The organism is Streptomyces sp. SAS_270, assembly GCF_052543295.1.
This window is the reverse complement of sequence record NZ_JBMNDS010000006.1, coordinates 114063-204522: the sequence shown is the minus strand read 5'-3', so window position 1 is coordinate 204522 and position 90460 is coordinate 114063. Positions and strand designations below refer to the sequence as shown.

Here is a 90460-nt window from a genome sequence, read left to right as displayed (position 1 = left end):
CTGGACCGGCGGCGCACCGCGGATCGGCACACGCCTCTCTCGCTTCGAGACACTGAGGCCCGCCGCCTAACGGCGACGGGTCTCACAAAGGGACCGGTCCTTTACCAACAGAGTCTTTCAGCCCGGCCCCATCGGCGGCGAGTTCGTGTGTCGCATCAGGGCGCGTGGCTGTCCAGCGGCGCCACGACCGTGTTCTGCGGGCTCACGGGCGCGTGGCTGTCGGCCAGCGCCGGGCTCGCGGCGGCCGCGGTGGCGCCGAGCACGAGGGCGACGGTAGCGACGATCTTCTTGGCGCGGGTCATCCTTGGCTCCTTTTTGGGGAGGGGACTTCCGAACACCAAGTGACGCTAGCGTCAGGGGGGGGCGATTGTTCGAGAGTATCGAACGGTTCCCGCCACGGATTGACCTGAACCTCCCCGGGACACGCCTCGGCCGCGGTGGCTCCCCCTCCGCGCCACCGCGGCCGATCCCCGTTGGAGTGGCTGTACTTAGAGGCCCAGGCTCGGCGGCGCGGGCGAGTGCTGGTCCAGCGTCGTGATCTCTTCGTCCAGGGCCGGCGGCACGGGCGAGTGCTGGTCCAGTGTGGTGACCTCCTCGTCCAGGGCCGGCGGCACGGGCGAGTGCTGGTCTTGAGTGGTGACCTTCTGGTCCTTCTTGGCATCGCTCATGACTGGAAACTCCCAAGTATTCAATGGCGCTGTAGCGGAAGCGCCCGTTCGGCAACTCCCCCGTGGGTCGCCGAACGGGCGTTCCGGGAGGCCTCAGAATATTCGTGAGACCCGGGAGATCCGTCTGCCCCCCGACGCGACGGATCCATGTACTGAGAGTGTCAGGCGCCCATAAACGTTCGATGAACGTCCTCGAAGATGTGCTCAGGCTGCCGCGAGCGGAAAAAGGAGGCCGCGCACCTCGTTGGTCTCCGGCGACCCCAACTCCTCGAAAATGGTCAAGGCGTCACTCCAGCAGGCGCGGGCACGGTCGGACTGGCCAAGGGTGGCCAATGACTTGCCCAGGAGCGTCAGCGCGTTGGCACGCATCCACTCGCCGCCAATGCACCCGGTCGCCAAGGCCTGTTCGGCGTGCTGAGCGGCCTGAGCAGGCCGTCGCGCCGCCAAGTGCGCCTGGGCGATCCGGAAATGGGTCGTGCCCTCCCAGAGTCGTTGACGACTCTCTGCGAAGATCCGCACAGCCTCGTGCAGTTGCTCCAGCGCCTCGGTCAAGCGACCCGCTTGAGTGAGGACGATACCGGAGGCGTACCTCGCGTTGGCCAGTCGCACGGACAACCCAAGCTCGTCATAGATCTCCACGCCGCGTTGAGCGAGCTCGACAGCGTGGCTACTACGACCCATGGACGCGAGCACCCTCGAGAGGTTGCAGACTGCGCTTGCCTCACCCGGTTTGTTTCTGTCGGCCTGGAAGGCGTCGATGGCCCTCAGCAGGTAGACCTCGGCGTCCGCGAAGCGAACAGTGCAATTGGCGATGATCCCCAACTGGTTCGGAGCCGTGCTGCTCGTCCAGGGATCACCGGCACTCTCGTTGATCTGATCCGCCCTCTTCGCCTCCCGCTCCGCCTCCTCGAAGCGACCCGCCTGGCTGAGTACCTGGGCCAACGTGATGCGGGCCCGGGTCTCCGCGTGGGCGTCTCCGAGACGTGCGCCGGCGTCCCGCGCAGCCATGGCCGTCGTCTCGTACCGCCGCGAACCGGCTCCGGACTCCGCGAGGTCGATGGCGGTCAGGAGAAGGTCGACAGCTCGTCGCAACGTCGGGGCCCCGAGTGACTGCTGCACGCAGGCCAACAAAGGTTCGGCTTCCGTGTGAAGCCAGTCCAGAGCCTCGGAAGCGTCAGTGAAGTCACGGCCCTCGTATCGGCTCTTCTCAAGGTGTGCGACCGTCCGGTCCCCAGGCCGCTCAATCGCATACACCCGTGCCGCCGTAGCCAGGTAGAAGTCCAGCAACCTCGACATCGCCGCATCCCGCTCACCCGGCGGCTGCTCGTCCCGCTCCGCACAAGCACGCGCGTAGAGCCGTACGAGGTCGTGGTACCGATACCGGCCAGGAGCCGCGGATTCCACCAGGGACGTGTCGACCAGGGACTCCAGCAGCTCCTCCGTGTCCTCGACCGGGAGGTCCAGGACCGAGGCCGCCGCAGCAAGCGAGATATCCGGTCCGTCGGCCAGCCCCAGCAGTCGAAAAGCGCGAGCCTGCGCCGGCTCCAGCTGTCCGTACCCCAGCTCGAAGGTGGCCTTGACCGCCAGGTCCCCGGCCTGGAGTTCGTCCAGCCGGCGTCGCTCGTCCGCGAGTTTCGCGGCGAGTACCGAGACCGTCCATGTCCTGCGCGCGGCCAGTCGCGAGGCCGCGATCCGGATGGCCAGGGGGAGGAACCCGCACGCCGCCACGACGTCCAGCGCGGCTTCCCGCTCCGAAGCGACCCGTTCCGCGCCCACGATCTTCGTGAAGAGCTGCAGGGCCTCCTCGGGGGACATGACGTCCAGGTCGACGAGGTGGGCGCCGGCCAGGTCCACCATCCGTACCCGCGAGGTGACCAGGGCGGCGCACCCCTCCGTCCCCGGCAGCAACGGCCTCACCTGGGCCGCGTCCCGGGCGTTGTCGAGGAGGACCAGCACGCGCCGTCCGTCGAGGACCGACCGGTACAGGCCCGCCCGCTCCTCCAGCGTGTCCGGGATCGCCGAGTCCGCGGTCCCCAGGGCCCGCAGGAACGCGCCCAGCACGGTTTCCGGCTCCGCCGCCCGCGCGCCGGCGCCCTGGAGGTCCACGTACAACTGCCCGTCCGGGAAGGCGGCCCGCGTCTGGTGGGCCACGTGCACGGCGAGGGTCGTCTTCCCCACGCCTCCGATGCCGGCCAGGGCCGAGACCGCCATCACGCTGCCCTCGGCGGTGGACGCGGAGGCGAGGACGTCGCTCAGTTCGGAGACGAAGGACGCCCGGCCGGTGAAGTCGGTGACGGTGGCGGGGAGTTGGGCGGGGCGGACGGGGGCCGCGGCGGGCTCGGCGGCGGGCGCCGAGGGTTCCGCGAGTGCCGGGTCCGCCTGGAGGATGCGCTGCTGAAGGTCGCGCAGGCCCGCGCGGGGGTCGACGCCCAGCTCCTCCGCGAGCAGGCGCCGCGTGTCGGCGTACACCGCCAGTGCCTCCGCCTGCCGCCCGCTGCGGTACAGCGCGAGCATCAGCAGCTCGCGCAGGCGCTCCTGCAGCGGGTGTGCCGCGGTGAGGGCCGTCAGTTCGGAGACGGCCTCCGCGTGGCAGCCCTGCTCAAGGTCCATGTCAAGGCGGGATTCGAGGAGTTGGAGTCGCCACTCCTCAAGGCGTGTGCGCTGGGTTTCGGCGTACGGGCCGGGGACGGAGGCCAGGGGCTCGCCGTCCCACAGGCTCAGCGCCTTGTTCAGCAGGGCTCGCGCGTGGCAGAGGTCCCCGGCGTTGCGGGCCTTCTCCGCGTCCGCCGCGAGTTCCTGGGCGAGGGCCAGGTCCAGGGCGCCGTCGCCCAGTGAGCGGATGGCGTAGCCGCCGGACTCGCTGGCCAGGACGCCGGGGTCCAGTACCTTCCGCAGGCGGGAGGCGTACGTACGGACCGCGGCCAGTGCCTGGGAGGGAGGGTCCTCGCCCCACAGGGCGTCGATCAGCTCGGACGCGGTGGCCGTGCGGCCCTCGCGGAGCAGGAGGGCGGCCAGCAGGGCACGTTGCTGCGGGGACCCGGTGGGCAGGGACTCCGCCCCGCGCCAGGCGCGCACGGGGCCGAGCACGCCGAAGCGCAGTGCCGGCGCCGGTCCCTCGGCATGCTGCGGCTCCGGTACCCACTGCTCCGGTACACGCGGCACACCGTCCATCGCTGCCCCCTGCCGAACCCGCCGAACCTGCCGACCCTGCCGAACGTCATGACAAGGAAGCCAGTTTGCCTTGTTCATGGCGGATACGTCAGCCGTGGGAGACAGCGATCACAGGTGGGCGCATGGGACATCACAAGGTCCTCACACGGTCTTCTCACATGTTCGCGCAGAGTCGCACATATCCAGGGGTCCTCCCTGGACGGTGGACAGAGAGCTGACGGACCGTCAGTTCAGCGCTACCGTGGCCCGTATGGAGACCACGGAGAGCACGGCGACCCCTCAGGCGCCCCTGGCGACCTTCCCGAAGATCATCTCGGTCGACGACCACACGGTGGAGCCCCCTGACGTCTGGCAGGCCCGGCTCCCGAAGAAATACCTGGATGTCGGCCCCCGCATCGTCCGTGCCCCGCTGAAGGAGATGACGTTCCTCGGCGGCAAGTTCGCGCCGATCATGGGCAGTCCGGGTGAGGACGGGCCCATCGGCGACTGGTGGGTGTACGAGGACCTGCACCGGCCGCTCACCCGGCTCGACACCGCCGTCGGCTACTCCCGTGATGAGATCAAGCTCGAAGTCATCACGTACGAGCAGATGCGTCCGGGTTCGTACGACGTTGCGCAGCGTCTCGACGACATGGACGTCAACCATGTCCAGTCCGCCCTCTGCTTCCCGACCTTCCCGCGCTTCTGCGGCCAGACCTTCACCGAGGCAAAGGACCGTGAGCTGGGGCTTCTCGGTGTCCGCGCCTACAACGACTGGATGGTGGAGGAGTGGTGCGGGCCGGCCGCGCGGGGGCGGCTGATACCTCTCACCCTCATTCCGCTCTGGGACGCCGAACTTGCGGCGGAAGAAGTACGGCGCAATGCCGCCCGTGGCGTACGCGCTGTCGCCTTCTCCGAGATCCCGCCCCACCTCGGGCTGCCCTCCGTCCACACCGACGACTGGGACCCCTTCCTCGCCGCCTGCGACGAGACCGGCACCGTCATCGCCATGCACATCGGCTCCAGCAGTCGCATGCCGTCGACGTCCGCCGACGCGCCGCCCGCCGTCGGCTCCACCATCACCTTCGCCAACTGCTGCTTCTCGATGGTGGACTGGCTGATGAGCGGGAAGTTCGAGCGCTTCCCGAACCTCAAGGTGATGTACGCGGAGGGGCAGATCGGCTGGATCCCCTACATCCTTGAGCGTGCCGACGTGGTGTGGGAGGAGAACCGCGGCTGGGGCGGGGTCGCCGACAAGGTCCACCGGCCGCCGTCCGAGCTCTTCGCCGACCATGTGTACGGCTGCTTCTTCGATGACGCCTTCGGGTTGAAGAACCTGGACGCCATCGGGGTCGGCAACGTCCTGTACGAGACGGACTATCCGCACTCCGACTCCACCTGGCCGGAGTCCCGGCAGGTCGGCGAGGCCCAGATGGGGCACCTGTCGGCGGACGTGGTCGACCGGATCGTGCGGCGCAACGCCATCGAGCTGCTTCAGCTGTCGGCGGACGGCCTCTGGACCCCCTGAGGGATCCTCGTTCATGCCATACCCTCCCACCCCTTGTCTGACGGCCCGTCAGCTACGACCATGGCGGCGACAGCCACCGTTTGACGGACCGTCAGCTGAAAGGTGTGTGGTCCCATGCAGGTGCTGCCCGAAGGGCGACTGGCCTACGGCATGCAGCTCCCGGTGCAGTCGCAGAGCACCATCTACGCGGAGGCGTGGGAGGCCGGCGCCGGACCGGACGACCTCGTCGAGATCGCCCGGGCCGCCGACCGCAGCGGCTTCGCGTACCTCGCGGGCTGCGACCACGTCGCCATTCCGCGCCGTCTCGCGGGCGCCATGAGCACCATCTGGTACGACCCGATCGCCACCCTCGCCTTCCTGGCAGGGGTCACGCGGCATGTCCGTCTCCTCAGCCACGTCGCCGTCGTCGGTCTGCGGCACCCGCTGCTCACCGCGAAGCAGTACGCGACCCTCGACCACCTCTCCGGCGGGCGGCTGATCCTCGGGGTCGGGGCCGGGCACGTACAGGAGGAGTTCGAGGTGCTGGGGGTGGACTTCGAGCGTCGGGGGGCCGTCCTCGACGAGTCCCTCGACGCGCTCAGGGCCGCACTCGGTCCGGATGAATACCCGGTCCACCACGGGAAGTTGTACGACTTCGAGGGGCTCGGGCAGCGGCCCCGTCCGGCGCAGGAGCGCGTGCCCCTGTGGGTGGGCGGGTCCTCGCCCGCCGCCGTGCGCCGGGCCGCCGTCCGGGGTGACGGCTGGCTGCCGCAGGGGGATCCGAGGGACCGGCTGCCGGCCCAGATCGGCCGGATCCGGGAACTCCGCGCACAGTCCGCCGTCCAGAGCCCCTTCGTCATCGGCGCGATCACCGAACCGCTGTACGTGGGCGAGCCGGCGTGGGACGTGGGCCGCCGCACCCTCACCGGGCGCCCCGACGCTCTCGCCGAGTCGCTGCGGGCGTACCGCGCGATGGGCGTGGACCAGATCCAGGTGCGGTTCCGCAGCCGCGGCCGTAGCGAACTCATCGACCAGATCACCGCGTTCGGGGCCGAGGTCGCCCCCTGTCTCGACTGAGGAGTGGACATGGGCAAGCTGGACGGTCGCGTCGTCATCGTCACCGGCGCCGCGCGGGGACAGGGTGAGCAGGAGGCCAGGCTCTTCGCCGCGGAAGGGGCCAAGGTCGTCGTCGCCGACGTGCTCGACGACCAGGCGCAGGCGCTCGCCAAGGAGCTGGGGGCGCTGCACGTCCGTCTCGACGTGGGCAAGGAGGCGGACTGGACCGCCGCCGTGGCCGCGACGAAGGAGGCGTACGGCCGGATCGACGGGCTGGTGAACAACGCCGGCATCCTGCGCTTCAACTCCCTCGTGGACACCCCCCTCGACGAGTTCATGCAGGTCGTGCAGGTGAACCAGGTCGGCTGCTTCCTCGGCATCAAGGCGGTCGCGGGGGAGATCGCGGCGGCCGGCGGGGGCACGATCGTGAACACCGCCTCGTACACCGCGATGACCGGGATGGCGGCCGTCGGCTCGTACGCGGCGACCAAGCACGCCATCCTGGGGCTCACCCGGGTCGCCGCCATGGAGCTGGCCGCTCAGGGGATACGCGTCAACGCGATGTGTCCGGGCGCCATCGACACGGCGATGTCCAACCCGTCCCTGCTGGACCCGGACGCGGACGCGGAGGAGATGGCGAGGGCCATCGACGGTCTGTACCGCAAGCTCGTGCCGATGGGGCGGATCGGCAGGCCGGACGAGGTGGCGAAACTCGCGCTGTTCCTGACGTCGGACGACTCCTCGTACATCACCGGGCAGCCGTTCGTGATCGACGGGGGCTGGCTCGCCGGCGTCGCGGTCATCTGACTGGCCGTCAACTATTGACGGTCCAGGCGGCCGGTGCCACAGTCGGCGGCAGATGAATCTGACGGTACGTCAGAAAACTCGGCCACATGATCACTGGGGACGGTGAACCTCCTTGGAATTCGGGCTCTTTGTACAGGGATACGTGGGCAAACGCGCCGAGACCGACCCGCTCGCGGAGCACAAGGCGCTGATGGAGGAGACCGAGTACGTCATCCAGGCGGACAAGTCCGGCTTCAAGTACGCCTGGGCGTCCGAGCACCACTTCCTGGAGGAGTACTCGCACCTCTCGGCGAACGACGTCTTCCTCGGCTACCTCGCCCACGCGACCGACCGCATCCACCTCGGCTCCGGGATCTTCAACCCGCTCGCCCAGGTCAACCACCCGGTGAAGGTCGCCGAGAAGGTCGCCATGCTCGACCATCTCACCGAGAACCGCTTCGAGTTCGGCAGCGGGCGCGGGGCCGGCAGCCACGAGATCCTCGGCTTCCTGCCCGGTATCACCGACATGAACTACACGAAGGAAATCTGGGAAGAGACCATCGCCGAGTTCCCGAAGATGTGGCTCCAGGAGGAGTACCCCGGGTTCCAGGGCAAACACTGGCAGCTCCCGCCGAGGAAGATCCTCCCCAAGCCGTACGGGAAGTCGCATCCGGCGATGTGGTACGCCGCCGGGTCGCCGCCCTCGTACGCGATGGCCGCCCGCAAGGGTCTCGGCGTGCTCGGCTTCAGCGTGCAGAAGGTCGCCGACATGGAGTGGGTGCTCCAGCAGTACAAGACGGCGGTCGTGAACGCCGAACCCATCGGGGACTTCGTCAACGACAACGTGATGGTGACGACCACCGCCATCTGCGCGCCCACGCACGACGAGGCGATACGGATCGCGGTCAGCGGCGGCCTGCACTACCTGCCCTCGCTCGTCTTCCGCTACCACGACACCTTCCCGCGCCCCGAGGGCTTCCCCGTCTGGCCCGAGACGCTGCCCGAGTACACCCCCGAGTTCGTCGAACTCCTCATCGAGGAGGAGCTGTTGATCTGCGGCGACCCCGACGAGGTGCTCACCCAGTGCAAGCGCTGGGAGCAGGCGGGCGCGGACCAGCTCAGCTTCGGGCTGCCGGTCGGCGTGCCGAAGGAGGAGACCCTCCAGACGATCCGGCTGCTCGGCGAGCACGTCATCCCGAAGATCGACACGGACCCGGTGCACCGCACGACCCGGTTCCGCCAAGCGGCCCAGGGCTAGGGGGACGCGCCATGCTCGACCACGTCATCAAGGGTGCCACCGTCGTGGACGGGACCGGCGCGCCCGCGTACACCGCGGATGTGGGGATACGGGGCGGCCGTATCGCCGCGATCGGCGACGTGGGTGAGGAGGAGGCGAGGACGAGTGAGGACGCGCGCGGCCTCGTCCTCACCCCCGGCTTCGTCGACCCGCACACCCACTACGACGCCCAGCTGTTCTGGGACCCGTACGCCACCCCGTCCCTCAACCACGGCGTCACCACGGTCGCGGGCGGCAACTGCGGCTTCACCCTTGCCCCGTTGAACCCGGACCGCCCCGCCGACGCCGACTACACGCGCCGCATGATGTCCAAGGTCGAGGGCATGTCCCTGGTCGCCCTGGAGGAGGGCGCGCCCTGGAGCTGGCATTCCTTCGGCGACTATCTGGACGCCCTGGAGGGGCGGATCGCGGTCAACGCGGGCTTCATGGTGGGGCATTGCGCGCTGCGGCGGTACGTCATGGGGGCGGACGCGGTGGGCGGACAGCCGACGCCGGAGCAGTTGCGGCGGATGCTGGCGCTGCTGCACGACGCGATGGACGCGGGCGCCTGGGGGCTGTCCACCACGCAGTCGTCCACGCACTCCGACGGCGACGGGAAGCCGGTCGCGTCGCGGCACGCCGGTCCGGCCGAACTCCTCGCCCTGTCCCAGGCGGTGGGGGAGCACGAGGGCACCCAGATCGAGGCCATCGTCGCCGGTTGCCTCGATCAGTTCAGCGACGAGGAGATCGACCTTCTCGTGGACATGAGCGCGACCGCCGGGCGCCCCCTGAACTGGAACGTGCTGACCATCGACGCCTCCGTTCCCGAACGCGTGCCGCGCCAGCTTCTCGCAAGTGAGCGCGCCCGCAAGGCCGGTGGCCGTGTCATCGCCCTCACCATGCCGATCCTCACGCCGATGAACATGTCGCTCGGCACGTTCTGCGCGCTGAACCTGATCCCCGGCTGGGGTCCCGTTCTCGGCCTGCCCGTCCCCGAGCGGATCGCGAAACTCCGCGACGCCGACGTACGCGCCGAGATGCTGCGGCGCGCCGGCAGCAAGGAAGCGGGCGTCTTCCGGCGGCTCGCGAACTTCGGGCGCTACGTCATCGGGGACACCTACAGCGAGGCCAACGCGGGCCTGACCGGGCGCGTGGTGAAGGACATCGCCGCCGAGCGCGGCCAGGACCCCTTCCACTGTCTGGTGGAGATCTGCGCGGCCGACGACCTGCGTACGGTGCTGTGGCCGATGCCCACCGACAACGACCCCGACTCCTGGGCCCTGCGCGCCGAGACCTGGCGCCATGAGGACGTGATGCTCGGCGGCTCGGACGCGGGCGCCCATCTGGACCGCATGTGCGGGGCCCCGTACACCACCCGTTTCCTGGGCGACTGCCTGCGCGGCCGGAAGCTGATGGGTCTGGAGCAGGCGGTGCGGATGCTGACGGACGACCCGGCGCAGCTCTTCGGACTGCGGGAGCGGGGGCGTGTGCAGGAGGGCTTCCATGCGGACCTCGTCCTCTTCGACCCGGAACGGATCGACGCCGGCAAGGCCACCCTGGTGCACGACCTGCCGGGAGACAGCCCGCGGCTGGACTCGAAGGCGATCGGCATAACCGCGGTGTGGGTCAACGGGGTCGAGGCGATACGCGGTGACGTCGTCACGGGCGCCGTACCGGGCAAGGTGCTCCGCTCCGGGCGGGACACGCGGTCGGTGACCACCAGATGAGTCACGGACCGCTGGCGGAGGCCAAGTGATGGACAGGCAGCGGCTGTTCATAGGCGGGGCGTGGGTCGAGCCGGACGGCGGGCACTACGAGGTGATCGACCCGGCCACCGAGGCGATCGTCGGGCGGGCGCCGGAGGCCTCGCGGGATCAGGTGCACGCGGCCGCGGCCGCGGCCCGCGAGGCCTTCGAGACCTGGTCGCGCACCCCGGCCGAGGAACGCGCCGCCGTCCTGGACCGGACGGCGGAGATCATCCAGCGCAATTTCCTCTCCTACGCCGACCTCGCCCAGGCCGAGAGCGGGGCGACGACGGGGACGGCGCGCGGGATGCAGGTCGGCGTGGGCGCGGCCCGCTTCCGGCGGTACGCGCGCGTGGAGCCCGTGGAGCAGGCCCTGCCCCCGCAGATCAACGAAGCGGGGCCCTTCGGCAGGGCGGCCGTCATGGGCGCGCTCGCCGTACGCCGGCCCGTCGGCGTCGTCACCTGCATCACCTCGTACAACAACCCCTGGGCGAACCCGGCAGGCAAGATCGCGCCCGCGCTGGCCATGGGCAACACGGTGGTCGTGAAACCGGCCCCGCAGGACCCGCTCTCCGTCTACCGGATGGCGGAGGCACTGGAGGCGGCGGGCGTACCACCGGGCGTCGTGAACGTCGTCAGCGGCTCGCGCGGCGAGGTCGGCGAGGCGGCGGTCGACTCGCCCGACGTCGACATGGTCAGCTTCACCGGATCGACCGCCGTCGGGCAGCGCATCGCAGAGGTGTGCGGACGCCACATGAAACGGCAGTTGATGGAGCTGGGCGGCAAGGGCGCCGCGGTCGTGTTCGACGACGCGGATGTCGGGTCCGCGGTGTCGGGCATCGGTACGACGTTCTCCTTCTACAGCGGGCAGATCTGCACGGCACCGACGCGGGTGCTGGCGCAGAGGGGTGTGTACGACCGCCTTGTCGAGCAACTCGCCGCCTACGCCGGTCACTTGAAGGTGGGCGATCCGCGCGAGCAGGGCACGGTCGTCGGGCCGGTCATCTCGGCGGCGCACCGGGACCGGGTGGAGTCGTACGTCGAACTGGGCCGGAAGGAGGGAGCGCGGGTCGCCGCGGGCGGCGAACGACCGCCGTCCGACCACGGTTTCTACGTCTCCCCGACCCTCCTCGCCGACTGCACCCCCGACATGCGGGTGGTCCGCGAGGAGATCTTCGGCCCGGTCGTCGTCGTCCTCCCCTTCGACGAGGAGGAGGAGGCCATCGCCCTCGCCAACGACTCCGACTACGGTCTCATCGACTACGTCTGGTCCGGCGACGTCGCCCGCGCCTTCCGCGTCGCCGGCCGGCTGCGCGCCGGAGGCGTCGGCATCAACACCGTCGGCCGCAACATGGAGGCCCCGTTCGGCGGCTTCAAGAAGAGCGGGGTCGGGCGCGACGTGGGGTCGTACGCGCTGCACGCGTACAGCGAGGTGCAGGCGCTCGTGTGGCCGGGGTGAGGGAGCTGCTCCTCGTTCGCTGCCTCACCCGTCCAGATCCACCCGCACCGTCAGCAGCCCCGACCCCATCACCCGTACCCCCGCACTGTTGAGCCGGGGCAGCTGGCGCAGGCGGGCCACGGCGTCGTCCTCGGGGAGGAGGCGGGCCGTGCCGGTGTGCCAGCGGGTGCGGATGCGGACGCGTACGCGCGGGTCGGCCTTGATGTTGCGGACGTACTGCGAGCGCTCGCCGAACTCGGAGACCAGCCAGAAGGAGTCGCCGATGCGGCGGCCGCCCACCGGGGTGCGGCGGGGGAGGCCCGAGGTGCGGCCTGTTGTCTCCAGGAGGGTCTGGGTGGGGAGGCGGCGCAGGACGGGGTTGCCGATGCGGCGCTGGAACGCGGAGACGAGCCGGTACTTGGTCTCGTTGCTGCGGGGTGACGTGGACATCGTGGCAGGGCTCCTGTCCTTGGTGAGGCGGGCTCCGTGGCCGGTGGCCGCGCACTCGCCCACTCCTGCTAGCCTCCCGGCCGACGTGATCATGTGCAACATCGGGGGATGACGATGGCCTTCAGGCGAACAGTGGTACATGTGGCCGCGCTTCTTGCGTTGGCCACGGGGTGCGGCGGTACGGGCGGCGACGAGCCCACCAGCCATCCGACCAAGGACACCAGCATCACCGCCGAGGCCGGGGAGCGGTTCACGCTCACGGTCGATGGCGAGAACTCCTCGACCCGCTCGCACTGGTACCTGGCCACGCCGAAGCCCGACAGTGCGGTGGTCCGCAGTCGCGGGCGGGAGTACAAGGCGGCCCCCGACACCGAGAAGATGGTCGGTGCCGGCGGCAGCCTCACCTTCACCTTCGAGGCCATCGGCAAGGGCAGTACCGAGATCGTGCTGATGCACTGCACGTTCAACACCTGCAACGACAGCACCGCCTCCCCGGGCCCGCAGACGACCGCGCCGAGCACGGCAGAGCCCGAGACCATCACGTACACCGTCACCGTCGGCTGAGCCGTCGGACCGGTCACTCGGGGCGCTTGAGCCGCCCCAGGAAGATCGGGTTGGTGAACGCCGCCAGCGCCCCCGGCAGCGGTCCGAGGGCTGTCTCGTGCCGTACTTCCGCGCGTACGTACGCCGCGTACTGCGCCGTCGTATGCCACTCCACCGTCGCGGAGCCGGAGACCGGGACGACCTCGCTCGTGAACAGGACGCCCTGGTCGGTGACGATGCGGACCGTGCAGCGCGGGGCGCCCGTGACGTCCAGGCGGACCGTCACCGGGGCGTCGGCGCCGACCTCCAACCGCCCGCCGATACCCGCGTGTTCGCCCTTGGGGCCCACTGCGGAGAAGGCGAGCGAGAGGGACTTGGACTCCGCGACGTAGGACCGCCCCGCGCGGATGCCCGCCTGGATCGCCTCGCGGGTCAGGTCGTCGGCGAGGACGACCGTCTGCGGGGTGCCGACCGGGTCGGGGTCGCGGTGGGCGTCGCTGTTGCCCATCGCCGGGAGCCAGTCGCGGCCCGGCCGTCCCTCGCGCACGGAGGCGACGAGCATGCCGTCCCAGTCGGCGAGCGCCACCTCGTCGTCCGGCGTGTACGGGCCGTTCCACACCTCGACCGCGTCCGCCTCGCCGAAGCCGAACTTCCAGTTGCAGCCGATGCAGGTGGCGTGCGGGTGTGCGGGGACGACCAGGCCTCCGGCGCGGCGGATCCGGCGGGCGTAGCGGCCGAAGCGGTTGTCGCGCGCCCGGTAGCGCCAGTCGACGAAGGTGCCGGGGTCGGTGCCGAGGGCCACCACGTGGCCGTTGCGCGTCGTGACCTCCTCGCCGAGCATGATCAGCAGGTCGTCGCCCGCCTGGTCCGCCCAATGGGGGTGCGAGGAATGGGTGTTGTGGTCCGAGGTGTTGATGAAGTCCAGGCCGGCTGCGCGGGCGAGGGCGGCGATCTCGGCCGGGGTGCGGCGGCCGTCCGAGTACCAGGAGTGCAGGTGGCAGTCGCCCCGGTACCAGGCGCGGCCCCGGCCCTTGGCGCGCGACGGCGGGTACACCGGCTTCGGCGCGACGCCCGGTTCGCCGTACGTCAGGGTGATCGTGATCTCGTACGGCAGTCCCTGCGGGGCCACCGTGTAGGGGCCCAGCGCGATGTGCCAGGTGCCGGGCCGGAGGGGGCCGGGAATGTAGCCCGGTGTCGCGTCGTCCGCGCGGACGAAGAACTCCGTGCGGGCCCCGCCCGACCAGCCGCGGAAGCCGGTGCCGCCGAGTTCGGTGCCGCGCTCGTCGAAGAGGCCGATGTCGAGGGCGTTTCCCGCGGTCCCGGCCGGGACGGACGGCTTCTCGTAGGTGTAGGCGACGTGCAGCTCCCGTACGCCGTGCGGAACCTCGACAGGGACGTACACGAAGTCCGGCGAGCCGATCGGCAGCGTGCCGCGGACCGTCTTCGTCTGCGGGTCCTGTCCGGCTGCCGCTGAAGCGAAGGTCACGCTTCCCAACGTAAGCGCCGCGGCGGCTCCCGTCACCAACAGCGCCCGTCTGCCCATCGCGTGGTCGTTGTCCTCACACATGCTGCTCCCAGGTGTCGTGGGGGACATGGGTGGTGCAGGGGTGGTACTCGGACCCTGGTATTCAGTCGTGAACTGCGGGGCAAGGGAAGGGGGTTGAGAGCTTTCGACTTGAAGGCGCGGGTGCTAGGAAGTGCGCATGCGGCCTCTGCGGATCGCCACGACGATCTTCCTCACCGATGAGACGATCACCCCGACCCGGCTGGCCCGGGAGCTGGAGCAGCGCGGTTTCGCCGGGCTGTACCTGCCCGAGCACACCCACATCCCCGTCGAGCGGGCGACGCCGTATCCCGTGGGCGGGGAGCTGCCACCGGAGTACGGGCGCACCCTCGACCCCTTCGTCGCGCTCGGTCAGGCGGCCGCGGTGACGCGGCGGCTGCGGCTGGGCACCGGCATCACGCTGATCGCCCAGCACGACCCGATCGTGCTGGCCAAGCAGGTCGCGACCCTCGACCACCTCTCCGGCGGCCGTTTCACACTCGGCGTCGGCTTCGGCTGGAACGTGGAGGAGGCCGCCGACCACGGCGTCGACTGGCGCAGGCGGCGGGAGCTGGGCCGGGATCGGATGGCGCTGATGCGGGCGCTGTGGTCGGCCGAACCGGCGGCGTACGAGGGCGAGTTCGGGTCCGTACGGGCCAGCCATGCGCACCCCAAACCCGTACAGAAGCCGCGCGGTCCGGTGGTCGGGCCGCGCACGCTGGTCGGGGGCGCGGCGGGGCCGAAGCTGTTCGCGCACATCAGTGAGTACGCGGACGGCTGGATGCCGATCGGCGGGCGCGGCCTGGGCGAGACGCTCCCCGTGCTGCGCGCCGTCTGGGCGGACGCGGGCCGCGATCCCGGAGCCCTCCAGGTCGTCCCGTCCGCCGTGCGGCCCACGCCGGGCAAGCTCGCGCACTACGCGGAGCTGGGCATCGAGGAGGTGGTGCTGCAGCTGCCGCCGGGCGACGAGAGGGAGGTGCTGCGGACACTGGACGCGTACGAGCGGTATCTGCCCGGTGGGGACGCCGGTGCCGGTACGGATACGGGTGGCGGCGCCAGTGCCGCCGTGTAACGGTCCGCGACCGGGGACGAAACCGGCGGCTCCTGTCTGTGCTGATCAGCTCGATCGTATGCTCGAAGGATGACGACTTCCGCGACCTCCGGATCCGGCCCGACCGAGAACTCCATGCGTCGCGCCCTCAAACGCGCCCGTGACGGCGTCGCCCTCGACGTCACGGAGGCAGCGGTGCTGCTCCAGGCCCGCGGGGAGGCCCTGGAGGACCTGGCCGCGTCGGCTGCCCGGGTGCGGGACGCGGGCCTGGAGGCGGCGGGCCGCCTCGGCGTCATCACGTACTCGAAGAGTGTGTTCATCCCGCTCACCCGCCTGTGCCGGGACAAGTGCCACTACTGCACGTTCGTCACCGTTCCGGGCAAACTGCGCCGGGCCGGGCACGGGATGTTCATGTCGCCGGACGAGGTCCTGGACATCGCCCGCAAGGGCGCGGCCCTCGGCTGCAAGGAAGCCCTCATCACCCTCGGCGACAAGCCCGAGGACCGGTGGCCGGAGGCGCGCGAGTGGCTTGACGCGCACGGCTACGACGACACGATCGCGTACGTACGGGCCATCTCGATCCGCATCCTGGAGGAGACGGGTCTGCTGCCCCACCTCAACCCGGGGGTCATGTCCTGGACTGACTTCCAGCGGCTGAAGCCGGTGGCGCCGAGCATGGGCATGATGCTGGAGACGACGGCGACCCGGCTGTGGAGCGAGCCCGGCGGGCCGCACCACGGCTCGCCGGACAAGGAGCCGGCCGTACGGCTGCGGGTGCTGGAGGACGCGGGCCGCTCGTCCGTCCCGTTCACCAGCGGGCTCCTCATCGGGATCGGTGAGACGTACGAGGAGCGGGCGGATTCCCTGTTCGCCCTGCGCAAGATCTCCCGTGCCTACCACGGCATCCAGGAGCTGATCATCCAGAACTTCCGCGCCAAGCCGGACACGGCGATGCGCGGCATGCCGGACGCCGAGCTGGACGAGCTGGTGGCCACGGTGGCGGTGGCACGGCACATCATGGGCCCGGCGGCCTGCCTCCAGGCGCCGCCGAACCTGGTGGCCGGCGAGTACGGGCGGCTGATCGGCGCGGGGATCGACGACTGGGGCGGGGTGTCGCCGCTGACCATCGACCACGTCAACCCCGAGCGCCCGTGGCCGCGGATCGAGCAGCTCGCCCAGCAGTCCGCGGCCGCCGGCTTCGAGCTGCGGGAACGTCTCTGCGTCTACCCCGAGTTCGTGCAGCGCGGCGAGCCCTGGCTGGACCCGCGGCTGCTGCCGCACCTGCGGGCGCTGGCGGACCCGGAGACCGGGCTGGCCCTCCCGGACGCGGTGGTGGAGGGCCACCCGTGGCAGGAGCCGGAGGAGGCGTTCACGTCGTCCGGCCGTACGGATCTGCACGCGTCGATCGACACGGAGGGCCGCACCGGCGACCGCCGGGACGACTTCGACCTCGTCTACGGCGACTGGGACGCGCTGCGTGAGGCGGCGGCGCCCGGGATGGTGCCGGAGCGCATCGACACGGACGTGCGCGCCGCGCTCGCGACGGCCGCCGACGACCCGACGCGGCTGACCGACGCCGAGGCGCTCGCCCTGCTGCACGCGGACGGTCCGGCGCTCGACGCTCTGTGCCGCATCGCGGACGACGTCCGCAAGGCGGCGGTCGGTGACGACGTCACGTACATCGTCACGAGGAACATCAACTTCACCAACGTCTGCTACACCGGCTGCCGCTTCTGCGCCTTCGCGCAGCGCCGCACGGACGCGGACGCGTACACGCTGTCGCTGGAACAGGTGGCCGACCGCGCCCAACAGGCCTGGGACGTGGGGGCCGTCGAGGTCTGCATGCAGGGGGGCATCCACCCGGACCTGCCCGGGACGGCGTACTTCGACATCGCGCGCGCGGTGAAGGAACGCGTCCCCGGCATGCATGTGCACGCGTTCTCGCCCATGGAGGTGGTGAACGGCGCGACCCGCACCGGCCTGTCGATCCGCGAGTGGCTGACGGCGGCGAAGGAGGCCGGTCTCGACACCATCCCCGGCACGGCGGCGGAGATCCTCGACGACGAGGTGCGGTGGGTCCTGACGAAGGGCAAGCTGCCCACGGCGACCTGGATCGAGGTCGTCACGACGGCGCACGAGCTGGGCATCCGGTCCAGCAGCACCATGATGTACGGGCATGTCGACCAGCCCCGGCACTGGCTCGGCCACTTCCGCACGCTCTCCCGCATCCAGCAGCAGACGGGCGGCTTCACGGAGTTCGTCACCCTGCCCTTCATCCACACCAACGCCCCTGTCTATCTGGCCGGCATCTCCCGCCCGGGCCCGACGACCCGCGACAACCGCGCGGTGATGGCGATGGCCCGCCTCCTGCTGCACCCGCACATCCCCAACATCCAGACCAGTTGGGTGAAACTGGGCACGGAGGGTGCGGCGGAGATGCTCCGCTCGGGTGCGAACGACCTCGGCGGCACGCTGATGGAGGAGACGATCTCGCGGATGGCGGGCTCGTCGTACGGCTCGTACAAGTCCGTGAAGGAGCTGACAGCGGTGGCGGAGGCGGCGGGCCGCCGGGCGAGGCCGCGGACGACGCTGTACGGGGAGGTGTCGCAGGAGCGGCAGCGGGCGGCGGAGGCCTCGGACGGCCATCTGCCGGAGCTGCTCCCGGTGTTGGACTGACGTCGGACCGACAGCCGATCGAAGCCGATCGAGCGCGAGGGGAGAGAGGCCGGTGCCTGTACGACGACTGATTCCCCCTTGGACGTGGGTCACCGTGCTCACCGCGGCGGCGGTCGCGGTGGTCGCCGTCCTGGCCGTCCAGGCGAACCGGGGCCCCCACCCGGCCGCCGCGGACCGGGTGAAGGCGTCCCCGTCGGCGAGTGGGCACGCGTCCCCCGCCCCCGAGTCGACCGCCGTGCCGGACGGCTCGGGCAGCGGACGGCGCATCGTGTACTCGCTCAGCGGGCACCGGGTGTGGCTGATCGACGTGAGCGACCAGCCGCGCCGTACGTTCAAGGTCTGGCCCGGCACGGTGAGCCCGGGGCCGGGCGCGTACACGGTCGAGTCCCGCAAGGACGCGACGACCGGCTACGACGGCGTGAACATCGAGCACATCGTGTACTTCGCCGCCGACGCCGGAGTCTCCATCGCCTTCTCCAACGCCGTGAACGGCGCCTCACCCCCACCCCCGTCGGCGGCCCGCACGGGCGGCATCCGGATGCACAAGGCCGACGGGGCCGCGCTGTGGACGTTCGGAACGGTGGGGACGCCGGTTCGGGTGATCAAGTAGTCGACTGGCGGCCGGAGTTGTCCGACTTCCCGAACGGCAGGTGTACGACGAGCAGCGCGAACCCGCTCAGTACGAGCACCCGGGTTGCCGCGTCCAGGCCGTTCCAGGTCTTCGACTGCCACATGGAGAACCACTCCCCGCCGATGGCGATGAACCCGGCGCCGAAGAGCAGCATGAGCATGAGCAGGCCGTAGGTGGACAGTTGGCGGGCGCGGGCGTAGCTGTGGCGCGCCCAGAACCACGTACCCGCGATGAGGACAAGGGCGGCGACGGTCTCCCAGGCGATGATCGCGATGTACGCGGCGTCCTGAAGTCCCGTGTTCGTGATGGCTCTCCACATCAGGTCGTCGTCCTTGAACGTGGTGTCCATGGCCAGGACGTGGCGGACGAACTGCTGGTTGGTGCCGAAGTCGGTGATGTTGCCGAAGGCGACGAGGGCGATGTAGAGGGCGACGGTGGCGGTGAGGAGAGTGGCGGCGAGGGGGAGGGCGCGTGAGGCGTCAGAGGTTTTTGGGACGGAAGGGGTTTTAGAAGCCATGGGGGGTTCCTTCCCTGCGCCGCCCCGTGCGAGGTAGGCGGATTCGGCCAGAATGGCGGCGCGTGAGGCTTGAAACGGGCGGATGATCGTGATCGGGGGCGCTGTCATGAGTAGCGGAACTCATGACCCGGGCCCGCGGTACGGGGGAGGATCCTGCCATGATGATGATCAGGACGGCCCGGGTGCGGGCCGGGATGGTGCTCCCGGTGGCGGCGCTGGCCGTTTTCGCGGTGGGTTGCGGCACGGAGCAGTCGGCCGCCGATGCGTACCGGAGTTCGCATCCGACGCCGACCGGGGTGTCGAAGGAGCCCGTCCCGTCGGACACGCCCTGCCCCGGTGAGACGGCCCCGCCGACCCCAGCGCCCAGCGCGTCCCTCCCGACGCCGACGCGCTCACCCGGCGCGAGCGGCCCGGCCGTTCCGATCCCCGACCACTACGCCGAGAACCACGGTTTCATGGTCCCCTTCCCGCTGCACGGACAGGCCCGCTGTAACGGGCTCAAGGCCGCCGAGCGCATCAAGGCCGCACTCGAACCTCTCCGGGCGCGCGGTGACTTCACGGCGGAACACACCAGGCGTGCGCTCACCGGTCTCGGCTACGGTGCAGGTCAGGTGGAGGTGATCGAGTCCGGCGGCGTCGCGGTGAGCTTCCTCGTCGACGCGTCCACGAAGACCTCCACCCTGTGCCTGGAGGGGAACATGAACCGGGCGGTCGCCGAGACGGACGCCTTCGGCGGCTATCCCGACCACACCGGCTGCGACCAGCCGAGCGGCGGCCACTGACACCTCTGCCAGACTTTCGGACGGACCGATCTACGGGGTGAGGCGGATGAGGCCGACGCGGCCGTCGATGCAGGAGCTGATCCGGCAGCGCAGGCGGGCCGGTTTCGTGGGCCGTGGCGCCGAACGAGCCGCGTTCCGGACGAACTTCGATGTTCCGCCGCAGGACGAGCGGCACCGATTCCTCTTCCATGTGCACGGGAACGCGGGGGTCGGCAAGACGTTCCTGGTGCGGGAGTTGGAGCAAGTAGCGCGCGAACGAGGGGCGTTGACGGCGTACGTCGACGACAGCGTCGGCAGCGTGCCCGAGACCATGGCGGCGCTTAGCCGGCAATTCGCGGCGCAGGGACACCGGTTCAAGGAACTCGACCGGCTGCTGGCCGCGCACCGGGAGCGCCGCCACGAGGCCGAGGCGGCGGCGATCACCACGCTGGAGCCGTCGGAGCCGGAAGGGCCGTCCGCGGGCAGCAGGGCGGCGGCGCGGGCCGGGCTGGTGGGGCTGGGCATGGTTCCGGGGGCCGCCCCGTTCGTGGGCGTCCTCGACGCCGATCGACTCGCCCAGGGAGCCGACCGGTTGCGGGCCGGGATCAGCGCCCGGTTCCGCAATCCGGAGGACGTGCAGCTGGTGCTGTCGCCGGAGCGTGTGCTGAGCCCCGTGCTGCTCGCCGAGCTCGCCGATGCCGCGGCTGTCACGCCTTGGGCGGTCCTGTTCTTCGACACGTACGAGAGGACCGGGCCGTTCCTCGACGGCTGGCTGCACGAGCTCATGACCACCGACCGGCACGGCGCGCTGCCCGCCAACGTGATCGTGGTGACGGCCGGACAGCTCCCCTTCGACACCGCCCGATGGGGAGGCTTCGCGGACTTCGTGGCGGACATCCCGCTCGCCCCGTTCACGGAGACGGAGACGCGGGGGCTGCTCGCCGACAAGGGGGTCGTGGCCGAGCCCGTGGTGGCGGAAGTGCTCCGGCTCACGGGCGGGCTCCCGGTGCTCGTCTCCACCCTCGCCGAGACCCGTCCCGCCGACCCGGACGACGTGGGGGATCCGAGCGCGACGGCCGTGGAACGCTTCCTGAAGTGGGAGCAGGACCCCGTGCGCAGGGCCGCCGCGCTGGCGTGCGCGTTGCCCCGGCGGCTCGACGCGGATGTGTTCCGGGCGGCGGTGGAGTGCCCGCAGGACGAGGCCGAGGGGCTGTTCGCGTGGCTGCGGGGGCTGCCGTTCGTCAGCGATCGCGGGGATCGGGTGCAGTACCACGACGTCGTACGGGCGCCGATGCTGCGGTTGCAGCGGATGCGGTCGCCCCGGGGGTGGGCGGAGCGGCAGCGGCGGCTCGCGGAGGTGTTCGCGCGCTGGCGGACGGAGGCCGAGGACGGCCGGCCGGCCATCGAGTTGTGGGCGGACGAGGGATGGCGGGAGCTGCGCCTGGCGGAGACGTATCACCTGTTGTGTGCGGGAGTGCGGGGCATGTTGCCGGAGGTGCTGGCGCAGTTCGTCCTGGCGTGTGATGCCGGTGAGATAGCTGCCCGGCGGTGGGCGCGGGCGCTGGCCGACGCGGGCCAGGACGCCGACGCGCAGGACGCGGGCCGATGGGGGAGGGAACTGACCCAGGCGCTCGCCTCCGACGGCATAGCCGCCGCGCTTGAACTGGTGCTGCACCGGGCGGGGTTCAACGACGCGGCTCAGGCGTTCGCCCGGACGATGCGGGGCCGGGAGCTGCAGCGCGCCGGAGCCTACGAGGAAGCGCTGGCCGAATTCGACCGGGCCGTCGAGCTGAACGCCGAACTGGTGGTCGCCCACATCGGCCGGGCCGTGACCCGCGCGGGCCTGGACGCGTACGAAGAGGCGATCGCTGACCTGGACCGGGCCGTCGAGCTGGACCCGGACCGTGCCCTGGCCTACTCCACGAGGGGCGAGTACCACCGCATTCAGCAGCGCTACGACAAGGCGATCAGGGATCTGGACGAGGCGATCCGGCTGGACCCCACGGACAACTTCGCGTGGGCCTCCCGGGGTGCCTCCCGCTCCGCCCGCGGAGAGTTCGACGCGGCCCTCGCGGACCTGGACCGGGCGCTGGAGCTGAAGCCGGACTACGCCTGGGCACTGGTGCGCCGCGCCCAGGTATGGCGTGGGCTCGGGGACCCCGTACGGCAGCTCGCCGACCTCGACCGGGCCATCGTTCTGCAACCCGACTGGGCCTGGAGCGCCTGCCATCGAGGAGACCTTCTCCGCATCGCGGGCCGCTACGAGGAAGCCCTGACCGACTACGACCGGGCCATCGAACTCGACGACGAGTACGCGTCGGCGTATGCGAGCCGTGGCGCCTGCCGACGCGTGCTGGGGCGCTGTTCCGAGGCACTCGCCGACCTGGACCGTGCCGTGGAACTCAACCCGGACTACGCCTGGGCGCTCAGTCAGCGGGCGCTGGTGCACTGTGAACTCACGTCCTACGAGAAGGCATTGGCCGACGTCGACCGGGCACGGGAGCTACGGCCCGACGACGCGGGGCTGCTCACGTTGCGAGGCGGAGTGCTGAACGCTCTGGACCGGTTCGACGAGGCACGCGCCGATCTGGACCGCGCTCTTGGACTGGCTCCCGACCACGCGGAGGCCTACAGCCTGCGGAGCACGGTTCTGCTGCGGCTCGGGCTCGCGCCGCAGGCGCTGGCGGATCTCGACCGCCGCCTCGGACTCGTGGCGTCCGCGCCCTTGGACGAGGATGAGGTCGTCCGGCTGACCGAGCTGACCGAAGCGCTCCTGCGCGCCCCGGACACGGACCGGTCGCTCCTTGCCCCCCTCCTTGCCCGGCTCACCTCGGCACGGGACGGCACGCGGACCTCGCGGATCACGGACTGACGCTCGAACCGGCGGCCGAGGCGGAGGCTGGGCGATCGCGGCCATAAGCGACCACTCGGGACCACTCCGGCCACATCCCGCATACCGTTCCGCCCCCTAAACCGACCGTTCCCGTTCGATTACAGTGCTGAGCTGTCGACGTACGGGCGGTTTCTCGGGAGGTCTCGGTGGGTGTGGCAGCCGGTGCCGTCTGGGGCCGTGGTGAGCAGCAGGACTTTCGTAGCCGGGTGCGCGGGACCTTGCTCGGGGCGGCCGTCGGGGATGCGCTCGGGGCGCCCATCGACGGGCTCGACCTGGAGGGGATCCGGGAGGAGCACGGAGTCGCGGGGCTCGTCGACCTGACCTTCGGGCACGGCCGGCGCGGCGCGGTCACGCACCGCACGCAGCTCACCCTGTTCACCCTGGACGGGCTGATACGCGCCCAGGTGCGCCGTGACACCGGCGCCTGGCATCCGCCGACCGATCTGCACCGGGCCTATCTGCGGTGGGCGGCCACCCAGCGCGACTGGGGGCCCGACGAGCGGCGCAAGGACGACGGGTGGCTGGCGCGCGAGGAGTGGCTGTACGCCCGCCGTGAGCCGGACCTGGCCTGTCTGCTCGGGTTCGGTGACGAGACCATGGGGACGCTGGACGCGCCCAAGAACCCGGGGGAGCCGGGGCCCGAGGCCGCCGCGCGGTCCGCGCCGTTCGGGCTGCTCGTCGGCTGGGAGCCGCAGCTCGTGATGCAGCTCGCCGTGGAGTGCGCCGCGCAGTCGCACGGGCACCCCGTCGCCTACCTGTCCGCGGGGGCGTACGCCGTCATCGTGCACGGGCTCGCCCGCGGCGACAGCCTCGACGCCGCCGTGCAGCGCGCGCTCTCGCTGCTGACCGCGCGGCCCGGGCAACAGCCGGTCACGGACGCCCTCCAGCACGCGCTGGGCGCCGTACGGCAGGGGATGCCGACCCCCGGGCGGGTGGAGGAGCTGGCCGGGGACGGTACGGCGGAGGGGCTCCTGGCGGTCGCCGTGTACTGCGCGCTCGTGGGGGAGGACGTACGGCACGGGCTGTGCCTCGCGGTGAACCACGGGGGGCCCTCCGGCGCGGCGGGTGCCCTCACGGGCGGGCTTCTCGGGGCGCTGCACGGCGAGACGGCCCTGCCGCCGGCCTGGCTGGCCGAGCTGGAGGGCCGTCCCACGATGCTCGTCCTGGCGGACGACTTCGCGATGGAGATGACGCAGGGGCCTGCGTTGCACGGACCCGCGGGGTCCTCGCCGGGGTGGCTGGCGCGGTACCCGCGGGGGTGATCGGTGCGGGGTGGCGCGGCGGGGGTTTTCTTCGCCCCCTCCGCCCCTGCCCTGCCCGTCGTCCTGGGGCTGCGCCCCCCCTTCCCCCTTGTCGCGTTGTCGCGCTTCGCGCTCGTCCTCAAACGCCGGACGGGCTGGTGGTATCCGCTCCGTCCGCCTGGATCGGTACCGTCGCCGCCGCCGAACCGTCGTCGTCCGTGTTGATCTTCTCGATGATCGCGTCCCGCTCCGGGGTGGCCTCGGGCTTGAGGAAGCCGATGAGGATGTAGAGGACCAGGGAGATGGCCATCGGCACCGAGACCTGGTACTCCAGCTTCACATCCGTGCGCTGGGAGAAGTCCAGGTTGTAGTTGACGAGGAAGAAGGCGAGGAGGCCGCAGGCCCAGCTCGTCAGCGCCGCCGTCGGGCCGGACTTACGGAACGGCCGCAGCAGGCCCAGAATGAACGGGATCGCGATCGGGCCCATCAGACCGGCGACCCACTTGATGACGACCGTGATGATGTCCTTGAACGTCGGCGAGTTGACCTGGGTGGCCACCGCCATGGAGAAGCCGAGGAAGGCGACGGTCGTCACGCGTCCGGCGATCAGACCCGCCCGGCTGTCCCACGCCCGTGCCGTCTTCGAGAGGACCGGCGCCACGTCCCGTGTGAACACCGCCGCGATCGCGTTCGCGTCGGAGGAGCACATGGCCATCGTGTGCGAGAAGAAGCCGACGACCACCAGGCCCAGCAGACCGTGCGGGAGCAGTTGGTCGGCCATCAGCCCGTACGCGTCCGACCCGTCGGGCTTCTTCGCCGTCACCAGCAGCGGGGCCAGCCACATCGGGATGAAGAGGATCACCGGCCACACGAACCACAGCCCGGCGGACAGGAACGCGGACCGTGTGGCCTGCTTCGCGTTGCCCGTCGCCATGTAGCGCTGCGCCTGGTTCCACATGCCGCCGTTGTACTCGAAGAGCTTGATGAAGAGGTACGCGATGAAGAAGACCGTGAGGTACGGGCCCGCGAAGCCGTCCGCGTGACCGTGCAGCTTCGGCGAGTCCAGCGCCTTCGACAGACCGCCCTGGTCGGAGATCTTGTTCAGCGCGATGATCAGCATGGAGAGCCCGGCGAGCAACTGGATGACGAACTGGCCCAGTTCGGTCAGCGCGTCCGCCCACAGGCCGCCGATCGTGCAGTAGACCGCCGTGATGCTACCGGTGATGATGATGCCCTGGGTGAGCGTGACGCCGGTGAAGACGCTCAGCAGGGTCGCGATCGCGGCCCACTTGGCGCCCACGTCCACGATCTTCAGCAGGATGCCGGACCAGGCGAGCGCCTGCTGGGTGGGGACGTTGTAGCGGTCCTTCAGGTACTCCAGCGGGGAGGCCACATGGAGTCGGGAGCGCAGTCGGTTGAGCCTCGGCGCGAACAGCTTCGCGCCGATCGTGACGCCGATGGCGATGGGGAGCGCCCAGGTGACGTACGACGTGATGCCGTACGTGTAGGCGATACCGGCGTACCCGGTGAACATCACCGCGCTGTAGCCCGACATGTGGTGCGAGATGCCGGACAGCCACCACGGCATCTTGCCGCCCGCGGTGAAGAAGTCGCTGACGCTGTCCACACGCTTGTGGGACCAGACACCGATCGCCGTCATCACGCCGAAGTACGCGACCAGGACGGCCCAGTCGAGACCGTTCATGTGCCCCCTTCCAGGGTCCGCCTTATGAACTCCGCCCAGCAGGCTGGCACTTCGCCTGAGCGGGGTAAGGGCGAGGAAGGCCGCGAAGTGCCCGCTCATCGTGGGTGGCGTGGTGCGGGCACGACAAGCGAGCGTAAGGTCAAGAGCAGGCAAAAATGTTCGCCTTGCTGACCTTGGTTCATACACATGAACATGTGAAGTGGCGCAAAAGGGTGGGTCAGCGCATCAACTCCCCCGCGTTCACGAGCAGGGACTGTCCGGTGATCGCCCGCGCCCGGTCGGACGCCAGGAAGACCGCGGCATCCGCCACGTCCCCGTCCGTGGCCAGGTCGGGCAGCGCCATCCGCTCGGTGAGCCGCTGGAGCACGTCCGCCTCCGGTATGCCCTCGGTGTGTGCGGTGAACTGGACGTACGCCTGGACCGGCGGACCCCACATCCAGCCCGGGAGCACGGTGTTGACGCGGATGCGGTGCGGGCCGAGCTCCCGGGCGAGCGAGTACATGGCGCTGGTCAGGGCGCCCTTCGAGGCCGCGTACGCCGCCTGCCGCACCTGCGTCGGGGCGGCCACCGACGACTGCGTGCCGACGATCACGACCGAGCCGCCCGACACCTTCAGTCCGGTCAGACAGGCGCGCGTCATGCGCAGCGTGCCGAGCAGGTTGACGTCGAGAACCGACTGCCAGGTGGCGAAGTCCGCGTCCTCCAGGCCGCCGAAGTGGCTGTCCCAGGCGGCGACATGGACGACGGCGTCGATCCGCCCGAAGCGCTCCGTGGCGAGCGCGGCCAGTGCCTCGCACTGTGCCTCGTCGGTGATGTCCGTGGCGCGGTACGCCGTGTGCGCGCCGTCCGGGTCGAGTTCGGCGGCGGCCTTGGCGAGGTTCGCCTCCGTGCGCGCCCCGAGCACCGCGTTGCCGCCGTCGCGCACGACGGCCGCCGCGACCTGATGGCCGAGCCCGGCGCCGACTCCCGACACGACGACGGTCTTGCCCGTGAGCAGTGACATCGAGGTCCTCCCCTTTATTTGGCTCGGTTCACCTCCGGGGCGCGCCCCTTCGGCTCGCTCGCCGTGGCTCTGGCGCATTGTCTGACGGGGCGTCAGAGTATGGGCGCACGGCAGAGGAAGGAAGAGCGAGGAAGAGCCGGAAAGAGCAGGAAAGAGCAGGAAGGGGAGCGTCATGGGTGAAGAGACACGAAGCGAGACGTACGCGGAGCTGGCCGCCCTCGGCCCGTACGGGGTCCGTCCCGGCCACGCCCTGATCACCATGGTCGAACCGCACCCGGGCCATGAGTTCGCGTACAACCGCTGGTACGAGGACGACCACTACTACGCCGGCGCGATGGCCATGCCCTGGATGTACGCCGGGCGCCGCTGGGTGGCCACCCGTGATCTCCAACTCCTGCGCTACCCGGAGAAGTCGGCGGTCGCCCAGCCCGTCACCGCCGGCTGCTACCTCTCCACGTACTGGGTCACCCAGGGCCGCTACGACGACCACATGAAGTGGACCGTCGGGATCAACAAGCGGCTCAATCGCGATGGTCGGGTCTACCAGGACCGTACGCACGTCTTCACGGCCTTCCAGGACCACGAGGCGACGGTGTACCGCGACGGGGCGGCGGGGCCCCGCGACTTCCACGCGCTCGACCACCCGTACGCGGGGCTGGTGGTCGAGGTGATCGACGCCGAATCGACCGCGCAGCGGGCCGAGTTGCTGGAGTGGCTCAGGTCCCGCCATCTGCCGGGGCGCCTCGCCGGCTCCCCGTCCGCCCTGGTCACGGTCTTCCGCCCGACACCGCTGCCCGGCGACCGCATGACCTATGTCAAGCAGGTCGAGGGAGTCGACACGAGGCTGACCCTGCTGTGGTTCCTGGAGGCGGACCCCCGGGAGTGCTGGGAGGGCTACTTCGCGGACCTCGGCACCGCGGTGGCCGAAGGGGGTCTGGGGAAGGTCGAGTTGGTGGCGCCGTTCATTCCCACGCTGCCCGGGACGGACAAGTACGTGGATCGCCTGCGCTGAGCCCGGTTCGTCCACGAGGGCGAACCGAGGCACAGAGAAAAGGGGAGGGCCCCCTCGGCCGGGACGGCGGGCCAGTCGAGAGGGCTCTGTCGGTTGTTCCTCGGTGGATCTTCAGTGATTCCTATGAAGTTGTGGTTGGTGGTCATGGGTCACGCGAGGTCAAAGGCTCCCCGGCCGACCTCGGCCACGAAGGCGTTCCACGAGTTGGCGGGAAACGCCAGCGTGGGACCGTGGGGGACCTTGGAATCCCGTACCGCCATTGCCGCGAGAGCCGGGGACTTGACCTCGACGCACGCGCCGTTGCCCGCGGAGTAGGAGGACTTCGTCCACTGCTCCGTGGCACCCTGAAGAATTGCCATTTTTGCTCCGGTAGCCAGTTGTCGAGTTTCGCTGTCACCGGACCGGGGGTTCCAACCGGAACCCACAGTTCGGTTTGCGCCAACCTTGTTGCGTGGTGGCGTGATCGACGCTACTCGCCAACATCGGTGTGCGATGTGGCTATTCACTCGACTGGATGGCATATTCCAGTGGGGACTTACGCCGTGACGTGACGAAGGTGTATCGTGCGCCACTTTCGTCCCGAGGCGCTCCCGAAGGGCCTCCGATGCGTCCCGAGTGGCCCCGGAGCGGAGTCTCAGCGGGCGTACTCCTTCGCGATGTCCGTGATGAACTGGCGCGATTGATCCACATTCAGGGCCTGTGCCCTGAGGTGTTCGTACATCACGCTGTATTTCTGGACGTCGGCTGCTTTCTCCAGATAGAGATCGCTGGTGACGCCCTCGATGTAGACGACGCTGGAATCCGCCGCGTCGGGGAACTCCAGGATCGCGTACTGGCCGTTGAGGCCGGGGTGCGCCCCCACCTCGTACGGCAGGACCTGCACGGTGATGTGCGGGAGCTGGGACATCTCGGCGAGGTGCTCCAGCTGTTCGCGCATCACCAGACGGCTGCCGACCACCCGGTGCAGCGCCGCCTCGTCGAGCACGGCCCACAGGCGCAGTGGGGATTCCTCGGCGGAGACACGTTCCTGCCGGCGCAGGCGGACCTGGACGCGCTTCTCGATGTCGGCCGTCGACGTCTCGGGCAGCGCCCCCTGGATGAGCGCCTCGGCGTAGGGGCGGGTCTGGAGCAGGCCGGGGATGATCTGGGGTTCGTACGCCCGCAGGGATGCCGCGTCGGTCTCCAGGCCGATGTAGACGCTGTACGGGATGTCGCCGAAGGAGTGCCACCAGCCCTGCTGGCGGGAGTCCTTGGCCATCTGCATGAGCGAGTCGACGATCCGTACGTCCTCGACCTCGTAGACCCCGCACAGGTCGCGGACGTCGCGCTGACTGATGCTGCGCCGCCCGTTCTCCAGGCGGCTGATCTTCGACTGCGAGACGAGGAGCCGTTCGGCGACCTCTTCGGCCGTCATGCCCTTGAGCTCGCGGAGCCGACGCAGCTCCTGGCCCAGCCGACGGCGCCGGACGGTGGGATTTACATTGGACGCCACGGGACGTGCACCTCCGGCTGCGTGCCTGTACTTGTGTACGTGCAACTTTGCGTATCTGCTGTTGAGCAGACTGCCACCAAGGTGCTTTCTACCGCTGGAAAACAGCGGATATGCGCTGGGCAGGCGCCCGTTCGGGATCTGGCCGGTATCCGCGCCCGCGCGGGCGAGCGGTTGCCACCGCATACGGCTGCCCGCTGTCCGCTTGCCGGGACCCGAACATGCGGCTGCGCGGGGCAGCGGGCCGTGTCGTCGTCCGGACGTACGGCGTTGCTGCCCCGCGCGAGCCAGCGGCTCCCGAACCGGTCGTGGGGACTGCGGTGCGGCGCTGATGACGTAACTGGCGGTGCGAGCGGTGCTGGTGCTGCCGGTGCTGCGGTCGTGTCGGCTGCCGTGGTACTGCGGCTCAGTGAGCCACGGCGCGTGCCATGGATCCGTGGTGCGGTTGCATCGGAACACCCCGGGCCGGTTCCGGTGCGGACCTGACGCCGGCGGTGGCCGGACGGCCTGCCGGTGCCGGGCTGCGGCGCGGCTGTGCGGCCACACCGTTCTGAACGTCCATGACCGCGTGGGCCACGAGGCCGCCCATGGGGTCATGCCTGATCAGATCCCGTAGCCGGGAGCGGGACGAGCGTCCCTCGTTCCCCGGATACAGGTGCTTGCCGAGTCCGACCGCGTGGGCCAGGGCGGCGAGCGCCGCGGTCCGCGGGTCCGGTGGAACACCGGTGCGGATCGCGTTGTCCAGCCGGGCCTTGATCTCCCGGCTGATCTCCGTGTCCGTCGCTTGGTAGCGAGTCGTCGGCAGCACCCCGCACATCTGGCCGGCCACGGCATGCACCATGCCGCACCTCTCCAGATGCGAGAGGTAGGTCTGACGGAGTCCCAGCCGGGGCCCGCCAATCCAGTTCACTGCGCGTACGGGTGCTCCGCGTCGGCGAAGCAGTTCCAACGCACAGTCCAGTGTTGGATCTCCAGTCGGCCGTGGGGCTACCACGGCGATACGATCCCCGTCTGGGGCTATCCGTCCGGCCAGCGCCAGCTCCACTAGCTGTGCTCCGGCCAGACCGAGGTCGAGCGACTGCGGCTGTGCGGTGGTACCCGTGGTCGGGTCCAGCGCCAGCAACAGAAGCTCCTCCGGAATTGTTCTGCGGCTCCTGCCCATCCATGCCTCCCCGCGTGGATGAATGACAGGGTGACCCCTCTCACATCGGTCTGTCGAGAGTGCGTGACCGGAATGTAGTGGAACCGGTAGGTATGTCGTTCTCGTCTACCGGAGGGGTTAAGCCCGCGCACAGGACACTGGTGCATGGTTCGGACAGTGCGTCCGGGCCGGGTTATACGGGGTTTTACGGGTTCATGGTTCGGTTGGGCGCCGGTGGCCGGCGCATGGAGGAGGCATCGGTGGCGGGCGAGTCCCCCGACAGGTCGAAGCAGCACGAGTCGTCGACGTCGTCGGCAGAACCGACGCCGGGGACCCCGGCCGCGGTTCCGGGCCCGACCCGGCCCACCGCGTCGGCCTCGACCTCGGCTCCGGCCGACCCCCGCTTGGCGGTGGCCCGCGAGACCGCTCCGGCGTCGCGGGTGGAGCGGTCGGAACCGCTGCAGGCCGACCGGGCGACGGCGGTGTTCTCGACTCGGGCCGTCGCTGCCCGAGCGTCGGGCGCGGAGGGTTCCGACTCCGCTTCGGGCGCGGAGGGCTCCACCGGGGCCGACGCGGCCGGTGAGAGCGCGGAGGCCAAGGGTTCCGGCGACGCCCGGCTGCGGGCCGCTGTGGCCGCGTGGGTGGCGGTGGCGGACACGGAGGAGCGTGAGGGCGGCTCCGAGGACGAGGGCGCCGACGCGGAGTCCGTGGCTGCGGCTGCGGGCGGCGAGCAGGCCTCGGCTGCCGGTGACGCCGACGAGGCCGCTGATGCGCCGCAGGCCTCCGACGCGGCCGATTCCGGCGATGCGGACTCGGGCGAGGGCCCGAAGGGCGAGGCTCCCCAGGACGCCGAGAGTCCTGAGGTCGCGGCTTCAGAGCCCGCCGCGGACGTCGAGCCCGAAGCCGAGGCCGAGACGGCCGATGAGCCGAAGGCCGACGTGACCGACGCCGAGGCTGCCACGACCGACGTCGAGGACGCGACGGACGCCGAGGCCGTCGGCGACGGCAAGACCCCGGAGGACGCCGCTTCCAAGACTGCCGACGCCGGGTCCGCCGCGAGCGACGTCGAGGACGCCAAGGCTCCGGAGAGCGCCGCCGCGGACGCCAAGACCCCGGAGGACGCTGCTCCCAAGCCCGTCGTCGACCGGGCGACGGGTGTTTTCCGGGCTGTGAAGCCCCCGGTCGCGGAGGAGCCTGCCGACGCCGGGTCCGCCGCGAGCGACGTCGAGGACGCGAAGGTCGCCACGGATGCCACGGCTCCGGAGGGCGCCGCTTCCAAGGCTGACGTCGAGCCTGACGCCCCGACGGGCGCCAAGGCTCCGGAGGATGCTGCTCCCAAGCCCGTCGTCGACCGGGCGACGGGTGTTTTCCGGGCTGTGAAGCCCCCGGTCGCGGACGAGCCCGTCGACGCCGAGCCCGGCGCCCCGGCGGACGCGGAGCCCGAGGACGCGGCTCCCGAGCCCTCCTCCGAGGACACCGCCGACGAGCCGAAGGCCGACGCGCCTGGTGCCAAGGCTCCCGTCGACCAGCCCACCGCCGTCTTCAAGGCCCCGCGGCGCCCGGCCGTGGACCAGCCCACCACCATGCTCAAGCTGGGCGACGTCAAGCCCCCGGCCGACAAGGCCACGGACAAGGCCGCGGACAAGGTCAAGCCCACCCCGGCCCCCGAACCCGAACCCGAACCCGAAGCCGAGCGCACCAGCAAATTCGTTGCGCTGAAGCCCCTCGACGAGCCCGCGCCGCCGAAGCCGAAGGGTGCGCCCGCGGCCACGTCGGCCTCGTCGACGGCCACCACCGCGTTCCCGCAGGTCGGCCCGGAGCGGACCACGCAGCAGCCGCTGCCGCCGAAGCCGCCGCTGGATCTGCTGGCCGAGCTGACGAACACGCCCCCGCGGCCGGAGACCCCGGTGCGGACGATCGTGCGGCGGGTCAAGATCTGGACCCCGCTGGTCATTCTGCTCGCCGTGATCTTTGCAGTCGTACAGGCCGTACGTCCGCTGCCGGCGCCGAGCCTCACGCTCACCGCCGACGACACGTACACCTTCAAGGGCGGCGAGCTCGACCTGCCCTGGCCGGGGCAGGGCCAGTCGGCCATCGAGGTCGAGGGCGTGGGCAGCCTCGGCACCGACGGCAAGCAGACGCCTCAGGCCATCGCGAGCGTCGCCAAGATCATGACGGCGTACGTGATCCTCCAGGAGCACCCGCTGAAGGGGAACGAGGGCGGCGAGCAGATCACGGTCGACCAGCAGGCCGAGGACGAGTCGAAGAACGACGACGAGTCGACGGCGGCCGTCACCAAGGGCCAGAAGTTCACCGAGCGGCAGGTCCTGCAGATGCTGATGATCCCGTCCGGGAACAACGCGGCGCGGCTGCTGGCCCGCTGGGACTCCGACAGCGAGACCTTCGTCGGCAAGATGAACGCCGCGGCCAAGAAGCTCGGCATGACCAGCACGACGTACACGGACCCGAGCGGTCTGAAGAAGACGACCGTGAGCACGGCCGCCGACCAGCTCAAGCTGGCGAAGAACGCCATGCAGGACAAGGTGTTCCGCAGCATCGTCGGAATGGCCAGCGCTCAGATCCCCGGCCTCGCGAAGCCCATCTACACCACCAACGACCTGCTGACGAACCAGGTCGGCGTGATCGGTCTCAAGACCGGTTCGTCGACCCCGGCGGGCGGCAACCTCGTGTGGGCGGCCACCAAGACCGTCGACGGCGAGACGCAGACGGTCTACGGCGCCGTGCTGAACCAGAACGCCGGCACGGGCAGGGTCTGGGACAGCCTTCAGTTGGCCCTCACCAACAGCCAGAAGCTGATCGACAAGGTCCAGAAGGGCCTGACCTCCGCCACGGTGGTGAAGAAGGGCGACGTCGTCGGGTACGTGGACGACGGGCTCGGCGGCAGCACCCCGGTGGTCGCCACCAAGAACATGAAGGCGGTCGGCTGGCCCGGCCTGAAGACCAGCATCTCGATCGGCGCGGATGGCGAAACGGTCCCGCACTCCGCCAAGGCCGGCACGGTCGTGGGCAAGCTGACGGTCGGCGACGGATCGGACCACGCGGTCACCATTCCCGTCGCCCTCAAGTCGGCCCTCGCCGAGCCGGGCTTCGCAGCGAAGCTCAAGCGCGTGAGCTGACCGCGTATGCGGCGTGTGCCGCGCATACCGGTACGCCGGCGGGGGCGGCCCCGCCGGCGTACCGGGCGCGTACCGCAAGCACCACAAGCACCGCACCTGCGCAGGAATCGCCTCGAATGCGCTGCGAGCGTGGCGTAAACGCTGCTCACTCCGTCAGGGGCCACCCACCCGGGCGCTCCCCGGCGGGGTGCGTGCTAGCGTCGCGAGATCGGGGCAGGTCGCGGGCCACGGGTCCCGGCCGGACGAGACCGGACGAGATACGGGACACGGGGAGTGCCTTGCAGTGGCCACAGCGGAGCCGAGACATGCCGACGACGCCGATCCTGGCCCAGGATCCGGCCCTCGAATACCGCTGCGCGCCCGCACCCCGGAGTCGCCCGCCGCACCGGTAGGCCCCACCGAGCCCGAGCCGGCCACCAAGGCAGCCAAGGCTGCCGGGACCGCTGATGACGCCGATGACGCCGATGACGTCAAGGCTGCCAAGACCGTCGACGACGCCGAGTCCGCCCTGCGCAACCGTGTCGTGAGCTTCGCCCGCCGGTACCCCGTCCTCCTCGCGACTGCCCTGTCCGGCGTACTGCACCTCGTCTGGTTCTTCACGTTCGCCAACAGTGGCGGGGACCTCGCGGCGCAGGACGCGTGGGCGGAGTTCGTGGGGCGGCATCCGGACTCGGCGTACAACCTGGCCTGGTACGGCGGCATGCACCCCGTGTCGTACAGCGTGGTGTCGCCGTATCTGATGTCGGTCCTCGGTGTCCGTACGACGATGATGATCGCCGGGACCATCTCGGCGGGCCTGCTGACGATGATCCTGATCCGCAGCCGGGTCGTGCGGAACCCGCTGTGGCCCACGCTGGCCGGGGTCTTCGCGCTGCTGTGCAACGCGATCTCGGGCCGGGTGACGTACGGCCTGGGTCTGGTCTTCGGGCTCGGCGCGACCGCCATCGTCTTCTGCTGGCCGCACCGCTGGCGCTACAAACGCTGGGCGAAGGCCCTGTGCGCGGCGCCGCTCGCCGCCCTCGCGACCGCCGCGTCGCCCGTCGCTGGGCTGTTCGTCGGCCTTGTCGCGGTGGCCCTCTTCCTGCAGAAGCGCCGGCCGGGCGCGTACGCCCTCGGGATCGCGCCCACCGTCGTGGTGGCCGTCTGCGCCTGGATGTTCCCCTTCTCCGGCACCCAGCCGATGGCCATCGGCTCGGCCTCGCTGCCGTTCCTGTACGCCGTCCTCGTCTTCGCGCTCGTGCCCAAGGAGTGGAAGACGGTACGGATCACGGCGGCGGTCTACGGCGTCGCCGTGTTCGGCGTCTGGCTGATCAGCTCGCAGATCGGTTCCAACATCTCGCGGCTCGCGATGCTCTTCGCGGGGGCGGTGCTGCTGGCGGCGCTGCCGTTCGCGGTGCCGCGCTCGCGCAAGTGGTACACGATCGTCCTCGCCTTCGCCGGGTTCGTCGGCTGGGTCGGCTTCAAGGCCGTCGACGACATCGTGCACACGACGCCGGAGGCGTCCTGGGCGCGCGAGCTGGCACCGCTGGTCAACCAGCTCCAGGTGGTCGGCGCCGAGAAGGGGCGGGTCGAGGTCGTCCCCGCGCGCTCGCACCGCGAGGCCTCCGCGCTCGCCCCGTACGTGAACCTCGCCCGCGGCTGGCTCCGTCAGGCCGACATGGAGCGCAACCCCCTCTTCTACGACGACACCCTCAACTCCGCGAACTACCACGAGTGGCTCCAGCGCTGGGCCGTCCACTTCGTGGTGCTGCCCAAGGGGGAGCCCGACGGGGACGGCGGTCAGCGTGAGCGGCAGCTCGTGCAGCGCGGCATGCCGTATCTGAAGCAGATCTGGGGCGACGCGAACTGGCAGCTGTTCGAGGTGACCGACCCCACGCCGATGGCGTCGCCGCACGCCACCGTCGACAGTGCCGAGCAGGGGGAGCTGACCATCGAGGTCGGTGAGCCCGGGCGCGTCCTCATCCGCGTCCCGTACTCGCCGTGGCTCAGCCTCGTCGACGCCAAGGGCAAGAGCCTCAAGCCGCCGCAGGAGACCGAGGGCTCCAAGCATCGGGAGGAGGGCACGCCGAAGACGTTCGACAACGTCAACGGGTGCCTGATGGAGGCGGAGGAGAACGCGTCGGGGGACAAGTGGACGGTGCTGTTGGCCCCTGGCAAGGGGACGTATCGCCTGGCGGCGCCGTACCAGTTGCCTCGGGGGACCCCCTGTCCGGAGGAGCTGCACTGAGGGGTGTCGGGTGACTGAGGTCGGGTGATCGGTGGGGGGTGGGCCGTGAGGTTTTTTCGCCCCTCCGCCCCTACCCGTCCCGTTGTCCTGGGGGCTGCGCCCCCTCGCCCCCCAATCGCGCTGACGCGCTCGTCCTCAAACGCCGGACGGGCTGGAAATCCCGCCGGACGCGCTGGAAATCCCGCCGGACGGGCTGGGAATCCCTGCGGACGGGCTGAAACCCTTCACCGGGAACGCCACGTCGCACACCGGGTCCTCCGGTCCCGCCGCGTCCCAGTCGGTGAAGTAGACCTCTCGGCAGGGGCCCGCGTAGTCGAGGTCGTGTTCGGACATCCAGGCCTCGACGGCTTCGAAGGCGGCGAGGATCTGGGGGTGGGCGACCTGGGCCTTGGTGATGCGGGTGCAGGCGAGGCGGTGGGCGGGTTCGATGCGGACGGCGGTGGTGCGGGAGCGGCCGTGGGATGCCGCCCAGGCCCGGGCGAGGGCCTCGTCGGCGACCGGTACGCACGACTCGACGGGGCCGTCGCTCTCGGTCGACACCTCGGAGTGGTAGACGACGAAGGGCGCACCCGTGATGCCGCCGCACTCAAGTGCGGCCTCCTCCAGGCGCCCCAGCGAGGCGGGGATCCACACGGGCAGCTCGTCCGACAGTGTGTGCCGCGACTCGGTGAGCACCACCTGCTCCGGGACGTCCACCGTCTCGACCACGAACTTCTCGTACATATCGGAACTCCCTGACAGTCGGCCACGGAGGTACTCGGCCAGCGTCCGCTGCGAGGCGAACCGCGCCTCGGCCTGCGCCCAGTAGGCGGTGAGCCGGTCGGACGCCCGCGCTCCGTCCAGCCGCACCAGCTCGGCGATGTGCGCGAGAGGCATGTCGAGCTGGCGCAGGAGTGCGACGAGGCGGGCGCGTTCGGCCTGCTCGGCGCGGTAGTAGCGGTAGCCGCTGACCTCGTCGACGTGCGCCGGGGGCAGCAGACCGAGGCGGTCGTACAGCCGCAGCGCCTTCGGCGAGAGCCGCGCGCGGGCGGCGAACGCGCCGATCGTCAGCAGCTGCCGTCCCTCTTGCCGCTCCACGCGCTGCTCGTCCACGAGGCCATCCTCCGTCACCGGGCGCCTTCCGCCCGGCGAGGAGGACGATGTTCCTTGCCCCAGGGGCAAGGTCAAACGGTGAGCTGCTTCTCGACTGCCGCCACGATCTCCGCCGACTCCGGCTCGGTCTGCGGCGAGAAGCGGGCGACGACCTCGCCGTCCGTGCCGATGAGGAACTTCTCGAAGTTCCAGCGGATGTCGCCGGTGTGGCCCTCGGCGTCGGCGACGTCGACCAGGCGCTCGTAGAGGGCGTGCCGGCCCTCGCCGTTCACCTCGACCTTCTCGGTCAGGGGAAACGTCACGCCGTATGTGGCCGAGCAGAACTCCGCGATCTCCTCGGAGGTGCCGGGCTCCTGGCCGAGGAACTGGTTGCAGGGCACGCCGAGCACGGTGAAGCCCTGGGCGGCGTACCGCTCCTGGAGGCGCTCCAGGCCCGCGTACTGCGGTGTCAGGCCGCACTTGGAGGCCACGTTCACGAGGAGCACGGCCTTGCCGCGGTACTGGCCGAGGTCGGCGGAACCGCCCTGGAGGGAATCGATCTCTACAGCGAGCACAGAGTTGTCGTTAGTCATACCCGGAGCCTAACCAGCGTGGACGGAGCGCTCGAAGAAGGTCTCCAGTACGACGGTGGCGTGGGTTCCGCTGACGCCCTCGATCGCGTACAGCCGCCGCAGCACGTCCTGGAGCCGCTCGGTCGTCGCGGTGCGCACCTTGACCAGGACGGAGGCGTTGCCGGCGATGACGTGGGCCTCCTCGATCTCGGGCAGCGCGGCGAACGCCTCGGCGGACTCGCCCATCCAGGCCGACGAGTCGACCATGACGTAGGCGAGGACACCGAGGCCGAGCGCCGCCGGGTCGATGTCGACGGTCGTGGCCCGGATGACCCCGTGCTCGCGCAGCTTGCGTACGCGCTCGTGCGCGGCCCCGGCGGACAGGCCGACCTCCTTGCCCAGCACGGCGTACGACCGGGTGGCGTCCTGTTGCAGCAGGGCCAGCAGCCGACGGTCGATGTCATCCACTTGCTTCATTCATCGACCATATCTGGTTCGGTGGATTGCATGCTACGTTGAATGAAATTCTGTACCGAGCCGAGGGGGAACCGTGTCAGGTCAGATCGTCAACGGGGTGTACGAGGTCCTGGACGACCGCTTCCGTACCGGCCGCTGCGCCATCGGCGACAGCAGGCTGGAGGTGCTGCACGACGGGAGCCGCTGGGCCGAGGGCCCGCTGTACGTTCCCGCCTGGCGCCAGCTGATCTGGAGCGACATCCCCAACGACCGCATCCTGCGCTGGGACGAGCAGACCGGCGAGGTCGGCGTCTTCCGCGCCCCGGCGGGCCACAGCAACGGCAACACCCTGGACCGGCAGGGCCGCCTGATCACCTGCGAGCAGGGCAACCGCCGGGTCACCCGCACCGAGCACGACGGCACGGTCACCGTCCTCGCCGACCGCTACGACGGCAAGCGGCTCAACAGCCCGAACGACTCGGTCGTACGCTCCGACGGCTCGGTCTGGTTCTCCGACCCGGACTTCGGGATCAGGAGCGACTACGAGGGCCACCGGGCCGAGAGCGAGATCGGCGCCTGCAACGTCTACCGGATCGACCCGGTGACGGGCGAGGTGCGGCTGGTCGCGGACGGCTTCATGGGGCCCAACGGCGTGATCCTCTCCGCCGACGAACAGCAGTTGTACGTCTCCGACTCCAGCGCCGGCCGCATCCACGTCCACGACGTGCACGACGACGGCACCCTCTCGGACGGCAAGGTGTTCGCCGAGGGCAAGGACGGCGTCCGCTTCGACAACATCCGCTTCGACGACGAGGGTCGGCTGTGGGCGGCCGCCCTCGACGACGGCGTGCACTGCTACGACCCCGACGGCACCCTCATCGGCCGGATCGTCGTCCCCGAGACCGTCTCCAACATCACCTTCGGCGGCCCGAAGAACAACCGCATGTTCATCACCGCCTCGACGTCCCTGTACTCGCTGGTGGTGTCGGTGACCGGCGCGCCCCGCATCTAGGAGGCCTGGGCTGCCTTGACCACGACCTCGCCCGCGGGTGTCCGGTAGTACAGCACCGAGCGCCCCGCCCGACGCCGCTGCACGAGCCGGGAGTCGAGCAGCACCTTGAGATGCCGTCCGACCGAGCCGAGCCCCTGGCCGGTCAGGGCGACCAACTGGGTGGTGCTCAGCGGGGAGTCGAGGAGGACGAGGACGCCCGCGCGGGCCGGGCCGAGCAGCGCGCCCAGGGAGGCGGGCGCGCAGGCCGGGCCCGTCTCCGCGAGCGCCCCCGAGCACGGGTAGACCACCGCGTACCGGTGGGGCTCCTCCCAGGCCACCCAGCCGATCCCCTGCGGGGTGACCGGCACGAAGAACAGCTGCGCGCCGGAGATCTCCCGCGGCGGGTACTCATGGGTGTTGACCTGGAACCTGCTCTCGCCGAGCCAGCGTGTCCCCGGCCGCAGGCCGTCGAGGACGGCGGCCCAGCCGCCCTGGCTCAACCGGGCGGTACGGGCGACGACATCGGCTTCGAGGACGCGTCGGCGCCGGTCCCAGTAGGGGCGTATCGCGGACGTCCAGACGTACGTGATGAGGTCCGCGGCGCGCTCGGGCAGGTCGTCGCGGCCTCGGAGCAGGTCGGGGAGCGGGCCGCGCAGGGACACGAGGAGCTGGGCCCGCGCGTCCGCCCCCGGCACCTCGCGTATCCGTGCGACCTCCGTCTCGAAACCGGTGTCCTCGCCCGTGGCCGGCGGTGTGAGGAAGTCGGCGGTCCAGGACCGGCCGAGCCCGGCGCGGATCGTCGCCGCGGTGACGGGGTCGCGCTCCAAGTGCCGCCGGTAGGCGGGCAGATGGGCGTCCAGCCAGGCCCGCTCGCCGGGGTGGGAGGCCGTCCCGGAGTGCAGCAGCCGCAGTCCGGCGAAGGTCTCGGCCAGCGGGGACACCACGAAACGGCTCCCGGCGAGGGTGTCGGCGTTGATCTGCCACCAGCCCATGCCCGGCCCCCTGCCTGCCCGCTCGTTGGTTTCGTGTCTGCGCGAAACTCTAACGACCCGTTCCGGGGCCGCCGGAGACTCCCCGCATGCGCAGCTACTCCGACCTCTTCCGCACCCGCGAGTTCACCCCGTTCTTCCTGGCCTCCGCACTCCAGGGCGCCGCCCAGACGGTGGGCGGCCTGGCGCTGGGCACGCTCGTCTACGAGGACACCGGCTCACCACTGCTCTCGGCGCTGAGCATGTTCGGCCCGTCCCTCGCCCAGGTCCTCGGCGCGACCACCCTCCTCTCGGCGGCGGACCGGCTCCCGCCGCGCGCGACGATGACCGGCATCTCGCTCGCGTTCGCCGTCTGTACGGCGGTGATGGCGCTGCCCGGCCTGCCCATCGGCGCGGTCTTCGGACTCCTGCTGGCGCTGGGCCTGGTCACCTCACTGGGCGGCGGGGTCCGCTGGGGCCTGCTGAACGAGATCCTGCCGAAGGGCAGCTACCTGCTCGGCCGCTCGGTCTTCAACATGCTCAACGGCATCATGCAGATCACCGGCTTCGCGACAGGCGGTGTCCTCGTCGCCGTCCTCTCCCCGCGCGCCACGCTCCTCACGGCCGCCGCGCTCTATTTCGTGGGCGCCCTGGCCACCCGCCTCGGCCTCGCCCGCCGCCCGCCCCGCGCGGCCGGGCGCCCCTCCGTCGTGCAGACCTGGCGCACGAACGCCGTCCTGTGGTCCTGCGTCCCCCGCCGCCACGTCTACCTGCTGCTGTGGATCCCCAACGGCCTGGTCGTCGGCTGCGAGTCCCTCTTCGTCTCCTACGCGCCCGACCGCGCGGGCCTGCTCTTCGCCTTCGCCGCGTTCGGGATGTTCGTCGGCGACGTGACGGTGGGGCGGCTCCTCGCCCCACGCGTGCGCCGCCGCATGGGCATCCCGCTGCTGCTGCTCCTGGCGACGCCGTACCTGCTCTTCGTCCTCCGTCCCGCGGTGGGCGTCGCGGCGGTCTGCGTCGCTCTCGCCTCGGTCGGCTTCGGCGCCAGTCTCGTCCAGCAGGAACGCCTGATGGACCTGACTCCGGACGAACTCAGCGGTCACGCCCTCGGGTTGCACTCCTCGGGCATGCTCACCATGCAGGGCGTCGGCGCGACACTGGCCGGCGCCGCGGCCCAACTGACGTCGCCCGGCACGGCGATGACGGTCATGGCCGCCGGGTCGCTCACGGCGACAGCGGCCCTGGCAGCGGCGGGCAGGCGGGAGAAACGCCGTCCGGGCGGCGGGGGTGACGGCGAGGGCGGGCCGGTCGGTGTGCTCGGAGCCGCGGACGTGGCTACCTAGCCTGCGCGAGGGACCACGGTGCGCAGGACCTCCTCGATGCGGTCGGTGATGTCCGCGCGGTCGTTGAGGACCCAGGAGATGTGCTGGGCGCCGAAGAAGGCGGAGACCAGGACGCGTGCGGTGACGCCCGGGTCGGAGTCGGCGGGCACCTCGCCCTCGTCCCGGGCCTGCTGGAACCAGCTGGTCAGCGACTCGGTGTAGCCCAGGTACGGCATCGGCAGATCGGCGCCGATGAGGGAACGCTCGATCTGCAGGCGGGCGCCCGCCCGGACCACGGTGTCGTCGCGGAAGGCGAGGGCCGTGCGGACGAGGAGTTCGCGCACGGCGTCGAGCGGGGACAGGGCCGAGTCCTGCACGTCCTGCTTGATCACTTCGAGGAGGTGGTAGAACTCCTCGGCCACGGCCTGGGCGAGCGCCTCCTTGTTGGCGAAGTGGAAGTAGACGGCTCCCTTGGTGACACCGGCGAGTTCGGCGACGTCCAGGACGGTGACGGCGGGGAACCCCTTCGTCGCGAACGCCTCGGCCGCCGCGTCGAGCACCTGCCCGCGGGTGCGCACGGCGCGCTCCTGCTTGAGGCCGGTGTCCTTGTGCCGGGGGGCGGTGGCCCGGGCCCCTCGGGAGCTGCTGTCCGTGGCCATGGTGGGGTCCGTCCTCGATGCGCCGACACGATCGGTTCCGTGAAATATACCTTCGGGAACGTATGGTAATCCGCCGGTCGGCCGCTTCCGCCGGCCGGCACGCGGGGGCTGCCGCCCGCGCGATCAGGGGGCCGGTGCTGTCCCGCGGGGTGCACGCGGCAGCAGCAGCGCTGTGGCGGCGGCCGTCACGAGCAGCATCAAGGCGCCGGTCACGAAGCTGGTGTCCATGCCGTGCCGGAAGCGGGAGGTGTCGGCGATCAGCGCACCGAACGCCGCCACCGCGAGGCAACTGCCCACCTGGCGCGCGGTGTTGAGGAGCGCGGCCGCGGTGCCCGCCCGCTCGGCGTCGACGTTCTCCAGGATCGCGGCGGTCAGAGACGGTACGGCGAGGCCGCCGCCCAGGCCGATCGGGACGAGGAGGAGGACCGGGACGACGAGCGAGGTGTGCGGGGTGACCGTGAGCATCAGCAGCGCGCCGCCCGCCATGATCAGCTGGCCGGTCACCATCGGGACCCGGGCTCCCTTGCGGGCGGCCAGCCTGACGCCCGCCATGTTGACGACGGAGATCAGCGCGCACATCGGGATGAACATCGCGCCCGCGCCGACCGGCGACGCGCCCCGCACCTGCTGGAAGTACATGCCGAGCAGGAAGATGGCACCGTAGAACACGGCGTTGAGGGTGAAGCCGGCCGCCAGGCAGACCAGCACCGTACGGGACCTGAAGAGAGTGAGCGGGACCATCGGCTGCTTGCTGCGCGACTGCGTGGTGACGAAGGCGACCGCTGCCGCGGCGGCCACCACCAGCGTGACCGGCACCCCCGTGCCGCCCCAGCCCGCGTGGCCGCCCTCGATCACGGCGTACGTCAGACCGGCCAGGCTCACCACCACGGAGAACTGTCCGAGCAGGTCGACCGGGGCCCGGCGGCGCGGGGACGGGGCGATGCGGGTCAGCAGGGCGAGGCCGACCGCGCCCACCGGGAGGTTCAGGTAGAACACCGCTCGCCAGCTCAGCCCGCTGGTGAGCATGCCGCCGACCACCGGGCCGACGGCGACGGCGACGGAACCGGCCGCCGTCCAGATCGCGATGGCCCGCGCCCGCCTTCCCGCGTCGGTGTAGGACTGGCGGATCAGCGCGAGCGACGCCGGCACCATCAGCGCGGCGGCACCGCCCTGCACCATCCGGGCGCCGATCAGCGTGCCCAGGTCGGGTGCGACACCGCAGCCCAGCGAGGCCACGGTGAAGGCCCCGAGGCCCCAGGCGTACGCCCGACTCGCCCCGACCCGGTCGGAGAACGTGCCGGCGGACAGCATGAACGCGGCGAACATCAGCGTGTAGCCGTCGACGATCCACTGCAGGTCGGCCATCGAGCCGCGCAGACTGCCGGCGATGGCGGGAAGGGCCACGTTGACGACCGAGCCGTCGAGGGAGATCACGAAGAAGGCGAGCAGCGCGGCGGCGAGGACGGTGTGCGGGGAGCCGGGGGAGCGGCTCGTCCCCGCAGCCTGCACGGTCGGTGCGGCCCGGGTGGGCATGGCCATGTGAACTCTCCTCGGACGTGGGCGCGTTGAACGGTCGAAAAAAATTCCTTCGCGAAGGTATCACTTGAGAAGGGGTGAGGACAGGGGACTTGGCACCACTGCGCTCCGCGCCCGGGCCACGGCACAATGGGGGCGCCGCCGACGTGCGGTCAGCGCAGCGTCAGTTGGGCGTCAGCGCCGACCGCGACTGTTGTTGCCATGACGTCGATCGTGGCAGTCTCCAGCTGTCTTCCCGACACCATCCCGATCGCTCGGTTCCAGAAGGAACTGCAGCTGACGGATGTCCAGCTAAGGCGGTACGAGCGCTTCTACGGGCTGTCCGAGGTCTGCCGTGACCCCGAGGCGACCGAGACGGAGCTGCTGCTGCGCGCCGCGGCCAAGCTCGTCGAGCTGCGCGGGCAGGAACAGCGCGTCAAGTACGTCCTGCAGGCGCGGACCATGCCGTCCCCGCTGCCGTATCCGCTGACCTCGCTCGGTCCGGTGCAGGCCGAACTCGGCCTGGAGCACGCCACCGCGTTCGTGGTGTCCCACCACGCCTGCGCCTCGGGGCTGCTCGCCCTGGACATGGCCGGGACGCTGCTTGCCGCCGACCCCGATCCGGACGCGCTCGCCCTCGTCCTCGCCGGTGAGAAGGCGTGCACGGCCCTGACGCAGTCCATCCCGGACGTCACCGTCATGGGCGAGGGCACCGTCGCCTTCCTGGTGAGCGCCGACCGCACCGGCCGCGACCGGATGCTCGGCTACGCGGCCCGTACGTACCCGCAGTTCGGCGACGAGTTCATCATGGGCGAGAGCGCGGCCAAGGAGTTCCAGGACCTGTACGGGCCCGGGCTGTGCGAGGTGATCGGCGCGGCCCTGGAGGAAGCGGGCTGCGGCCTCGACGACCTGGCCCTCGTCCTGCCGCACAACGTCAACCGGCTGTCGTGGATCGGCGTCTGCAAGGCGCTCGGGCTGCCCCTGGACCGGGTCTTCCTCGACCTGGTGGCCGAAACCGGGCACTGCTTCTGCGCCGATCCCTTCATCAACCTCCAGCAGGCCGCCGAACTGGGGCGGCTGCGCCCCGGCGACCGCTACCTGATGACCAGCGTGGGGCTCGGGGCGACCTTCGCGGCCATGGTCTTCGAACACTGAGCCCGCTTCCGCACCGCCCCGGGCCAGTCCCGGGGCGGGCGCACACGAGAAAAGACGAGGTCGACATGCATCTTCCGTCCTCCGGATTCAGCGGGCGCCTCAAGCGTGCCGTCACCGGGGCCGCAGACACCCCCCTGGTGTTCCTGGGCAACTTCGAGGTGGAGAACCAGTGGGCCGTGGGCGAGCCCGCGCTGCCCAGGGTCGCCTCGCACGCGGGCAGCGCCGTCGTGAACCGCATGGACGAGTTCGCGCTGCTGCTCGGCGGCAAGGACGACCACGTCGTCCTCAAGACGGCCCTGGACGAGGGCTACCGCGTCTACCTGGAGGGCCTCGGCCTCGCGCTGCCCACCGTGCACGTCGTGGCCGGACAGGACCCGCAGCGCACCGTCAGCGAGGACGCCCTCGCCGACCCGGAGCTGCTGCGCACCCTCGCGGCGCTCGGCGCGGACGGTGCCCGGCTGACCGCGCACGGCATCTCCACCGTGGAGGAGGAGCTGTCCGAGCGCACCGGACTGCGCCTGGGCGCCCCCTCCGCCGCCATCTGCAAGCGCGTCAACAGCAAGGTCTACAGCCGCCGGCTCTCCGACGAGCTGGGCATCCGGCAGGCGCGCGGCTGGGCCTGCGAGACCCTCCCGGAACTGGCGGCGGCGGTCGAGGCGGCCGGTGAACTGCTCGCCGCGGGACGCAAGGTCGTCGTCAAGGACGCGTTCGGGGTGTCCGGCAAGGGCATCGTCGTCCTCGACAGCGAGAAGCGGCTCGCCCGGCTGCACCGGATGGCGGTCACCCAGGCCGAGCGCGCGGCGGCGGCCGACGGCACGGCGCCGCGCACCGCCCTCGTGATCGAGGAGTGGGTCGCCAAGCGCGCCGACCTGAACTACCAGTTCACGGTGGGTCAGGACGGCTCCGTGCACTTCGACTTCGTCAAGGAGCTCCTCACCGAGGGCGGCGTCCACAAGGGCCACCGCATGCCGGCCCGGCTGACCGCCGACCAGGTCACCGAGATCGCCGGGACCGCGGACCTGCTGGGCGAACGGCTCGCCGCCGACGGCTACTTCGGGGTGGTCGGCGTCGACGCGATGGTCGACCCCGACGACGGTCTCTACCCGGTCGTCGAGATCAACGCCCGCAACAACATGTCCACCTACCAGAACGTGGTGCACGAGGGCCTGGCCGGACCCGACGAGGTCGCCGTCGCCCGACACTTCTCCTTGCGCCTGACCCGGCCGCTGCCCTTCGCCGAGCTGCGTGAGGTCCTGGACGGGCTGCTCCTGGAGGAGCGGGGCACGCGCGGCCTCTTCGTGAACAACTACGCCACCGTCAACGCCGCCGCCGCAGGCGCCGGTGAGAGCGGCTTCGAGGGCCGGCTGTACGGCGTCCTCGTGGCCGCCTGCGACGACGACGTCGAGGCCCTCGACACCGACATCACCCGCCGCCTCGCGGCCCACACGGAACGGAGCTGAACGTGAGCGTCGCATTCGAGGTGCAGGGCCTCGGCATCACCGGGCTCGCCGAGGAGTTCGGCACCCCCCTCTACCTGTACGACGGCGAGGAGATCAGCACCCGCTTCCAGGGGCTGCGCACTCACCTGCACCCCGCCCTGGAGGTCTTCTACTCCCTCAAGGCCAACCCGAACATCTCCGTCTGCTCGCTGCTGCACCGCTGCGGCGCCCGGGCCGAGGTGTCCTCGCTGACCGAGCTGGTCACCGCACGCCGCGCGGGCGTGGCGCCGTACGACATCATCTTCCTCGGCCCCGGCAAGAGCCGCGCCGAACTGGCCGCCTGTCTCGACGAGGGCATCTACGCCGTCGTGTGCGAGTCGCTCGGCGAGCTGGCCCTCATCGACGAGGTCGCGCGTGAACGCGGTGTCGTCGCCCCGGTCGCGCTGCGCGTCAACCCGAGCTTCACCGTCAAGGGTTCGGGCCTGACGATGGGCGGCAAGCCGCGGCAGTTCGGCATGGACGAGGAGCAGCTGCTCGCCGAGGCCCCCGACCTCGGGGCCCGCCATCCCGGCGTACGGCTCATGGGCGTCCAGGTCTACCTGGGCACGCGCATCCTCGGCGAGGACACCGTCGTCGAGAACACCCGGCGGATCCTGGAGCTGGCCGACCGCATCGCCGGGCACTTCGGTTTCCCGCTGGAGATGGTCGACGTCGGCGGCGGCCTCGGCATCGCCTACTTCGACAACGAGAAGGACCTCGACCTCGCCGAGCTGACGGCCCAGCTCAACCCGCTGATCGCCGGCTTCAGGGACACGCACCCCGACACCCGCATGATCATGGAGCTGGGCCGCTTCCTCGTCGCCGCGTCCGGCACCTATGTGACGCGCGTGCGCTACACGAAGACGTCGATGGGGGAGAACTTCGCCGTCACCGACGGCGGCACCAACCACCACATGGCGGCGGTCGGCATCGGCTCGTACGTGAAGCGGAACTTCCCGATGGCCGCCCTGGAGCGCCTCGACGAGCCCGCCACCGAGCCCTGGCACATCACAGGACCGCTGTGCACGCCCAACGACGTCATCGGCAAGAAGGTGCCCATGCCGGCGCTGCGGGCCGGCGAGCTCGTGGGCGTACAGCGTTCCGGCGCGTACGGGCCGACGGCCTCGCCGGTGCACTTCCTCAGCCACGGCTACCCGGCCGAGGTCCTCGTCCTGGACGGGCGGGCGCACCTGATCCGCGAGCGCGACGACGTCGAGGTGATGCTCGGCCGCCAGCGGCTGTACGACGCCACCGAGACCACCGGCGATCTTGCCGGTGCCGAAGACAACTGACCGCAACCCACGGATCCAAGGAGAAGAACCACATGAGCGAGAACACCGCAGTCGCCGTCGCCGGTGCGGAGCGCGCCCCCTACGTCGACGCCGTCCGCAAGGGCCTGTCGGAGGTCCTCAACAAGGACGTGTCCGGCGCCGAGGAGAGCGTGCGGCTCTTCGACGAGCTGGGCCTGGACTCCAGCAGCGCGCTCGAACTGCTGATCACCATCGAGGAGATCCTCGGTGTGCAGTTCGACGCCGAGGAGCTGGAGATGACGCACTTCGAGACGGTGGGCTCGCTCGCCGACTTCGTCGCGGCGGAAGCGAGCGCCTAGGCATGTTCCGTACGACTGCGCCCGTGCGGCGCCCTCGCGCGACGGCGGACGCACCGGCGGCCGTGCCCCGGGTCGTCCGGGCCGCCCGGCACACCGCGGCGGGCCCGGGCGTGCCGTACGAACCGGTCGGTGTGCGGGAGGAGTTCTTCCGCGAGATGGGCGCCCCCTACTCGGTGCCCTTCGACTCCGAGCGGTACGCCGACGGGGGCCGGCGCACCTCGGTGGAGCTGGCGAACGGCGCCCTGGACGCGCTGGGGCCGCTGTCGGCCGAGGAGTGCCCCGAGGTGGTGGTCGTCGCCTATGCCACCCCGGACTTCGACCACGCCGAACTCGTCGCGTCCTGCCTGAAGGGCCGCCTGCCGGGCGAGCCCCTCTCGTTCGCGCTGTCCGACCAGGGTGTCCTGGCGCCGTTCAGCGCACTGCGGGTGGCGGTGGAGTACGCGCGGCGGTGCGGCTTCCGGCGGCTGCTGCTGATGGTCGTCGACCAGGGCACGCAGCCGTTCACCGTGCCCGGGCGGGAACACGACCCCGTCCGGGCGGACACGGCGGTGGCACTGCTCCTGGAGTGGGACGGGGGCGGCGGCGCCGTCCGCGGCATGGCGCAGGGACGGCCTTCGGACGCGGTGTTCACCGAGTGGGACCGGGCGGCATCGGTGGTCGCGGGGGCGGGACTGACCGCGGAAGCGGCCGGGGGACGGGTCGAACTGCCGTCGTGGGAGGGCGAATTGACCAGTGCCGCGCCGGGGCGGCCGTGCACCGGCGTCTGGACGGCGCTCCTCGGGACGGCTGTCGCGGCGCCGGCCCGGGGCCGGTATGTGGTGGTGGCCGACTACGACCGGGAACGCGACTTCCTGGCCTATTGCACGCTCGATGCGGGGGAGTTGGGGTCCGATGACGGTTCCGGCCGAGGTGCGTGAGCACTGGCGGGAGGCTCGGGTGAGCGCGCGGGCGGATGGCCTGGTGCCCGCGCTGACCCTCCTGGTCCGCGCCCTGTCCCCCGGCGCGTCGCCGCGCGGGCCGCGCGGGCACGCCGTACTGCCCAAGGAGCTCCTGGAGGAGTTCGCCGCGATGGAGGCGGAGGACGCCCGGCGCGAGCAGCAGGCCGAACAGGGCACGGGCGCAGGCGATGGCGCAGCCGGCGACGGGCACGAGCGTCGCCGGTTCAGTGAGTTCAGTGAGCTCAAGGAGTCCCGGGACGACGACGGTCCCGTGCCCGGGCTCGCCGTGCTGCGGCCCGGCGAGGGCGACGCGGGTGCCGTCGCCGGGTCCGTGTCACCGTCCGCGTCCCGCGACTGGAGCACCGGACTGGCCTGGCTGCGGCTCGGCGTGTCCGAGCGGCTGCGGGACGCCTCCATCGCGTATCTGGCGCTGCGCCAGGTCGAGGGGACCTCGCTGCTGATGCAGCAGATGGTCAAGGGCGCGCTCGCCGACGTACTCATCGAACACCTGGAGATCGAGGGCTTCCTCGACGACCTCGCCGACGGCATCGACCGCGTCGCCGTGCCGCTCGGCCCCCGCCCGCCGATCGACGAACGCGAACTTACCCGGCTGCAGGCGCAGATCACCCGGGCCGACCGGACGCTGCTGCGGCTGCTGGGCGCCCACGGCTTCACGGCGGAGGGCCCGGGCATGACCGCGCACGCCTCCGAACTCCTCGCAGACGTGTACTGCGGCGGCACGACGGAGGGGGACGCGTGATCACCCTGCCCGGCTCCCTCGCCACCACTCAGCAATACGTCCGTCGCTGGGCCGACGACCTGCGCGCGGGCGCCCTGGAACTCGACCGGGACCCCGACGCCATCCACCGCTACCTCGATCTTCCGGCCGTACGGTTCCTCGCCGGGCACGAGGTGCCGCCCGACTGGGACCGGGCCGGCCCGGAGGCGGGCAGCGGGCCCGCGCACGGCCTGGCCACCCTCGAACGGGTGCTGGTGAGCGAGGAGTTGGCGCGCGGCGACGCCGGCATGATGCTGGCCTCGCCCGGCGCGTCGATGTGCGGCGTGCTGCTGAGCGTCCTCGGCAGCCAGGAGCAGCGGGACTGGGTGTACGGCATTCTCGCCGAGCGGCCCCGCTGGACCTGCTTCGCCCTCACCGAGCCCGAACGCGGCTCCGCCATCGGGGAGATGACCTCCACGCTGACGCCGACCGGTGACGGCTCGTACGTCCTCGACGGGGAGAAGCGCTACGTCGGCAACGCGGCCCGCGCCGACGTGGGTGCCGTCTTCGCCCGGGTCGCCGGTACCGAGCGGCTCGGGGTGCTGGCCGTTCTGGTGGACACCTCCGACCCCGGGTTCCGTGCCGAGCCGCTGCCCACGGTCGGGCTGCGCGGCGTGCAGCTGACGCGGATCACGCTCGACTCCGTGCACGTGCCCGCGGAGCGGGTGCTCGGTGCGCATCTGCCGGCGACGCGCCGGGGCATGTGGAGCATCGTCGCCGTCTTCAACCAACTGCGCCCGAGCGTCGCCGCGATCGCCCTCGGGATCGCCCGGGCCGCCCATGAGTACGTCGCCGAGCACCGCGGGCGGCTGCGCGGAGCGGAGCGGGACCTGCACGAGGCGCTCGGCCAACGGATCGACGCGGCACGGCAGTTGACCTACCGCGCCGCCCTCGCCGTGGACGCGCGGCCGTCCGCCGGGCATCTCGCCTCGGCGGCCAAGGCCAGGGCCTGCGAGCTCGCGGAGGAGGTGACGCTCGCGGCACCGGGCTTCTTCGGGCCCGGCGCCCGGGTCGACCACCCCCTGCTGGACAAGCTCGCCCGGGACGCGCGCGGCGTGGAGTTCATGGAAGGGACACGCACCATCCAGAAACTCAACCTCTTCCAGGGGCTCCACACAGGAAAGGTGGGCCGGAACTGAACGGGACATTCCGCGAAGGCGGCATCGATCAGGTGGAGGTCTGGCACATTCCGCTTGACGGCCCCGACGGCGGCGGGGGCGGACCGGCCGGCGAGGAATACCCCGCGGTTTGGTCCGCGTGGGAAGACCTCCTCGACGACGACGAGAAGACGCGCGCCAGGATGGGAGTACGGCCCGGAATGCGGCGGCGCTTTGTGATCGCGCACGCCGCCGCCCGGATCGTCATCGGCGAGCGTCTCGGCCGTGCGCCGCAGGCGGTGCGATTCACCCGCGGCCGCTGGGGAAAGCCCCGCGTCGAGGACGCGGGGCAATTCCACTTCAGCCTCTCGCACTCGGGTGACATCGCCCTCGTCGCGCTGGCCGCCAGGCCGGTCGGGGTGGATGTCGAGCTGGCCCGCGCGGAACTGGACATCATGCGACTTTCCCGGCGTTACTTCCCAGGGAACGAGCGTGAGTTGGTCGAGCGGGAGGGCCCCGACGCCTTCGGCCGGCTGTGGACCAGAAAGGAGGCCTGCGTGAAGGCGGCGGGCGGCCGTCTCACCCAGGGAATGGCACTCGCCGTCGCCGACGCCGAGTGCCAGACTGTCGTGCGTGCTCTGCACGGTCCGCTTCCCGGGCCTTGGAGAGTTGCGGATCTGTCACTCCCCGAGAACTATTCGGGGGCCGTCGCGCTGTTGGGCGACGGCCCCTTTTGCGTGTCGCGGAAAATGTGGTATTCAATTCCGCCAGTGGAACCCGACGCCAAGGGGATCGGGCGAGGTGTCAAGTAGAAGAAACTCCCCCCCACACCGGCGTACTTGTACCCGTGATCGTGTGCCACGGCGTCACTAGATTTGAGTACGTCAGAGCGCACGGCAATACACCGGTCAAAACCCGGAAGTCAGGCCCGTGTCACGCGATTCCGGGCATTTTGTTTGAGGAGGGGAGAGTAATCGTGGGAGGCAGCAACCTGATCACCAGGACTGCTCGGTGGAGCGCCGTCCATCCCTGGTGGGCGATGACGCTCTGGGTGGTGTTCGTCCTGGGTGCGCTGGTGGTCGGAGGTGCGACCGGTACACGGGCGGCCACCAACTCGGACCTGTCCATAGGCCAGTCCGGCCGGTCGGCCGAGATCGCCAAGAGCGGCGGCCTGCAGGACCGTGCGGTGGAGAACATCCTGGTCACGCCCTACGAGGGCAAGCTCGACGCCGACCGGGCGCGAGCGGCCGCCGAGGACGCCGCTGCCGCCCTGAAGAGCGAGAAGGGCGTCGCCTCGGTCGGCGCCCCGGTGCCCGCGCCGGACGGCTCGGCCCTGCTGGTCCCCGTGACCCTCAAGGGCGACCCCGAGACGGCCGCCGACCGCGTCCAGCCGCTGCTCGACAAGGTGGCCGCGACCCAGCGCGCCCACCACGACGTACGCGTCGAACTCGTCGGCGCCGGCTCCATCAAGGCCGGCCTGAACGACCTGCTGGAGAAGGACCTCGGGCGGGCCACCGTGCTGAGCCTGCCCGTGACGCTGATCGTCATGGTCTTCGTCTTCGGCGCGATCGTCGCCGCGAGCGTCCCCGTCATCCTGGGCATCTCGTCGGTGCTCGCCGGACTCGGCCTGTGGGGCGTCGCCTCCCAGCTCGTCCCCGACCCGGGCCCGGTCACCCACATCATCGTGCTGATGGGCATGGCGATCGGCGTCGACTACTCGCTCTTCTACCTCAAACGACAACGCGAGGAACGGGCCCTGGGCGCCGACAACATCGACGCCATCGAGATCGCGGCGGCCACCTCCGGCCACTCCGTGCTCACCTCCGGACTGGTCGTCATGGTCTCCATGGGCGCGCTCTACCTCGCCGGGCACATCGCCTTCGAGTCGATGGCCACCGGGGCGGTCCTCGTCGTCGCGATCGCCATCCTCGCCTCGCTCACCGTGCTGCCGGCGATGCTCTCCAAGTTCGGCCGCTACCTCGACAAACCGCGGGTACCGCTGGTGTGGCGGCTCACCCAGAAGGGCGGCGTCAAGCCCCGCCTGTGGTCGGCGATGCTCAAGCCGTCGCTGCGCCACCCGGTCATCGCCCTCGTGCTGTCGGTCGGCGCGCTGCTCGCCCTCGCGGTGCCGGCCCTCGACCTCAGGCTCAAGGCGACCGGCATCGACGACCTGCCCAAGTCGATCCCCGCGATGCAGGCCAACGAGCGGCTGACCCGGTCCTTCCCGAGCCAGGCCGACACGCACATCATCGCCGTGAAGGTGCCCGCCGGGGAGGCGAAGCAGCTGCACTCCGCGGTGATCGAGCTGGTCGACCGGGCCGCGAAGGACAGCCTGTTCGTGCACACCCCGGCGCCCGAGATCCGTACCTCGAAGGACGGCACGGTCAGCACCATCGCCGTCGGCACACGCTTCAACAGCAGCTCCGACAAGGCGCGACAGTCCCTGACCGTGCTGCGCGAGGACATCGCGCCGGACACGGTCGGCACGGTGCGGGGCGCCGAGTTCGCGGTCGGCGGCAGCGATGTGGCGTACGACGTGGACTACCGCGCGAACGTGGTGGAGAAGATGCCGTGGGTGCTCGGGGTGGCGCTGCTGCTGACCTTCCTGGTCATGGCCATCGCCTTCCGGTCGATCACGCTCGCCCTGATCACCGTGGTCCTCAACGTGCTGTCCGCGGTCGCCTCGTTCGGCCTGCTCGCGCTGATCTTCCAGCGGACCTGGGCCGAGGGCATCCTCAACTTCGAGTCCACGGGCCGGGTGGTGGCCTGGCTGCCGCTGATGCTCTTCGTGATCCTGCTCGGACTGTCGATGGACTACCACGTCTTCGTCGTCAGCCGGATCAGGGAGGCGGCGCGTGGCGGGCTGTCCATCCGGGACGCCGTCGAGCAGGGCATCACGCGTACGGCGGGTGTCGTGACGAGCGCCGCGGTGGTCATGGTCTGCGTGTTCGCACTGCTCGCCTCGCTGAACTTCATCGAGATGAAGCAGATGGGCGTAGGCATGGCGTGCGCAGTGCTGCTGGACGCCACGCTCATCCGGATCGTCGTCCTGCCGGCCGTGGTCACCCTGCTGGGCTGGAAGACCTGGTGGCCCTCGCGGCTCGCGCACCAGGACGAGAGCAGGCCGGCGGTGATCCCGGCGTCGGTGGCGGAGCGCGCACCGGTGCTGTGACGGTGACACAGAACACAGCGGCCTGACGGCAGTTCGCAGGGGCCGCCGAGTATTGGCTTCCACGCGTGGCTGTGAGGATGGGGCTCGGCCCCTCCTCGCAGCCACGCTTTCGTGTGCGTGCCAGTTCCGTTCAGCATTCAACAGTGAGTTTCAGGTGTTCAACTTGTTAACCCTGTGGCCAAAGTTGTGGAAGTTGTAGACTCGCGGTGCGTTCGGCGAGGACGGGGACCGGCTGGCCTGTTTGGCTCAGCTCCGACTTTCTGCTAGGCGCACCACGGGGGAAGCAGGGCGATCAGGGGGAGTGACGCATGCACGGTGACGACGGCGCGCCGTCGGAGCGTTGGATGAAGGAGCTCACCCGTGTCGGCGCGTTGTCCGAACGGGAGATGCAGGTCTTTTCTCTGCTGGGTGCCGGGCATTCCAACCGCGGCATCGCGGCCCGGCTCCATGTCACGGAGCGCACCATAAAGGCGCATGTCGCGAGCATTCTGGCCAAACTGGAAGTGGAATCACGGCTTCAGGTGGGCCTCGTGGCCCAGGCGTACCAGCTCATGTACGAAGGTACAGTGCCGAATCGGCCGGGTGTGACCGATAATTGATCAAGTTCCAATTGACTCCCAGGTTTTCCCCTGTGTCAGGCCGGGCGGAAGAAGCGAGTCGCGGTTCCGCATGCCGGCTTGAGATCGCGAGATGGGAGCTCGCGGCTGCAATTCATAGGTAGGGACGGGGTTTTGGTGTACATCTCAATATTGGGTCCGATGCTCGTGGGTGACGGTGACAGAACCGTCGGCCTGCGGGCGAAGAAGATACGCGTCATGCTCACCATGCTGGCGTTGAATCCAGGTCAGGTTGTCGCTTTCGACGAGCTGATCGACGAACTGTGGGGCGAGGCACCGCTCAAGAACGCGCGGAACGCCCTGCAGGCGAATGTGAAGCGCATGCGCAAGTCCCTGGGTGAACTCGGGCTCGACAGCCCGGAGAAGCCGCTCATCCGCACCGTCGACAACGGCTACCTTCTGGAAGCCCCCGACGACGCGCTGGACGCCTATCGCTTCCTGCGTACGGCGGAGAAGGGGGCGAGCCTGGTCAGCCGGGAGCCGCAGGAGTCCATGGACCTGCTGCGCAAGTCCCTTTCCATGTGGCGGGGCCCTGCCCTGCTGGACGCGAGCGACGGTCCGCGGTGCCGAGCCGTGGCGCTCCGTCTCGACGAACAGCGCAAAACTGCGAGGGAAGACCTCATCGAAGCACAGCTCCAGGCCGGCGAAGCGGGGGTCGTCGTGGCTGAGCTGAAGCAGTTGCTCGCGCAGTATCCCGAACGGGAGCGGTTCAGCGAGCAGTTGATGATCGCGCTCTACCGGTGTGGACGCCAGTCCGAGGCCGTCGACATCTTCCACCGCACCCGCAAGTGGCTCGACCAGGAACTGGGGCTCAAGCCGAGCCGCCGACTGCACCACGTCTACCAGGCGATCCTGGTGCAGGACCCGTCGCTGTGCGACATGTGATCCTGCGGTAGCAGCAATGTCCCTCGTGTCGCCGGCAGTTCCGCACTTCGCGGAGCTGCCGGCGACACGGCGTTTTGGCCCCCTCGGGGCCCGCGAGCGGTAGCCCTCAGGCCTCGCCGAGCGCCGCGTTCGTGAGGGCGCCGATGTGCCGGGCGGCGTCGGCCGACAGCATCTCCTCGTGACCGCAGGGCACTTCGTGCACGGTCAGCGGGCCGTCCACATGCTCCAGCCAGCGCCGTGCGAGGTCGGCGGTCGGGGCCGGCCGGCCGTCGGCGGCGACGAACAGCGTCAGAGCGCCGGTGAAGCGGCCGGGCGTGAACTCCCGCGCGATGTCGGTGTGATGGCGCATCACACCCATGAGCGAGCGCAGCTCCTTCTCGCCGATCCCGGTGCCCGCCGCGTGGTGGTCCAGGAACGCGGTGCGGATCTCGTCGTCGGAGGGGTTCGGGTCCTCGGGGAACACGGGATAGACGTCGAGGGCCCCGAGGAACGCGACCTCCTCGCCCGCCGCCTGGAGCTGCACCGCCATCTCGTGGGCGACCAGTCCGCCGAAGGACCAGCCCAGCAGGTGGTACGGCCCGTGCGGCCGGACCTCGCGGACGCGCTCGACGTAGGTGGCCGCGAGCGCCCGTACGTCCCGTGGCCGGTCCCAGTCCCGCCCGTCCACCGCGATGCCGTCGGACTGCAGGGCGTACACGGGCCGCTCCGCGTCGAGGTGCGGGGCCAGCTCGGCGTACGGCAGCCCGAAGCCGACCCCGCCGTGCACGCAGAAGAGCGGGGCGGCCGTGCCGGTGGGCCGGATGGCGAGGACGGGGTGGAGGGGGACGTCACGGGTGACCGCGCCGGACGCCTCCTGGTCCTCGTCGGTGCGGGCCGCCGCCGCGAGGCCCGCCACCGTTCGGTGGGTGAAGACGTCGGCCAGCGAGAGCGTGAGCCCCGCCTTCGCGGCCCGCGCGACGATCCGCACCGAGCGCAGGCTGTCCCCGCCCAGCGCGAAGAAGTCCCCGTCGGCGTCGACCTCCTCGAGGCCGAGGATCTCGCAGAACACCTCGGCGAGCACCTCCTCGGCGGCGGTGCGCGGCGCCCGCCCAGGGGCCACGGCGCCGGCAGCTCCGGCCCCGGCTCCCGGCGCCGGAAGGGCGCGCGTGTCGAGCTTGCCGTTCGCCGTCAGGGGCAGCGCGGGCAGGGTCACCAGGGACGCGGGCACCATGTGCGCGGGCAGCGACTCCCCGACGTACGCACGCAGGACGGGTACGTCCACCGCGGCCACGCCCGACACCGGCACGACGTATCCGGTCAGCCGGCGCACGCCGGTGGGTGTGGCGGTGACGGTGACGGCGGCCTGGGCGATCACCGGATGGCGGGCCAGCGCGGCCTCGATCTCACCGGGTTCGATGCGGAAGCCGCGCAGCTTGATCTGGTGGTCGGCGCGGCCCACGTAGTCCAGGGCGCCGTCGGGCCGCCACCGCACGAGGTCGCCGGTGCGGTACATGCGCGTTCCGGCGGGCCCGTAGGGGTCCGCGACGAAGCGCTCGGCCGTGGTGACGGGCCGGCCCAGGTAGCCGTGGGCGAGACCGTCACCGGCGATGTGGAGCTCACCGGTGACGCCGACCGGCGCCGGGGCGAGGGCCGCGTCGAGGACGTAGACGCGGAAGTTGTCCAGGGGCCGCCCGATCGGCGGCTTGCCGCCCGGGGTCAGCGGTGCGCTCCAGGTGGAGCAGACCGAGGCCTCGGTCGGGCCGTAGGCGTTGCGCAGGACGCCGAGGCGTGAGAAGCGCTCGACCAGGGCGGGCGGGCATGCCTCGCCGCCCGTGAACAGGCTGAGATCTTCCGGTAGTTGGGCCTCTTCGGGGAACCCGGCGATGACGGTCGGCGGCAGGATGGCGTGGTTGACGCCGTGCGCGGCGACCAGATCGGCCAGCAGTTCGCCGGAGAGCCGGCTGTCGCCGGTGGCGAACACCAGCGTGCCGCCGGAGAACAGCGAGGCGCACAGCTCCCACACCGTGGCGTCGAAGCTGAACGAGGCGAACTGCAGGGCCCGCGTGCCCGGCCCCGCGCCCGCGTGCGTGCGCAGGTTGGCGACCAGGTTGGCGGCTCCCGCGTGCGGCACGGCCACGCCCTTGGGGCGGCCCGTCGAGCCCGAGGTGTAGATGACGTACGCCGTGTCGCGCGGGGTCAGCGGGCGCGTGCGGTCGGCGTCGGTGGGGTCGGTGGCGGTGCTCCCGCGCAGCTCGGCCAGGGTGGCGGGGGCGTCCAGCACGAGCGGGGCGGGGCCGCCGGGCCGCACCGGGAGGCGGTCGGCGACCTCTTCGGCGGTGAGGACCTCGGCGGGGGCCGCGTCGTCGAGCATGTACGCGATGCGCTCGGCGGGATAGTCCGGGTCGACCGGCAGATAGGCCGCACCCGTCTTGAGGACCGCCAGCAGGGCCACCACCGTACGGGCGGACCGGGGCAGTGCCAGCGCGACCACGTCACCCGGGCCGATGCCGCGCCCGAGGAGCAGATGAGCGAGGCGGTTGGCGTCGGCGTTGAGCTCCGCGTAGGTGAGGCGGGCGGGTTCGGCCGCGGCGGGGTCGGGGACGAGCAGGGCCGGATGGCCGGGGGAGTGCGCGGAGTGCGCCTCGAAGAGGGACGGGAGCGTGGCCGGGGGCTGGGGCCGCCGGTCGCCGTGCCAGGCCGTCAGCAGGGTGTGGCGCTCCTCGGGCGAGAGCAGGTCGAGGGCGCTGAGCGGGGCGTCGGGTGTGCGGGACGCGGAGTCGAGGAGGGTGGCCAGGGAGCGCGCGATGCGGTCCGCGGTCGCCTCGGTGAACAGGTCGGCGCTGTACTCCAGTTGGATGTCCAGGCCGCCCGGCCCGCCGTCCTCGGCCGTCCGCTCCGTCACCTGGAACGCCAGGTCGAACTTCGCGGTGGCCGTACCGACCGGCTCGACCGCCGCCGTCAGCCCCGGCAGCCCGGGCAGCGGATCCGTGCTGTTCTGGAACGCCAGCACCACCTGGAAGAGCGGCTGCCGCGCCATCGAGCGCACCGGGTTCAGCTCCTCCACCAGGTGCTCGAAGGGCAGTTCGGCATGGGCGTACGCCGTCAGGTCGCTCTCCCGCACCCGGGCGAGCAGCGCGCTGAACGCGGGGTCGCCCCCGGTGTCCGTGCGCAGTACCAGCGTGTTCACGAAGAAGCCGACCAGATCGCGGACCGCGTCGTCCGTGCGCCCCGCGACCGGACTGCCCAGCGGGATGTCGGTGCCCGCGCCGAGCCGGGTCAGCAGGGCGGCGAGCCCGGCCTGCACGGCCATGAAGAGGCTGGCACCGCCCCGCTGCGCGAGGTCCGCCAGCCGGGCGTGCGTCCCGGCGGGCACGGTGCGCACGACGGTTCCGCCGCGGTGGCCGGCGCGTGCGGGGCGCGGGAAGTCGGCGGGCAGCTCCAGTTCCTCCGGGATGCCCGCCAACGCCTCGCGCCAGTGGGCCAGTTCGGCCGCGGCCAGGCTGTCCGCGTCCGCCTTGGTGCCGAGCAGCCCGCGCTGCCAGCGGGCGTAGTCCGCGTACTGCACGGGCAGCGGCTCCCAGCGCGGCGGACCGCCCGCCCGCCGCGCCGCGTAGGCGGCCGACAGATCGCGGGCGAGGGGCTCCAGTGACCAGCCGTCGGCGGCGATGTGATGCAGCGTCAGCGTCAGTACGTGGCTGTCGACGCCCAGCGTGAACAGACGGGCGCGAAGCGGGACCTGGGCCGACAGGGCGAAGGAGTGGGCGGCCTCGGCGGCCAGCGCCTCGGCGAGTGCTTCGGCGCCGGAGCCCGGCAGCTGGACGAGCCGCAGCCGGGCGCCCGCCTCCGCGGCCTCCTCGGGGGAGAGGATCAGCTGCGAGGCAAGCCCGTCCGCCTCGGTGAACACGGTGCGCAGGCTCTCGTGCCGGGCGACCACGTCCGCCACCGCCGCCGTCATCGCCGCGGTGTCCAGCGGTCCGGTGAGGCGGACGGCCAGCGGGATGTTGTACGCGCCGGACGGGCCGTCCATGCGGTTCAGGAACCAGAGCCGCTCCTGCGCGTACGACAGCGGGGCGGACGCCGAGCGGTGCGCGGCGGCCCGCAGCGCCGGCCGGTGGCCGGTGGACTCGGCGGCCTTGGTGGCTTCGGTGTCGCCGGGGGCGGCGGGGTCGTCGGGCAGGGTGCGGGCCAGCGCCTCGGCCGTACGGGCGTCGAAGAGCGCGCGCACCGGGACGTCCGCGCCGAGGGCCGCGCGCAGCCGGTTGGCGACGCGCACCGCGGACAGGGAGTGACCACCCAGGGCGAAGAAGTCGTCGTCGGCGCCGACCCGTTCGAGCCCGAGGACCTCCGCGAAGACCGCGCACAGCAGCTCCTCGCGCGCACCCTCGGGCGCCCGGCCGGTGCCCGCCCGCTCGTCGGGCGGTGCGGGCAGCGCCTTGCGGTCGGTCTTGCCGTTGGGGGTCAGCGGCAGCGCGTCCAGGGGAACGTACACGGCAGGGACCATGTGGTTGGGCAACACCGCGGACGCGCGCTCCCGTAGCTTGTCGCGGTTGGTCCCTGCCGGTACGACATAGGCGACCAGGCGGGCTTCCCCGTACTGGTCGGTGCGGGCCGTGACGACGGCCTGCTGTACGCCGGGCTGTGCCGCGAGCACGGACTCGATCTCGCCGAGCTCGATGCGGTAGCCGCGGATCTTGACCTGGTGGTCGCTGCGGCCCGCGTACTCCAGGGCCGAGCCGGCGCCGTCCCAGCGCACCACGTCACCGGTGCGGTACATGCGCGCCCCCGGCGTGGCGGGCGGCGCGAACGGGTCGGCGACGAAGCGCTCCGCGCTCAGCCCGGGCCGGTTCAGATAGCCGCGGGCGAGCCCGGTGCCCGCGATGTACAGCTCGCCGAAGGTGCCGTCGGGCACCGGGCGCAGGGCGCCGTCGAGGACGTACACGCGGGTGTTGGCGATCGGGCGGCCGATGGCGGGCGGGCCGGAAGCGCCGGACGCACCGGGCCCGTGCGGCTCCGACGGCGCCACCAGGGTCGCCGCCGTGGACCAGATCGTCGTCTCCGTGGGGCCGTACACATTGGTCACGGACGCGCAGTGCGCGGTGAGCGCCCGGGCGAGCGGCTCGGGCAGCGCCTCACCGCCCACCAGGGCGCGCAGGCCCGCGAGCCGAGGCGCGTGGTCGGCCGCGAGGGACTGCCACAGGCTGGGCGTGGCCTGCATCAGGGTCGCGTCGGAGGTCGTCACGGCGGCGGCGAGGGAGGCCGGGTCGCGCACCGTCTCCCGGTCGGCGACGAGGAGTTCGGCGCCGGCCGCGAGCGGCACGAACAGCTCCAGGTTGGCGATGTCGAAGCCGAACGTCGTGACCGCGAGGAACCGGTCCTCGGGCGTCACCTCGAAGCGCCGGCGCATGTCCTCGACCAGGTTGGCCAGCGCGCCGTGCGGTACGACGACGCCCTTGGGGCGGCCGGTCGAGCCGGAGGTGTAGATGACGTAGGCGGGGTGGTCGGCGTGCGGGGCGGGCGGTTCCTGGGCGGGGGCCGCGACCGGTTCGTCGGGGACGGAGTCCGGGTCGTCGAGGACCCAGAGGGGGCCGGTGGGAGCGTCGCCCTGGCCCCTCAGGAGGTCGCGGACCCGGCGATGGGTGAGCGTCACGACGGGGGCCGCGTCCGCCAGCATGTAGTGGAGTCGGTCGCCCGGGTAGTCGGGATCCAGGGGCAGGTAGGCGGCGCCGGACTTGAGGACGGCGAGGGCGGCGACGACCAGGTCGCAGGACCGGTCGAGCGCGAGGGCGACCACCCGCTCGGGGCCCGCACCGGCCGCGCGCAGCGCCCGCGCCAACCGGTCGGCCCGCGCGTGCAGTTCGCGATGGCTCAGGCGCTGCGCGCCGCAGGTGACGGCGGGCGCGTCCGGGGTGCGGTCGGCCCACTGGGCGAGGAGGGGGGCCAGCCAGTGCCCGGGGACGGCCGCGTCGGTGTCGTTGCGTGCGCCGACGATACGGGCCCGCTCGGCCGCGTCCAGGACGTCCAGCCGCCCGCAGGGCACGTCGGGCCGGGTGACGGCGGCCTCCAGGAGCCGCGCGAAGCGCAGCCCGATCCGGTGCGCCTCGCCGCGAGGTACGAGGACGGGGACATGGCTGACCGCCAGGCCCACCGGGGCGCCGGGGAAGACCGTGAGGGTGACCGGGTAGTGGGTCGCCGAGCGGATGTCGACGGCGGTGACCAGCGGGCCCGCAGCGGTGCCGGCGGCCTCCGCCTCCGCCTCCGGCGTGAGGGGCGTGCGGCCCATCGGGTAGTTCTGGAACATCAGCGCGGTGTCGAAGAGTTCCCCGCGCACGGAGGTCAGCTGCTGCACCTCCGCGAGGGTCAGGTGCTCGTGCGGCAGCAGTTCGGCCTGGCTGCTCTGCACGGCGGCGAAGAGTTCGGCCGGTGTGCGGGCCGGGTCCACGTGGACGCGTACGGGAAGGGTGTTGGCGAACAGGCCCACCATGTTCTCGACATCGGGGATCTGCGCCGGCCTGCCCGACGTCACGGCGCCGAACAGCACCGTGTCCTGGCCCGTCAGCCGCGACAGGAGCAGGGCCCAGCAGCCCTGCACCACCGCGTTGACGGTGAGCCCGCGGGAACGGGCGAACTCCGTGAGCGCGGCAGAGACTTCCGGGGTGAGGTCGAGGGGGACGGACTCGGGCAGCGCCTGGCGGGCATCGACGGGCGGGCCGCTCGCGGCATCTGCGCCGTGCTCCTCCGTGCTCGCCGCCGGCACCAGACGCGTCGGCTCCGTCACGCCCGCGAGGGCGCACCCCCATGCCTGCCGGGCCGCCTCCTTGTCCTGCGCGCCGAGCCAGGAGAGGTGGGCGTGGTACGGAGCGGCGGAGGGAGCCTGCGGCACCGAGGCGTCGGCCCCCGGCTTCAACGCCGTTGCCAGCGTCGCCAGTTCACGGGTGAGTGTCGCCATCGACCAGCCGTCCACCAGGATGTGGTGCACCGTCCACACCAGACGGCAGCGCCCGCCGCCCGCTCTGATCAGGGTGAAGCGGTGCAGAGGCGGCTTGGACAGGTCGAAGCGGCGCAGCCGGTCCTCCTCCGCCACCCGGTCCAGCTCGGCGGCGGTCGGCTGCCCCTCGCCGGGAGAGGCGGTCAAGTCGACGTCACGCCACGGCAGTTCGACGGTCTTGGGGATCACCTGGATCGCCTCGCCGCTTCTACGGTGGCGGAAGCAGGCCTTCAGGTTCGGGTGCCTGTCCAGCAGGGCGGCGGCCGCCGCGCGCAGGCCCATGGCGTCGGCGTCGGTCATTCCCTCGAAGTCGACCACCAGCTGGAGGGTGTAGACATCCGTGCCCTCGCGGTCGAACTCCGAAAGAAAGAGCAGCCCCTGTTGCAGCGGAGACAACGGAAGGACTTCACTGATAGCCGATGGCCGATTCAAAGCCGCGCCCCTCATGGAATAGCTGGACAGACGGAAACACAAACAATTTCCGATCGCGCTGACGCTAAACTGACCGACAACTGACACCCTGCTGACGCCTCGCCTGCCCGCGCCGCCTGCGACGGGCCGCCACCCTGCGTCAGCAGTCCGTCAGTCCCTCGTCAGCGCGCGAGGAGAGGCTTACCGGCGAGGCTAATTCGTTGCCGAAGGCCAGGAGTGCCCAGTGCCGGTTATATCCGCGTCGCATGAATTCGACGTCAGTGACCTCTTCGTGAATCTGCAGCCGTTCTTCGGACGCCGTCTCTTTCTGAAGGTCGAGGGATTCAACTTCGCCGGTTCCATCAAACTGAAGGCGGCCCGGGAGATGGTCGCCCAGGCGGAGGCCGCAGGCGCCCTCGGCCCCGGCTCGACGCTGGTGGAGTCCTCGTCCGGGAACATGGGCGTCGCCCTGAGCGTGCTCGCCGCGAGCAGGGGCTTCAAGTTCCTGTGCGTGACCGACTCCCGCTGCAACGCGGTGACCCGGCGCACCATGGAGTCCTTCGGCGCCGAGGTCCATGTCATCACCGAACCGCACGAGACCGAGGGCTTCCTCGGCGCGCGCATCCGCCATGTGAAGGCGCTGCTCGCCGCCGACGAGAAGAAGGTCTGGCTCAACCAGTACCTGAGCGCGGGCAACTGGATGGCGCACTACCGCACTACGGCGCCCGCCATCGCCCGGCAGTTCCCCGACCTGAACGTGCTGATCGTCGGCGCGGGCACCACGGGAACCCTGATGGGCTGCGCCCGCTACTTCCGCGAGCGGCGCCCGGGGGTGCGGATCGTCGCCGTGGACAGCGTCGGCTCCGTCACCTTCGGGGAGCCCCCGGCCACCCGGCACATCCCGGGCCTGGGCACCAGCGTGCGCCCCCCGCTCCTGGACGAGTCCCTCGTCGACGCCGTCGTCCACGTCCCGGAGGCGGACACCGTCCGTACCTGCCGTGAACTGGTCCGGCACGGATTCCTCTTCGGCGGCTCCACCGGAACCGTCGTGACCGGCGCGCTCGGCTGGCTCTCCGAGCAGTACGGCGACGGCGTCGGAGGCGTGAGCGACCAGGTGACCGCCGTGACCATCTCGCCGGACCTGGGCGAGCGCTACATGGAGACCGTCTACCACGACGAGTGGGTGCGCAACTCGGTCGGTTCCGAAGGTCTCGCGCAGGGCGTCGGAAGTGTGCGCGCGGGAGCCGAATTCGCCGCCGGCCTGGAAGCCGTATCCGGCTGACCGGCTGACCGACAGGTGAACGGCGAGCAAGTGGCAGGACAGCGTTGAAGGTTGATGGGGCGGGGCTGAGGCTGAGAATGACGGAGAGCGAAGAGATGACGACGACACACCGCGGCGCTGTTCTCCCGCTCACCGCGGCGCAGGCCGAAATCTGGTTCGACGAGCAGTTCGCCACCGGGCCGCTCGCCTACAACATGGCCGACTACATCGACCTGCGCGGTCCGCTCGACGCCGCGCTCCTCGCAAAGGCGCTGCACTGCCTGGGCCACGAGGCCGAGGGGCTGCGGGTGCAGTTCGTCGAGGAAGCGGGCGCCCCGGGCCAGATCGTTCGCCCGCTCGCCCAACTCCCGCTGAAGAGCCTCGACTTCAGCGCAGAGACCGAACCCCTCGCCGCCGCCGAGCGGTGGATGGGCGCCGACCACGCCGAGCCGCTGAAGATCACCGACTTCCCGCTGTTCCGGGGCGCGCTCATCAAGCTGGGCCCCGAGCACCACCTGCTCTACCTGTGCATGCACCACATCCTCGCCGACGGCTACAGCCGCGCACTCCTCTACCCGAAGCTCGCCGCGCTCTACACGGAACTCGCGCAGAACGAGGGCGAGTTGAGCGTCGAGGGTGACGTCATGCCGCCCTTCCACCGTCTCCTGGACGCCGAGCGCGCCTACCTGGACTCACCGCAGGTCGAGCGCGACCGTACGTACTGGACCAAGCGCCTCACCGCCGGCGACCGCGGCCCGGCGCCCGAACTCGTCTCGCTCTCCGCGCAGGAGCCCGCCCCCGGCCGCGACGCACTGCGCCACACCTCCCGCCTCTCCACCGAGGCCACCGACGCGCTGCGCGCCCTTGCCCGCGACGGCAAGGTCACCATGCCCGTCGTGATGGTCGCCGCCATGGCCGCCTACACCCAGCGCGTGACCGGCGCGGCCGAACCGCTGCTCACCCTGCCGGTCACCGGCCGTGTCGGCGCCGTCAGCCGTGAGATCCCGGGCATGCTCGCCAACTACCTGCCCCTCGCGGTACGGGTGCGCCCGGAGATGACCCGCGCCCAACTCCTGCGCCAGGCCTGGGTGGAGGTGTCGGGCGCCCTCAAGCACCAGCGTTACCGGGGCGACCGTGTCCGCCGCGACATCGGGCTGCGCACCGACGACCGTCGCGCCTTCGGGCCGTTCATCAACGTCCTCAACCAGGACCCCGAACTCGCCTTCGCCGGCGACTGCCGGGGCACCGTGGTCAACCTCTCCACCGGCATCGTCAACGACCTCATCATGACGGTCCTGAACGCGGCCGACGGCACGATGGAGATCCACCTCGACGGCAACCCCGAGCTGTACCGCTCCACCGAACTGGCCACGCACCTCGCCCGCTTCGAGGCCTTCCTCGCCGCCCTCGCCGAGCTGCCCGCGGACGAGCCCCTCGGCCGGGTCGGCCTGGGCGCGCCCGACGAGCCCCTCGGTCTGCTCGGCGCCTGGGACCGGGCCGCAGAACAGGACGCGTACGAAGGCCTCGTCGAGCGAGTGCGTGCCGTGGCCGCGCGCACGCCCGACGCGATCGCCGTGGCCGACGGCGCCGAGAGCGTCACCTACCGCGGTCTCCTGACGCGCGCCGCGGGCGTGGCCTCCCGGCTGACCGCGGCCGGGGTGAGCACCGGCTCGCTGGTCGCGATGCTGGCCGATCCCGGGGTGCCGTTCGTGGCGGGTGTGCTGGGTGTGCTGGGTGCGGGTGGCGCGTATCTGCCGCTGGATCCTGCTGCTCCGGCGGCTCGTAACGCCGCTCTTCTCGCGGACAGCGGTGCCCGCTTCCTCCTCGTCGGCGCCGGCTACGAGGAGCGGGCACGGACCCTGACGGACCTGCCCGTGCTGCCACTCGCCGCGCCCACCGATGCCGCCTGCACGACTGAACTCCCTTGTGTCGGGGGTGGGTTGGATCTGGCGTATGTGATGTTCACGTCGGGTTCGACGGGTCGCCCGAAGGGGGCGATGGTGCAGCGGTCGGGGATGGTCAACCACCTGTGGGCGAAGGTGGGGGATCTGGATCTGGTGGCGGGGGAGTCGGTGGTGGCGAACGCGCCGCTGACCTTCGATGTGTCGGTGTGGCAGATGCTGGCTCCGTTGTTGGTGGGGGGCCGGGTGCGGGTGTCGGGGGTGGAGCTGGCCGCCGATCCTTCGGGTCTGTTCGCCGTCGTGCGTGATGAGCGGGTGGCGGTGCTTGAGGTGGTGCCGTCGCTGCTGCGGGCGGCGCTGGATGCGTGGGATGTGGAGGGCGGGGCTCCCGAACTCCCGTCGCTGCGTTGGCTGATGGTGACTGGCGAGGCGCTGCCCGCCGATCTGTGCGAGCGCTGGCATGTCCGGTATTCGCATGTGCCGTTGATGAACGCCTACGGCCCGACGGAGTGCTCGGACGATGTGACGCACGCCGTCATCACGGCCGGTCAGCAGCTCGACGGTCGGGTGCCGATCGGTGGTGCGGTGCGCAACACCCGGCTGTATGTGCTGGGTGATGAGTTGCAGCCGGTGCCGGTCGGCGTGCCGGGTGAGCTGTACGTCGGTGGGGCCGGCGTCGGCCGCGGCTACCTCGACGATCCCGGCCGTACCGGAGGCACGTTCGTCGCCGACCCCTTCGGGCCCAGCGGCACCCGCATGTACCGGACCGGCGACCGTGTGATCCAACGCCCCGACGGGCAGCTGGAGTTCATCGAGCGGCGCGACCACCAGGTCAAGATCCGCGGGCGTCGCGTCGAGACCGGTGAGATCGAGGCCGTCATCCGGTCCCTGGACAGCGTGGTGGACGCCGCGGTCGCCGTACTTCCCGACGCCTCCGGCAACCCCCGGCTCGTCGGCTACCTGACCGGACCCGGTGTCGACGCCACGCAGGTCCGCGCCGAACTCGCCCAGCTGCTGCCCGCGTACATGATCCCCGCGTCCTGGCTGGTCCTGGACGCGATGCCGCTCACCCCGAACGGCAAGCTCGACCGCAAGGCGCTGCCCCGCCCCGCCGTCGCCGAGCAGGACACGACACGTGGCCCGCGCGACGAGCGCGAGCGCATCGTGTGCGGCATCTACGCCGACGTACTCGGCGTCTCCCGCGTCGGGATCGACGAGGACTTCTTCGCGCTCGGCGGCGACAGCATCCGCTCCATCCAGGTCGTCAGCCGCGCCCGCAAGGCCGGACTCGCCCTGACCACCCGCGACGTCTTCACCCACAAGACCGCCGCCGCCCTCGCCCGGGCAGCGGGCGCGGTCGACGCAGGCACCGCGAGCGGGCCCGCCGCGACCGCCGACGAGAGCGGGGTCGGCGTCTTGGAACTCACCCCGATCATGGGCCAGTTGCACGAGGACACGCGGACGCTCAGCGGCCCGGTGGTCAAGTACAGCCAGCACGTCGTCGTCCGCGTCCCCGCCGGCCTCGACGCGGACCGCCTCGACACCGCCCTGCACGCCCTGGTCGACCACCACGACGCCCTGCGCACCCGCGCCACCGAACCGGCCCCCGGCCTCTGGCAGCTGGAGGTCCTCGCGCCGGGCGCGCTGTCCGGCGTACGGCTGGTCTCCACCGTCGACGCGAGCGGCACGACCGGCTCGGACCCCCACGACATCCTGGGGTTCGCCGAGCGGCAGGCCTCGGCGGCCCGCGCGCGCCTCGATCCCTCCACCGCCGTCATGGTGCAGGCCGTACTGATCGACGCCGGTCCGGGCGCCTCCTGCGGATGGCTGGTGATCTGCGCCCACCACCTCGTCGTCGACGGCGTGTCCTGGCGCATCCTGCTGCCCGACCTGTCGGCCGCCTGCGAGGAACTCGCCGCCGGCCGCAGCCCGGCCCCCGACCCCGTCGGCACCTCGTACCGCAGCTGGTCGCGCCTGCTCACCGAACAGGCCCGCACGCAGGTACGCGGCCCCGAACTCGCCCTGTGGCAGGACATCCTGGACGGCCCCGACCCGCTGGTCGGAACCCGCAGGCTCGACCCCGCCAAGGACGTCTACGGCACCCAGCGCACCCTGCGCCTCGAACTCGGCCCCGACATCACCGGGCCGCTGCTCACCGAGGTTCCCGCGGCCTTCCACGCCGAGATCAACGACGTCCTGCTGACCGGACTCGCCCTCGCCGTCGCGGACTGGCGCAGGCGGCACGGCCACGCCCACTACGGGCAGACCCTGATCGAGCTGGAGGGCCACGGCCGCGAGCAGCTCAGCGACACCCTCGACCTGTCGCGTACCGTCGGCTGGTTCACCAGCGCCTTCCCGGTCCGCCTCGACCCCGGCACCCTCGACTGGGACGAGGTGTGGGCGGGCGGCCCCGCCCTGGCCACGGCCCTGAAGAAGGTCAAGGAGCAACTGCGCGCCCTGCCCGACCGGGGTGTCGGCCACGGCCTGCTGCGCTACCTCAACCCGCACGCCGCCCGCGCCCTCGCCGGATATCACCGGCCGCAGATCGGCTTCAACTACATGGGCCGCTTCGACGCCCGCGAGACCGGGCTGTGGGAGCCCGCGGGCGGCGACGGCGTCGTCGGCACCGGCGCCCACCCCGGCATGCCGCTGCCGCACGTCCTCGACGTCACCCCCGCGACCGAGGACCGCCACGACGGACCGCATCTGATCGCCAACTGGAGCTGGGCCGGGCAGTCCGTCGCCGAGGAGGACGCGCGGGACATCGCGGACACCTGGTTCCGCGCCCTGGAGCTGCTGTCCCGGCACGGCGCCGGACCGGCCGCCGGCGGCCTCACCCCCTCCGACCTGCCGCTGGTGGACCTGGCACAGGACGAGATCGAGGAGTACGAGGCCGAACTCGCCGAGGCGGGCACGACCCTCGCCGACGTCCTGCCCCTCACACCCCTCCAGCAGGGCATGCTCTTCCACGCGGACTACGACACCGTCGCGGGCGAGCAGGGTGACGACGACGCCGACGCCGTGGAGGCCCTGGACGTCTACACCCTGCAGATCGTCGCCGACATCGAGGGCGACCTCGACCCGGCCGTACTGCGCGCCGCCGGGCAGGCCCTCCTCGACCGGCACCCGAACCTGCGCGCCTCCTTCCGGGCCCGCGCGACCGGCGACCCGGTGCAGATCATTCCGGACAGCGCCCGGCTGCCCTGGCGGGAAGCCGACCTGAGCGACCTGCCCGAGCCCGCGCGCACCGCCGAACTCGACCGGATCACCGAGGCCGAGCGCACCCGCCGCTTCGACCTCGCGCACCCGCCCCTGCTGCGCTTCACGCTCGTCACCCACGGCGAGGGACAGCACCGCTTCATCTGGACCAGCCACCACATCCTCGTCGACGGCTGGTCGATGCCCCTGCTCGTCCAGGAACTGTTCGCCCTGTGCGCACCCGGCGCGGACGTCACCCTCCTGCCCGACCCGGCGCCGTACCGCGACTACCTCGCCTGGCTGACCGCACAGGACCGCGACGCGGCCCGGGAAGCCTGGCGCGACGTCCTCGCCGACGTGACCGAGCCGACCCTGCTCACCCCGGCCGACCCCGACCGTGTCCCGGCGCTGCCCGACTCCGTACGCGCCGAGGTGCCCCGCGAGCTGACCGCCGCCCTGTCCACCTGGGCGCGCGGGCAGGGCCTGACCCTCAACTCCGTGGTGCAGGGCTGCTGGGCGCTGCTGCTCGGCAGGCTCACCGGCCGCCAGGACGTCGTCTTCGGCGCCGTCACCTCCGGCCGGCCCGCCGAGGTCCCCGACGTCGAGTCGATGATCGGCATGTTCCTCACCACCGTGCCGGTCCGCGCCCGACTGCACCCCAGCGCCACCCTCACCGAACTGCTGCACGCCCTCCAGGACCAGCAGACCGCGCTGCTGCCGCACGAGCACCTCGGCCTCACCGAGATCCACAAGGCCGCCGGGCTCTCCGGCGAGGTCTTCGACACCGTGGTCCTCTTCGAGAACTTCCCCCTCGGCGAGAGCGGCGTGGACACCGGCAGCACCGCAGGCGGCCCCCGCGTGGTGCGCGCCGAGGCCCGCGACGCCCGCCACCACCCGCTGAGCATGGCCGTCTTCCCCGGCGACACCCTGAGCCTGCGCCTGGACTACGCGCCGGACCTGTTCACTCGCGACGGCGTCGAACGCGTCGCCGTCGTCTTCGAGCACCTGCTGCGGACCGTCGCCGAACAGCCCGACCTGCCCCTCGCCCGGATCGACGTGACCGCCCCGGCCGGCCTGGCCGGACCCGGCACCCCCGGTGAACTCGGCGGGCTCCTCGGCACCTGGGACCCCTCGATCGCCGAGGAGAGCCTCGGCGTCGTGGAGCGCGTGCGCGCGGTGGCCGCGCGCGTCCCCGGCGAGATCGCCGTCACGGACGCCGCGGGATCCGTCACCTACCAGGAACTGGTCGAGGCGGCCGGCGGACTGTCCGCCGGACTCACCGCGGCCGGGGCGAGCACCGGCTCGCTGGTCGCGATGCTGGCCGATCCCGGGGTGCCGTTCGTGGCGGGTGTGCTGGGTGTGCTGGGTGCGGGTGGCGCGTATCTGCCGCTGGATCCTGCTGCTCCGGCGGCTCGTAACGCCGCTCTTCTCGCGGACAGCGGTGCCCGCTTCCTCCTCGTCGGCGCCGGGCACGAGGCCCGGGCCGAGGAGCTCACCACCGCCCGGATCACCGCCCTCGCCCTGGAGGACGGACTCACCGCACGCGCCCTGCCCGACTGCATCGGGGGTGGGTTGGATCTGGCGTATGTGATGTTCACGTCGGGTTCGACGGGTCGCCCGAAGGGGGCGATGGTGCAGCGGTCGGGGATGGTCAATCACCTGTGGGCGAAGGTGGGGGATCTGGATCTGGTGGCGGGGGAGTCGGTGGTGGCGAACGCGCCGCTGACTTTTGATGTGTCGGTGTGGCAGATGCTGGCTCCGTTGTTGGTGGGCGGCCGGGTGCGGGTGTCGGGGGTGGAGCTGGCCGCCGATCCTTCGGGTCTGTTCGCCGTCGTGCGTGATGAGCGGGTGGCGGTGCTTGAGGTGGTGCCGTCGCTGCTGCGGGCGGCGCTGGATGCGTGGGATGTGGAGGGCGGTGCTCCCGAACTGCCGTCGCTGCGCTGGCTGATGGTGACCGGCGAGGCGCTGCCCGCCGATCTGTGCGAGCGCTGGCACGCCCGCTACCCGAGCATCCCTTTGATGAACGCGTACGGGCCGACGGAGTGCTCGGACGACGTCACCCACGCGGTGATCAGCGCCGGGGAGCCGCTGGACGGTCGGGTGCCGATCGGTGGTGCGGTGCGCAACACCCGGCTGTATGTGCTGGGTGACGAGTTGCAGCCGGTGCCGGTCGGCGTGCCGGGTGAGCTGTACGTCGGTGGGGCCGGCGTCGGCCGCGGCTATCTCGACGACCCGGCCAGGACGGCGGGGACGTTCATGGCCGACCCGTTCGCCGGCGCGGGAACGCGGATGTACCGGACCGGTGACCGCGTGGTCCAACGCCCCGACGGGCAGCTGGAGTTCATCGAGCGGCGCGACCACCAGGTCAAGATCCGCGGCCGCCGCGTGGAGCTCGGCGAGATCGAGGCCGTCATCCGTACCCTCGACGCCATCGCCGACGCGGCCGTCGCCGTCGTTCCCGACGCCTCCGGCAACCCCCGGCTCGTCGGCTACCTCACCGGTACGGGCACCGCGGCACCCGACCCCGACCGTGTGCACCAGGACCTGGCCCGGCTGCTGCCGGCGTACATGATCCCCGCGTCCTGGCTGGTCCTGGACGCGATGCCGCTCACCCCGAACGGCAAGCTCGACCGGAAGGCACTGCCCCGCCCCGACCACACGGACGAGACGCAGAAGCGCGGCCCGCGTGACGAACGCGAGCGCGTCCTGTGCGAGATCCTCGGCGACGTACTCGGCGTCCTGCAGGTCGGCATCGACGAGGACTTCTTCGCGCTCGGCGGCGACAGCATCCGCTCCATCCAGGTCGTCAGCCGCGCCCGCAAGGCCGGACTCGCCCTGACCACCCGCGACGTCTTCACCCACAAGACCGCCGCCGCCCTCGCCCGCGCCGCCGCCGAGCAGGAGCAGAACGGGCCCGGCGCACCCGCCGCGGAGCCGGAGAGCAGCCTGATCACCCTCTCCGACGACGAACTCGCCGATCTGGAACTCGAGTTGAGTGAGGAGCTGTCGTGACCGTGACCAACACCGGGTCGAAGATCAGCGAGGTGCTGCCGCTCTCGCCGCTGCAGCAGGGGCTGCTCTTCCTCTCCTCCTACGATCACGCGGCACCCGACCTCTACACCCTCCAGTTCGACGCGGACATCGAGGTCGCCGACGCGGACGGCGGCACGGAGACCGAGGCCCGCCTGCGCGCCGCCTCCGCCGCCCTGCTGCGCCGGCACCCCAACCTCCGCGCCTGCTTCCGCAACCGGAAGAACGGTGAGCCCGTCCAGATCGTCCTCAAGGAGGAAGAGGTCGAGCCGGACTGGCAGGTCCGGGATCTGACACACCTGCCCGTCGCCGCGCGGGACACCGAGGCCGAGCGGATCGCACGCGAGGACCGGCTGCGCCGCTTCGACCCGGCGCGCCCGCCGCTGATGCGGTTCACCCTGATCCGGCTCGGCGAACGACGCCACCGGCTGCTGTGGTCCGTGCACCACATCCTCATGGACGGCTGGTCCTTCCCGCTCGCGGTACGGGAGTTGATGCTTCTCGGCGACGGGGAGCGCGGCCGCGCCGAGCTGTCCCCGCCCGCGCCCTACCGCTCCTTCCTCACCTGGCTGAAGGGCCGCGACCGTACGGCGGCACGGACGGCCTGGGCGGAGCTGCTCGACGGCCTGGACGGCCCCGTACGCCTGCTGCCCGCCGCCCGTACCGAGGGCGATGCGCAGCAGCCCGAACTGCCCACCGGCATCGGTGACTTCCTCTCCGCCGAGCGCACCGCCGCCCTCGCGGCCTGGGCGCGCGGGCAGGGCCTGACGCTCAACTCCGTGGTGCAGGGCTGCTGGGCGCTGCTGATGGGGCGGCTCACCGGCCGCGAGGACGTCGTCTTCGGCTCCGTGACCTCCGGCCGCCCCGCCGAGGTGCCCGACGTCGAGTCGATGATCGGGCTGTTCGCCAACACGCTGCCCGTGCGCGCCGACGTCCGCCCCGGCCTGCGCGCGAGCGACCTGTTCCGGGCACTGGCAGGGCAGCAGATCGCGCTGATGCCGTACGAGCATCTGCCGCTCGCCGAGGTGCAGGCCGCCTCCGGGATCCAGGGCGAACTCTTCGACACCGTGCTCGCGTTCCAGAGCTATCCGCTCGACGAGGAGGGCCTGCGCCGCGAGTCGGGCGGCGCCGTGAGCGCGGCCCGGGTGCACTCGGCCACGCACTACCCGCTGAGCCTGACCGTGTTCCCCGGCGAGCGCCTTGAACTGCAACTCGCCTACAAAGCCTCTGTGTTGGAACAGGACGGGGAGAGCCGCCCGGAGCGCGCCCGGCGCATTCTCGACCGCCTCGTCCGCATTCTCGGCGACGTCGCCGACGACCCCGACGTGCTGCTCGCCCGCCTGGGCGCGCCGGACCCCGCCGAACAGCGGCGCATCCTCACCGAGTGGAGCGGCGGCGCCGCCGGCACCCCGGACGAGACCCGGCGCCGTACGACCATCCCCGCGCTCTTCGCCGAACAGGCCGACCGCACGCCCGACGCGGTCGCCGTCACCGTGCCCGAGGGGGCCGGCTCCGCCTGTCTGACCTACGGCGAGCTGGAGACCCGCGCCAACCGGCTCGCGCACCTCATCGCCGCTCGCGGCGCCGGACCCGGGACGTTCGTGGCGCTCGCGCTGCCGCGCGGCACGGACCTGATCGTCGCCGTCCTCGCCGTCCTCAAGGCAGGCGCCGCCTACCTGCCCCTGGAGCCCGGCCACCCCGCCGAACGCCTCGCCCACACCCTGCGCGACGCCCGCCCCGCACTCCTGCTGACCAGCGCCGAAGCCAGGCTGCCCGCACTGCCGGAGGTGCCCGACGTCGAGCGCGTCGACCTCGGCGCCGACACGACACGGGCCGCGCTCGCCGCCTGCCCGGCCACCGACCCGGGCACCGGCGCCGCCGCCGACCCCGAACACCCGGCGTACGTCATCTACACCTCCGGATCCACCGGCCGCCCCAAGGGCGTGGTGGTGCCGCACCAGAACGTGGTCCGGCTGCTGGACGCCACCGACCCGTGGTTCGGCTTCGGGCCGGACGACGTGTGGACCCTCTTCCACTCCATCGCCTTCGACTTCACGGTGTGGGAGCTGTGGGGCGCGCTGCTGCGCGGCGGCCGGCTGGTCGTCGTGCCCTACGACGTCTCCCGCTCGCCCGACGCCTTCCTTGACCTGCTCGCCGAGGAACGCGTCACCGTCCTCAACCAGACGCCGTCCGCCTTCTACCAGCTGATGCGCGCCGACGCCGACCGGCCCCGCGAGCTCGCCCTGCGCCGCGTGGTGTTCGGCGGCGAGGCGCTCGACATCGGTCGCCTCGCCGACTGGTACCAGCGGCACGGCGACGCCGACGGGCCGCTCCTGGTCAACATGTACGGGATCACCGAGACGACCGTGCACGTCTCCTACCAGGAACTCGACGCAGCCACAGCCGCCGCCGGCGGCGGCAGCGTGATCGGGCGCGGCATCCCCGACCTGCGGGTGTACGTGCTCGACGGCGCCCTGCAGCCCGTCCCGGCGGGCGTACCCGGCGAGCTGTACGTCGCCGGGCCGGGCCTGGCACGCGGCTACCTTGGACGCCCCGACCTGACCTCGGCACGCTTCGTCGCCTGCCCGTTCGGTCCCGCGGGCGCCCGCATGTACCGCACCGGCGACCTGGGGCAGTGGCGCACCGACGGCACCCTCGAATACCTCGGGCGCGCCGACGAACAGGTCCAACTGCGCGGATTCCGCATCGAGTTGGGTGAGATCGCGACCGTCCTCGGGCAGCACCCTCGGGTCGCCGAGGCCGCCGTTCTCGCCCGCGAGGACCGGCCGGGCGACCAGCGCCTGGTCGCGTACGTCGTGACGGCCGACGAACCGAGGACGGATGAACTCACCGCGGAACTGCGGGCGTTCGCCGGTGAGCGGCTGCCCGACTACATGGTCCCGGCCGCCGTCGTCCGGCTGCCCGCGCTGCCGCTGACCGCCAACGGCAAGCTCGACCGCCGCGCGCTGCCCGCCCCCGAGTACGCCACCTCGGCGCGCGCCCCGCGCACCCGTGAGGAAGAGGTGCTCTGCGGCGTCTTCGCCGAGGTCCTCGGCCTCGAACGCGTCGGCGTGGACGACGACTTCTTCGCCCTCGGCGGCCACTCGCTGCTCGCCACCCGCATCGTCAACCGGGTCCGCGCCGAACTCGGCGCCGAACTGCGCCTGCGTGACCTGTTCGAGGCCCCCACCGTCGCGGGACTCGCCACCCGGCTGCCCGCCGCCGAGCCCGGCAGGGCCCCCCTCGTCGCGGGACCGCGCCCGGCCTCCCTTCCGCTGTCGTACGCGCAGCAGCGCCTCTGGTTCGTCGAACGGCTCGGCGCGCCCGGCGGGCTCTACAACATCCCGCTGGCCGTGCGGCTGTCCGGCCCCCTGGACAGGCCCGCGCTCGAAGCCGCCCTCCAGGACGTCGTGGCCCGCCACGAGGCCCTGCGGACGGTGTTCCCGGCGCGCGCCCTCTTCGCCGATGACCCCACCGAAGCCACCGGCGCCGGGGCCTCCCCCGCTTCCGGCGCCGGTTTCGACGGCGGCGTCGGCCCGGCCGAGCAGCGGGTGCTCGCGCCGGCCGACGCCCCCGTGCCCCTGCCGGTGAGCGAGACGACCGAGGCGGGCCTGCCCGCGGCGCTGGCGGGCGAGGCGGCACACGGCTTCGACCTGGAGACATCCGTCCCGCTGCGGGCCCGGCTGTTCGCGCTCGGCCCCGACGAGCACGTGCTGCTGCTCGTCGTCCACCACATCGCCGCCGACGGCTGGTCGCTCGCCCCGCTCACCCGCGACCTGACCGAGGCCTACGAGGCACGGCGCACCGGCCGCGCACCCGCCCTGCCCCCGCTTCCCGTGCAGTACGCCGACTACGCCCTGTGGCAGCGGCACGTGCTCGGCGAGGAGAACGACCCCGACAGTGAGCTCTCCCGCCAACTCGCCTACTGGACCGGCGTGTTGGAGGGGCTGCCGGAAGAGCTCGCGCTGCCCTTCGACTTCGTCCGGGGCGCCCGGGCCAGCCACCGGGGCGGCGCCGTACGGGCCACCGTCCCGGACGCGCTCGGCCGTGCGCTCAGGCAGACGGCGGCACGCTGGGGCGTCAGCGTGTTCATGCTGCTGCAGTCCGGACTCGCGGCGCTGCTCACCCGGCTCGGCGCGGGCACCGACATCCCGCTCGGCAGCCCCGTCGCGGGCCGCACCGACGAACGCCTCGACGACCTCGTCGGCATGTTCGTGAACACGCTCGTCCTGCGCACCGACACCTCCGGCGACCCCGGCCTGCGCGCCCTGGCCGAACGCGTCAAGGACCACGACCTCGCGGCCTACCGCCACCAGGACGTGCCCTTCGAGAAGCTCGTCGAGGCCCTCAACCCGGAACGCTCGATGTCCCGACACCCCTTGTTCCAGGTGATGCTGGGCTTCCAGCAGACAGCCGGCGCGCAGGGTGCGGACGCCAGGGCCGCCGGCCCGGGCATCTCCGTCTCCCCCGAGCGGGTGCCCGAGGGCACCGCCAAGTGGGACCTGTTCTTCCAGGTCGTCGAGGAGACGGAAGCGGTGGCCGGCCAAGAGGCGGGCGAACCGCGGCTCTCGCTCACCGTGGAGTACAGCACCGACCTCTTCGAGGCCGCGACCGCCCGCCGGGTCACCGACGCCTACCTGCGGCTGCTGACCGCCGCGCTCGCCGAGCCCGACCGGCCGCTGTCGCGCCTGGACATCCTCGACCCCGCCGAGCGCACCGAGCTCCTGGCCCGCGGTACCCACCGCCTCGGCACGCCCGGCACCACGATCACCGACCTGGTGGCCCGGCACATCACCGCCACCCCCGACGCCGTGGCCCTCGTCCACACCGAGCCCGGCGCCCCCGACCGGCTCGTCACCACGACCTATGCCGAACTGGACGCCGCAGCCAACCGGTTGACCCGCTTCCTCACCGACCGGGGCGTCGGCCGAGGTGACTTCGTGGCCCTCCGTCTGGAGCGTGGCCCCGCCGTGGTGACCGCCCTGCTGGCGATCGCCAGGACCGGCGCCGCCTATCTGCCCGTCGACCCCTCCTACCCGCGCGAGCGGGTCCGCGACATGCTCGCGGACAGCGGCGCCCGCCTGCTGCTGACCCAGGAGTCCCTCGCCGGCGGCCTCACGGACCTGGGCGCGGACATCGCCCGTGTCGTCCTCGACGCGCCCGGCACCCGCTCCGCGCTCGCCGCGCTGCCCGCCGGCCCGCCGCCCGCCGTGCACATCGACCCCGACGACCTGCTGTACGTCATCTACACCTCGGGCTCCACCGGCAGGCCCAAGGGCGTCGCCGTCTCGCACCGCGCCGCCGTACGCCTGGTGCACGGACTGCCGGGCCTGCAACTCGGCCGGGACGACACCTTCCTGTACTTCGCGCCCGTCGCCTTCGACGCCTCCACCTTCGAGATCTGGGGGCCGCTCACTCACGGAGCGCGCCTGGCGGTCACTCCGCCCGGGCCCGCCGACCCCGAGGCCCTGGAGGCGTTCCTCGGCCGGGCGGAGGTGACGGTCGCGTTCCTCACCACACAGTTCGTCAACACCGTCGCCGACACCCGGCCCGGCGCCCTCGCCCCGCTGCGGACCCTGCTCACCGGCGGCGAGGCGCACTCCGGCGAGCACCTGCGACGGCTGCGGGCCGCGCTGCCCGGCACCCGTGTGTTCAACGTGTACGGGCCGACGGAGACCACCACCTTCGCCACCCTCCAGGACACCGCCGAGACCGGCGAGTCGGGAGTCTCCGTTCCCATCGGGCTGCCCATCGGGGACACCTGCGCCTACGTCCTCGACGAGGCACTGCGGCCCGTCCCGCGCGGTGTGGTCGGCGAGCTGTACCTCGCAGGCGAGGGCCTGGCCCGCGGCTACCTCGGCCGGCCCGCGCTGAGCGCCGAGCGGTTCGTCGCCAGTCCCTTCGGGCCGGCGGGCGCCCGGATGTACCGGACGGGCGACCTGGTCCGCTGGGACGCGCACGGACGCATCGACTACGTCGCCCGCGCCGACCAGCAGGTGAAGATCCGCGGCTACCGCATCGAACTCGGCGAGATCGAACGCGTCCTGGCCGCCCACCCGGCCGTCGCCCGCGCCGCCGTCCTGGCCCCCGCCGCACCCGGCGGCGGCCCCCGAAGCCTGGTCGCCTACGTCGTGCCCGCACCCGGCGCCGCCGCCCCCGAACCGGCCGCCCTGCAACGCCACCTGGCGCTCTCGCTGCCCGACTACATGGTGCCCGCCGGCTACGTCCCGCTGCCCGAACTGCCGCTCAACGCCAACGGCAAGCTCGATGTGAAGGCCCTGCCGCCCGCGCCCGACCGTCCCACGAAGGCGCCCGGCACCCACGCCTCGCGCCCGCCCCGCACCGACCGGGAGGAGCTGCTGTGCGCGGCCGTCCAAGAGGTCCTCGGCATCGGCCGAGTCGGCCCGGACGACGGGTTCTTCGACCTCGGGGGTGACAGCCTGAAGGCCATCCGGCTGGTCAACACCGCCGCCCGCGCCGGGCTGCGGATCAGCCTCGCCGCGGTCTTCGAGCACCGCACCCTGGACGCCCTCGCCGCGAGCGCGGACACGGCGGGCGAGGGACTCGACCTGCTCGGGCCCGTCCTGCCGATCCGCACCGCCGGCGGCAGGCCCCCGCTGTTCTGCGTGCACGGCGGCCTCGGCTTCGGTATCCCCTTCGCCGCGCTCGCCGAGCACCTGGACGCAGAACAGCCCGTCCACGCCCTCCAGGCACGCGGCCTCGGCGCCGCGGACCCGCTGCCCCGCGACCTGCGCGAGGTCGCCGACGACTACCTGGACCGGATCAGAAGCATCCAGCCCGAGGGCCCCTACCACCTGCTCGGCTGGTCCTACGGCGGTGTCGTCGCCCACGAGATGGCCGTACGGCTGCGCGAGGCGGGCGAGGAGGTGGCGTACCTGGCGAACCTGGACGCCTACCCCGACGACGCGGACGGCGTCCGCCCGGCCGACGAGGAGTTCCTCGCCGAGTTCCTCGCGGAGGCAGGCGTCGACGCGGCCGGGCTCGGGCAGCTCACCCCGGAGGCCGTCGCCGCACACCTCGCCCGCTCCGGCGGACCGCTGGCCGCCCTCGAACAGGCCACCCTGGAGCGGCTGTTGAAGGTCATGCGCAACAACCTGGAACTGTTCCAGCGCTTCACCCCGGGACGCTTCGACGGCTGCGCCATGACGCTGTTCCTCGCGACCGGCGACAGCGCCGCGGACCGCCTCACCCCCGACGAGCGCGCCCTGAAGGCCAAGAGCTGGGAGCCGCACCTCGGAGCCGGCCTCGACCGGCACGACGTGGACTGCGGCCACCAGCAGATGCTGCGCCCGGACCCGGCGGGAGTCATCGCACGCACCGTCGAGCGCGATCTCGCCGCCCTGGCCGCGGCCCGGCGGACGCCGCCGCCCCCACTCACCTGACCCGACACCGACCCGCACACCTCTGCGCGTACGCGTTCCACGCACGTATCCGCACCACGACCCGAGATCTGGAGAACCGTCATGGCCAACCCCTTTGACAGCGAAGACGGCACGTTCCTCGTCCTCGTCAACGACGAGGGGCAGCACTCCCTGTGGCCGTCCTTCGCCGCCGTGCCCGACGGCTGGCAGGTGAAGCTCGAAGCGAGCGACCGCGCCACCGCCGTCGCGTACGTCGAGAGCAACTGGACGGACATGCGCCCGCTCAGCCTTCAGCGTCAGGCGGGATGAGCGTGTCCTCGTCCGACATCGCGATCCTCGCCGAGGGGCTGCAGAAGAAGTACCGCACCCACACGGCCCTGCACGGCATCGACCTGTCGGTGCCCGCCGGCACTGTCCTCGGCGTGCTCGGCCCCAACGGCGCCGGCAAGACCACCACCGTCCGCGTCCTGGCCACCCTCGTCGACCCGTCCGGCGGCCGGGCCACCGTCGCCGGGCACGACGTGGTGCGCCAGAGCAAGGAGGTACGGCGGCGCATCGGCCTCGCCGGGCAGTACGCGGCCGTCGACGAACTCCTCACCGGCCGCGAGAACATGGTCCTGCTCGCCAAGCTGCTGCGGTTCGGGCGGCGCGGAGCGGCCCGCCGCGCCGCCGAACTGCTCGACCGGTTCGAGCTCACCGAGGCCGCCGACCGGCCCGTGGGCACCTACTCGGGCGGTATGCGCCGCCGCCTCGACCTCGCCACCTGCGTCATCGGTGAACCCGAGGTGCTCTTCCTCGACGAGCCCACCACGGGCCTCGACCCCACCAGCAGGGCCGTCCTGTGGGACGTGGTGCGCGCCCTGGTCGCCGACGGCGTGACCATCCTCCTCACCACCCAGTACCTGGAGGAGGCCGACGAACTCGCCGACCGCATCGCCGTGATCGACGCCGGTCGCGTCATCGCCGAGGGCACCCCCGAGTCCCTCAAGCGCCAGGTCGGCAGCGAGCGCCTGGAAGTCACCGTGGCCCGCCCGGAGAGCCTCGGCGACGCGGTAGCCGCCCTCGCCACGCTCGGTGGCCCCCAGCCCCCGGTCGCCGACGAGGCCACCGCCCGCGTCTCCGTGCACCTCGCCGACGGCGGCCTCGACGAAGTCGCGCGCGCCGCCACGGCCCTGAGCGACAAGGGCGTGGAAACCGTCGGCTTCGAGATCCGCAGGCCCACGCTCGACGACGTGTTCTTCGACCTCACGGGCGCGGGACGGAAGAAGGAGGTCCAGCGATGACCACGGCCACCGCCACCGCCACCGCGCCCGGCGGTCGTACGCCCGTCCGCGCCGCGGAGTCCCGGGGCGCACTGCTCGGCTACCTCGGCGACACCCTCGCCCTGGCCGGACGCCACCTGACGCATCTGCGCCGCTCGCCCGGCCGGCTCGTGCTGGTCACGATGAACCCGCTGGTGATGCTGATCGCCATCGGCTACCTGTTCCGCAACTCCATGAACGTCCCCGGCGGCGTCGCCTACGAGGACTTCATCATGGCGGGCATCGCCATCCAGGTCGGCCTGACCAGCGTCGGTCCCACCGCCATCGGCGTCGCACTCGACCTGCAGCACGGCCTGGTGGACCGGTTCCGCTCGCTGCCGATCGCACCGAGCTCCGTGCTCATCGGCCGCACCCTGTCCGACCTGTTCGTCGGCGTGGTCAGCCTGACGGCGGTGTCACTGGTCGGCCTCGGCGTCGGCTGGCGGCCGCACGAGGGACTGCTGCGCACCGCCGCCGGATTCGGCGTCCTGCTCGCCTTCATTTACACCATGCTGTGGGTCGGCATTCTGCTCGGCACCACCCAGAAAAACGTAGAGGCCATTGACGGCACGGGCGCACTCGTCCTTGTCGTCTTCAGCTTCCTTTCCAATGCGTACGTCGGTGTCGGCGGGCTGCCCGGATGGCTGCGGCCGGTGGCCGAATGGAACCCCGTCACCTCCGTCATCACCACCTGCCGACGGCTGTGGGGCAATGACCCGGCGGGCGCGGCCGGCGGCGGATTCCCGTCCCACCACCCCGGTCTGGTCACCGCCATCACCCTGTCGGCGCTGCTGGTCATCGCGGTGGCGGGCAGCGTGCGGGGCTTCCGCCGGGCCGTGGGGTAGCGCGCGGCAACGGCCGTCAGTGAGCAGTCAGTTGGACGTCATCGACCCGTCATCGGCGCTGACTATTTTTTCTTCGAGAAGCAATTCAGGAAATTCGCGAGACCTGTCAAAACGGAGGAACGAGCATGACGACGGTGGCGCCCGAGCGTCTCACCCGTATCAAGGAAATCGTCGCCGAGAACATCGACATGGAGGTCGACGAGCTCTCGGACACCGCGCTCTTCATCGACGAGCTGGGCGCCGACTCGCTCAAGCTCATCGATGTCCTCAGCGCCCTGGAGATGGAGTACTCCATCGTCATCGACATGAACGAGCTTCCCAAGATGGTGAACGTGGAAGCCACCTACCAGGTGACCGCCGAGGCCGCCGGCTGGTGACGGGAGCGGGTTCCGGCTCCGGTTCCCCCACCTCCAGGCATCCCACCGCTTAAGGAGTCCCATGTCCACCGCACAGTCACCAGCGGCACCCCCGATCCCCGCGCCGACGGGTCGCCGCAGGGTCGTCCTCACCGGTTTCGGGGCGATCTCCAGCATCGGCACGGGCGTCGAGGAGTACACGGCGGGGCTGCGGGCCGGCCGCTCCGGCGCACGGCCGATCACCCGCTTCGCCACCGAGGGGTTCGGCCAGAACATCGCCTGCGAGGTCCCCGACTTCGAGCCGGAGCGCTGGATCCGCAACGTACCCCTCGACGACATGGGCCGCGCCGGGCAGTACGCCGTCGCCGCCGCCCGGATGGCCGTCGAGGACGCCGGGCTGACCGAGGCCGACCTGGGTGAACGGCAGGCCGTCATCAGCGTCGGCACCACCGACGGGGAGTCGCACGACATCGGCGTCCTGGTGGAGCAGGAGATCGCCGCCGGGGACCCCGAGGCGATGGACCCGGTGCTGTCCCGCCGGATCAACGCGGGCCGCCTGACCACCGTCATCGCCCGCGAGCTGCGCATGCCGAACGTGGAGCCCACGACCATCACCACCGCCTGCGCGGCCGGCAACTACTCCATCGGCTACGGCCTGGACGCCATCCGCTCCGGCGACGTCGACATCGCGCTGTGCGGCGGCGCCGACGCCGTGTGCCGCAAGGCGTTCGCCCTCTTCAAGCGGTTCGGCGCGCTCACCCCGGACGTGGTGCGCCCCTTCGACAAGGACCGCAAGGGCATTCTCACCGGCGAGGGCGCGGGCATCCTCGTCCTGGAGAGCCTGGAGTCGGCGCTCGCACGCGGCGCGCACATCTACGCCGAAGTCCTCGGCTACGGCCTCAGCTGCGACGCCAACCACCCCACCGCCCCGGACCGCGACGGCATCGCGCGCGGCATCCGCCTCGCCCTCGACGACGCCGGCGTCAAGGAGCAGGAGATCGACTTCATCTCCGCGCACGGCACCGGCACCAAGGCCAACGACCGCACCGAGTCGGCCGCCATCCTCGACGTGTACGGCGACACACCGCCGCGCACCGTCGCCGTGAAGTCGATGCTCGGCCACTCGATGGGCGCGGCCAGCGCGCTCGGCGCCATCGCCTGCGGGCTCGCCATCGAGCACGGGTTCATCCCGCCCACCATCAACCACATGGAGACCGACCCGGAGTGCCCGCTCGACGTCGTGCCCAACAAGGCGGTCGACGCGGACGTCCGGATCGTGCAGAACAACTCCAGTGCCTTCGCGGGCAACAACGCCATCCTGATTCTCGGCATGTACGGGGAGCGAGTCCGACCATGACCACCGCAAGCGCCACCCCGGCGGCCCCGCTGCCGCCCCAGACGCTCGTCATCACCGGATGGTCGGCCGTCTCGCCGTACGGCCTCGGCCGTACGGAGTTCGCCGCGGGCGTGCGCGGCGGCGCCAAGGCGGCCGTGAAGGCGGACGCGGGCCTCGGCCCGCTGCCCTCCTCCGACGTGTGCACCGTGCCCGGCTTCGACATCCAGGGCCTGCTCGGCAAGAAGGGCACGGCCAAGATGGACCGGCTCACCGCGCTGGCCCTGGTCGCCTCCGACGGCCTGCTCCTGGACGCCGAGGGCAACCCGGCGGTGGAGACCGACGACAGGACCGGCGTCGTCCTCGGCATCAGCATGGGCAGCCTGGAGAACGTCACCGACTTCCTGCGCCAGTCGTACACCAACGAGCGCCCCTTCTACGTCGACGCGGGCCGCATCCCCTTCGGCAGCCTTAACCACGCCGCCGGCGCCACCGCCATCCGGCACGGTCTCAAGGGCCCGAACACCACGGTCGCCGGGGGCCGCGCCAGCGGACTGCTCGCCCTCAACTACGCGCGCCGCCTGATGAGTCAGGGCCGCGCGACCAAGTACCTCGTGGGCTCCGCCGAGGAGTTCTCCGCCGCCCACGCCTGGATCGAGCACACCGCTGCCGCGCCCGGCGACGAGGCCGCGCTGCTCGGTGAGGGCTGCGGCCTCTTCCTGGTCGAGCACGCGGGCAGCGCCGAACGCCCGCCGCTGGCCGCGGTGTTGAGCGTCGAGACCCGCGTCGACATCGACGACGACCCGGGCGCCGCCGTCACCGCCTGCGCCCGCCGCGCCCTGGAGCGCGCCGGGGTCGGCGCCGACGAGGTGTGGGCGGCCGTCCCGTGCGCGGCGCCCACCGCCGCGGGCCGCGCCGAGCGGGAGGCGCTCGCCGCGCTGCTGCCCGCCGACGCGCTGTCCCGCGTACCGTCCATGGAACTGCTCGGCGACACCAGTGCCGCGTCCGCGTCCTTCCAGATCGCGGCCGTGCTCGGCATCGCCGAGGCCGACCCGGACTCCCGGGGGCGGATCGCACTCGTGTCCGCCGTCGACCGCGACGGCGCCGTGGCGTGTGCGGTGCTGCGACTGATGGGGGAGAACGCGTGATCGCGCTGGTCAGCGGCGGTTCCCGGGGCATCGGCAGGGCGATCGTGCTGCGCCTGGCCGAGGACGGGTACGACGTCGCCTTCTGCTACCGCTCCGACGAGGAAGCCGCCGGACAACTCGTCAAGGAGACCGCCGAGTTCGGCACCCGCGTCACCGCCACGCGCTGCGACGTGGCCGACGCCGCCGAGGTGGGCGACTGGGTCACCCGCACCGAGCGGGAACTCGGGCCCGTCGACGCCGCCGTCACCTCGGCCGGCATCACCCGGGACCGGCCGCTGATCCTGATGCCCGAGGACGACTGGAACCAGGTCCTGCGCACCAACCTCGACGGCGTCTACCACGTGAACCGTGCCGCCGCGTTCGCCATGAGCAAGCGCAAGCGGGGCGCCCTGGTCAACCTGTCCTCCGTCTCCGGGATCTACGGCAACACGGGCCAGGCCAACTACGCCGCCTCCAAGGCCGGGATCATCGGCTTCACCAAGTCCCTCGCCAAGGAGTGCGGACCGCGCGGCATCCGCGCCAACGTGGTCGCACCGGGCCTCATCGAGACCGACATGGTCGGCGGCATGTCCGAGGCCGCGCGGGCCCGCATGCTGCAGAACGTGTCGCTCGGCCGCATGGGCCGGCCCGAGGAGGTCGCGGACCTGGTGTCCTTCCTGGTCTCCGACCGGGCCGCCTACATCACGGGATCGGTCTTCGAGATCCACGGCGGCGGCACGTTCTGATGGGGGCGGGAATGCAGGGGGGCTCGGGGATGCAGGACCGGTACGACGCCATCGTCGTCGGCAGTGGGATCGGGGGACTGGTCAGCGGCGGCTACCTGGCCGCCGACGGGCGCCGCGTCCTCGTCCTGGAGCAGCACGACATCGCGGGCGGCAACGCCCATGTCTTCCGCCGCCGGCGCAAGTACGAGTTCGACGTCGGCACCCACTACCTCGGCGACTGCGGCCCGGACGGCCTCATCCCGTCGATCCTCTCCGGCCTCGGCGTCGGCGACCGGGTGCGCTTTCGCCCCATGGACAACGACAACGGCTTCGACCGGATCATCACGCCCACGGCCACCGTGGACGTGCCCGCGGGCTGGGAGCCGTACCGCGAGAACCTCAAGCGGGCCGTGCCCGAGGAGGCCGACCGCGTCGACCGGTTCATCGACCTCGCCACCGCCGTGGCCGGCGCCAGCCGGGCCGGCCTCATGGGCGAATCCATGGTGGAACTGTTCCGCAGGTCGCCGCAGACGATGCGCTGGACCCGCCGCACCCTCGGCCAGGCCCTGGACCACAGCGGCCTGTCCGCCAAGGGCCGCACGCTGGTCGCCGCGCAGGCAGGCAACTACGGCGCGATGCCCGACGGCATCGGCTTCGCCGAGCACGTCAACATCATGGACCACTACCTGCGCGGCGCGTACTACCCCGAGGGCGGCGGCCAGGCCCTCGTCGCCGCGCTCGTCGAGGCACTCGAGGCGTACGGCGGTGAACTGCGCACCCGGTGCTCGGTACGCCGCATCCTCATCGAGGGCGGACGCGCCACCGGCGTCGAACTCGCCGACGGGCAACGGATATCCGCGCCCCTGGTCATCTCCAACGCGGACTACCGCCGTACCGTCCTCGACCTGTGCGGCGGCGAAGAGGCCTTCCCCGCCGACCTCGTGGCGCGCACCCGCGCGGCGACCATGCGCAGCGCCGTCGTCGCCGTGTACGTCGCCCTCGACACCGAGCTGCCCGATCTGCCCAACGCCAACATCTGGTGGCACGACAGCGACGACATGGAGGCCGCGCACGCGGCCGTCCTGGAACGCTACGCCCGCGACGGCTCGATGGAGTCCGTGCCGCAGCTCGCGTTCTCCTTCGCCTCGATCAAGGACGCGGGCGCCCCCGCCGTCTGTCCGCCCGGCCACAGCAACTTCCAGCTCATGACGGGCTGCCCGCCCGGCTACGAGTTCTGGGGCCTGCAGGGCGGACCCGTCGACGGCGAGCCCTACCGCCGCAACCCCGCCTACATGGCGCGCAAGCGGCAGCTGACCGAGGTCATCCTGGACACCGCCGAGAAGGTCCTCGGCCCGTTCCGGGACCGCATCACCCACGTGGAGACGGCGACCCCGCTCACCAACGAGCGCTACATCCGCGCCAGCGGCGGCACCCCGTACGGCATGGCCACCTGGGGCGGCGCCGGCCAGCGCCCCGATGTGCGCACCGACGTCGAGGGGCTCTACGTCGTCGGCCAGAGCGTCCGCTACGGCAGCGGAGTGGGCGGGGTCGCCACGGGCGGAGTCGCCGCGGCCTCGCAGATCCTCGGTCGCGGACTGCTCGCCGAGGTGTTCGCCGGCACGGTGCTCGGCGACGCCTCCAGGCTGCCCGAACGGGCCCCGGACTGGGACCCGTTGGTCGTCTCACGCGGCCGGGCACGGCACCGCGCCAAGGGCCTGGCACGGATGGGCTGACGCGGCGCTTTCCTCACTTCCCCAAGTCCTTCGAGCAGCCATTTCCTCAGGAGCAGTGTTCCCATGAATCAGGTACCGCCCTTCGCCGTGATCTCCGGCGCCCAGGTGCACGAGGCCCTCGGCGGGCGCGAGGACGAGGTCGTCGCGACGGTCGAGGCCGCCTACCGCCTGCACGGCGAGGGTCAGACGGTCAACCCCGACTCGTACTTCCTGCGCTTCCCCGACCGGCCCTCCGACCGGATCATCGCGCTGCCCGCGTCGGTCAAGGGCGACGTGGGCGTGCACGGCATCAAGTGGATCTCCAGCTTCCCCGAGAACGTCGCCGCGGGCATTCCGCGCGCCTCGGCGGTCCTCATCCTCAACGACGCGGAGACCGGCTACCCGTTCGCCTGTCTGGAGAGCTCCATCATCAGCGCGGCGCGCACCGCCGCCTCCGCGGCCCTCGCGGCGGCGCGGCTCGCCGACGCGCGCGGCGAACGCCCCACCCGGGTGGGCTTCTTCGGCGTCGGCCTGATCGCCCGCTATGTGCACGCCTACCTCGCGAACACCGGTTTCGCCTTCGAGTCGATCGGCGTGCACGACCTGTCCGCCGAGCACGCCGAGGGATTCAAGGGCTACCTGGAGCGGGTCGAGAGCGACGGCTGCGAGATCACCGTCCACGACAAGGCCGAGGACCTGATCCGCTCCAGCGACCTGATCGTCTTCGCGACCATCGCGGGCGAGCCGCATGTCCAGGACCCGCAGTGGTTCGCGCACAACCCGCTGGTGCTGCACGTCTCCCTGCGCGACCTGTCGCCCGAGATCGTCCTCGCGTCGTGGAACGCCGTCGACGACGTCGAGCACTGCATGAAGGCCAACACCTCGCCGCACCTGGCCGAACAGCAGGTCGGCCACCGGGAGTTCGTCGCCGGCACCCTCTACGACGTCCTCACCGGAGCGATCACCCCGCCGACCGACAAGCCGGTGATCTTCTCGCCGTTCGGCCTCGGCGTCCTCGACATGGCGGTCGCCAAGTTCATCTACGACCGGGTCCTGGAAGCCGATCGGCTGCACACCGTCCCGGACTTCTTCCACGAGCTCAAGCGCTACGGCTGACGCCTCGCTGACACCCCGCTGACGGTCCGGCACCACGGTGCCGGACCTTCTTGTCCCCGTCCATGACGCCCGCACAGAATCGAGCCCATGAAATCCTTCGCCAGCCTGGACGAATTCGCCGACGCCACCGGTGAACACCTCGGCTACAGCGAGTGGCTTGAAGTCACCCAGCACGACGTGGACCAGTTCGCCGGGTCGACCGGCGACCTCCAGTGGATTCACGTGGACCCGGAACGCGCGGCGACCGGACCCTTCGGCGGAACCATCGCCCACGGCTATATGACGCTGGCGCTGCTGCCCGCGATGATGCGCGCGATCTTCGAGATCGAAAAGGTCGACCTGGGTGTCAACTTCGGCCTGGACAAGGTCCGTTTCCCCCGGCCCGTGCCGGTCGGCGCGCACGTCCGCGGCGGCGCCAAGCTCACCGGCGTGCGCGAGACACCCGTGGGCCACCTGGCGGCCGTACGCATGACGGTGGAGGTGCGGGCCGCGGGGGAGGACAAGCCGCGGCCGGCCTGTGTGGCGGACACCCTGTCGCTCTTCACGGCCTCTTAGGGCATTTGCCGTGGGGAACTACGCGCGAGGTAGAGGAACTCCCCCTTTTCGGCCAACCAAGAGGGGAGTTAGTACTACCGATTTCCGTACCTGCCGACCGCCACAATGAGAACACGGCCGGTTCGGCCCAGGTACTGCGAATGGCACCAGAGAGGAGCGAGTCCCATGGACCGCACGATGCAGCTCGGGGAAAGCCGCCCGCCGGGCGAGATCAGGGGATTCTCCGTTCCGGCGGGCATCACCGGTCTGCGGCACGCACTCACCCTGTGCTGGATGTCCATCGCCGCGTTCGGCCGCTCCCTGGCGGTCTCCGGGGCGATCACCCTGGTGGGTCCGGGCCTCGGAATGGTGCCGCGCGCCATGGAAGGCGTACGCAATCTCGCCGCGCGTCAGCGTGAGCTCGCCCTGCGCTGGTGCGGCGTGGAGATCCCGGGCCCGGTCGGCCCGCTGCCGCCGGTGCCCGCGGGCGCCTCGGGTGCCGTCGCCCGCTACCGCTGGATCATGAGCGACCCGCAGACGCGGCGCGAGTACGTCTGGGTCCTCACCGACCCGATCGCCGGCGCCTTCCTGGCGTTCCTCCCGCTCGCCCTGATCCTCAGCGGCGTCTGGGGCGTCTTCCTCGCGTTCTTCGGAGTCCCGCTCTCCGCGGAGTGGGACGGCCTGTGGTACCAGTTCATCCCGATCGAGGGCACCACGACCGCGGTCCTCGCCGGCGCCCTCGGCGTCCTGCAACTGCCGCTCGCCCTGTGGGCCGCACCCCGCGCCGTCCGCAAGCACGCCCTCTACACCCGCGCGATGCTCGCTCCCAGCGAGAGCGAGATCATGGCCAGCCGCATCCAGCACCTCGCCACCACCCGTTCCGACGCCGTGGACACGCAGATGGCCGAGATCCGCCGCATCGAACGCGACCTGCACGACGGCGCCCAGGCCCGGCTGGTCGCGATGGGCATGACCCTCGACGCCGCCGAGAACCTCCTGGAGTCCAACCCCGAGGCCGTACGCGCCCTGCTGATCGAGGCCCGCCAGTCCTCCTCCAAGGCGCTGGAGGAACTGCGCAACCTGGTCCGCGGCATCCACCCGCCGGTCCTCGCCGACCGCGGACTCGCCGACGCGGTACGGGCGTTGGCCCTGGTCTGCCCCGTCGCGACCGAGGTCACGGTCGAGGTGCCCGGCCGCCCCGAGATGCCGGTCGAGTCGGCCGCGTACTTCGCCATCTCGGAGATTCTCACCAATGTCGCCAAGCACGCGGGGGCCGACCGGGCCTGGATCGACATCCGTTACGATCACGCCATGCTGTGCATCACCGTCACCGACGACGGCCACGGCGGCGCCGACGCCTCGCGCGGCACCGGCCTGCGCGGCATCGAGCGGCGGCTGGCCACCTTCGACGGTGTCCTGGCGGTGAACAGCCCCGTCAACGGTCCGACGATGGTGACGATGGAGCTTCCGTGCGTATTGTCCTCGCCGAAGACCACTTCCTCCTGAGGGACGGTCTGATCCGCCTCCTGGAGGCCTACGGCCACGAGGTCGTGGCCGCCGTGGACAACGGAACGGAACTGCTGGCAGCCCTCACCCGTGAACAGCCGGACGTCGCCGTCGTGGACGTCCGGCTCCCGCCGAACTTCACCGACGAGGGCCTACGAGCGGTCCTCGCCGCCCGCGAGCAGATCCCCGACCTCCCGGTCCTGCTCCTGTCCCAGTACGTCGAGCCGCTCTACGCCCGCGAGCTGCTCGGCAGCGGCGGCCGCGGAGTCGGCTACATGCTCAAGGACCGGGTCACCAACGGCACCCAGTTCCTCGACTCCATCCGGCGCGTGGCCGAGGGCGGCACCGCCCTGGACCCCGAGGTCATCACCCAGCTCCTGCAGCGCAAGGAACGCGACGAGCGGGTCGGCAGCCTCTCCGAACGCGAACGCGAAGTCCTCGAATGGGTGGCCCAGGGCCGCTCCAACGCAGGCATCGCCCAAGGCCTGTTCATCTCCGAGAAGGCCGTCGCCAAGCACATCGGCAGCATCTTCACCAAGCTGGGCCTCCTCCAGGGCGACGGCGACAACCGACGGGTGCTCGCGGTACTGGCGTATCTGGAGCAGTAGGCTCAGCGCCAAATACAGCAGCAGATGCGGGTGAGCCCCGGACCATGATCCTCGGTCCGGGGCTTTCGCGCGTGCCGGGTCAGGAAGGCTTGGTCGCCGTGACCGCGGTGGCGCTCACCGTGTTGTCGCACTCGGCGAACACGCCGTCGTCCAGGGCGACCTGGTGGGCGCCGGAGCCGGGCAGGCCGATCACCAGGGTGGGGTACGACGAGGGGTCCGCG

The 90460-nt window shown here is 71.5% G+C and carries 63 protein-coding genes (1 of these 63 running past the window's edge); 44 read left to right on the top strand and 19 right to left on the bottom strand.

Annotated elements, in window-relative coordinates; genetic code table 11:
* Nucleotides 1-155: 155 nt before the first annotated feature.
* The 3 genes from ACN6LB_RS06760 to ACN6LB_RS06750 form a co-directional block, all read right to left on the bottom strand.
* Nucleotides 156-302, bottom strand: coding sequence for a hypothetical protein (locus ACN6LB_RS06760; RefSeq protein ID WP_445024973.1), 147 nt, complete (start codon nucleotides 300-302; stop codon nucleotides 156-158).
* Nucleotides 303-488: 186 nt separating this feature from the next.
* Nucleotides 489-668, bottom strand: coding sequence for a sigma-like protein (locus tag ACN6LB_RS06755; RefSeq protein WP_445024972.1), 180 nt, complete (start codon nucleotides 666-668; stop codon nucleotides 489-491).
* Nucleotides 669-872: 204 nt separating this feature from the next.
* Nucleotides 873-3839, bottom strand: coding sequence for a BTAD domain-containing putative transcriptional regulator (locus ACN6LB_RS06750; protein ID WP_445024971.1), 2967 nt, complete (start codon nucleotides 3837-3839; stop codon nucleotides 873-875).
* A gap of 250 nt (nucleotides 3840-4089) precedes the next feature.
* Here ACN6LB_RS06750 and ACN6LB_RS06745 point away from each other — a divergent pair, with 250 nt between their 5' ends.
* The 6 genes from ACN6LB_RS06745 (at nucleotide 4090) to ACN6LB_RS06720 (ending at nucleotide 11647) form a co-directional block, all read left to right on the top strand.
* Entirely contained in the window at nucleotides 4090-5346 is a 1257-nt protein-coding gene (locus ACN6LB_RS06745) for an amidohydrolase family protein (RefSeq protein ID WP_445024970.1), read from the top strand.
* 114 nt (nucleotides 5347-5460) lie between these two features.
* Nucleotides 5461-6402, top strand: a complete 942-nt coding sequence (locus ACN6LB_RS06740) for an LLM class F420-dependent oxidoreductase (protein WP_445024969.1) — start codon at nucleotides 5461-5463, stop codon at nucleotides 6400-6402.
* Between the two features lie 9 nt (nucleotides 6403-6411).
* Entirely contained in the window at nucleotides 6412-7188 is a 777-nt protein-coding gene (locus ACN6LB_RS06735; RefSeq protein ID WP_445024968.1) for an SDR family NAD(P)-dependent oxidoreductase, read from the top strand.
* A gap of 112 nt (nucleotides 7189-7300) precedes the next feature.
* Nucleotides 7301-8425 (top strand): LLM class flavin-dependent oxidoreductase, encoded by a 1125-nt coding sequence (locus ACN6LB_RS06730; RefSeq protein ID WP_356138252.1) that lies wholly within the window; start codon nucleotides 7301-7303, stop codon nucleotides 8423-8425.
* 11 nt (nucleotides 8426-8436) lie between these two features.
* On the top strand, nucleotides 8437-10170 hold the full coding sequence (locus ACN6LB_RS06725; RefSeq protein ID WP_445024967.1) for an N-acyl-D-amino-acid deacylase family protein: 1734 nt from the start codon (nucleotides 8437-8439) through the stop codon (nucleotides 10168-10170).
* A gap of 28 nt (nucleotides 10171-10198) precedes the next feature.
* A complete protein-coding gene (locus tag ACN6LB_RS06720; protein WP_445024966.1) occupies nucleotides 10199-11647 on the top strand; it encodes an aldehyde dehydrogenase family protein in 1449 nt (482 codons plus the stop codon).
* A gap of 24 nt (nucleotides 11648-11671) precedes the next feature.
* Here ACN6LB_RS06720 and ACN6LB_RS06715 read toward each other — a convergent pair whose 3' ends face one another.
* Nucleotides 11672-12076 carry a nitroreductase family deazaflavin-dependent oxidoreductase gene (locus ACN6LB_RS06715; protein ID WP_356138246.1) on the bottom strand — a complete coding sequence of 135 codons (405 nt, stop codon included), beginning with the start codon at nucleotides 12074-12076 and terminating at the stop codon, nucleotides 11672-11674.
* 141 nt (nucleotides 12077-12217) lie between these two features.
* On the opposite strand from ACN6LB_RS06715, the gene ACN6LB_RS06710 reads away from it, so the two are divergent.
* Complete coding sequence (locus tag ACN6LB_RS06710; RefSeq protein WP_445024965.1) at nucleotides 12218-12640, top strand: protease inhibitor I42 family protein; 423 nt, start codon at nucleotides 12218-12220, stop codon at nucleotides 12638-12640.
* A gap of 13 nt (nucleotides 12641-12653) precedes the next feature.
* On the opposite strand, the gene ACN6LB_RS06705 is transcribed toward ACN6LB_RS06710, so the two are convergent.
* Nucleotides 12654-14186 (bottom strand): CehA/McbA family metallohydrolase, encoded by a 1533-nt coding sequence (locus ACN6LB_RS06705; RefSeq protein ID WP_445024963.1) that lies wholly within the window; start codon nucleotides 14184-14186, stop codon nucleotides 12654-12656.
* 145 nt (nucleotides 14187-14331) lie between these two features.
* Here ACN6LB_RS06705 and ACN6LB_RS06700 point away from each other — a divergent pair, with 145 nt between their 5' ends.
* The 3 genes from ACN6LB_RS06700 (at nucleotide 14332) to ACN6LB_RS06690 (ending at nucleotide 18499) form a co-directional block, all read left to right on the top strand.
* Nucleotides 14332-15234 carry an LLM class F420-dependent oxidoreductase gene (locus ACN6LB_RS06700; RefSeq protein ID WP_445024979.1) on the top strand — a complete coding sequence of 301 codons (903 nt, stop codon included), beginning with the start codon at nucleotides 14332-14334 and terminating at the stop codon, nucleotides 15232-15234.
* Nucleotides 15235-15303: 69 nt separating this feature from the next.
* Entirely contained in the window at nucleotides 15304-17889 is a 2586-nt protein-coding gene (locus ACN6LB_RS06695; protein ID WP_445024962.1) for a bifunctional FO biosynthesis protein CofGH, read from the top strand.
* 52 nt (nucleotides 17890-17941) lie between these two features.
* Entirely contained in the window at nucleotides 17942-18499 is a 558-nt protein-coding gene (locus tag ACN6LB_RS06690) for a L,D-transpeptidase (protein WP_445024961.1), read from the top strand.
* Here the strand turns inward: ACN6LB_RS06690 and ACN6LB_RS06685 are convergent.
* A complete protein-coding gene (locus ACN6LB_RS06685; protein WP_356138235.1) occupies nucleotides 18492-19037 on the bottom strand; it encodes a DUF2165 domain-containing protein in 546 nt (181 codons plus the stop codon). The two genes, ACN6LB_RS06690 and ACN6LB_RS06685, sit on opposite strands and share 8 nt — an antisense overlap.
* Nucleotides 19038-19195: 158 nt before the next feature.
* Between ACN6LB_RS06685 and ACN6LB_RS06680 the strand changes: the two genes are divergently transcribed.
* The 3 genes from ACN6LB_RS06680 (at nucleotide 19196) to ACN6LB_RS06670 (ending at nucleotide 23953) form a co-directional block, all read left to right on the top strand.
* Nucleotides 19196-19819, top strand: coding sequence for a hypothetical protein (locus tag ACN6LB_RS06680; RefSeq protein ID WP_445024960.1), 624 nt, complete (start codon nucleotides 19196-19198; stop codon nucleotides 19817-19819).
* Between the two features lie 46 nt (nucleotides 19820-19865).
* A complete protein-coding gene (locus ACN6LB_RS06675) occupies nucleotides 19866-22670 on the top strand; it encodes a tetratricopeptide repeat protein (protein WP_445024959.1) in 2805 nt (934 codons plus the stop codon).
* A 167-nt stretch (nucleotides 22671-22837) separates the two neighbouring features.
* A complete protein-coding gene (locus ACN6LB_RS06670) occupies nucleotides 22838-23953 on the top strand; it encodes an ADP-ribosylglycohydrolase family protein (protein WP_356138229.1) in 1116 nt (371 codons plus the stop codon).
* Nucleotides 23954-24071: 118 nt separating this feature from the next.
* On the opposite strand, the gene ACN6LB_RS06665 is transcribed toward ACN6LB_RS06670, so the two are convergent.
* Together ACN6LB_RS06665 and ACN6LB_RS06660 are read right to left on the bottom strand one after the other, a co-directional pair.
* Nucleotides 24072-25637: a sodium:solute symporter family protein gene (locus ACN6LB_RS06665; protein ID WP_445024958.1), complete on the bottom strand. Its 1566-nt coding sequence runs from the start codon at nucleotides 25635-25637 to the stop codon at nucleotides 24072-24074.
* Between the two features lie 217 nt (nucleotides 25638-25854).
* Nucleotides 25855-26640 carry an SDR family oxidoreductase gene (locus ACN6LB_RS06660; RefSeq protein WP_445024957.1) on the bottom strand — a complete coding sequence of 262 codons (786 nt, stop codon included), beginning with the start codon at nucleotides 26638-26640 and terminating at the stop codon, nucleotides 25855-25857.
* A gap of 172 nt (nucleotides 26641-26812) precedes the next feature.
* On the opposite strand from ACN6LB_RS06660, the gene ACN6LB_RS06655 reads away from it, so the two are divergent.
* On the top strand, nucleotides 26813-27652 hold the full coding sequence (locus tag ACN6LB_RS06655) for a hypothetical protein (protein ID WP_445024956.1): 840 nt from the start codon (nucleotides 26813-26815) through the stop codon (nucleotides 27650-27652).
* Nucleotides 27653-27801: 149 nt separating this feature from the next.
* Here ACN6LB_RS06655 and ACN6LB_RS06650 read toward each other — a convergent pair whose 3' ends face one another.
* The 3 genes from ACN6LB_RS06650 to ACN6LB_RS06640 form a co-directional block, all read right to left on the bottom strand.
* The gene (locus tag ACN6LB_RS06650) at nucleotides 27802-28011 is read right to left on the bottom strand and encodes a DUF397 domain-containing protein (RefSeq protein WP_445024955.1); all 210 of its coding nucleotides are present in this window, start codon (nucleotides 28009-28011) and stop codon (nucleotides 27802-27804) included.
* A 275-nt stretch (nucleotides 28012-28286) separates the two neighbouring features.
* Entirely contained in the window at nucleotides 28287-29144 is an 858-nt protein-coding gene (locus tag ACN6LB_RS06645; protein ID WP_356138219.1) for a helix-turn-helix domain-containing protein, read from the bottom strand.
* Nucleotides 29145-29547: 403 nt separating this feature from the next.
* On the bottom strand, nucleotides 29548-30303 hold the full coding sequence (locus ACN6LB_RS06640) for a GOLPH3/VPS74 family protein (RefSeq protein WP_356138217.1): 756 nt from the start codon (nucleotides 30301-30303) through the stop codon (nucleotides 29548-29550).
* Between the two features lie 224 nt (nucleotides 30304-30527).
* On the opposite strand from ACN6LB_RS06640, the gene ACN6LB_RS06635 reads away from it, so the two are divergent.
* Nucleotides 30528-33419, top strand: coding sequence for a serine hydrolase (locus ACN6LB_RS06635; protein ID WP_445024954.1), 2892 nt, complete (start codon nucleotides 30528-30530; stop codon nucleotides 33417-33419).
* A 283-nt stretch (nucleotides 33420-33702) separates the two neighbouring features.
* Entirely contained in the window at nucleotides 33703-35646 is a 1944-nt protein-coding gene (locus ACN6LB_RS06630) for an MFS transporter (RefSeq protein ID WP_445024953.1), read from the top strand.
* Between the two features lie 135 nt (nucleotides 35647-35781).
* Here the strand turns inward: ACN6LB_RS06630 and ACN6LB_RS06625 are convergent, their stop codons facing one another.
* From ACN6LB_RS06625 to ACN6LB_RS06615, 3 genes are read right to left on the bottom strand one after another with little or no spacing between them, the layout of a single operon-like run.
* Nucleotides 35782-36756, bottom strand: a complete 975-nt coding sequence (locus tag ACN6LB_RS06625; RefSeq protein WP_445024952.1) for a MerR family transcriptional regulator — start codon at nucleotides 36754-36756, stop codon at nucleotides 35782-35784.
* 53 nt (nucleotides 36757-36809) lie between these two features.
* Nucleotides 36810-37310, bottom strand: a complete 501-nt coding sequence (locus ACN6LB_RS06620; protein ID WP_445024951.1) for a glutathione peroxidase — start codon at nucleotides 37308-37310, stop codon at nucleotides 36810-36812.
* Nucleotides 37311-37319: 9 nt separating this feature from the next.
* Nucleotides 37320-37757, bottom strand: a complete 438-nt coding sequence (locus tag ACN6LB_RS06615) for an Lrp/AsnC family transcriptional regulator (RefSeq protein WP_356138282.1) — start codon at nucleotides 37755-37757, stop codon at nucleotides 37320-37322.
* A gap of 82 nt (nucleotides 37758-37839) precedes the next feature.
* Here ACN6LB_RS06615 and ACN6LB_RS06610 point away from each other — a divergent pair, with 82 nt between their 5' ends.
* Nucleotides 37840-38757: an SMP-30/gluconolactonase/LRE family protein gene (locus ACN6LB_RS06610; protein WP_445024950.1), complete on the top strand. Its 918-nt coding sequence runs from the start codon at nucleotides 37840-37842 to the stop codon at nucleotides 38755-38757.
* Here ACN6LB_RS06610 and ACN6LB_RS06605 read toward each other — a convergent pair.
* Complete coding sequence (locus ACN6LB_RS06605) at nucleotides 38754-39728, bottom strand: ArsR/SmtB family transcription factor (RefSeq protein WP_445024949.1); 975 nt, start codon at nucleotides 39726-39728, stop codon at nucleotides 38754-38756. The genes ACN6LB_RS06610 and ACN6LB_RS06605 overlap by 4 nt on opposite strands.
* A gap of 86 nt (nucleotides 39729-39814) precedes the next feature.
* Here ACN6LB_RS06605 and ACN6LB_RS06600 point away from each other — a divergent pair, with 86 nt between their 5' ends.
* Complete coding sequence (locus ACN6LB_RS06600; RefSeq protein WP_445024948.1) at nucleotides 39815-41047, top strand: MFS transporter; 1233 nt, start codon at nucleotides 39815-39817, stop codon at nucleotides 41045-41047.
* On the opposite strand, the gene ACN6LB_RS06595 is transcribed toward ACN6LB_RS06600, so the two are convergent.
* Nucleotides 41044-41685, bottom strand: a complete 642-nt coding sequence (locus ACN6LB_RS06595; RefSeq protein WP_445024947.1) for a ScbR family autoregulator-binding transcription factor — start codon at nucleotides 41683-41685, stop codon at nucleotides 41044-41046. The genes ACN6LB_RS06600 and ACN6LB_RS06595 overlap by 4 nt on opposite strands.
* 123 nt (nucleotides 41686-41808) lie before the next feature.
* The gene (locus ACN6LB_RS06590) at nucleotides 41809-43224 is read right to left on the bottom strand and encodes an MFS transporter (protein ID WP_445024946.1); all 1416 of its coding nucleotides are present in this window, start codon (nucleotides 43222-43224) and stop codon (nucleotides 41809-41811) included.
* A 198-nt stretch (nucleotides 43225-43422) separates the two neighbouring features.
* Between ACN6LB_RS06590 and ACN6LB_RS06585 the strand changes: the two genes are divergently transcribed.
* From ACN6LB_RS06585 to ACN6LB_RS06535, 11 genes are all read left to right on the top strand, one after another.
* The gene (locus ACN6LB_RS06585) at nucleotides 43423-44355 is read left to right on the top strand and encodes a 3-oxoacyl-[acyl-carrier-protein] synthase III C-terminal domain-containing protein (RefSeq protein ID WP_445024945.1); all 933 of its coding nucleotides are present in this window, start codon (nucleotides 43423-43425) and stop codon (nucleotides 44353-44355) included.
* Nucleotides 44356-44420: 65 nt separating this feature from the next.
* Nucleotides 44421-45815 (top strand): preATP grasp domain-containing protein, encoded by a 1395-nt coding sequence (locus tag ACN6LB_RS06580; RefSeq protein WP_356138197.1) that lies wholly within the window; start codon nucleotides 44421-44423, stop codon nucleotides 45813-45815.
* A gap of 2 nt (nucleotides 45816-45817) precedes the next feature.
* Complete coding sequence (locus tag ACN6LB_RS06575; protein ID WP_445024944.1) at nucleotides 45818-47125, top strand: type III PLP-dependent enzyme; 1308 nt, start codon at nucleotides 45818-45820, stop codon at nucleotides 47123-47125.
* 32 nt (nucleotides 47126-47157) lie between these two features.
* Entirely contained in the window at nucleotides 47158-47442 is a 285-nt protein-coding gene (locus ACN6LB_RS06570; RefSeq protein WP_445024943.1) for an acyl carrier protein, read from the top strand.
* A gap of 2 nt (nucleotides 47443-47444) precedes the next feature.
* On the top strand, nucleotides 47445-48359 hold the full coding sequence (locus tag ACN6LB_RS06565) for a hypothetical protein (protein WP_445024942.1): 915 nt from the start codon (nucleotides 47445-47447) through the stop codon (nucleotides 48357-48359).
* A complete protein-coding gene (locus tag ACN6LB_RS06560; RefSeq protein ID WP_445024941.1) occupies nucleotides 48334-49140 on the top strand; it encodes a hypothetical protein in 807 nt (268 codons plus the stop codon). Before ACN6LB_RS06565 ends, ACN6LB_RS06560 begins: the two co-directional genes overlap by 26 nt.
* Nucleotides 49137-50297 (top strand): acyl-CoA dehydrogenase family protein, encoded by a 1161-nt coding sequence (locus ACN6LB_RS06555; protein WP_445024940.1) that lies wholly within the window; start codon nucleotides 49137-49139, stop codon nucleotides 50295-50297. Before ACN6LB_RS06560 ends, ACN6LB_RS06555 begins: the two co-directional genes overlap by 4 nt.
* A 32-nt stretch (nucleotides 50298-50329) precedes the next feature.
* The gene (locus tag ACN6LB_RS06550) at nucleotides 50330-51067 is read left to right on the top strand and encodes a 4'-phosphopantetheinyl transferase family protein (protein WP_445024939.1); all 738 of its coding nucleotides are present in this window, start codon (nucleotides 50330-50332) and stop codon (nucleotides 51065-51067) included.
* 164 nt (nucleotides 51068-51231) lie between these two features.
* Complete coding sequence (locus tag ACN6LB_RS06545; RefSeq protein WP_356138181.1) at nucleotides 51232-53427, top strand: MMPL family transporter; 2196 nt, start codon at nucleotides 51232-51234, stop codon at nucleotides 53425-53427.
* A 308-nt stretch (nucleotides 53428-53735) separates the two neighbouring features.
* Nucleotides 53736-54026, top strand: a complete 291-nt coding sequence (locus ACN6LB_RS06540) for a helix-turn-helix domain-containing protein (RefSeq protein WP_356138178.1) — start codon at nucleotides 53736-53738, stop codon at nucleotides 54024-54026.
* Nucleotides 54027-54185: 159 nt separating this feature from the next.
* On the top strand, nucleotides 54186-54929 hold the full coding sequence (locus ACN6LB_RS06535) for an AfsR/SARP family transcriptional regulator (protein WP_356138176.1): 744 nt from the start codon (nucleotides 54186-54188) through the stop codon (nucleotides 54927-54929).
* Between the two features lie 106 nt (nucleotides 54930-55035).
* On the opposite strand, the gene ACN6LB_RS06530 is transcribed toward ACN6LB_RS06535, so the two are convergent.
* Entirely contained in the window at nucleotides 55036-62289 is a 7254-nt protein-coding gene (locus ACN6LB_RS06530) for an amino acid adenylation domain-containing protein (protein WP_445024938.1), read from the bottom strand.
* 259 nt (nucleotides 62290-62548) lie between these two features.
* Between ACN6LB_RS06530 and sbnA the strand changes: the two genes are divergently transcribed.
* From sbnA to ACN6LB_RS06455, 15 genes are all read left to right on the top strand, one after another.
* Nucleotides 62549-63586 (top strand): 2,3-diaminopropionate biosynthesis protein SbnA, encoded by a 1038-nt coding sequence (gene sbnA / locus ACN6LB_RS06525; protein WP_445024937.1) that lies wholly within the window; start codon nucleotides 62549-62551, stop codon nucleotides 63584-63586.
* A gap of 95 nt (nucleotides 63587-63681) precedes the next feature.
* Entirely contained in the window at nucleotides 63682-71676 is a 7995-nt protein-coding gene (locus ACN6LB_RS06520; RefSeq protein WP_445024936.1) for an amino acid adenylation domain-containing protein, read from the top strand.
* A complete protein-coding gene (locus tag ACN6LB_RS06515) occupies nucleotides 71673-79097 on the top strand; it encodes an amino acid adenylation domain-containing protein (protein WP_445024934.1) in 7425 nt (2474 codons plus the stop codon). Before ACN6LB_RS06520 ends, ACN6LB_RS06515 begins: the two co-directional genes overlap by 4 nt.
* 81 nt (nucleotides 79098-79178) lie before the next feature.
* Complete coding sequence (locus ACN6LB_RS06510) at nucleotides 79179-79385, top strand: MbtH family protein (RefSeq protein WP_356148794.1); 207 nt, start codon at nucleotides 79179-79181, stop codon at nucleotides 79383-79385.
* A complete protein-coding gene (locus tag ACN6LB_RS06505) occupies nucleotides 79382-80359 on the top strand; it encodes an ATP-binding cassette domain-containing protein (RefSeq protein WP_356148791.1) in 978 nt (325 codons plus the stop codon). Before ACN6LB_RS06510 ends, ACN6LB_RS06505 begins: the two co-directional genes overlap by 4 nt.
* Nucleotides 80356-81222, top strand: coding sequence for an ABC transporter permease (locus ACN6LB_RS06500; protein ID WP_445024933.1), 867 nt, complete (start codon nucleotides 80356-80358; stop codon nucleotides 81220-81222). Before ACN6LB_RS06505 ends, ACN6LB_RS06500 begins: the two co-directional genes overlap by 4 nt.
* Before the next feature lie 125 nt (nucleotides 81223-81347).
* The gene (locus ACN6LB_RS06495; RefSeq protein ID WP_356148785.1) at nucleotides 81348-81599 is read left to right on the top strand and encodes an acyl carrier protein; all 252 of its coding nucleotides are present in this window, start codon (nucleotides 81348-81350) and stop codon (nucleotides 81597-81599) included.
* A 61-nt stretch (nucleotides 81600-81660) separates the two neighbouring features.
* The gene (locus tag ACN6LB_RS06490) at nucleotides 81661-82935 is read left to right on the top strand and encodes a beta-ketoacyl-[acyl-carrier-protein] synthase family protein (RefSeq protein ID WP_356148782.1); all 1275 of its coding nucleotides are present in this window, start codon (nucleotides 81661-81663) and stop codon (nucleotides 82933-82935) included.
* A complete protein-coding gene (locus ACN6LB_RS06485; protein WP_445024932.1) occupies nucleotides 82932-84059 on the top strand; it encodes a beta-ketoacyl synthase N-terminal-like domain-containing protein in 1128 nt (375 codons plus the stop codon). The genes ACN6LB_RS06490 and ACN6LB_RS06485 overlap by 4 nt, the downstream gene beginning before the upstream one ends.
* Complete coding sequence (gene fabG, locus ACN6LB_RS06480; protein WP_356133365.1) at nucleotides 84056-84784, top strand: 3-oxoacyl-ACP reductase FabG; 729 nt, start codon at nucleotides 84056-84058, stop codon at nucleotides 84782-84784. The genes ACN6LB_RS06485 and fabG overlap by 4 nt, the downstream gene beginning before the upstream one ends.
* A gap of 29 nt (nucleotides 84785-84813) precedes the next feature.
* Nucleotides 84814-86496 carry a phytoene desaturase family protein gene (locus tag ACN6LB_RS06475; protein ID WP_445024931.1) on the top strand — a complete coding sequence of 561 codons (1683 nt, stop codon included), beginning with the start codon at nucleotides 84814-84816 and terminating at the stop codon, nucleotides 86494-86496.
* Nucleotides 86497-86559: 63 nt separating this feature from the next.
* Nucleotides 86560-87591, top strand: a complete 1032-nt coding sequence (gene sbnB, locus ACN6LB_RS06470) for a 2,3-diaminopropionate biosynthesis protein SbnB (protein WP_356133361.1) — start codon at nucleotides 86560-86562, stop codon at nucleotides 87589-87591.
* 87 nt (nucleotides 87592-87678) lie between these two features.
* Nucleotides 87679-88146: a MaoC family dehydratase gene (locus ACN6LB_RS06465; RefSeq protein WP_356133359.1), complete on the top strand. Its 468-nt coding sequence runs from the start codon at nucleotides 87679-87681 to the stop codon at nucleotides 88144-88146.
* 165 nt (nucleotides 88147-88311) lie between these two features.
* Nucleotides 88312-89631 carry a sensor histidine kinase gene (locus tag ACN6LB_RS06460; protein WP_445024929.1) on the top strand — a complete coding sequence of 440 codons (1320 nt, stop codon included), beginning with the start codon at nucleotides 88312-88314 and terminating at the stop codon, nucleotides 89629-89631.
* Nucleotides 89595-90239, top strand: coding sequence for a response regulator transcription factor (locus tag ACN6LB_RS06455; protein ID WP_356133355.1), 645 nt, complete (start codon nucleotides 89595-89597; stop codon nucleotides 90237-90239). The genes ACN6LB_RS06460 and ACN6LB_RS06455 overlap by 37 nt, the downstream gene beginning before the upstream one ends.
* 79 nt (nucleotides 90240-90318) lie before the next feature.
* Here the strand turns inward: ACN6LB_RS06455 and ACN6LB_RS06450 are convergent, their stop codons facing one another.
* Nucleotides 90319-90460: the end of a DUF4232 domain-containing protein gene (locus ACN6LB_RS06450; protein WP_445024928.1), read on the bottom strand. The gene runs 602 nt beyond the window's last position; 142 of the gene's 744 nt are visible here — the last part of the coding sequence; its start codon lies beyond the right edge, outside the window; the stop codon is at nucleotides 90319-90321.

Coding starts and splice junctions, on each gene's coding strand:
- ACN6LB_RS06760 (WP_445024973.1), bottom strand. CDS start 302: ATGACCCGCGCCAAGAAGATCGTCGCTACCGTCGCCCTCGTGCTCGGC.
- ACN6LB_RS06755 (WP_445024972.1), bottom strand. CDS start 668: ATGAGCGATGCCAAGAAGGACCAGAAGGTCACCACTCAAGACCAGCAC.
- ACN6LB_RS06750 (WP_445024971.1), bottom strand. CDS start 3,839: ATGGACGGTGTGCCGCGTGTACCGGAGCAGTGGGTACCGGAGCCGCAG.
- ACN6LB_RS06745 (WP_445024970.1), top strand. CDS start 4,090: ATGGAGACCACGGAGAGCACGGCGACCCCTCAGGCGCCCCTGGCGACC.
- ACN6LB_RS06740 (WP_445024969.1), top strand. CDS start 5,461: ATGCAGGTGCTGCCCGAAGGGCGACTGGCCTACGGCATGCAGCTCCCG.
- ACN6LB_RS06735 (WP_445024968.1), top strand. CDS start 6,412: ATGGGCAAGCTGGACGGTCGCGTCGTCATCGTCACCGGCGCCGCGCGG.
- ACN6LB_RS06725 (WP_445024967.1), top strand. CDS start 8,437: ATGCTCGACCACGTCATCAAGGGTGCCACCGTCGTGGACGGGACCGGC.
- ACN6LB_RS06720 (WP_445024966.1), top strand. CDS start 10,199: ATGGACAGGCAGCGGCTGTTCATAGGCGGGGCGTGGGTCGAGCCGGAC.
- ACN6LB_RS06715 (WP_356138246.1), bottom strand. CDS start 12,076: ATGTCCACGTCACCCCGCAGCAACGAGACCAAGTACCGGCTCGTCTCC.
- ACN6LB_RS06705 (WP_445024963.1), bottom strand. CDS start 14,186: ATGTGTGAGGACAACGACCACGCGATGGGCAGACGGGCGCTGTTGGTG.
- ACN6LB_RS06695 (WP_445024962.1), top strand. CDS start 15,304: ATGACGACTTCCGCGACCTCCGGATCCGGCCCGACCGAGAACTCCATG.
- ACN6LB_RS06685 (WP_356138235.1), bottom strand. CDS start 19,037: ATGGCTTCTAAAACCCCTTCCGTCCCAAAAACCTCTGACGCCTCACGC.
- ACN6LB_RS06680 (WP_445024960.1), top strand. CDS start 19,196: ATGATGATGATCAGGACGGCCCGGGTGCGGGCCGGGATGGTGCTCCCG.
- ACN6LB_RS06675 (WP_445024959.1), top strand. CDS start 19,866: ATGAGGCCGACGCGGCCGTCGATGCAGGAGCTGATCCGGCAGCGCAGG.
- ACN6LB_RS06665 (WP_445024958.1), bottom strand. CDS start 25,637: ATGAACGGTCTCGACTGGGCCGTCCTGGTCGCGTACTTCGGCGTGATG.
- ACN6LB_RS06660 (WP_445024957.1), bottom strand. CDS start 26,640: ATGTCACTGCTCACGGGCAAGACCGTCGTCGTGTCGGGAGTCGGCGCC.
- ACN6LB_RS06655 (WP_445024956.1), top strand. CDS start 26,813: ATGGGTGAAGAGACACGAAGCGAGACGTACGCGGAGCTGGCCGCCCTC.
- ACN6LB_RS06650 (WP_445024955.1), bottom strand. CDS start 28,011: ATGGCAATTCTTCAGGGTGCCACGGAGCAGTGGACGAAGTCCTCCTAC.
- ACN6LB_RS06640 (WP_356138217.1), bottom strand. CDS start 30,303: ATGGGCAGGAGCCGCAGAACAATTCCGGAGGAGCTTCTGTTGCTGGCG.
- ACN6LB_RS06635 (WP_445024954.1), top strand. CDS start 30,528: ATGGAGGAGGCATCGGTGGCGGGCGAGTCCCCCGACAGGTCGAAGCAG.
- ACN6LB_RS06620 (WP_445024951.1), bottom strand. CDS start 37,310: ATGACTAACGACAACTCTGTGCTCGCTGTAGAGATCGATTCCCTCCAG.
- ACN6LB_RS06605 (WP_445024949.1), bottom strand. CDS start 39,728: ATGGGCTGGTGGCAGATCAACGCCGACACCCTCGCCGGGAGCCGTTTC.
- ACN6LB_RS06600 (WP_445024948.1), top strand. CDS start 39,815: ATGCGCAGCTACTCCGACCTCTTCCGCACCCGCGAGTTCACCCCGTTC.
- ACN6LB_RS06595 (WP_445024947.1), bottom strand. CDS start 41,685: ATGGCCACGGACAGCAGCTCCCGAGGGGCCCGGGCCACCGCCCCCCGG.
- ACN6LB_RS06590 (WP_445024946.1), bottom strand. CDS start 43,224: ATGGCCATGCCCACCCGGGCCGCACCGACCGTGCAGGCTGCGGGGACG.
- ACN6LB_RS06585 (WP_445024945.1), top strand. CDS start 43,423: ATGACGTCGATCGTGGCAGTCTCCAGCTGTCTTCCCGACACCATCCCG.
- ACN6LB_RS06580 (WP_356138197.1), top strand. CDS start 44,421: ATGCATCTTCCGTCCTCCGGATTCAGCGGGCGCCTCAAGCGTGCCGTC.
- ACN6LB_RS06570 (WP_445024943.1), top strand. CDS start 47,158: ATGAGCGAGAACACCGCAGTCGCCGTCGCCGGTGCGGAGCGCGCCCCC.
- ACN6LB_RS06565 (WP_445024942.1), top strand. CDS start 47,445: ATGTTCCGTACGACTGCGCCCGTGCGGCGCCCTCGCGCGACGGCGGAC.
- ACN6LB_RS06560 (WP_445024941.1), top strand. CDS start 48,334: ATGACGGTTCCGGCCGAGGTGCGTGAGCACTGGCGGGAGGCTCGGGTG.
- ACN6LB_RS06540 (WP_356138178.1), top strand. CDS start 53,736: ATGCACGGTGACGACGGCGCGCCGTCGGAGCGTTGGATGAAGGAGCTC.
- ACN6LB_RS06535 (WP_356138176.1), top strand. CDS start 54,186: ATGCTCGTGGGTGACGGTGACAGAACCGTCGGCCTGCGGGCGAAGAAG.
- ACN6LB_RS06520 (WP_445024936.1), top strand. CDS start 63,682: ATGACGACGACACACCGCGGCGCTGTTCTCCCGCTCACCGCGGCGCAG.
- ACN6LB_RS06510 (WP_356148794.1), top strand. CDS start 79,179: ATGGCCAACCCCTTTGACAGCGAAGACGGCACGTTCCTCGTCCTCGTC.
- ACN6LB_RS06505 (WP_356148791.1), top strand. CDS start 79,382: ATGAGCGTGTCCTCGTCCGACATCGCGATCCTCGCCGAGGGGCTGCAG.
- ACN6LB_RS06500 (WP_445024933.1), top strand. CDS start 80,356: ATGACCACGGCCACCGCCACCGCCACCGCGCCCGGCGGTCGTACGCCC.
- ACN6LB_RS06495 (WP_356148785.1), top strand. CDS start 81,348: ATGACGACGGTGGCGCCCGAGCGTCTCACCCGTATCAAGGAAATCGTC.
- ACN6LB_RS06490 (WP_356148782.1), top strand. CDS start 81,661: ATGTCCACCGCACAGTCACCAGCGGCACCCCCGATCCCCGCGCCGACG.
- ACN6LB_RS06485 (WP_445024932.1), top strand. CDS start 82,932: ATGACCACCGCAAGCGCCACCCCGGCGGCCCCGCTGCCGCCCCAGACG.
- ACN6LB_RS06475 (WP_445024931.1), top strand. CDS start 84,814: ATGCAGGACCGGTACGACGCCATCGTCGTCGGCAGTGGGATCGGGGGA.
- sbnB (WP_356133361.1), top strand. CDS start 86,560: ATGAATCAGGTACCGCCCTTCGCCGTGATCTCCGGCGCCCAGGTGCAC.
- ACN6LB_RS06465 (WP_356133359.1), top strand. CDS start 87,679: ATGAAATCCTTCGCCAGCCTGGACGAATTCGCCGACGCCACCGGTGAA.
- ACN6LB_RS06460 (WP_445024929.1), top strand. CDS start 88,312: ATGGACCGCACGATGCAGCTCGGGGAAAGCCGCCCGCCGGGCGAGATC.